Genomic DNA, 115,343 nt, shown 5'->3' with positions numbered 1-115,343 from the left:
GGGTCTGACTCTTTACTCAGGGCTGTTGGCGTGCGCCGTCAGCCAAGGAACACGGATGAAAGGTTTTATCGCCGTTGCGGCGCTGGCACTGCTGGCAGGATGCGCCAACTTGAACCCGTTCCAGTCGTCCGCCCTGGCGGATAACTGGACCACGTGGACCTGCGACAGTCAGGCCAAAGTGCTCTGGCGTTATACCGATGACAGCCGCACGCAAGTCGATGTACGCCTGGGTGGCGCCGATCAGGTCTATCGCCTGAAGGAAGAGCCGGGCGCGTCGGGTTCGCTGTACAGCGACAACATGCTGGCGTTTCACATAAAGGGTGAGGAAGGCCTGGTTTACTGGGTCGCCACCAATGATTTGATTGGGCGTGGCTGTAAAGCGCAGTGATTGACACACCGCAGGCCTGATGTGGGAGCGAGCCTGCTCGCGATAGCGGTCTGACTGGCGCTGCAATGTTGGCCGCAAGATTGCTTTCGCGAGCAGGCTCGCTCCCACGGGGACCTGCGTTGTTCTTGAGATTTTGCACCACCGGATTCGCAGCCCGGGTTTAACCCCCGATCTGCAATAACTTGAATAGCCGCCGCCGCTCCGGCAGGCTGGCACGATTAACGACCCTCAACCGGGAGAGACACACACAATGGCACTTATCAGCATGCGCCAGATGTTGGACCACGCAGCCGAGTTCGGCTACGGCGTTCCAGCTTTCAACGTCAACAACCTTGAGCAGATGCGCGCCATCATGGAAGCCGCTGACAAGACTGACTCCCCGGTGATCGTCCAGGCTTCGGCCGGTGCTCGCAAATACGCCGGCGCGCCCTTCCTGCGCCACCTGATCCTGGCAGCCATCGAAGAATTCCCGCACATCCCGGTGTGCATGCACCAGGACCACGGCACCAGCCCTGACGTCTGCCAGCGCTCCATTCAACTGGGCTTCAGCTCGGTGATGATGGATGGTTCCCTGGGCGAAGACGGCAAGACCCCGACCGACTACGACTACAACGTCCGCGTTACCCAGCAAACCGTAGCCATGGCTCACGCCTGCGGCGTTTCGGTAGAAGGCGAGCTGGGCTGCCTGGGTTCGCTGGAAACCGGCATGGCCGGTGAAGAAGACGGCATCGGCGCCGAAGGCGTTCTGGATCACAGCCAGATGCTGACCGACCCGGAAGAAGCCGCCGACTTCGTGAAGCGCACCCAGGTCGATGCCCTGGCCATCGCCATCGGCACCAGCCACGGTGCCTACAAGTTCACCAAGCCGCCTACCGGCGACGTGCTGGCGATCGATCGCATCAAAGAGATCCACAAGCGCATTCCGAACACTCACCTGGTGATGCACGGCTCGTCTTCGGTACCACAAGAGTGGCTGGCGATCATCAACCAGTACGGCGGCGACATCAAAGAAACCTACGGCGTGCCGGTTGAAGAAATCGTCGAAGGCATCAAGCACGGCGTGCGCAAGGTCAACATCGACACCGACCTGCGTCTGGCGTCCACTGGCGCAATGCGTCGCCTGATGGCCACCAACCCGAGCGAATTCGATCCACGTAAATTCTTCGGCGCCACCGTTACCGCCATGCGCGACGTGTGCATCGCTCGCTACGAAGCCTTCGGCACCGCCGGCAACGCTTCGAAGATCAAGGCGATCTCCCTGGAAGGCATGTATCAGCGTTATCTGAAAGGTGAGTTGAACGCCAAGGTCAACTAAGACTTCAGCGTTTGAATTGCATGAAAAACCCGCCGAGAGGCGGGTTTTTTTGTGGGCGCAGGTCTGCCTATTTATTGTGATCGATATCCAGCTTGCTAAATGTCACTTTCCCGCCTTCACTGGTGTATCCGGTGTTGTCCTGCACATACGCCCCGGCCTTGAAATACAGCGGTTTGTCCCGCCAGGTAGCGCTGATTTTGGTGTCCCACTGGTAGCCCGCTCCACTGACGCCGAGCGCGCCGCCGGGGCTCAAGTGAATGAGGTAGTTGAATTCACGATTGAGCTTTACGCCGGTGGCGAGGGTGATGACCCGGCTTTCGGAGTCGGTTGGGTGCATTCTGACTTTAATGACGAGGTTGCCGGTTTCGCTGCTGGTTTTGTATTGGTATTCGAGTTTGACCATCGGTTTCTGGCTGTTGTACGCGTGAATCTGGCCAATGACGATCTTGCCGGAGCTCGGCACCTGGTTCACCGTGAGGGTGGCGCGCAGCAAGTTGTCGGCATCCGGGTAATACCAGTTGCGCAGCGTGCCGTTGCTGTAGGTTTCGCGCAGTTCAGTGCGTGGGTAGATTGCGTTTTCGGTTTTGGAGCCGGTCACTGGCGACCAGAAAAACAGCACGCCGGTATCTGAATGGAAGTATTGATCCTTGAAGCCGTTCACCAGTTTGGAGGTTACAACAGTGTAGGGCGGGCTGCCGACGGGAACGCTGAGGTTCCAGGTTGCGAGGTCGATCATAAAAAATAGCTTCCACGGATTGTGCTGCACGCACGTGCCAGAAGCTCTAGCACGCGCCTTTGAGGGCGGTCTTTATAAGCGTGGGTGGCCGCTTTGTTAATGGCTGGCCGACAAATGGATGGCGTCAAAATCCTGTTAAAAGGCCATCTTTCCCGGTTTTAGCGGCCTGCAGAGGCGACCGTTAGTCGGCGAATTAACCCTTTAGTTAGGTGATGGCGTACTGACAGCTTCTGATTTTGTTGATCCCGGTCTAGAGTGAAGGCACAGTATTTGTCCGGTTTTCACGAGAAACCGGCCTGACGTCCCGAATAGAGAAGCAGCATGGAATGCGCGCACCCCCCGCCAATTGAAGGCAACTCAACGTTATTAATCGTCGACGATTACCCTGAAAACCTGATCAGCATGCGCGCGTTGTTGCAGCGCCAGGACTGGCACGTCATCACCGCGGCTTCGGGTTTCGAGGCGCTCAGTCTGTTGCTTGAACACGATATCGACCTGGTGCTGCTGGATGTGCAGATGCCGGGCATGGACGGCTTCGAAGTCGCGCGGCTGATGCGTGGCAGCCAACGGACACGGCTGACGCCGATTATTTTCCTGACCGCCAACGAACAGTCCCAGGACGCGGTGATCAAGGGCTATGCCAGTGGCGCCGTGGATTACCTGTTCAAACCGTTCGACCCGCAGATTCTCAAGCCCAAGGTCCAGGCGTTGCTGGAGCACCAGCGCAATCGCCGTGCCTTGCAGCGCCTGAGCCACGATCTGGAGGTCGCGCGCGCCTTCAATGCCTCGGTGCTGGACAACGCCGCCGAAGGCATTCTGGTGGTGGACGAGGACGGTCTGATCCGCTTCGCCAACCCGGCGATGTCGCGCCTGCTCAGTGCCACGGTGCAGGAGCTGCAAGGCAAGGAGTTTCTGGATTACCTGCAAAAGCCGCACATTCCGGTGTGGGCCGATTCGGACTTGCTGGCCGGCTACAAACGCGGTGAGACATTGCGCCTGCACGACGCGTTGTTGCGAACCGCCCCCGGCCAACAGGTGCCGGTGGCATTGTCTTGCGCGCCATTGTCTGCCGAGCAGCATGCGATGGTGGTCACCGTGCTGGACATGTCGGTGGTGCGCCACTTGCACCAGCAACTTGAGTTCCAGGCGGTGACCGATCCGCTGACCGGGTTGCTCAACCGCCGGGGTTTCTACCAGACCGTGGAGAACCTGCTGTTGCGTGGCGAGCGAACCGACAGCGCCTGGGTCTTGATGTACCTGGATCTCGATGGTTTCAAACGGGTCAATGATTCCCTCGGCCACGATGCCGGTGATCGGGTGTTGCGCTGGGTCTCCGAGCAGTTGAAGGCCTGCTTGCGGCCCTTTGACATTCTGGCGCGCATGGGCGGCGACGAATTCACCGCGTTGCTGGATCTGGAGTTCCCCGAGCAAGCGGCCAAGATTGCCGAGAAGCTGATTGAGCGCGTATCGATCTGCCAGCAGATCGACGGTCTGGATATCGCGCTGGGCGCGAGCATCGGCATTGCCACGTTCCCGGATTGCGGTGCCAATCTGGACGGCTTGCTGCGGGCTTCGGACATCGCGATGTACGAAGCCAAGCGTGCCGGTCGCCAGCAGTATCGTTTTTACGATCATGAAATGAATGGCCGGGCCCGCTCACGGCTGATGCTTGAAGAAAGCGTGCGCGAGGCTATCGAAAACCGTGATTTCAACCTGGTTTATCAGCCCCAGGTGGCCATTGCCGACGGGCGGATTCGCGGCTTTGAAGCACTCTTGCGCTGGCAGCATCCGAGCGTCGGCGACGTGCCGCCGGGGCTGTTTTTGCCGTTGCTGGAAGAGGCGCGGTTGATCAGTCGCTTGGGCAGCTGGATTTATCAACGCAGTGCCGGCCAGCGCAAAGCCTGGGAGGCCCTGTTTGCCGAAGATCTGGTGCTGGGCGTCAGCTTGAGCAGCACGCAGTTCGCCATGCCTAACCTGGTCACCGAATTGCGTCAGGTGTTGGAGCGTCATGGTTTGCAGCCGCGTCACCTGGAAGTCGAAGTGACGGAAGAAGCCTTGACGCTCAACCCCGAAGAGACCCGTAAACAGCTGCGTTTGCTGCGTAATCTCGGGGTCAGGGTAGCGCTGGATGATTTCGGTTCCGGCCCGTGTTCACTGTCCCATTTACGCGACCTGGAACTGGACACGCTCAAGTTTGACCGGCATTTGATCGCTCGCCTGCCCGAGTCTTCACGGGACGCGGCGCTGGTGCGCAATGTGATCGAGTTATGCAAACAGTACGGGATGCTGGTGATCGCCGAAGGGGTGGAAACCGTCGCGCAATATCAGTGGCTGCAAGCCAATGGCTGCGAGTATGTGCAGGGCTTCCTGGTGGCGCGTCCGATGATGGCCGAAGACATCGGCCACTTCGCGCAGCCGTTCGACTGGAGCGCGTTGACCGGTTGAATTCGCTACACTGGCGACCTGTTCATGATCTGTGTTGCCGCTGCGATGACTGCGTTGAAATACCTCCAGGCCTATCCCGCTTCCTTGCAGGACCAAGTGCGCCAGCTGATCGCCGAAGGTCGGCTGGGCGAGTACTTGAGCAAGCGCTATCCCGATCAGCACGGCGTGCAGAGCGACAAAGCGCTGTACACCTACGCGCTGGATCTCAAGCAGGAATACCTGCGCAACGCCCCGGCCATCGACAAGGTGCTGTTCGACAACCGCCTGGACCTGACGCACCGCGCCCTTGGATTGCACACCACCATCTCCCGGGTGCAGGGCGGCAAGCTCAAGGCGAAAAAGGAAATCCGCATCGCTTCACTGTTCAAGGAAGCGCCTTCGGACTTTCTGAAGATGATCGTGGTGCACGAGTTGGCGCACTTCAAAGAGTCCGATCACAACAAGGCATTCTACAAACTGTGCGAACACATGCTGCCGGGGTATCACCAGGTGGAGTTTGATGTGCGGGTGTACCTGACGTGGCGGGACATGCAATAAAAGATCTTCCGAATAACAAGAGGCACAGGGATGGACGTAAGCAAGACCAAGAGCAGCTTCTACCGCCGCTTGTACGTGGCGTACCTGATCGATAGCGGACTGGCCAGCAGTGTTCCGGCGCTGACCGAGGTCACCGGCATGCCCCGGCGCACTGCCCAGGACACCCTCGCAGCGCTGGCCGACCTGGATATCGTTTGCGAATTCGAGCAGGAAGAAGGCGCGCGCAACCATGCCGGCCGCTACCGGATTCGCGACTGGGGGGCGATTGATCGGGGGTGGATCGAGCGTAATTTGCGGCAGATAAAAAACGTGTTGGAGTATCCCTGAGTTTCTCGCTGCCAGTGCTGACGCTATCGCGGGCAAGCCCGCTCCCACAGGTTCCGAGGCGGGTTGCAGATTTGCGACACGCCCGCGATCACTGTGGGAGCTGGCTTGCCCGCGATGGCGCCCTCAGGAGCGCCGCATGCCAATGTGTGGAATGCCATCCTCGACATACTCATCCCCCGCCGCCACAAACCCGTACCGCCCGTAATACCCCTGTAAATGCGCCTGCGCCGAGAGATACACCGGCATGTCCGGCCAGCGTTTTTCGGTCTGCTTCAATGCCTGAGCCATCAGCTCATGGCCGAGCCCGGTGCCCCGTGCCGGTGGTGCAATGATCACCCGGCCGATCACCACATCGCCGCCCTGTAGCTCAGGGTCGAGCAAGCGCAGGTACGCCACGAGGCGATCGTCGTCCCACGCCATCAGATGGCAGGTATCGCCTTCCAGATCCTGGCCATCGATGTCCTGATAAATGCACTTTTGCTCGACGACGAACACCTCGCTGCGCAGCTGCAAAATGGCATACAGCTGTTCTTTGCCCAGATCACTGTGGTGTTTGCAGACCCAATTGATTGTCATGTTGTGATTTCCTGAAAACGTCTCTTCGATACTAAGCGCCTGGGCGCTGGATGTCTTTATGGCAGAGAAATCTGTGACAAAGACCAAAATGCCATCATTCATTTGGCGCGGCGTTGTCTTCTTTGTGTAATCTGGAATCAAGCGATGCGCAGTGGCTTCAATGAGCTACCGTTTAGTGCCTGTTTGTGCTGTAACCGGGTCTTGGGGTTTTGGCTGAAAACACGTCGGGTAGCCGCCCGCTAAGGATTTTCAAGCATGCCGCGATTGCATCGAGCCTTTGCTTTGATCGGATTGCTGTTGCTGACTCACAGTGCGGCAGCAGAAAAGCTGCGGCTGGTGGCTGACGCCTGGCCGCCGTTTACCGACGCGACATTGGTCAATGGCGGTTTGGCCACGGACATTGTCAGCACCGCACTGGCGCGGGCCGGTTATACCAGTGACTTCGAACAGGTGCCTTGGGCGCGCGCCCTGCTGGGCGTGAGCGAGGGTCGATACGACGTGCTGATCAACGCCTGGTACACCGACGAGCGCACGAAACTGGGAAAATTCTCCAGTGAATACCTGGTCAACCGCGTGCGCTTTCTCAAGCGCAAAGACGCGCCCATCGAATACAACAATCTGCAGCAACTGCACACTTATCCGATTGCGGTGGTGCGAGGGTACGCCTACTCACCGGCCTTCGATGAAGATCAGTCGCTGCAGAAGATCCCGGTACACAGTTTCGCGATGGCCGTGCGCATGGTTGCCGCCGACAGGGTCAAACTGACCCTGGAGGATGAATACGTCGCGCGTTATTACCTGGCCCGTGAGCCCGCCAAAGTGCGCAATGCCGTGGAGTTCCTGCCCAAGCCGCTGAGCGAGAATGGCTTGCACATTCTGGTCAGCCTGAAGAACCCCAGGCACGAGCAAATCGTCGCCGGCTTCGACCGGGCGATAGCGGCGATGAAGGCGGATGGGAGTTATGAGCGATTGCTCAAGCAGCATGGGATGTAGGTGGGGCCGCAGGCCTCATCGCTGGCGAGCCAGCTCCTACAAGGCATTTTGGCTAGACACAGATCCTGTGTGCATCACCGGACACTGTGGGAGCTGGCTTGCCAGCGATGAGGCCAACCCAGCCAGCGCAAATCTCAATCCTCACTCGTATCCTTGATCAAATGCGCGGCCAACGTCCGCAACGGCCCCAGCTGCCGGCAGATCAACGCCAGTTGTGTCTGTACCAGCCGTTGCCCCTCATCGATTTCATCGGGCATCTGCTCAAGCTCATTGGCCAGCGCTTCTTCCTCATCGCTCTGAATCGCAATCGCCGATTTGCTCGCCAGGCCTTGGGCGATTTCGTCGATGCTGACGGCCAGTTTCACCCCGGCACCTTCGATCAAGTGCTCGCGTACATCCGTCGGCAATAGGGTTTCGCGATGCGCGCCCAGACCGGACAGGTAACTGAGCAAGGTGTGCGACAACACCAGAAAACGGAAACCCACATCCGCTTCCTTACGGAAATGCCCTGGCTCCATCAGCATGTTGGCCAGGGTGGTCGACAGCGCGGCGTCGGCGTTGTGCGCGTTGCGCCGGGCCAGGCGATACGCCAGGTCGTCGCTTTTCCCGGCGGCGTATTGCTGCATGATCTGGCGCAGGTAAATGCTGTTGCAGGTCAGCGTGTTGGCCAGCACTTTGTTCAGGCGTCGACCCTGCCAGTCCGGCAGGAACAGGAACACCGCCAGCCCGGCGATCAGGCTGCCGAGCAAGGTATCGAACAGCCGTGGCAGGAACAGTCCGTAACCGTCGCCCACCTGGTTGAAGCAGAACAGCACCATCAGGGTGATCGCCGCTGTCGCCAGGGTGTAGCGAGTGGTGCGGTTGGTAAAGAACACCACCCCGGCGGCGATGGCGAAGCATGACTGGATCAGTGGATTGGGGAACAGGTCGAACAGCGCCCAGGCCAGGGTCAGGCCGATGGCGGTGCCAATGATCCGCTGGCCGAGCTTGCGGCGGGTGGCGCCGTAGTTCGGTTGGCAGACAAACAGCGTGGTCAGGATGATCCAGTAACCCTGGGACGGGTGGATCAAATGCACCATCGCGTAGCCGATGCTCAAGGCCAGGGGCAAGCGCAGGGCGTGGCGGAACAGCAGCGACGTTGGCGTCAGCTGCGTGCGCAAACGAATCCACACATCCTTGAGGTTGCGCGGCGAGCGGTCGAGCAGGCTGCTGTCTGTGGCGTCCGCCAGCGCGTCGGGGTTACTGGCATCGCTCAGCAAGCGATCGAGGGTGCCAAGGTTCGCGGCCAGCGCCCGCAATGAGCGTAGCAAACCGCGCCAGGCCGGGTTGCTCTGGATGCGCAAATGCTCGAGGGAGGCGTGCAGGTCGCTCAGGGCTTCGGCGAAGCTGGCGTCATAGATGAATGGCTGACGCATCTGGATCGACTCGGCCAGCGCGCGACAGGCCTTGCCTTGCTGGCGCAACAGGCGCTGACAGCGGAACAGCACGTCACTGTGGAAGAACGCGTCGGCCAGGGCGTTGTAAGGGTAATGCGAAGAACTGGCGCGCTCGTGGATGTCCTGGGCGAGGAAGTACAGCTTCAGGTAACGGCTGACCTTCGAGCCCGGCCGACCGTTGCCGACCCGGTGCAGAATGATCTCCTTGGCTGCGTTGAGGGCCGCCACCACGCGGCCGTTCTGTTGCGCCAGCTCCAGTCGCCGTGCTTCCACGTCCATCTGCCGGATTGGCTCGAACAGTGAGGATTTCAACTTCAGGTAAAAGCCCAGTTCGCGGAACAGCCGCGCCAGACTCTGCTGCACCGGCTGGTTGGAAAACAGCGCTTGCCACAACACCGACAGCACGCCGTACCAGGCCGCACCGGCCACCAACAACAGCGGCTCGTGCCAGAAATCGGTGACCGCGCCACCACGCTGGTCCACGCCGATCATGGTGTAGACCGACAGGATCAGCGTCGCCGAGGCAATCGCGCCATAGCGTTCGCCCAGTGCACCGAGCATGGTCAGGCAGAACGCGGCAAGGGCAAAGGCAATGATGAAGAGGTAGGGGTAAGGAAACAGCAGTTCGACGGACAGGGCGGCAACGGCAAAACACACCAGTGTCACCGCCAATGCGTTGAGACGGCCCTGCCAACTGTCGTCGGTCTCGGCCAGGGCACTGGCGATAATTCCGAGGAACAACGGGATCAGCAGCCCCATTTCATCCTGATACCAACACAGTGCCATGGTGCCGGTCAGGGCAATGAACACCCGTACGCTGTAGCTGAATTTATCCAGCGCCCAAAGGCGACGCAGAGACTGGCTGAACGAAGTCGATGACATGAAGTGCGAGGGCCTTCCGAGGCGATGACGCTAAATTGAGCCACTAATGACGCCGACGCAATGGCGCCGATCACATCAGGCAGCAAAATTTGTTCCTTGATACCACACACCCGCCTCATTTCTTCAGGCACACAAAGAAACCTGTAGGAGCTGGCTTGCCAGCGATGAGGCGGGTACATCCACCATCTTTGTTAACTGTCAGGCCGTCATCGCTGGCAAGCCAGCTCCTGCAGGTATTGCGTTGTGTCAGGCGTATTGCGCGGCGGCGTAGCCGGAGGCCCACGCCCACTGGAAGTTGAAACCGCCCAGGTGCCCGGTGACGTCCAGCACTTCACCAATGAAATACAACCCGGGGCTTTTCAGCGATTCCATGGTCTTGGATGAAACCTCGTTGGTATCCACACCACCCAACGTCACTTCGGCAGTGCGATAGCCTTCGGTGCCGGCCGGCACGACTTTCCAGCTCGCCAGTTTTTCGGCGATGGCGGCGATTTCGGCGTGGGTGTACTGCTTCATCGGTTTGGAGACGAACCAGTTGTCCGCCAACAGATTGGCCATCTTCTTGGTGAAGATTTCACCCAGCAGGGTTTTCAGCTCGCTGTTGGGGCGCTCGGCTTGTTGCTGTTGCAGCCAGTCTGATGCGTCATGGTCGGGCATCAGGTTGATCTCGACGGTATCGCCGGATTCCCAAAACGAAGAAATCTGCAAAATTGCCGGACCACTCAGGCCGCGGTGAGTGAACAGAATGTTCTCGCGAAAGCTCTGGTCGTTGCAGCTCACCAGGCAATCCACCGACGTCCCGGACAGTTCGCTGCACAGTTCCTTGAGTTGATCGGTGATGGTGAACGGCACCAGGCCGGCGCGGGTGGGCAGCAACTCGTGGCCAAATTGCCTGGCCACCTGATAGCCGAAGCCGGTGGCGCCCAGGGTCGGGATCGACAGGCCGCCCGTGGCGATCACCAGGGATTCGCACGTCACCTGGCCGAGGGTGGTGTCGAGCAAGTAACCCTTCTCGAGCTTCTCGATGGTCTGGATCGAGGTGTCCAGGTGCAGGCTCACGCCGACCTGATCGCACTCGTTGAGCAGCATTTCGAGGATGTCGCTGGATTTGTTATCGCAGAACAACTGACCGAGTTTTTTCTCGTGATACGGCACGCCGTGCTTGACGACCATGCCGATGAAATCCCACTGGGTGTAGCGGGCCAGCGCCGATTTGCAGAAATGCGCGTTCTGCGAAAGGAAATTGCCCGGTTCGGTGTACATGTTGGTGAAATTGCAGCGGCCACCGCCCGACATCAGGATTTTCTTGCCGGCCTTGTTCGCGTGGTCGAGCAACAACACCTTGCGCCCGCGCCCGGCGGCGGTCAGTGCGCACATCAACCCTGCGGCGCCAGCGCCAATGATCACGACTTCGGTAGAGCGCAAAACGGTGTCCTCAAAAATTTTCAAACCAACGCGAAACCTGTAGGAGCCGGCTTGCTGGCGATGCAGACGCTGCGGTCCATCTGGTCGACCGCGTCATCGTTCATCGCCAGCAAGCCGGCTCCTACAGTCGATCAGAGGATGCGCACGCGCAGCGATCGGCCCTTGATCTTGCCGTCGTTCAGGCGCTGCAAGGCCTGCTTGGCGATCCCGCGTTCCACGGCCACGAAGGCCTGGAAGTCGAAAATCGCGATCTTGCCGACCTGGGCACCCGGGATACCAGCATCACCGGTCAACGCACCGAGAATGTCACCCGGACGAACTTTATCTTTACGGCCTGCACCGATGCACAGAGTGCTCATCTGCGGCAGCAGCGGCCCACCGCCCTGAGAGGTGAGGTTGTCCACCTGATCCCAGGTCAGCGGCGATTTCTGCAACTGTTCGATAGCCTGCGCGCGTTGAGCTTCGGACGGTGCGACCAGGCTGATCGCGAGGCCTTTCTCGCCAGCACGACCGGTACGGCCAACGCGGTGGATGTGGATTTCCGAATCACGGGCCAGCTCGACGTTGATCACCATGTCCAGGGAATCGATGTCCAGGCCCCGGGCCGCGACGTCGGTGGCAACCAGTACCGAAGTACTGCGGTTGGCGAACATCGCCAGCACCTGGTCGCGATCACGCTGTTCCAGATCACCATGCAGGCCCACGGCAGAGATGCCCTTGGCAGTCAGGTGATCGACCGTTTCCTGAACCTGCTGCTTGGTGAAGCAGAAGGCCACACAGGAAGCCGGGCGGAAGTGGCCGAGGACCTTGGTCACGGCGCTCATGCGTTCTTCCGGGGAAATCTCGTAGAAGCGCTGCTCGATCTGCGTGTCGTCGTGAAACGCTTCGGCCTTCACTTGCTGCGGGTTGCGCATGAACTTCGAAGCCAGTTGCTTGATGCCCACCGGGTACGTGGCGGAGAACAGCAGGGTCTGGCGACGTTCCGGCGCCTGCATGATGATTTCTTCGATGGAATCGTAGAAACCCATGTCGAGCATGCGGTCGGCTTCGTCGAGGATCAGGGTGTTGAGGCCGTGCAATACCAGCGAACCTTTGCGCAGGTGTTGCTGGATGCGCCCCGGGGTGCCGACGATGATGTGCGCGCCGTGTTCCAGCGAAGCGATCTGCGGACCGAGGGACACGCCACCGCACAAGGTCAGGACCTTGATGTTGTCTTCGGCACGGGCCAGGCGACGGATTTCCTTGGCGACCTGGTCGGCCAGCTCGCGGGTCGGGCACAGGATCAGTGCCTGGCAGCCGAAGTAGCGCGGATTGATCGGGTTCAGCAGGCCGATGCCGAACGCAGCAGTCTTGCCGCTGCCGGTCTTGGCCTGGGCGATCAGGTCCATCCCCTTGAGGATCACCGGCAAGCTTTGCGCCTGGATCGGCGTCATCTGGGCATAACCGAGGGAGTCGAGGTTAGCCAGCATGGCGGCGGACAGCGGCAAAGTATTAAATTCGGTGGCGATGGTGGTCACGGGACTGGCCTGCAAAACAAAATGTCGCGCAGTGTACCAGTCCGATGGCCATTCGCCCTAAGGTTCGATGTGCTGTTCCGGACGTTTGACGCGCCGTCCGTCTTCCTTTGAGAGCTGGGAAAAGATCGTCGCGGCCAGCATCGCCATGATGCCTACCGTCACGAATGTCAGCTGGAAGGCACCCAGAACCGTGTCTACACCGTCGTTTCCAATCTCCGCCGTGAACCCGCCCAGCAATGCACCGGCGCACGCAACGCCAAGGCTCAACGACAATTGTGCGACCACAGACAGCAGGCTGTTGCCGCTGCTGGCGCTGGCGTCGTCGAGGTCGATCAGGGTCACGGTGTTCATTGCCGTGAATTGCAAGGAGTTGATCGCACCGAGAATCGCCAGCATGCACAACAGCAGCCAGTAAGGCGTCTGCTCGCTGACCAGGCCCATGCTCGCCAGCATGATCCCCAGCGCCAGCGTGTTGCCGGTCAGCACGATGCGGTAGCCCAGGCGTTCAATCATTGGCCGCGCCACCCACTTGGCGATCATCGCCGCAGCAGCCAGCGGCAGCATGCTCATCCCGGCCTGGGACGGCGAATAGCCCAGCGCCACTTGCAGCAACAACGGCACCAGGAACGGCAGGGCACCGCTGCCCAGGCGAGCGAACAGGTTGCCGAGAATCCCGACGGCAAAGGTCCGGGTCCTGAACAGCGATGGCGCGAACAGTGGATTTTCGATGTGCCCGGCGCGCAGCCAATACGCCGCCAGACACGCCATGCCGCCGAACAACAGCAACATCACCCGCAAGTGCGGCAGGTGCAATTCCCCCAGACCCTCCATGGCAACGGTGATCAGAATCATCGCCGCGCCGAACAGCAAGAAGCCCAGGCTATCGAAGCGCGTGCGCTCGGAGCCGCGCAGGTCGGGGATGAATTTCCACACGGCGTAGCAACCGATCAGGCCCACCGGCAGGTTGATCAGGAAGATCCAGTGCCAGGTCAGGAACTGCACCATCCAGCCGCCCATGGTCGGGCCGATCAGCGGACCGAGCAGGCCGGGAATGGTGATGAAGCCCATGATCCGCACCAGTTCCGAGCGCGGGTAGGCACGAAGCACCACCAGTCGCCCGACCGGCAGCATCAACGCGCCGCCCAGGCCTTGAATCACCCGGGCGCCGATCAACTGGGTCAGGCTGGTCGACAATGCGCAGAGCAGTGAGCCGAGGCTGAACAGCAGAATCGCGCTGAAGAAGATTTTCCTGGTGCCGAAGCGGTCGGCGATCCAGCCAGAGGCGGGAATCAGCAACGCGACCGTAAGCATGTAGGCGATGATCACACCCTGCATGCGCAGCGGATCTTCAGCCAGGTCGCGGGCCATGGCCGGCAGGGCGGTGTTGAGGATCGTTCCGTCGAGGGACTGCATGAAAAACGCGATGGCGACGACCCACGGTATCCAGCGGGCTGTGACAGGATCGAGAGGCGGGCGATTGGGCATGGGACCTCTTGGAGGTTGAAGTGATCGCAGTCCATGTGGGAGCGAGCCTGCTCGCGATGAGGCCCTTTCATTCAACATTAACGTCGGCTGAACTACCGCTATCGCGAGCAGGCTCGCTCCCACTGGATTCCCGGTGTGCCGGGGATTTTTGTCTTTACAGGGTCAAGGTGAGTTTGCTGACCAGCGCCCCCGGCAGCAGCGCCGAAGCCGTTGCCCGCTGGCTGTAGGTACTCGCCGACAACAGCATCTCGCGCTCCTGGGTCAGCGCCTCCAACTGCGACCCGAGCAGACTGAAGGCGCTGTCATCGAAACGCATGGTGCTGACCGGCGCCTGTATCTCGCCATTCTCGACCCAGAACGTCGCAAATCGGGTCATGCCGGTCAGGCGAGCTGCCGGTTGATCCGAGAAGTTCAAGTACCACAGGTTGCTGATGTACAGACCGGTGCCGAGTTGCTTGAGCACGTCTGCCTCAGGCAAATCGCCGGCCTGCAAGTTCAACGCACTCGGCGATTCGCCGCCGCTGGCACCGTTGGCGGTCAGGCCGTATTCGGCGGCGCTGCGCGAGCCGACCATTTGCGCGCCAGCCTTGCCTTCGACAATCAAGCGCAAATCACTGCGCGGGTAACCCTCGTCGGAAAACGCCGGGCTGAGCGAACCACTGACTTTCTCATCCAGCGAAACCAGTGGACTGAACGTCTGATCGCCCGCGTACAGCTTCTGCAGCGGGCTGCTTTTGCTGGCAATCGACTGTGCGGAAAAACCGCCCCAGCACAGCATGCCCATGATCTCCTCCAGTGCAGCGGGGGCGAGATAAGCGCGGTACTGCCCCGGCGGCAATGTGCGCAACGGACGCCCCAGAAACTCAAGTTGCTCGCGGGCCTGCTGGAAGCGCTTGGCAAAACCTTCGCTGCTCCAGTCATGCCCGGCATAGCTGGCTTTGACGGCCTGACCGTTTTCATGGAACAGGCTGAAGTCGAAGTTGAAACTGTTGGCCTGATGCCAGCCAAACGCCCCGGCGGAACTGGCAAAACCACGGCTGATCGGCCCGGCGGCATAGAATCCGACCAGGTCCAGCCCTTCAGCGGCGCGGGTGATTTCGTCGACCACTTGCCCGGTATCCGGCAGTGGATGCTCCTGCACGTTCTTGCTTTGCCAGCCGTTGTAGTTGAGCAGCAGGTACGGGTCCTTCGGCAGCAGCGGCAAGGTTTCACGCAGCTGTTGCAAACCTTCGGTCAGACGCTGAAGGTCGACTTGCGGATCGTCCGCCAGGGTGATTTGCAGGTCGGCGTGACGGCCCTCGTTGATCAGTTTCAAACCGATGCTCGCTTGCTGCACGTGCCCGGCCTGCCGCACCCTGGCGTGGTTGAAACGCACGAAGGCCGACGACTCGGCCGCGTAACTGAGGGTGAACTGTTCCGGTTCGCGCAGGGCTGCGCGCAATCCGGCGACCAAGGCCTTGAACGATTCGACCTGGGCTTTTGAGGCGCTCGTGAAAGTGGTCATCAGGCATCTCCCCCGAACACATCAACGTTACTGAACACGCAGGCGGGTGAAGCGTGACCGACGCGGATCACCTGATTCGGCTCGCCCTTGCCGCAGTTGGGGGTGCCGAGGACCTTGAAGGTGCTGGCATCGCCGACAGCGCTGAGGCTCTTCCAGAACTGCGCGGAAATCGCCCGGTAATTCGGGTTTTTCACCACACCCTTGAGTTCACCGTTTTCGATCAACTGGCCCCATTCGCAGCCGAACTGGAATTTGTTGCGCGCATCGTCGATGGACCAGGAACGGTTGGTGCTCATCAGAATGCCGTGCTCGATGTTGCCGATCAGCTGTTCCAGCGGCTGATCCCCTGGTTCGATGTTGAGGTTGGCCATCCGGTCGATCGGCGGACGGTTCCAGCCGCAGGCGCGGCTGTTGGCGACGCCGTCCATTCCTGCGCGAAATTGCGACAGCGCTCCACCCAACGGGCGCAGCAGCAGGCCTTCGCGGATCAGGAACTGTTTGCTGGCGGCCGTGCCGTCGTCGTCATGGCCGTAGCTGGCGAGCTGCTCGGGGATGTCCGGGTCGAAGGTCACGTTGAGCAGCTTCGAACCGTATTGCAGGCGGCCGAAGTCTTCAGTCTTGACGAAGCTGGTGCCCGCGTAATTGCGTTCGTCGCCCAGGATGCGGTCCAGCTCCAGCGGGTGGCCGATGGATTCGTGGATCTGCAAGATCATTTGATCAGGTGTCAGCAGCAGGTCGCGAGGACCTTGCGGAGTGTTCGGCGCCAGCAGCAATTGCAGCGCCTGATCGGCGATTTTCACCCCTGCGCCAATCAGCCCGCAGCGGCTGATGACATCAAAGCCACCCTGTTGGCCGAAGTTTTCCCGGCCGAACGTTCGGGTCTGACTGTCATTGCCGTCGTAGGCGGTGATATCAAGGCCGGGGTAGACGAAGCGCTGTGCCTGACGCAGTTCGGCGCCGGCACTGCTGAGGTAAATCTGCTCGACATGAGTGATGCCGATGCTCACCTGCCAGTTCACCAGGCGCTCGTCCTTGGGTACGGCGGCGGATTCGGCACTGAGCAATTGGTAGCAATCGCTCAGGCTTGGAAACGGCTGGTCGAGGTTCGGCGAAAAATAATCGGCGCGATCACTGGAGACGGCTTGTTCGCGCAGGTCCAGCAGAGCATGGGGTTTGAGTCGACGGGCTTGTTGCTCGGCGCGGTCCAGCGCCGCTTGCAGGCCTTGTTGCGACAGGTCATTGGTCGCGGCATAGGCTTCGACGCCGTTGACCCGAACGGTCAACATCGCCCCTTCGTCACGGCTCAGGCTTGGCGGTTCGGCGACGTTCTTGCGCACCGACAGGTACTGGCCGGATTCGCGCACATAACGCAGGGAAAAGAATTCAGCGCCCGTGCGCAACGCAGCAAAACGCTGCTTGAGCTGGGGGTGGAAATCAAACATTCGGGAACCTCCTTGGTATGGAGTGACGGCGAAGCGGTGTTGCGAGGGGAGGGGTGAAACGATTGCGTGGCGCTAGATTAGGCCTGTGCGGGGGGAGGATCAAGTTTGGATCGGGCTTGGGAAGGATTAAGAGCCGCAGCCGGCGCGTGACGACTTGGCTGATGATTTAGTTCGCGAACAGCCATTGCAGCTAGCTCGCGAACAATCCCACTGTCTGGCAAAGGAGTGCGTTCAGCCGTTCAAATAAACGAAAGCCGCAACATAAATGAATAGGCTTGCAAAAAAAACAGGCAGGATTTTTCTCGTTTTTGCGACCGCGAGGAAGGTCCCGACCAGCAAGAACAGCTTCAGTGCATCCAGCGTTTCAAATTGCTCAATTAGGGTCAGAACATCCCTTTTGTTGAATGCAGTGTCGTAAATGATGACTCCCAACATTGCTTGTGCGCTGTAGCTGATGAATCGATAAAAGGAACCTTGGGTTTGCGTCAGTGCGGCGCTGTTTTTGAAGGCAAAGGGAAGGGCACGAAATACAAAAGCGGTAATGGCGGAAAATGCAATAAGAAGCCAGATCGTCATGGCGCTACCTCGCGTCGCTTTTTGCAATTATTTTCAATTAGCACAATTAATCCGCCGATTACAAAAGGCGTGCAGAGCAAGCTGTAATCCTTGAATAGATAGACGAGTAGTGGCGCTTCGATAAAGCCAAGCCAATAACTGGATACCTCCGAATAGTGGGGCCAATGCTTGCCGGCCAAAGCGGTAAATTGTAAGGGCAATAGAAGTGTCATTGCTGCATAGATGACCGGTGAGGTGAGCGCTGCTCCGGCGATGAAACCGATGTAGGTGCAGATTATCGATACGCCAAATATTGGAAGGCCAAGGCCGATCATGTAAGTAAACGGATGATCGGCTTTGCGTTTGAATCGAGTGACGCAGCCTGTAAAAATCGAAGGTGTGATCAGAATCAAGGAGGCCATGGTTTTACTGGTGGAAGTATTTCTTATGTAGGGGGCAAGTGTCGCGGACATTAGTACGAAGCGAGCATTGAGCGCCAGGATTATAGGGAGCAGTATCCATCCGTCGTTATGGCTTTGTATTAGCAAAAACTGCAATGGCGTGGAGAATATTAATAGGGTTGTTGCAAGCGTTTGGGTCAAAGATAAAGATTGTGTTGCGCTTAAAACACCTATGGATATATAGAGGAAAATAAACGCTACGCCGAACGTTATTGAATCTCGCGCGCCTTCATTAAAAACCTGGGCAGCCGTGGATCGGGTGGAGGTATTCGAAACCGTCATCAACGTGCGTCCTGCGTATAGGTTGTTTCATCCAGCGGGAAGTATTGTTTTCTAGGACCCTTGCTCCGGAACAGTAGTCGCGGCGTTGTGTTGAAAGTCGAGTTGTGCGCTTGATCGCGAGCCTCGTTGGCATTGATGCTCAGCATCGGACGGGCATGAAGTATTTTGTGGTTGGCTACGATCAGGAACGTACCGGTTTCGGCTGTTGAAACATGGTGTTTTGCATTCGGCAGGCCAACGCGGATTTTGTCCAGCACATGCTGGCCACCATTTTTTGCGCGCATCCGCTCACCGTTCTCCGGATCAATTCGGAAATCCAGCGAAAACTGAAAGCCGTAGAGTTCGGAATACTCAACGACGTGACGAACCCTTTCTTTTAAGCCGCTGACGTTTTTGCCGGAAATGAACATTGCTTGCATCGTTAATAATTCGTGCACTTCCTCGTCGCTCAAGTCGCACAGTAAATCACTTGGGAAATAATAGGCGGTAGGAGTTTTTGTAACGTCGCGGCAAACGGTCAGCGCCAGGTAGTCAACGTTCAGGTTTTCATATAAGTCATCGGAGTGCGGTGTGATATCGCCGTGACCATTGCCCCATTCCCGATATTTCTCTGCAGAAGGTTTTAGATACAGCGCTTTGTGCTCTTCGTAATCGTATTTTATGTCAGTGAGATGAAACAGGTCAGCCAAAGCCTCGTGCACGGTTAGCGCCAGCTTTGGTGAATCAAGGCTGAATATGTTTTTTATGCAGACGGCCGCGCACCCATTTGCCAGTCCAACTTTGTCAAAATAAAAGGTGTCTTCTGTGCGTAGGTACGTTAGGAATAGATTAACCAGTTGTGTTTTCAGGATGTGCGTTTCTTGAAGTTTGTTTTTTTTCCACCAGGACTCAATAACGCCGGCCAAGTAACTAAAATCCAGAACGATGGTTTTTTCTTGGGATATTTTTTCTCGGAAATGACTCACTTCCTTAGTGAGGTTCATGTCAGGCATTTTGGGTCCCCTTTGACGTTATTTTTATCTGGCTAAAGCGCGGCGCGGATAGTAATGGAGGATTTCATGTGTGTGGGGACGCAAGTGTTGCGAGTTTTGTTTAAGTGTATTATTTGTTTTTAGTTACTGGGTGTGAGGATTGTTGTTTGGTGTGCGGAGTTTGTGTTAGCCAAAAAAAACCGCCAACCCATAAAGGTTGGCGGTTTTGATTGAAGCAAGGGTGCTGATTATTAGTTAGCAGTCAGACCCACTTCACGCATCGGCTTGCCCTTCACCGGCGCCTCACCCGCCACATAGTAAGTGGCAGTGCTGCGCGGCAACGGCTGGCGACCGCGGATCTTGTCGGCGATTTTCTCGGCCATCATGATCGTGGGTGCATTCAGGTTGCCGGTGGTGATGATCGGCATGATCGAAGCGTCGACCACGCGCAGGCCTTGCATGCCATGCACGCGACCTTCGCCATCGACCACGGCCATCTCGTCGGTGCCCATCTTGCACGAGCAGGACGGGTGGAACGCGGTTTCGGCGTGTTCGCGGATGAACTTGTCCAGCTGCTCATCGGTTTGCACTTCGATGCCCGGGCTGATTTCGCGACCACGGAAAGCGTCCAGCGCCGGTTGCTGCATGATTTCACGGGTCAGGCGGATGCCGTCGCGGAATTCCTGCCAGTCCTGCTCGGTGGCCATGTAGTTGAACAGGATGCTCGGGTGCTGGCGCGGGTCTTTGGACTTGGCCTGGATACGACCGCGGCTTGGCGAACGCATGGAGCCCATGTGCGCCTGGAAGCCGTGCTCTTTCACACCGTTGCTGCCGTTGTAGTTAATCGCCACCGGCAGGAAGTGGTACTGGATGTTCGGCCATTCGAACTCTTCGCGCGTGCGGATGAAACCGCCCGCTTCGAACTGGTTGCTGGCGCCGATGCCGGTGCCGTTAAACAGCCACTCGGCACCGATGGCCGGCTGGTTGTACCAGAGCAGCGACGGGTACAGCGAGACCGGTTGGGTGCACGCGTATTGCAGGTACAGCTCAAGGTGGTCCTGCAGGTTTTCACCGACGCCCGGCAGGTCGTGGACGACCGGAATGTCGAGCTTGTTCAGCAGTTCGGCCGGGCCGACGCCGGAGCGTTGCAGGATCTGCGGCGAAGCAATGGCGCCGGAGCACAGCAGGACTTCCTTGCGCGCTTTGGCTTCGACACGCTCTTCAGCGTCGCCGACCAGGTAACGTACGCCGACCGCACGCTTGCCTTCGAACAGGATCTTGTCCGTCAGGGCGTGGGTGACGATGGTCAGGGTCGAGCGCTTTTTGGCCACGTCGAGGTAACCGCGAGCCGTGGAAGCACGACGGCCGTTTGGCGTCACGGTGCGGTCCATTGGACCGAAGCCTTCCTGCTGGTAACCATTCAAGTCGGAGGTAGCGGGGTAACCGGCCTGCACGCCGGCTTCAACCATGGCGTGGAACAGCGGGTTGTTGCCGGCTTTCGGCGTGGTCACGCTGACCGGACCGTCGCCGCCGTGGTAATCGTTCGGGCCGATGTCGCGCGTTTCCGCTTTGCGGAAATACGGCAGGCAGTCGAGGTACGACCAGTCTTCCAGACCTGGCAGTTTCGCCCAGCCGTCGTAATCCATGGCGTTGCCGCGGATGTAGCACATGCCGTTGATCAGCGAAGAGCCGCCGAGGCCCTTGCCGCGTCCGCATTCCATCCGGCGGCCGTCCATGTGCGGTTCTGGATCGGTTTCGTAGGCCCAGTTATAACGACGGCCCTGCAGCGGGAACGCCAGGGCAGCGGGCATTTGCGTGCGGAAGTCGAGACGATAATCCGGGCCGCCTGCTTCGAGCAGCAGGACGGTGACGCCTTCGTCTTCAGTCAGACGGGTCGCCAGGGTGTTACCGGCAGAGCCGGCACCGATAATGATGTAGTCGAATTCTTGGGACATTGAATGCACCCTCTTTGATAGTGGTCAGGTCGGGCCTGGGCGAGTGCTGCGCACTCGATCGCCGGCAAGCCGGCTCCTACAGGATCGGGGTGACCGATGATTTGGCGAGCGACGCCAAACCTGTAGCAGCTGGCTTGCCAGCGAAAGCGGCCTCACGGGCGATACAAAACCCGGGTTAGAACACCGAGACGTAATCGCCCAGCTCGACCTGTACCGATTTGATGCGGGTGAAGTTGTTCAGCGAGCTGATCCCGTTCTCACGGCCAACACCCGACTGCTTGTAGCCACCGACCGGCATCTTCGCGTCGGATTCGCCCCAGGCGTTGATCCAGCAGATACCGGCTTCCAGTTGATGAATCACGCGGTGGGCGCGGTTCAGGTCCTTGGTGACGATACCGGCGGCCAGGCCGAAGTCGGTATCGTTGGCGCGGCGGATCACTTCTTCTTCGGTTTCGTACGACAGGATCGCCATCACCGGGCCAAAGATTTCTTCACGGACGATGGTCATGTCGTCAGTGCAGTCGGTGAACACGGTCGGCGCGACGAACGCACCTTTGGCGAATTCGCCGTCAGTCAGGCGTTGACCGCCGCACAGCAGGCGGGCGCCTTCTTCCTTGCCCTTGGCGATGTAGCCCAGCACGCTTTCCATGTGGGCGAAGCTCACCAGCGGACCGAAGTTGGTGTTTTCGTCTTCCGGGTTGCCGATGCGGATACGTGCAACACGCTCGGCAATCTTGGCTTCGAAAGCGGCTTTCAAGTGCGCCGGAACGAACACGCGAGTGCCGTTGGTGCAGACCTGGCCGGAGCTGTAGAAGTTGGCCATCATTGCGGTGTCGGCGGCGCGATCGAGGTCGGCGTCGTCGCAGATGATCAGCGGGGACTTGCCGCCCAGTTCCATGGTCACGTCCTTGAGCGAAGAGCTCGAGGCGCTGGCCATGACTTTCTTGCCGGTGTCGGTGCCGCCGGTGAACGAGACTTTCTCGATGCGCGGGTGTTCGGTCAGCCAGGTGCCGACTTCACGGCCGCTGCCGGTCAGGACGTTGAACACGCCGTCTGGCACGCCGGCCTCGGTGTAGATTTCGGCCAGTTTCAGGGTGGTCAGCGAGGTGACTTCGCTTGGCTTGAAGATCATCGCGTTACCGGCGGCCAGGGCCGGTGCGGATTTCCACAGGGCGATCTGGATCGGGTAGTTCCACGCGCCGATACCGGCGACGACGCCCAGTGGCTCGCGACGGGTGTAGACGAACGACGTGGTGCGCAGCGGAATCTGCTCGCCTTCGATGGCCGGCACCAGGCCTGCGTAGTATTCCAGCACGTCCGCACCGGTCACGATGTCGACGTAACGGGTTTCGGAGTAGGCCTTGCCGGTGTCCAGGGTTTCCAGGGCTGCCAGTTCGTCGTTGCGCTCACGGAGGATTTCCACGGCGCGACGCAGGATGCGCGAACGCTCCATGGCGGTCATCGCAGCCCAGATTTTCTGACCCTTTTCGGCGCTGACCACAGCGCGCTCGACGTCTTCCTTGGTCGCGCGTTGTACTTTAGCGAGGACTTCACCGTTAGCCGGGTTGATGGCTTCGAAGGTGGCATCGCTGCCAGCGTCAGAGTAACCGCCATCGATGTAGAGTTTTTGCAATTCGAAACGGGCCATAAAGTCCTCGCAAGTGCATCAGTGATTGGCGCTGTGCGGTGGTTGAGCGTTCTGTGTGTGCTCTAACTCACCCGCTTGGCCAGTTGGAAATCCATGTATTCGTAAGCGATCCGGTGCGCCTGCTCGGTGTCGAAAGCGTCTCCCGACAGCGCGCCGCGCAACCACAAACCGTCAATGAGGGCTGCCAGGCCACGGGCTGCACTGCGCGCATCATCGAGCGGCAATACGCGGCGGAACTGGCAGCACAGGTTGGAATACAGACGGTGATCGTTGATCCGCTGCAACCTGTGCAAAGACGGGTGGTGCATGCTGGTGGCCCAGAAGGCCAGCCAGGTTTTCATTGCCGGGCCATTGACCTGGCTGGCGTCGAAGTTGCCTTCGATGATCACCTGAAGGTGAGCCCGTGGGCTCTCGTCCTTCAGCGCCTGACGGCGCGCGGTGACGTTCTCGCTCAGCACCGTCATCAGATACTGCGCCGTGGCAGCAATCAGGCCGTTCTTGTCCTGAAAGTAATGACTGATGATGCCATTCGAGACACCGGCCAAACGGGCGATCAGCGCAATGCTGGCGTCCCCCATTCCGACCTGATCGACCGCCTGCAAAGTGGCTTCGATCAATTGCTGGCGGCGGATGGGTTGCATACCGACCTTGGGCATCTTGCACATCTCCTTAGGCCTTCCGGCAGACGCAAAACGTCTGTCGGACTGAGGGCCAGTCTATTTTGTTTTGATTGAACGTTCAATCAACAAAGAATAAGATCTGCGACAATTCGTCGCTGCTTACAGGTTTTTCCTACGCATGAATGACGAAAAACCGACATCTAAAATGGCTCGAAACCTATACGCCACGGCGCTTTTAGGGTTTCGGGCTTTTTCGGGGTGTCTTTATAACACCCGCTGGTCGGCTGCCAACTAACCGATTGGTCGGGTAACGCGTTGCCTTGTGATCTTCTCCCGCACTGCCCGGAGCATCTGTGCCATGAGTTCTGCCTCACTAATAAAGACCCCGCCCGAGAAGGTGACGGTCAACGGTTGGGTGTTCTACACCTCCACCGCGTTGATTCTATTGTTGACCGCCATTCTGATCATCGCCCCGCAAGAGGCCGGTCGAATGCTCGGTACGGCGCAAGCCTGGCTGTCGCGCAGCTTTGGCTGGTATTACATGGTGGTAATCGCCGCCTATCTGATTTTCGTGGTTGGCCTGGCGTTCTCGTCCTACGGCAAACTGAAACTGGGCAGCAAGGACGATACCCCGGACTTCAGCTACGGCGCCTGGGCGGGGATGCTGTTCTCGTCGGGTATCGGCATTTCGTTGCTGTACTTCGGCGCTTCGGAGCCGCTGGATCACTATTTCAATCCGCCGGAAGGCGTGGCCGGCAGCAACCTCGCGGCGCGTCAGGCGGTGCAGCTGACGTTCCTGCACTGGGGCCTGCATGGCTGGGCGATCTATGCGCTGGTCGGCCTGGCCGTTGCCTATTTTGCTTACCGTCATAACCAGCCGCTGGCGTTGCGTTCGGCGCTGTACCCGCTGGTGGGCGAGCGTTGGGTCAAGGGCGCGGCCGGTCATGCGGTAGACGGCTTTGGCATGTTCGTGACCCTGCTGGGCCTGGTGACCAACCTGGGGATTGGTTCGCTGCAAGTGTCGTCCGGGCTGGAAAACCTGTTCGGCATGGAGCACAGCAACACCAACCTGCTGATCGTGATTATCGTGATGAGCACCGTGGCGACCATCGCGGCCGTGTCGGGCGTGGAAAACGGCATCCGCCGTCTGTCCAACCTCAACATCATCCTGTTCAGCGGCCTGCTGATTTTCGTCCTGCTGTTCGGTCCGACCCTGCACCTGCTCAACGGTTTTGTACAGAACGTCGGTGACTACCTGAACGGCGTGGTGCTGAAGACTTTCGACCTCTATGTGTACGAAGGCGACGGTGACAAGTCCGACCGCTGGCTGGGCCTGTGGACCCTGTTCTACTGGGCCTGGTGGATTTCCTGGGCGCCATTCGTAGGCATGTTCATCGCGCGTATTTCCCGTGGTCGCACGGTGCGTGAACTGGTGGCAGGCGTTTTGCTGATTCCGCTGGGCTTTACCCTCGCGTGGCTGTCGATCTTCGGTAACTCGGCCCTGGACCTGGTAATGAACCACGGTGCGGTGGAGCTTGGGAAAACGGCGCTGGAACAGCCGTCCATGGCGATCTACCAGTTGCTGGAGCACTACCCGGCGTCGAAGGTGGTGATCGGTGTGTCGATCTTCGTCGGTTTCGTGCTGTTCCTGACCCCCGCGGACTCCGGCGCGGTGATGATGGCCAACCTTTCCTGCAAGGGCGGTAACGTCGACGAAGACGCTCCGCACTGGTTGCGGATTTTCTGGTCGGTGGTGATCACCCTGGTGACCATCGGCCTGCTGTTCGCCGGTAACTTCGAAGCCATGCAAACCATGGTGGTGCTGGCCGGTCTGCCGTTCTCGGTGGTGCTGGTGTGCTTCATGTTCGGCCTGCACAAGGCCATGCGCCAGGACGTGCAGATCGAACAGGAGCAAGCGCAACTGGCGGCACGCGGTCGCCGTGGTTTCAGCGAGCGTTTGACGCAACTGGACCTGCAACCGAGTCAGTCGGTGGTCCAGCGTTTCATGGACAAGCATGTGAGCCCGGCATTGCAGGACGCGACGACGCAGATGCGTGCGCAAGGCCTGGAAGTGCAGACGCTGTTGGGCAAGTCCAAGCGTTGCATGGGCGTGCGGGTCGAGATGGACGAGGGCAACCCGTTTGTCTATGAAGTGAGCCTGGATGGTTATCTGGCGACGCCGACAGAATCGGCTCAATCCGATGAGGCGCGTCAGCGTTACTACCGCGCCGAGGTGTATCTGCACAACGGCAGCCAGGACTACGACTTGATGGGTTTCACCCAGGATCAGATCACCCGTGACGTGCTTGATCAGTTTGAAAGCCATCGGCAGCTCCTTGGCCGGGTGTATAGCTAAACCTTGAGATTCAGCGGTGCAGTCAGCTGCACCGCTGAACCATTGTGGTGAGGGAGCTTGCTCCCGCTCGGCTGCGAAGCAGTCGTAAATCCGGATAACGCGTTCTGTCTGAATCACCGCGGTGTCTGGTTTGGGGCTGCTTCGCAGCCCAGCGGGAGCAAGCTCCCTCGCCACAGTTGTCAGTATTCCAAGCCTTTTATGTGTACTAACAAAAACGCCGCGATCCTCTCGCGGCGTTTTTGTGTCTGTTGCCTTATCCCAGGTTCTTGCCGAGCAACGCGTGATACAGCTCGCTGTCGCCGAGAATCCCCACCACGTGATTGTTGTCGTGCAGCACCAGTTTGTTGCCGGTCTGATAACGAATCTGCAGCGCGTCGCGCATGCCGATGTTCGAGTCCACCAGCGTTGGCCTGCGACCGAGGCCTTCGACCGCCTGACCCGGTGCCCAGTTTTGCAGATCCAGCGTCGAGCCGTTCTGGCGAGCGCCCTTGATCGTGTTGCCTTCCGCCAGGTCCAGCCACGAATCGCCACCCGGATCGAGGCATACCGAACCGTTGATGCGCTTGCAGTTGTCCAGGGTGCGCATCAGGCTGCGACCGCACAATACGTTCAGCGGATTGGTGTGGGCGACGAAGGTGCGCACGTAGTCGTCCGCCGGGTTGAGGACGATTTCTTCGGGCTTGCTGTACTGGATGATCCGGCCATCTTTCATGATCGCGATACGGCTGCCGAGCTTGAGAGCTTCATCGAGGTCGTGGCTCACGAACACGATGGTTTTGCTCAGCTTGCGTTGCAGCTCCAGCAGTTCGTCCTGCAGGCCCTGGCGGATCAGCGGGTCGAGTGCCGAGAATGGTTCGTCCATCAGCAGGATGTCAGCGTCCATCGCCAGCGCACGGGCCAGGCCCACGCGCTGTTGCATGCCGCCGGAGAGCTCGTCGGGTTTCTTGTTGCGCCATTGGGTCAGGCCCACCAGTTCGAGTTTTTCGTCGACCAGTTTCTTGCGTTCCTTCTCCGGACGACCCTGCATTTCCAGACCGAAGCTGATGTTCTCGCGCACTGTCAGCCAAGGCATCAGGGCGAACTTCTGGAACACCATGGCGATGCGCTTGGTGCGCATCATTTTCAGTTCGGCCGGGGTGCAGGAAGCAATGTTGATCTGCTTGCCTTCGTGCTCGACGAACAGCTTGCCGCGGCTGACGGTGTTGAGGCCGTTGATGCAACGCAGCAGGCTGGACTTGCCGGAACCGGACAGGCCCATCAGTACGCAGATTTCACCTTTTTCGATATCCAGGGTGGCCTTTTCGACGCCAACGATTTGCCCGGTCTTTTTCAGGATCTCGCTGCGGGTCATGCCCTGGTCAAGCAGTTTCAAGGCTTCTCGCGGATCTTTGGTGAAGATCACGTCGACGTCTTCGAAGCGAATAATGCTCATGCGTCACCCCCTGCTTTGGCGTCGGGTTGTTTGCAGATACGGTCGAGCATGATCGCCAGCAGTACGATCGCCAGGCCCGCTTCGAAGCCCAGGGCGATATCAGCAGTGTTCAATGCGTTGACCACGGGTTTGCCCAGTCCATCGGCACCCACCAGTGCCGCGATCACCACCATCGACAACGACAGCATGATGCACTGGGTGATGCCGGCCGCGATGCTCGGCATGGCGTGGGGCAGTTCGATCCGTGAAAGCAGTTGGCGACGCGAGCAGCCAAAGGCCTTGCCGGCGTCCATCAGTTCTTGCGGCACATCGCGGATGCCCAGGTAAGTGAGGCGGATGGGTGCGGCAATCGCGAACACCACCGTCGAGATCAGGCCCGGGACCACACCCAGACCGAAAAGGGTCAGGGTAGGAATGAGGTACACGAAGGTCGGTACGGTCTGCATCAGATCGAGTACAGGACGCATCATGGTGTAGAACATCGGTTTATGCGCGGCGACGATGCCCAACGGCACGCCGATCAACACGCACACCAGGGTGGCGAACAACACCTGGGCGAGGGTTTCCATGGTTTCCTGCCAGTACCCCAGGTTGAGGATCAGCAGAAAGGACGCGATGACGAAGGCGGTCAGGCCCCATTTGCGCTGGATGAGGTGTGCCAGTAGTGCGATCAGGCCGATCAAGACCAGCGGGTTGAACCAGGTCAGCGCAAACGTCACGCCGTGGATCATCGTTTCCAGTGACACGGCAATTGCGTCGAAGGTGTTGGCGCCGTGTTGCGTCAACCATTCAACGAAGCCTGCGATGTACTGGCCTAAAGGTATTTTCTGATCAATCAGCATGGTAGTGAACGTCCGCATGCAAGGAAATAAACAGCCCGGGCGGCGTATGCCGCCCGGCATAAGCGATGCTTCCTAAATCAAGGCTGTGCGAGCTTGGCTTTCACGGCCTCCAGGCCAGGTTTACCGTCAATGGTGGTCACGCCAGCGAGCCAGGTATCGAGCACCTGTGGGTTCTTCTTCAGCCAGGCCTTGGCGGCCGCGTCAGGCTTCATCTTGTCGTCCAGGACGTTGCCCATCAGCGTGCTTTCCATGTCGAGGGTGAACACCAGGTTTTTAAGCAGCTGACCCACGTTGCTGCATTCCTGGGCGTAACCCTTGCGGGTGTTGGTGAAGATGGTCGCCTGGCCGAAGTTGGGGCCGAAGAACTCGTCGCCGCCGGTCAGGTACTTCATCTTGAAGCGCGTGTTCATCGGGTGCGGTTCCCAGCCCAGGAACACCACGGCGGTGTTGCGGCGCTGGGCGCGATCGACTTGCGAGAGCATGCCTGCCTCGCTGGACTCGACCACCTTGAAGCCGGCCTCTTTCAGGCCGAAGGCGTTCTTGTCGATCATGCTCTGGATCAGGCGGTTACCGTCGTTACCCGGTTCGATGCCGTAGATCTTGCCGTCCAGTTCTTTCTTGAACTTGGCAATGTCGGCGAAATCCTTCAGACCTTTGTTATACAACTCTTCGGGTACGGCAAGTGTGTATTTTGCGTTTTCGAGGTTGGCTCGCAGGGTGTCCACGGTCCCGGCATCACGATAAGGCTTGATGTCGTTTTCCATGGTCGGCATCCAGTTGCCGAGGAAAATGTCCATGTTCTTGCCATCGGCCAGTGACTTGTACGTCACGGGCACGGAAATCATGGTGGTTTTGGTTTTGTAGCCCAAGGCATCGAGGACGACGCTGGTGGCGGCGGTGGTGACGGTGATGTCGGTCCAGCCGACATCGGAGAAGTTTACGGTACTGCATTGGGCCGGTTCGGCGGCTTGCGCCAGAACCGGCAGACTAAGCATGGCGGCCAACAACAACAACGACGGGGAACCTTTCATGGATGGACTCCTTGGTGTTTTTTTTGGCAGTGTTCCGACTGGACCACCGCACTTATAGGTTGCGGTTGGATGGCGTTTTGGAGACAGCTCTACCACGGCGCCTTGCAATCGAGTCGATACGATCATGTACCAGTGAAAATCTGACGCCTACAGGGTGCGTCGTAACCAGTACAGGGATGGTCGCATCCAGTGTCAGTGACGTCGTTTACAGATTTTTTCAGCGTCCTTTCTCCCTCTGCACCGCAAAAAAACGGCGAAAACATGGCGCAAAACGCACGCGGCGTTAGTGGACATGATTGCGTCGGTGTGAGACGTCGAACGACACGTCAAAAGGCTGATGATGCGGCCATCCTGACGGATTGCAGCTTGAGCGTAGCAGCTCCGTCACCGGGCGCTTTTGCGCCTGGAGTTGGCACATCCAGGAGTCCGGCAGTAATGGCTATCAGTGTTTTCGACCTGTTCAAAATCGGCATCGGCCCTTCCAGTTCACACACCGTGGGCCCTATGCGGGCGGCAGCGCTGTTCGTGCAGGTTTTGCGCGAGCGGGGGATGCTTGAGCAAGTGCGGCGCGTTGAAGTTCAGCTCTATGGTTCGTTGTCGGCCACCGGCATCGGGCACGGCAGCGACAACGCGGTGATCATGGGCTTGATGGGCGAGTGGCCGGACGCGATCGATCCGTCGCAAATCGGCATCCGCATCGCCACCTTGCGCGAGACCGACACGCTGTTGCTCGACGGTCGTGTGTCGGTGCCGTTCATCTGGGCTCGGGACATGCGCCTGATCGATGAAAACCTGCCGTTCCATCCCAACGCCATGACCCTGATTGCCGAAGGCGATGACGGCGAGTTGCATCGCGACACCTACTATTCGGTCGGCGGTGGTTTTGTGGTCGACGAGGCCCAGGCTTCAAGCGGCGTCGTTGACCTTGATCGCACCGTGTTGCCGTACGATTTTTCCAGCGCCGCCGAGCTGCTGGAACTGTGTAAAAAGCACAACCTGCGAGTGGCCGAATTGATGCTGGCCAACGAGAAGGTCTGGCGCAACGAAGAGGAGATCCGCAGCGGCCTGATGACACTCTGGCGCGCCATGCAGGATTGCGTCGAGCAAGGCCTCAAGCACGAAGGTATCCTGCCCGGTGGCTTGAACGTGCGGCGTCGCGCGGCCAAGCTGCATCGCAGTTTGCAGGAGCTGAACAAGCCCAACGTAATCGGCTCGACCCTCAGCGCCATGGAGTGGGTCAACCTGTTCGCCCTGGCGGTCAACGAAGAAAACGCCGCCGGCGGGCGCATGGTCACGGCACCGACCAATGGCGCGGCGGGGATCATTCCCGCGGTCTTGCACTACTTTATGAAGTTCAGCGAAGACGTGACCGAGGCCAATGTCGTCGACTACTTCCTCGGCGCGGCAGCGGTGGGGATTCTGTGCAAGAAAAACGCTTCGATCTCCGGTGCCGAAGTCGGATGCCAGGGTGAAGTCGGCTCGGCTTGCGCCATGGCGGCGGCGGGGCTGGCGGAGATCCTCGGCGCCACGCCGGAGCAGTTATGCAACGCAGCGGAAATTGGTTTGGAGCACAACCTCGGCCTGACCTGCGATCCGGTGGGCGGCCTGGTGCAAGTGCCGTGCATTGAGCGCAATGCGATTGCCGCGGTGAAAGCGATCAATGCGGCGCAAATGGCTTTGCGCGGAGATGGTCAGCACTTTATCTCGCTGGACCGGGTGATCCGCACCATGCGCGATACCGGTGCTGATATGCATGACAAATATAAAGAGACATCGCGAGGGGGGTTGGCGGTGAGTGCGGTGGAGTGCTGAGACCGCGTCGCCTCAATCGCTGGCAAGCCAGCTCCCACAGGTTCTCTGGTGTGGCTGATATCTTGATCACACCACAACTCCCTGTAGGAGCCGGCTTGCCGGCGATGAACGATAACGCGGATTTCCTGATGCACCGCGTTGAATGTATCGCCAGCAAGCCGGCTCCTACAGATAGCGGCCAGACCAGTCAAAACTGCGCGCTAAGTGAACACGTAATCCCGGACGCGCCACCTTTTGGCGCGTCGCTTACAGATAAGTACCTGACCTCAAAATCAGGACCGCCCCGTCCCTGACCATTCGTCACCACGTGCCTGCGGTGACACTCTCCCGGGAAGCTCGCAGCCCTGTTCCCACAAGTGCTACCGATTTGCTCACACGCAACGGAGCAACGCACTTGCCGCCGCTGATGGCACTTATAACCCCTACTCCTTGCGTGTCTTATATAGACACATTTCGACGTCGTTTTTAGGAGTTATTGAACGCGCATTCAAATTTAGGCATGGCAATTGCTCTGTCATTACAAAGCCCGTCTCCCACGCGAGAACGATGGCAATAACAAGAGCCTCCGCCTGAGGCCATCACCCGCTTTGTGTGAGGAGATACCGCGATGACGACGTTCAACTCCGGGGCCCAACCCCAGAACCGTGCGCCTCAATCCATCGGCTTTCTGCTGCTGGACAATTTCACGCTGATTTCCCTGGCGTCCGCTGTAGAACCGCTGCGGATGGCCAACCAGTTGTCCGGCCGCGAGCTGTATCGCTGGACCACCCTCACCGTCGATGGCGGTCAAGTCTGGGCCAGTGACGGTTTGCAAATCACCCCGGACGCCTCCATGCACAAAGCGCCGTCCCTCGACACTGTGATTGTCTGCGGCGGTATCGGTATCCAACGCACGGTTACCCGCGAACACGTGTCATGGCTGCAAAGCCAGGCGCGCCAGTCCCGTCGCCTCGGCGCGGTCTGCACTGGCAGCTGGGCCCTGGCCTGCGCCGGTCTGCTGGACGGGTTTGATTGCAGCGTGCACTGGGAATGTCTGGCGGCGATGCAGGAAGCTTTCCCGCGGGTGGCCATGAGTACTCGCCTGTTCAGCCTCGACCGTAACCGTTTCACCAGTTCCGGTGGCACCGCGCCGCTGGACATGATGCTGCACCTGATCAGTCGCGATCACGGCCGTGAGCTGTCGGCGGCGATCTCGGAAATGTTCGTCTATGAACGCATTCGCAACGAGCAGGATCACCAGCGTGTGCCGCTCAAGCACATGCTCGGCACCAATCAGCCGAAGCTGCAGGAAATCGTCGCGCTGATGGAGGCCAACCTCGAAGAGCCGATCGACCTCGACGAACTGGCGGTGTATGTCGCCGTCTCACGTCGTCAGCTGGAAAGGCTGTTCCAGAAATACCTGCACTGTTCGCCGTCGCGCTACTACCTGAAACTGCGCCTGATCCGCGCGCGGCAGTTGCTCAAGCAAACGCCGATGTCGATCATCGAAGTGGCGTCGGTGTGTGGCTTTGTGTCCACGCCGCACTTCTCCAAGTGCTACCGCGAGTACTTCGGCATTCCGCCACGTGACGAGCGTGTGGGTTCCAACACGACGCAGCAAGTGGCAATGATGCCGTTGCCACAGGCGCTGGTGCTGTCGCCGTTGTCCGGGCCGTTGTCGGCGTTGAGTCAGGCGCGCAATGAATCGACATTTGCCAGCGTAAGGCTCTAAACCGGGGCGCCTTTGTGGCGAGGAAGCAAGCTCCCTCGCCACAAAGTTGTTACACCTTGACCCTCAGGCGCTACGGCTCTGCTGATACTCCGCCAACGCCGGTAGCAACTGCTTGTCGATTGCCTGGCGCACAGCCGGCAGGATTGTCGCGCTACTGGTGTACATCTCCTTGACCATCTTGCGAAGTTCATACGCCCGGGCATCGTCCAGTCCCCGCACCGCACATTCGCAAGCCTGCTCGGCCGTGGCGCCGCTCGGCACTTGAAATCCCAACGCTTTCAGTTGGCCCAACAGGTCTTCCTGGTCAATCAAATCGGCGTACATCATCACGCAAATCCTTCTTCTGGGAACGGTGTCTTGAGTCGATTCTGGTGGGGGGACGGGGTGGCGGCAAGGACGATTTGTCGCAATGGCCGCAATGACTAAGAACAGGTCGTTTTCGGGTAATTTGCCGGTGAAGAGAGTCGGCACACTGGATTCAGCTCGCTTCACGAAGGTTTGGTCACCCTCGCACGGCAGCTCCTCAACAGTACCCTCCTCAGCTCCGATCTTGTCACGGCTTGATCGGGGTTTTTTTTGTCTGTGAGTCCAGAGGCTTGTGTTGTCAGTTCGGACGCTATCGCGAGCAGGCTCGCTCCCACAGTTGACCGATTTCTTTCAGAGGAATGCGATCGAATGTGGGAGCGAGCCTGCTCGCGAAGAACGATGACGCGGTCTAGCGTTGCAACACGAGAATGCGCGACAACAACTCATCCCGATCGACATAACACCCCTGGAAATGCCGCGCCCCGGTGGCGGGATCAAACGCATTGCGCGCATGCAGAGTGCGGCGGTTGTCGAAGCACCACAGCTCGCCGGGATTGAGCCGCTGCATCAGCCTGAACCGGGGCTCGCGGGTCATCGCAATGAAGCGACGGTAAGCGCGATAGAGCTTGGGCATCTGCTCCACCGAGGTATCGAATGGGCCGCGCAGAAAGTTCGCCATACGGATTTCAGACACCTGCCCCAGCGCATTCAAGGCGATGATCGGCGCCAGGCAACGGTAGTCGCTGTGACGGTCCTTGTTGCGAAACTCCACGGGGATCTGGCAAAGGCTATTGAAGGACTCCGGGTCCTCGCAGCGCAGCGCATCGGCAATGGCGAAACCGTCGACAAAAATACTTTCGCCACCCTCGGCATCGTTGACCAGGCAATGCAGAAATTGCAGCCCTGGTTGCAACTCCCGGGTCGGCAGATCGCTGTGCAGTGGCAGGTTGAAGGCGGTGTAGGCATTGCTGTCGGCGTCGGCCTTGGATTGCACGTTAAACAGCACGCCGAAATTGCTCTCGCGGATGAAGGAAATCCGCTGGGCGATCAGCTTCAGGGAGCCGGGTTCAGTCGGCACGCCGCGGACCTGGGTCAGGCCGATATCACGCACCGCCAGCAGCCATTGCAGCAAGGCGTCGTTGTCGTTCATCAGTGCCTGGTATTCAAACACCGGCAACTGCAAATCACTGTGCCAAAGCCTGGCTTTCGGCTTGCCTGCCAAGCGCTCGGCGCGGGACTCGTCGTCGTAGGCATGCGCCCTCAGCCAGCCTGGGTCGAAGCGGCTGAGGTGGCCGTCCTGCCATTGCACGCTCAGGCAACCTTCAACGTCGACCGTGGTTTCGGTCGGCAGCAGATTGTCCGGCACGTCGACAATTTCCAGCACCTGCTCGCGCGTCACCGTATAGACGCACTGCGGGCACGGGCAGTTGTCCCGTAGCCATGAGTGATGGAAGGGGCTGGTGCGATGGTCGGCCCACTTCACCAGAACCCGATCCGCCATGACCTGCACGCCTGCCAGCGCGCTGATCAACGGATAAGTACGGAAGTCGGCAAAAGCGGCGGCGGTGTTCAATGGCGATCTCCTTGTTATTTTTTGGGTGGTAGCGCGATCACCCGGCCGATGTAGGCGGGGGTGGGCAGGTCGGTCTGTTCGGCGACGATGGCTTGCAGCTTGCCCAGGGTTTGCTCGCTGAACGGCGTGGCGCGAGGACCGGCCAGATCCACATGCAGCAGCATCTGTTCGTTGCCCGCCAGTTCCTTGTCGCCACCGACCAGATGCAGGCTGTGGTAGAGGTGCAGGCGTTTGCTGTCGTGGGCGATGATCTGGGTACGCACTTCGACGTCGGCGTCGAGCTTCACTTCGTGCAGGTAATTGAGGTGCAGTTCCAGGGTAAACAGCGAATTGCCACTGGCTTCGCGGTTGTTGCTGTCCATGCCGAGGCGATCCATCAGGGCGTCGGTGGCGTAGCTGAAGATCAGCAGGTAAAAGGCGTCGCGCAGGTGGCCGTTGTAGTCGACCCAGTCGGGGATGATTCTGGTTTGGTAGGTGGTGAGGGTGGGCATGTCATCAAATCCTCAAGTCAGCAAAACCTGTAGGAGCCGGCTTGCTGGCGATAAACGATAACGCGGTACACCTGATGCACCGCGTCACCTCGATCGCCAGCAAGCCGGCTCCTACAGAGAGCGGTGGTGCTTATTCGGCAAATGCCATCCCATGCTTCTCTTTGGTGGTCTTCACCGCCTCAAGCACCGCGAGCAGGCAGTCATCACGATAGCGCTCCAGCGCCGAAATGCTGTGTTTGCCCAATTGATCGCTGGTGCCATCCACCACGTCGTCGATCAGCTTGTCGGTCAATTCCGGCGCCGGCAGATAGGTCCACGGCAACTGCAACGCCGGACCAAACTGCGCCATGAAGTGGCGCATGCCGGCATCGCCGCCGGCGAGGGTGTAGGTCAGGAACGTGCCCATGAACGACCAGCGCAGGCCGGCGCCAAAACGGATCGCGTCATCGATTTCACCCGTGGTCGCCACACCGTCGTTGACCAGATGCAGCGCCTCACGCCACAGCGCTTCGAGCAAGCGGTCGGCGATGAACCCCGGAACTTCCTTGCGCACATGCAGCGGGCGCATGCCAAGTGACTCGTAGACGTTCATCGCCGCTTGCACCGCTTCGGGCGCGGTGTTTTTGCCGCCGACCACTTCCACCAGCGGCAACAGGTAAACCGGGTTGAACGGGTGACCGACCACGCAGCGTTCCGGGTGGGTCGAGCTCTCGTAGAACTCGCTGGGCAACAGGCCGGACGTACTGGACCCGATCAGGGCATTGGGCTTGGCAGCAGCGCTGATTTTACTGTGCAGATCCAGTTTCAGCTCCAGGCGTTCCGGGGCACTTTCCTGGATGAAGTCGGCGTCGCGCACGCATTCTTCGATGGTCGCGACAAAGCGCAGGCGATCCTGCGAGGCGCCGGGTGCCAGGCCCTGTTTCTCCAGCGCGCCCCAGGCATTGGCGACACGTTTGCGCAGCGCGGCTTCGGCACCGGGCGCCGGGTCCCAGGCCACCACGTCGAGGCCGTGGGCGAGGGCGCGGGCCACCCAGCCACTGCCGATGACACCGCTGCCCAGCGCGGCGAAGGTTTTGATTTCGGTGATGAAGGTCATGGCAACTTCCTGAATCTGGCTCAAAAAAAACTGTGGGAGCGAGCCTGCTCGCGAAGAGGCCGGTACACCCGACCGATCTCTTGCGTTACTCACGCCGCCTTCGCGAGCAGGCTCGCTCCCACAGGGGGAAAAGAGTGGAGGGGTTAACCGCGCTGGGTCAGGCCCATTTTTTTGCGACCTTCTGCCGGGGTCAGCACGCGGGCACCGAGGCGGCTGAGGATTTCGCCAGCGCGCTCGACCAGTTGGCCGTTGGTCGCCAGTACGCCTTTGTCCAGCCACAGGTTGTCTTCCAGGCCGACGCGCACGTTGCCGCCCAGCAGCACCGCTTGCGCTGCCATCGGCATTTGCATGCGGCCGATGCCGAAACCGGCCCAGACGGCGTCTGCAGGCAGGTTGTCGACCATGGCTTTCATGGTGGTGGTGTCCGCCGGAGCGCCCCACGGGATGCCCAGGCACAGCTGGAACAGCGGGTTGTCGAGCAGGCCTTCCTTGATCATCTGCTTGGCGAACCACAGGTGACCGGTGTCGAAGATTTCCAGCTCGGCTTTCACGCCCAGCTCTTGAATGCGTTTGGCGCCAGCGCGCAGCTGGGCCGGGGTGGACACGTAAATGGTGTCGCCGTCGCCGAAGTTCAGGGTGCCGCAATCGAGGGTGCAGATTTCCGGCAGCAGTTCTTCAACGTGGGCCAGACGGGTCAGCGGGCCGACCAGGTCAGTGTTCGGGCCGAATTCCATCGGGTTCTCGCCGGCACCGATTTCCAGGTCACCGCCCATGCCCGCCGTCAGGTTGACGATGATGTCGACGTCGGCTTCGCGGATGCGCTCCATCACTTCGCGATACAACGCCACGTCACGGCTGAACTTGCCGGTTTGCGGGTCGCGAACGTGGCAGTGCACCACGGTGGCACCGGCCTTGGCGGCTTCCACGGCGGCAGCGGCGATTTGTTTCGGGGTGACCGGCACGTGTGGGCTCTTGGCGGTCGTGTCGCCAGCACCGGTGAGTGCGCAGGTGATGATGACGTCGTGGTTCATGAGGCGGTTCCTTACAGGCGTAGTGGTGCCGTTCGCAGCCCGCTCGGGCTGCGAATCGGTGGTTCGGTTCAGAAAAAAAGAGCGGGTTATTTACTGGTCAGTTTCAGATTTTCAGCTGCCGGTTTGCCATCAAAGGTGGTCACACCTTCAAGCCAACGCTGCTTGTCTTGCGGGTGATCTTTCAGCCATTGCCTGGCCGATTCGAAAGCGTCCTTGTGATCCAGCAGCGGCTGCATCATCCGGCTCTCGTCTTCGGCGGTGAACGTCAGGTTGCTCAGCAGACGGCCGATGTTCGGGCATTGCTCGGCGTACTTCGGCGCGGTGACGGTCCAGACGGTCGCCATGCCTTCGTTCGGGCCGAGGGCGTCTTCGCTGCCAGTCAGGTAGGTCATCTGCACGTTGACGTTCATCGGATGCGGTGCCCAGCCGAAGAACACCACGGCTTCCTTGCGGCGCACAGCGCGGTCCACGGCGGCGAGCATGCCGGCCTCGCTGGACTCGACCAGCTGGAACTTGCCGAGGCCGAACTGGTTTTTGCTGATCATCGCCTTGATCTGGGTGTTGGCGCCCGAGCCAGGCTCGATGCCGTAAATCTTGCCGCCCAGTTCTTTTTCGAACCTGGCGATGTCGGCGAAGGTTTTCAGGCCCTTGTCGGCGAGGTAGGTCGGAACGGCGAGGGTGGCGCGGGCATCTTTCAGGTTGGGTGCTTCAAGCACCTTGACCTGGTTGGCGTCGACGAACGGGGTGATGGTCTGGGTCATCAGCGGGTTCCAGTAACCCAGGAACAGGTCCAGGCGCTGATCGCGGATCCCGGCGAAGATGATTTGCTGGGAGGCGCTGGTTTGTTTGGTGTTGTAGCCGAGGCCATCGAGCAATACCTGGGTCATCGCGCTGGTGGCGATCACGTCGGTCCAGTTCACCACGCCCATGCGCACATTCTGGCAAGAGGCGGGTTCGGCGGCCATGACGCTGGCGCTCAGTAACGCGGTACCACTGAGTGCAAGAACACAGCTGCTGATCAGTCGTTTCATTCTCAGGTTCCTCGGCAGTTCGTTATTGTGGGTCCCGGCGTCTGATGCGCCGGTGATGCCAAGTTACGCAGCCAAGCGCCGATGAAAGCGCACTGCGGCGACCAGCTCTTGCACTGCAGCGACCTGCCCTCTTGAATGCCTGCGGCAAGTGGCGTATCAACGTCCTCACGCTACCCGCCCTCTCGTTACACGCCAATCGAGTGCGCTCCATGTCCCAGGATTTCTATTTCTTGTTGATGCCGGGTTTTTCGGCCATTGGGTTTATCTCGGCCATCGAGCCGTTGCGGGTGGCCAATCGCTTTCGCGGCGAGCTGTATCGCTGGCATGTGCTGAGCGCGGACGGCGGGGCGGTGCTGGCCAGTAACGGCATGTCGGTCAACGCCGATGCAGCACTGGAACCGCTGAAGAAAGGTGCGACCTTGCTGGTGGTCGCCGGTTTCGAACCGCTGAAGTTCGCCACGCCTGCGCTGGAGCACTGGCTACGGCGGCTGGACAACGAAGGCGTGACCCTGGGCGCCATCGACACCGGCAGCTTCATCCTCGCCGAAGCGGGCCTGCTCGAGGGTCATCGCCTGACCCTGCACTGGGAAGCCATCGACGCCTTCAAAGAGTCCTATCCGCAGCTCAGCGTCACCCAGGAGTTGTTCGAGATTGACCGTCGGCGCATCACCTCTGCCGGCGGCACGGCATCCATTGATTTAATGCTGGATCTGATCGCCCAGGCCCACGGCCCGGAACTGGCGATCCAGGTCAGCGAACAATTCGTGCTCGGCCGCATCCGCCCGCGCAAAGACCACCAGCGCATGGAAGTCGCCACGCGTTATGGCATCAGTAACAAAAAGTTGGTGCACGTGATCGGCGAGATGGAGCAGCACAGCGAACCGCCATTGACCACGCTGGAATTGGCGGAATCGATCAAGGTCACCCGGCGTCAGCTCGAACGGCTGTTTCGCCTGCATCTCAACGACACACCGAGCAATTTCTATCTGCGATTAAGGCTGGAAAAGGCCCGGCAGTTGCTGCGGCAAACGGACATGAGCGTGCTGGAAGTGAGCATCGCCTGCGGATTTGAATCGCCGTCGTATTTCACCCGCAGCTATCGGGCGAAGTTTGAGCGGTGCCCGAGGGAAGACCGGCGTACCGTGAAAGCATGAACACCCGAAAACCCTGTGGGAGCCAGCCTGCTGGCGATAGCGGTATGTCAGACACATGAATATCGACTGATGCACCGCCATCGCCAGCAGGCTGGCACCCACAGTTAGTTTGTTCTGTCAGAAAGACCTGTTACTTCTTCCAAAGCGCCGAACACGCCGCCTTGTAGGCCTCATGCTGATACTTGTTCAGCGTTTCCGGCAGTTCGACATTGTGTTTCTTGGCCTGGGCATTAATCGTCTGCGGCGACAACAACGTCACTTCGCAATTCTCCAGCAACTGGAAAATCCCTTCGATCTTGAACGTGGTGGGCCCACCGGCAAACTCGCCTTTCTTGCTGCGCTTCTTGATCGCAATGCGATCGATCGAATTCTCGCGCACAAATGATGCAACCTGCGCCGCGAACACTTTGACGTTGGCGGCTTCGTCATCATCGTCGAGGGCGATTTTCTTGGTGTTGAGCGCAACGTGACTCAGGTTCGTAGCGTCGAGGGACGCCACGGCGATGATTGCTTCGCTGCCTTTGATTTCGATGCCGCAGACTTTCATGTTGAATCCCTTAACTGGCTGATGGCGTGCAGCTTACATCGCAGGATGGCCGGCGATTGCATCACTCCTGCCCAATCGACTCCAAAAACTCCGACCGTTCATCACTCATCCGCGCCACGCAATCATTCTGCGCAATGGTGAATGCCTTGCTGCCAGTGGTGGCCGGGAAGGCTTCGATGGCGCAGTCGGCGTCGCGGGTTTTCAGCCATTGTTGTTGGGCGGCTTTGATTTTTGCGCTGATGTCGGCCAGTTGCGACGGGTTCTTGCCGTAGAGCGACTGCATGCGCTCGTTCAGGCTCTTGTAGTTCTCGCTCAGCAGGTCTTCGGCGGTGGTTTTGCTGAAGGCCGAGCATTCCAGGGTCTGGATGTCGTTTTCGACTTTGTCGCAGGGGTTGTCGTCGGCTTCTTCAGCCGCGTGTACACCCGTCGCTATCAGTGCCAAAACCAGGAAGATCGATTTCATTACTCGCCCCAAAATTTAGTCATGCGGCGAATTCTGGCCCAAGCGCGGGGCCTTGAACAGGGCGCTGATTACGCCCGGCGACGACCCTTTGTCGCAGATTGACGCTTTCGGCAAACCCCCTGTCGTTTTTGCACCGGGTCGCCCCGGTCCTCAGGCATATGCTGGCCCCAAAGCGCCGGCAGACGATTCGGCGCATGAATCGCTAATAAGGGGACAGCCTGATGAGCCCAGCCGAATTGCACGCCGACAGCATCGTTATCGACGGGCTGATTATTGCCAAGTGGAACCGTGAGCTGTTCGAAGACATGCGCAAGGGTGGTCTGACCGCGGCCAACTGCACCGTGTCGGTGTGGGAAGGCTTCCAGGCCACCGTCAACAACATTGCTGCCAGCCAGAAACTGATCCGCGAGAACAGCGACCTGGTGATTCCGGTGCGCACCACCGCCGACATCCGCAAGGCCAAGGAACAGGGCAAGACCGGCATCCTCTTCGGCTTCCAGAATGCCCACGCCTTTGAAGACCAGATCGGCTATGTCGAGGTGTTCAAGCAGCTCGGCGTCGGTATTGTGCAGATGTGCTACAACACCCAGAACCTGGTCGGCACCGGTTGCTACGAACGTGACGGCGGCCTGTCGGGCTTCGGTCGTGAAATCGTTGCCGAGATGAACCGCGTTGGCGTGATGTGCGACTTGTCCCACGTGGGTTCGAAAACTTCCGAGGAAGTCATCCTCGAGTCGAAAAAACCGGTTTGCTATTCCCACTGCCTGCCGTCGGGTCTGAAAATTCATCCGCGCAACAAGTCCGATGAAGAGCTGAAGTTCATTGCCGACCACGGCGGTTTCGTCGGCGTGACCATGTTCGCGCCGTTCCTGACCAAGGGCATCGATTCGACCATCGATGACTACGCCGAAGCCATCGAATACACCATGAACATCGTCGGCGAAGACGCCATCGGCATCGGTACCGACTTTACCCAGGGCCACGGCCAGGACTTCTTCGAATACCTGACCCACGACAAGGGCTATGCCCGCCGCCTGACCAGCTTCGGCAAGATCATCAATCCGCTGGGCATCCGCACCGTCGGCGAGTTCCCGAACCTGACTGAAACCCTGCTCAAGCGCGGCCATAGCGAGCGCGTGGTGCGCAAGATCATGGGCGAGAACTGGGTCAACGTCTTGAAAGATGTTTGGGGCGAATAAGCCGCCGCACTTCTGAATCCTTTCCTGCGGCCGTCCGTGCCGCAGGCAACACAACGAATTTTCTGGAGTTAAGTTTCCATGGCCAAGATCGCCCCGCAATTGCCTATCGAAGTCGACAGCGAGACCGGTGTCTGGACGTCCGACGCCCTGCCGATGCTGTACGTGCCGCGTCATTTCTTCGTCAACAATCACATGGGCATCGAGGAAGTGCTGGGCGCTGAAGCCTATGCCGAAATCCTCTACAAAGCCGGCTACAAGTCCGCCTGGCACTGGTGTGAAAAAGAAGCCGAATGCCACGGCCTGGAAGGCGTCGCGGTGTTCGAGCATTACATGAAGCGCCTGTCGCAACGCGGCTGGGGCCTGTTCAAGATCCAGGACATCGACCTCGACCAAGGCACCGCCAGCGTCAAGCTCGAACACTCGGCATTCGTCTACGTGTACGGCAAGGTCGGGCGCAAGGTCGACTACATGTTCACCGGCTGGTTTGCAGGGGCCATGGATCAGATCCTCGCCGCTCGCGGCAGCCAGATCCGCACCGTGGCCGAGCAAGTCTACGGTGGCTCCGAAGAGGGCCACGAAGACGGCTTGTTCATCGTCAAGCCGTTGTAAGTCGAGGAACCCGCCATGGCTTTCGAAGCAATGTTCCAGCCAATTCAAATTGGCAAACTGACCATCCGTAACCGCGTGCTCAGCACCGCGCACGCGGAGGTCTACGCGACCGACGGCGGCATGACCACCGACCGGTACGTCAAGTATTACGAAGAGAAGGCCAAGGGCGGGATCGGCCTGGCGATCTGCGGCGGTTCGTCCGTCGTGGCGATCGACAGCCCGCAGGAATGGTGGAGCTCGGTGAACCTGTCCACCGACCGGATCATTCCGCATTTCCAGAATCTGGCCGACGCCATGCACAAGCACGGCGCCAAGATCATGATCCAGATTACCCACATGGGCCGTCGCTCGCGCTGGGACGGCTTCAACTGGCCGACCCTGATGTCGCCGTCGGGCGTGCGTGAGCCGGTGCACCGTGCCACCTGCAAGACCATCGAGCCGGAAGAAATCTGGCGGGTGATCGGCAACTACGCGCAAGCCGCGCGCCGCGCCAAGGCCGGTGGCCTGGACGGCGTCGAACTGTCGGCGGTGCACCAGCACATGATCGACCAGTTCTGGAGCCCGCGGGTCAACAAACGCACCGATGAATGGGGCGGCACCTTCGAAGGCCGGATGAAGTTCGGCCTGGAAGTGTTGAAGGCCGTGCGCGCCGAGGTCGGTGACGATTTTTGCGTGGGCATGCGTATCTGCGGTGACGAGTTCCACCCGGATGGCCTGTCCCATGAAGACATGAAGCAGATCGCCAAGTATTACGACGACACTGGCATGCTTGATTTCATCGGCGTCGTGGGCTCGGGTTGTGACACCCACAACACCCTGGCCAACGTGATTCCGAACATGAGTTATCCGCCGGAGCCGTTCCTGCACCTGGCTGCCGGGATCAAGGAAGTGGTCAAGGTTCCGGTGCTGCATGCGCAGAACATCAAGGACCCGAACCAGGCCACCCGTATTCTGGAAGGCGGTTACGTCGACATGGTCGGCATGACCCGCGCGCACATTGCCGACCCGCACCTGATCGCCAAGATCAAGATGGGCCAGATCGACCAGATCAAGCAGTGCGTCGGCGCCAACTACTGCATCGACCGTCAGTATCAAGGCCTGGATGTGCTGTGCATCCAGAACGCCGCGACCTCCCGTGAATACATGGGCCTGCCGCACATCATCGAGAAAACCACTGGCGTGAAACGCAAAGTGGTGGTCGTGGGTGCCGGTCCTGCCGGGATGGAAGCCGCTCGCGTGGCTGCCGAACGTGGCCACGACGTGACCCTGTTCGAGAAGAAAGAATTCATCGGCGGGCAAATCACCACCGCTTCGAAAGCGCCACAGCGGGACCAGATCGCCGGTATCACCCGTTGGTATCAGCTGGAGCTGGCACGTCTGAAAGTCGACCTGCGCCTGGGCACAGCGGCGGATGCGCCCACCATCATGGACCTGCGTCCGGACGTGGTGGTGCTGGCCGTCGGCGGTCATCCGTTCATCGAGCAGAACGAACACTGGGGCGCGGCTGAAGGCCTGGTGGTCAGCAGCTGGGACATCCTCGATGGCAAGGTGGCACCGGGCAAGAACGTGCTGGTCTACGACACCATTTGCGAATTCACCGGCATGTCCACCGCCGACTTCATTGCCGACAAGGGCAGCCAGGTCGAGATCGTCACCGACGACATCAAACCGGGCGTGGCGATTGGCGGTACGTCGTTCCCGACTTACTACCGCAGCATGTACCCGAAAGAAGTGATCATGACCGGCGACATGATGCTGGAAAAGGTCTACCGCGAAGGCGACAAGCTGGTGGCGGTGCTGGAGAACGAATACACCGGCGCCAAAGAGGAGCGGGTGGTGGACCAGGTGGTCATCGAAAACGGCGTGCGTCCGGACGAGGAAATCTACTACGCGATGAAGGAGGGCTCACGCAACAAGGGCCAGATCGACGTCGAAGCCTTGTTTGCGATCAAGCCGCAGCCATGCCTGGAACAGAGCGGTGACGGGTATCTGCTGTTCCGCATCGGCGACTGCGTGGCCCAGCGTAACGTGCACGCGGCGATCTACGACGCGCTGCGGTTGTGCAAGGATTTCTAACGGATAACCACCATCACCTGTGGCGAGGGAGCTTGCTCCCGCTGGGCCGCGAAGCGGCCCCAAAACGTGCAGTCGAGGTGCATCAGGTATGCAACTGCGGCTGGTTAGGGGGCGCTTCGCACTCCAGCGGGAGCAAGCTCCCTCGCCACAAGTAGTGCGTTGCTCTTACCGGCACGCACACGACCCTGCGGTCTTTGGGAGCAACACCTATGTTGAACACCCTTCTTCCAATCCTGTTGTTCGCTGCCCTGGGCCTTGCGGTGCTCGGCGCGTTGCGGCGGGTGGCCATGTGGCGCCGGGGCCGAGCCTCGAAGGTCGACCTGATCGGCGGCCTGTTCGCCATGCCCAAGCGTTACATGGTCGACTTGCACCATGTGGTGGCGCGGGACAAATACATCGCCAACACCCACGTCGCCACGGCGGGCGGCGCGGTGGCGTCCATCGTGCTGGCGATTCTGGTGCATGGTTTCGGCCTGCATAACCGCATCCTCGGGTATGCATTGCTGTTGATGTCGGCGGTGATGTTCGTCGGCGCGATCTTCGTTTACCTGCGTCGACGCAACCCGCCGAGCCGTTTGTCCAAAGGCCCTTGGATGCGCCTGCCGAAAAGCCTGCTGGCGTTTTCGGCATCGTTCTTCCTGCTGACCCTGCCGGTGGCGGGCATTCTTCCGGAAAACTTCGGTGGCTGGCTGGTCGCGGTGATCCTCGGCATTGGCGTGCTGTGGGGCGTGTCGGAACTGTTCTTCGGCATGACCTGGGGCGGGCCGATGAAGCACGCCTTCGCCGGTGCCCTGCACCTGGCCTGGCACCGCCGCGCCGAGCGTTTTGGTGGCGGCCGTTCCACCGGTTTGAAACCGCTGGACCTGAATGACCCAAGCGCGCCGCTGGGCGTGGAAAAACCCAAGGATTTCACCTGGAACCAGTTGCTCGGTTTCGACGCCTGCGTGCAGTGCGGTAAATGCGAAGCAGCATGCCCTGCGTTCGCCGCTGGTCAGCCGCTGAACCCGAAAAAACTGATTCAGGACATGGTCGTCGGCCTTGCCGGTGGCACCGACGCGAAGTTCGCCGGGAGTCCCTATCCAGGCAAGCCGATTGGCGAGCACAGCGGCAATCCGCATCAGCCGATCGTCAACGGGCTGGTGGACGCCGAAACCCTGTGGTCGTGCACCACCTGCCGCGCCTGCGTCGAGGAATGCCCGATGATGATCGAGCACGTCGATGCCATCGTCGACATGCGTCGTCATCTGACTCTGGAAAAAGGCGCGACCCCGAACAAGGGTGCCGAAGTCCTGGAAAACCTGATCGCCACCGACAACCCGGGCGGTTTCGCACCGGGCGGACGGATGAACTGGGCGGCGGACCTGAACCTCGATCTGCTCAGCGAGAAGAAATCCACCGACGTGCTGTTCTGGGTCGGCGACGGCGCTTTCGACATGCGCAACCAGCGCACCCTGCGCGCCTTCGTCAAAGTGCTGAAAGCGGCAAAAATCGACTTTGCGGTGCTCGGCCTCGAAGAGCGTGATAGCGGTGACGTGGCCCGACGGCTGGGCGACGAAGCGACCTTCCAGTTGCTGGCCAAACGCAACATCCAGACCCTGGCCAAATACCGTTTCAACCGCATCGTCACTTGCGACCCGCACAGCTTCCACGTGCTGAAAAACGAGTACGGCGCGTTCGACGGCAACTACCTGGTGCAGCACCACAGCACCTACATGGCGGAAATCCTTCAGGCTGGTGCGCTCAACCTCGGTCAGCACAAAGGCGACAGCGTGACCTATCACGACCCGTGCTACCTCGGCCGCTACAACGGCGAATACGAGGCGCCGCGTCAGGTCCTGCGTGCCCTCGGGATTGAAGTCAAAGAGATGCAACGGTCCGGTTTCCGCTCGCGCTGCTGCGGCGGTGGCGGCGGTGCGCCAATCACCGACATCCCGGGCAAACAACGAATTCCCGATATGCGCATGGAAGACATCCGCGAGACCGGCGCCGAACTGGTGGCCGTGGGTTGTCCACAGTGCACGGCGATGCTCGAAGGCGTGGTCGAACCCCGGCCGCTGATCAAGGACATCGCCGAACTGGTGGCCGATGCGCTGCTGGAAGACGACGCGGCAAAGCCCGCCGCGCCGGCCAAACGTGAACCTGCGGAGGTGCACTGATGAGCGACATTATCCGCCGCGACCCCCGCGCCGAATGGATTGCCCGTAACCGACTGCATCCGCTGCACGCGGCCATGCAGCCGGCGCAGCACAGCTGGATGGGACCCAATGGCGTCATCCGCAAGAATCCCCATGGGATGGGTTTTATCGGTCCCAACGGCATCAAGCGCATTGACCGTAGTGGCGCTCAACAGGGCGGGACGAGCAAACGCTCGGCCGCCGTTGAAGTGCAATTGCCGTTGCATCAGGTGACCCAGCCCGCGTTCTACATCTGCGTGGTGCCGGACATGGTCGGTGGCCGCTTGGGCAGCCACGACCGCGACCTGTTGGGCCTGGCCCATCAGTTGGCCGGCAAGGACGGCGCCGTGCTGGCCGTGGTCTTCGGCGAACACAAGGAAAACGCGTTTACGACCGCAGGCGTCGATCGCCTGCTGGTGCTCGAAGGCGAAGCATTCAGCGGTTATGCACCGGAGCAACGGGTCCAGGGGCTGCGGGCTGTGGATAACCAGTTCAATCCGCGTCACTGGTTGCTGCCGGACAGCCGCAGCGGCGGCGGGGAACTGGGGCGGCGCTTCGCTGCGGCCCTGGGCGAACGCCCGGCCACCCGGGTCTGGCAGGTCAAGGATCAGGAATGCATCGGCCGTGCTGGTGCGGGTTTGCAAGACCTGGCCCGCCCGCTTGCGCGGTTGATTCTGGCCGCTGTCGAGTGCGCCGAACCGGTCAGTGAAACCCGTCACGAAGCCTTGCCGGTCGAGTTATCCACAACCGTCGCGCGCAGCTTGTCGCGCATTGAGGATCTGGGCGCGGTGGCGGTGGACCCGGCGGCAATTCCAATGGCCGAAGCCGAGTTCATCTTCTCCGGCGGCAACGGGGTCAAGGACTGGGGACTTTTCCACAGGACCGCCCAAGCCCTCGGCGCGACCGAAGGTGCATCGCGGGTGGCGGTGGACGACGGCTTCATGGCTCGCGACCGTCAGGTCGGAGCATCCGGCACCTGGGTCACCGCGCGGGTCTACGTGGCGGTGGGGATTTCCGGGGCGATCCAGCATCTGCAAGGCATCGGTGCCTGCGACAAGGTGGTGGCTATCAACCTTGATCCTGGCTGCGACATGATCAAACGGGCCGACCTGTCGGTGATCGGCGAGAGCGCCGAGATTCTTCAAGCCTTGATCGCGGCGGTAGAGGCCTACCGCAACGACGCCAAGCGCGATGCGGCTTAAGGGAAGGAAAGGGTTATGAGCACGAAAATCATCAGCCTGGTGTCCATCGGCGCCCACCCGACTTCCGGTCGGCCCCGCCGCGCGGAGCAGGATGCGCGGGCGGTGGAACTCGGTCTGCAACTGGCTGGGGATAACTTGCAGGTGCTGCATGCCGGTGACATCGCCGAGCCTGCATTGCGCGCTTACCTGGGCATGGGGCTGGAGCAACTGCATGTGCTGGAACAACCCGAAGGCGCCGATGCGCTACCGGCGTTGACCGACTATTTGCGTGAGGCCGGGGCGCAGGTGGTGTTGACCGGCAGCCAGGCGGAAACCGGCGAAGGTTCGGGCATGTTGCCGTTCCTGCTGGCCGAAAGCCTGGGCTGGCCGCTGGTGGTGGGGCTGGCGCAGGTCGAGTCCATCGACGGCGGTTCGGCGTTGGTGCTGCAAGCGTTGCCACGTGGTCAGCGGCGTCGCCTGAAAGTACGTCTGCCGTTTTTGGCGACTGTGGATAACGCCGCCCCGAAGCCTCGGCAGAGTGCTTATGGCCCTGCCCGGCGCGGGGTGTTGCAGGCCGAGGACGTGGAAGTCGTCGACGACGAGCTGTTGGTGGTCGCAACCTTGCAACCAGCCAAGCCTCGGCCAAAACGTTTGAAGGTGATCAAGGCCAAGAGCGGTGCCGATCGCATGAAAGCCGCGACGGCGAAGGCCAGCGGTGGCGGTGGGCAAGTGCTCAAGGGCGTGACGGCACAAGCGGGGGCTGAGGCGATTCTCAAGCTGCTGATCGAAGAAGGCGTCGTCCGCTGACCTGATAACCGGTACTGATCCAAGCGAGCCTGCTCGCGAAAGCGGACCGACATTCAACGCTGATGTCGCCTGAGCCGCCGCCTTCGCGTGCAGGCTCGCTCCCACAAAGAAAAATTAATGACTGTTGAATTTCGTTCGGCCTTGCGCGCGGATGCGCGGGAGATTGCTCGCTTGTTTCAGATTTCATCAGAAGGCGCGGCAGACTACATTTAAAGCCAGCCTGGTTCTCCACAAACTCTGTTGGCGCTTCTGTGGATAAGATGTTTGCTTACCGCTGCAGGCCTTATAACTCGTGACTTTCAGTTGATTGGTCAAAAAACGATCGAATCGCCGTTTTCTCTGTTTCACATCCTGCAAATGCAGAAACTACGCGGCTTTCAGCGGTTTTCCACAGGGACCCGGAAGTTGTACCCAAAGTCTGTTGGCGCTTCTGTGGATAAGGTGTTTGCGATCCTCTGAAAGCCGCTGAATTCGTGATCTGTAGCGGTTTGATCAATTAATGATCAGTTGCTGTGGGAAACGTTGATTCTCGATAAGTCACGGATTTTCCAGGCTTTCTGTGGAGAAGTTTTTCAGCATTTCCACAGTTGTCCCCAATTGCTGTGGGTGGAGGTGTGGATAACTTGTTTGCGGAAGGCTGGGAGGCGCGTGAGATATAGCGCCGAACGGAATAGATCATATTTCGTACAGCTCTAAGGCCATGGGGAGTCAGAAGGGGATGTATGACGAGGAATGACGTTATCGCGAGCAAGCTGCTTCTACAAATGACCTGATGTGTACACACATTCTGTGAACCACCGGTTCCTGTAGGAGCAAGCTTGCTCGCGATGCTTTTGACCTTAGCCTTGAACCGGAACCCCTTTGAGGTAAGGCGCAGCCTCAGCCCCCAGATTGCTCAGCATCCGCTCGCTATACCAGTCAACAAAGTTCACCACACCAAACTCATAGGTCTTGGAGTAAGGCCCTGGCTGGTAAGCGGTGGAGTTGATCCCGCGCTGGTTCTCTTCAGCCAGGCGACGGTCCTGGTCGTTGGTGGCGTCCCAGACCTGGCGCATGCGGTCGACATCGTAGTCCACGCCTTCGACGGCGTCCTTGTGCACGATCCACTTGGTGGTGACCATGGTTTCCTGGGCGCTGATTGGCCACACGGTGAACACGATGATGTGGTCGCCCATGCAGTGGTTCCACGAGTGCGGCAGGTGCAGGATGCGCATCGAGCCGAGGTCCGGGTTCTTGATGCGGCCCATGAGCTTGGCGCAGCCCTGTTTGCCGTCCAGGGTCATGGAGACGGTGCCCTTGAGCAGCGGCATGCGCACGATGCGATTGCGCAGGCCGAAGCTGGCGTGGGCGTAAGGGATCTTCTCGGCTTCCCAGGCAGCGGCGGAGGCGGCGACGTGGTCCTTGAATGCCTGGTCGGCGCGCGGGTCGGTAACGTCGTCCCACTCCAGCAGGGTTTTCAACAGTTCCGGGTGCGACGCGTTGCAGTGGTAGCACTCGCGGTTGTTTTCCAGCACCAGTTTCCAGTTGGCCTTTTCCATCAAGGTGGTGGTGATCGCCACCTTGGTGTTTTCCATGTCGTACGGTTCCATGTAATGGCTGAGCGTCGACAGGAAGTCATCGATAGCCGGCGGGTTCTCCGACAGGCTGATGAAAATGTAGCCACCAGCGGTTTTCACGTTTACCGGCTTGAGGCCGTATTGCTTCATGTCGAAGTCGGCGCCCATTTCGGTGCCGGCGAACAGCAGGCGACCGTCGAGTTCGTAGGTCCACTGGTGATAGTGGCAGACCAGTTTCGCGACCTTGCCTTTTTCGCTGGTGCACAGGCGCGAGCCACGGTGGCGGCAGACGTTATGGAAGGCGTGCACCACACCTTCGGCGCCGCGAATCACGATAATCGGGTTCTTGCCGACCTGCAGGGTCAAGTAGTTGCCCTTGGCAGGGATTTCGCAGGTCATGCCGGCGATCAACCACTCTTTCTGAAAGATTTCCTGCATGTCGATATCAAACAGACGCTCGTCCGAGTAAAACGGCTGCGGTAGCGAGAACGTGCGTTCGCGCTCTTGCAGCATCTGGGCGGTGGCCTTGCGTGCGGGTTCCAGCGGATCGCCCAGGCTCAGGGTAGTAGTGACGTCCATCGATTTAATCCTCATGGCCATTCAGTGTGGCCGGCGAAAGTGGCTAATCAGGTGTGCTGCTTCGTGTTGCTACGCAAGGTGTAAAGAATGTGTCTTGGTATTGGGCGAGTGTGGGGCCGGCGCTGGCCAGAACCTTATCCATGGGCGACATGATGCAATCTGTTCCCGACGCGCAACCCCCGGTAGTTTGGGGCTGGTCGCGATAAGCATGTCAATGTCGCAGATGGGTAAATGGGTGATCTGCGCTATACGCAGAATCGCCATCATGAAGGCCGACAGTCGGCCGTGGAGATCAGCATGTCCAACAACTTCCTGAACCCGGTAACCACCCAGACCTGGGCCAATGGTCGACACATTGTCCGTTGCGTCAAAGTCATCCAGGAAACCTGGGATGTGCGCACCTTCTGCTTCATGGCCGACCAGCCGATCCTGTTCTTCTTCAAGCCGGGGCAGTTCGTCACCCTGGAGCTGGAAATCGAAGGCCAGCCGATCATGCGCTCGTACACCATTTCCAGCTCGCCTTCGGTGCCGTACAGCTTCTCGGTGACCATCAAGCGCGTGCCGGGCGGTCGGGTGTCGAACTGGTTGCACGACACCCTGCACGAAGGCCAGGAGCTGGCGGTGCACGGTCCGGTTGGCCTGTTCAACGCCATCGATTTCCCGAGCCCGAAAGTGCTGTACCTCAGCGGTGGCGTGGGCATCACGCCGTGCATGTCCATGGCGCGCTGGTTCTATGACACCAACGCCAACGTCGACATGACGTTTATCCACAGTGCCCGCTCGCCCAAGGACATCATCTACCACCGCGAGCTGGAGCACATGGCGTCGCGGATCGACAACTTCAGCCTGCACCTGATCTGCGAGAAACACGGGCTGGGCGAGCCGTGGGCCGGTTATCGCGGTTACCTGAATCACAAGATGCTGGAACTGATGGTGCCGGACTTCCTCGAGCGCGAAGTCTTCTGCTGCGGCCCGACGCCGTACATGAACGCGGTGAAGCGCTTGCTCGAGGCCGCTGGTTTCGACATGTCGCGTTACCACGAAGAATCCTTCGGAGCGACCCCGCCCGAGGCGCGCGCCGACGCAGTGGAACACGCCGAGCAGGCGGCTGACGCACCGGAGCTCGACCTGGCGGACCTGCATCAGGTGGAATTCACCGCGTCGGGGAAAAGCATACGCGTCGCCCCCGGCGAAACCGTTCACGCAGCGGCGGCCAAGGCTGGCTTGCTGATCCCGAAAGCCTGCGGCATGGGCATTTGCGGCACCTGCAAGGTATTGAAACTGGGTGGTGAAGTGGAGATGGAGCACAACGGCGGGATCACCGAGGAAGACGAAGCCGACGGATTCATTTTGTCGTGCTGCAGTGTGCCGAAAGGCGACGTGCGCATCGAGTTCTAAACACCGCCAAATAGCCTGTGGGAGCGAGCCTGCTCGCGATTGCGGTGGATCAGCCAACATGAGTGTTGAATCTGATTCCGTCATCGCGAGCAGGCTCGCTCCCACAGGTTTTCAGTTTCAGTCGATGAACAGATCTGGCATCAGCTTGTCGCTGCTGTCGGGCTCGAAACGGTAATGATCGAACTCGGTCACGCCGTTTTCCCGCAAAACCTCCTCATCAATCAACAACTGTCCGGTCAGGCTGCGATTCGCACTGCTCAAAATGATATGGGCGGCATCGGCCATGATCGCAGGCAGGCGCGCATGTTTGAACGACTCCCGTGACCCCAGCTGAAACTCGATGGCCGCCGTGGCAATCATCGTTTGCGGCCACAGCGAATTGACGCTGATGCCGAAGTTCTTGAATTCCTCGCTCATGCCCAATGTCAGCATGCTCATGCCGTATTTGGTGATGGTGTAGGGGCTGTATTGGGCGAACCACTTTGTCGCGAGGTTGAGCGGCGGCGAGAGGTTGAGGATGTGTCCGCCAGACTTCTTCAGATAGGGCAGCGCGGCCTGACTGCACAGCAGCACGGCGCGGGTGTTGATCTGGTGCATCAGGTCGAAGCGCTTGAGTTCGATGTGCTGGACACCGGTCAACTTGATCGCTCCGGCGTTGTTGACCAGCGCATCAATGGCGCCGAAATGTTCGTTGGTCTGGGCCAGTGCTTCACGCACAGCCTCTTCGTCACGCACATCCACCTGCAACGCCAGCGCCTTGCCGCCGGCAGCCTCCACTTCCTGCGCCACACTGAAAATCGTCCCCGGCAACTTGGCGTGGGGCTCGGCACTCTTGGCGGCAATCACAATGTTGGCGCCGTCACGCGCAGCCCGCAGCGCGATCTCACGACCAATCCCACGGCTGGCGCCAGTGATGAACAGGGTTTTTCCTTGCAATGACATGCGTGCGCTCCTGATTGTTGTTATGTGAGCGGAGGCTCGACAATCAGGGTAGACGATGTATTCCGGCGCAAGAGGTCATGTGGCGAGGGAGCTTGCTCCCGCTGGGCTGCGAAGCAGACCCTAAGTCTGAAAATGCGGTCTGTGAGGCAGACCGCGTTGGCAGGTTTTACGGCGGCTGCGCCCCCGGGCGGGAGCAAGCTCCCTCGCCACAATTTAGCTGTTTGTCAGTCAGGCGGACATGACTTCGCGGATGTCGCGGGCCAATTCCCGCACGCGTTCTTCTTCGGTGTCCCACGAGCACATGAAGCGGGCGCCGCCGTTGCCGATGAAGGTGTAGAAGCGCCAGCCCTTGGCGGTCAGCGCGGCGATGGCCGGTTCCGAGAGTTGCAGGAACACGCCGTTGGCCTGGACCGGGAACATCAGTTCAACACCTGGAATGTCGCTGACCAGTTCGGCCAGCAACTGCGCGCAGTGGTTGGCGTGGTTGGCGTATTTGAGCCAGGCGTCGTTTTCCAGGATGCCGACCCACGGCGCCGACAGGAAGCGCATTTTCGACGCCAGTTGCCCGGCCTGCTTGCAGCGGTAATCGAAGTCTTCGGCCAGTTTGTGGTTGAAGAACAGAATCGCTTCGCCCACGGCCATGCCGTTTTTCGTGCCGCCGAAGCACAGCACGTCGACACCGGCCTTCCAGGTCAGGTCAGCCGGCGAACAACCGAGGAATGCACAGGCGTTGGAGAAACGTGCGCCGTCCATGTGCAGGTTCAGGCCCAGCTCTTTACAGGTGGCGCTGATGGCGCGGATTTCGTCCGGGGTGTAGACGCTGCCGACTTCGGTGGCTTGGGTCAGGGTCACCACACGAGGTTTCGGGTAGTGGATGTCCTGGCGCTTGAGCGCGACTTCGCGGATCGAATCCGGGGTCAGCTTGCCGTTCTCGGTGCGGGCGATCAGCAGTTTGGAGCCGTTGGAGAAAAATTCCGGGGCGCCGCATTCGTCGGTTTCGACGTGGGCGGTTTCCGAGCAGATCACGCTGTGGTAACTCTGGCACAGCGACGACAGGGCCAGCGAGTTGGCGGCAGTCCCGTTGAAGGCGAAGAACACTTCGCAGTCGGTATCGAACAGTTTGCGAAAACCGTCGGACGCGCGGGCGGTCCATTCGTCGTCGCCGTATGCGCGCTGGTGGCCGTGGTTGGCCTGTTCCATGGCAGCCCAGGCTTCAGGGCAAATGCCGGAATAGTTGTCGCTGGCGAATTGTTGGCTCTTATCGGTCATGGCCTGCTTCCGTGGTCGGGACGCCTATGGTGAAGCGACCCGTGGTCAATGAGGGTGCGCACTTTACCGAAGATCGTCCGGGGAGCACACGGGATGTCACTGTCAGAACATTACAAGGATGCCGGGCAATTATGCACATGACTACGTACCTGAAGCAGCGCGATGGTGCACTGGATTTGCTCAAGTGGCTGGCACTATTGAGTATGGTGCTCGATCACCTGCGATATGTCGGTTACTCCGTCGATCTGTTGTATGTACCGGGTCGTTTGGCATTTCCGTGGTTTTGTCTGGCAATGGCGGTGAACCTGGCGCGAAAGTCGGCGCAAGAGAGCGATGGACAGTGGCGCTATCTGGGCTGGTTGCTGCTATTTAGCGCGCTCAGCGAAATCCCCTACCGGATGTTCATTCCCAATCCCGACACGCTTAACGTGTTGCCTACCCTTGTCCTTGGCTTGCTGGTGGCGCGCGGCTGGCAGCAACCGACGTTTCAGTCGCGCTTGCTGGCGGTGGGCGCCTTGTTGCTGGCGGCGTTTTTTTCGCAACGAGTGATGTTCGGTTTTTTCGGTGTGTTGTTGCCGCTGGTGCTGCTTTGGGTCATCCATCGTCCCTGGTATTTCGCGCTGCTTGCCGGGCTGGTGTGTCTGGCCGCCAATCAATGGCAGGTGCTTTATTACTCCGTTCGACTGGGTAATCACGTGGCCATGGCGGCCGTTGCCACTTGTCTGATTGCGCCATGGCTGGGGCTGTTCCTGTTGCGACACGCCCGTGACGTAAAACCACCACCGATGCGGCGCTGGGCGTATGCGCTGTATCCCGCGCATTTCCTTCTGCTGCTGCTCGTCCGCCACATCGCCGTATGAACTTGTGGGAGCTGGCTTGCCAGCGATAGCGGTGGGTCGGCCGCGATCAATGCTGGATGTGACGCCGCCATCGCTGGCAAGCCAGCTCCCACAGGGTTTCTCGGTGATTTGGGCGTTGTGTTCGGCATGCCATTTCCCGCCATGTCGTAAACGCACCTTTGCGTGGCGCCCGTAGGCATTTGATCTCTCCAAGCCAGTCATACCATCGCTATCAAAGGGCACTGCCGAAACGCCAGTGCCTTACCGTGACGAATGGCGCACAGATGCCGCTGGGAGAGACGCGATGTTCAGCAAGCAAGACCAGATCCAGGGTTACGACGATGCACTGCTGGCGGCGATGAATGCCGAGGAGCAACGTCAGGAAGATCACATCGAGCTGATCGCGTCGGAGAACTACACCAGCAAGCGCGTGATGGAAGCGCAAGGCAGCGGCCTGACCAACAAATACGCCGAAGGCTATCCGGGCAAGCGCTACTACGGTGGCTGCGAGCACGTCGACAAGGTTGAAGCCCTGGCCATCGAACGCGCCAAGCAGCTGTTCGGTGCCGATTATGCCAACGTCCAGCCACACTCCGGTTCCTCGGCCAACAGCGCCGTGTACCTGGCCCTGCTGCAAGCCGGCGACACCATTCTCGGCATGAGCCTGGCCCATGGCGGTCACTTGACCCACGGCGCCAAAGTGTCGTCCTCGGGCAAGCTGTACAACGCCGTGCAGTACGGCATCGACACCAAGACCGGCCTGATCGATTACGACGAAGTCGAGCGTCTGGCGGTCGAGTGCAAACCGAAGATGATCGTTGCCGGTTTCTCGGCCTACTCCAAGACTCTGGACTTCCCGCGTTTCCGCCAGATCGCCGACAAGGTCGGTGCGCTGTTGTTCGTCGACATGGCCCACGTTGCCGGTCTGGTCGCTGCCGGCCTGTACCCGAACCCGCTGCCGTACGCTGATGTGGTCACCACCACCACCCACAAGACCCTGCGCGGTCCACGTGGCGGCCTGATCCTGGCCAAGTCCAACGAAGAAATCGAGAAGAAGCTCAACGCCGCGGTGTTCCCTGGCGCACAAGGTGGCCCGCTGATGCACGTCATCGCCGGTAAAGCCGTGTGCTTCAAAGAGGCGCTGGAGCCAGGCTTCAAGGCTTACCAACAACAAGTGATCGACAACGCCCAGGCCATGGCCGGCGTGTTTATCAAACGCGGCTACGATGTAGTGTCCGGCGGCACCGATAACCATCTGTTCCTGGTCAGCCTGATCCGTCAGGGTCTCACCGGCAAAGAGGCGGATGCAGCCCTCGGTCGCGCCCATATCACCGTCAACAAGAACGCTGTTCCGAATGATCCACAGTCGCCGTTCGTGACCTCCGGCCTGCGCATCGGCACCCCGGCGGTGACCACGCGCGGTTTCAAGGTGACCCAGTGCGTGACCCTGGCCGGCTGGATCTGCGACATCCTCGACAACCTCGGCGATGCCGATGTCGAGGCCAATGTCGCCCAGCAAGTGTCGGCACTGTGCGCGGACTTCCCGGTTTATCGCTGAGCGCGGTTTTGGAGTAAATGACTATGCAACGCTATTCGGGCTTCGGCCTCTTCAAACACTCCCTCAGCCACCACGAAAACTGGCAGCGCATGTGGCGCACGCCGACCCCGAAAAAGGTCTACGACGTGGTCATCGTCGGTGGTGGCGGGCACGGTCTGGCGACTGCCTACTACCTGGCCAAGGAACACGGCATCACCAACGTGGCCGTGGTCGAGAAGGGCTGGCTGGGCGGTGGTAACACTGCGCGCAACACCACCATCGTTCGCTCCAACTACCTGTGGGACGAGTCGGCGCACCTGTACGAACACGCGATGAAACTGTGGGAAGGCCTGTCCCAGGACCTGAACTACAACGTCATGTTCTCCCAGCGCGGCGTCTACAACCTGTGCCACACCCTGCAGGACATTCGTGATTCCGAGCGTCGGGTCAGCGCCAACCGCCTCAACGGCGTCGACGGCGAACTGCTCGATGCCAAGCAAGTGGCTGACGAGATCCCGTACCTCGACTGCTCGAAGAACACCCGCTACCCAGTGATGGGCGCTACCGTCCAGCGTCGCGGCGGCGTGGCTCGTCACGATGCCGTGGCCTGGGGCTTTGCCCGTGCCGCCGACGCACTGGGCGTGGACCTGATCCAGCAGACCGAAGTGATCGGCTTCCGCAAGGAAAACGGCGTGTGCATCGGCGTTGAAACCAACAAGGGTTTCATCGGCGCCAAACGTGTCGGTGTGGTCACGGCCGGTAACTCCGGGCACATGGCCAAGCTCGCCGGTTTCCGCCTGCCAATCGAATCCCACCCGCTGCAGGCGTTGGTGTCCGAGCCGATCAAGCCGATTATCGACAGCGTGATCATGTCCAACGCCGTACACGGCTACATCAGCCAGTCCGACAAGGGCGACCTGGTGATCGGCGCCGGTATCGACGGCTACAACGGCTACGGCCAGCGTGGTTCGTACCCGGTGATCGAGCACACCATTCAGGCCATCGTCGAGATGTTCCCGGTGTTGTCCCGCGTACGCATGAACCGTCAGTGGGGCGGCATCGTCGACACCACGCCGGATGCTTGCCCGATCATTTCGAAAACCCCGGTGCCGAACATGTTCTTCAACTGCGGTTGGGGCACCGGCGGCTTCAAGGCGACACCTGGCTCGGGCAACGTGTTTGCCGCGAGCCTGGCCAAGGGTGAAATGCACCCACTGGCCGCACCTTTCTCCATCGACCGTTTCCATAACGGTGCGTTGATCGATGAACACGGCGCTGCTGCGGTTGCCCACTAACAGGAGAAATCCCCATGTTGCATATCTTCTGTCCTCACTGCGGCGAGTTGCGCTCCGAAGAGGAATTCCACGCATCCGGCCAGGCGCACATCCCGCGTCCACTGGATCCGAACAGCTGCACCGACGAGGAGTGGGGCGACTACATGTTCTTCCGCGACAACCCTCGCGGTCTGCACCATGAACTGTGGATTCACGCCGCCGGTTGCCGTCAGTACTTCAACGCCACCCGCGACACCGTGACCTACGAGATTCTCGAAACCTACAAGATCGGCACCAAGCCACAATTCACCGACAAGACCGATAGCCCGAAAGCGGCCAGCACGGCTCTGGGAGAGAAGGTATGAGCCAGATCAATCGCCTGTCCAACGGCGGACGGATCGACCGCAACAAAGTCCTCAGCTTCACTTTCAACGGCCAGAGCTACAAAGGCTTCGAAGGCGACTCCCTGGCCGCTGCACTGCTGGCCAACGGCGTCGACATCATCGGTCGCAGCTTCAAGTATTCCCGTCCGCGCGGCATCTTCGCCGCCGGCGCTGAAGAGCCGAACGCGGTGTTGCAGATCGGCGCCACCGAAGCCACGCAAATCCCGAACGTACGCGCCACGCAACAAGCGCTGTATCAAGGCCTGGTCGCCACCAGCACCAACGGCTGGCCGAGCGTGAACAACGACATGATGGGGATCCTCGGCAAGGTCGGCGGCAAGCTGATGCCACCGGGTTTCTACTACAAAACCTTCATGTACCCGCAATCGTTCTGGATGACTTACGAGAAGTACATCCGCAAGGCCGCAGGTCTTGGTCGCTCGCCAACCGAGAACGACCCGGACACCTACGACTACATGAACCAGCACTGCGACGTGCTGATCGTCGGCGCCGGCCCTGCTGGCCTGGCCGCTGCACTGGCGGCTGCGCGCAGCGGCGCCCGTGTGATCCTGGCTGACGAGCAGGAAGAGTTCGGCGGCAGCCTGCTCGACTCCCGCGAAAGCCTCGACGGCAAGCCTGCGACCGAATGGGTCGCCAGCGTCATCGCCGAACTGAAGAACACCCCGGACGTGCTGCTGTTGCCGCGCGCCACGGTCAACGGCTACCACGACCACAACTTCCTGACCATTCACGAGCGCCTCACCGATCACCTCGGCGATCGCGCTCCGATTGGCCAGGTGCGTCAGCGCATCCACCGGGTTCGCGCCAAGCGTGTCGTACTCGCGACCGGCGCTCACGAGCGTCCACTGGTCTACGGTAACAACGACGTGCCGGGCAACATGCTGGCCGGCGCTGTCTCGACCTACGTGCGCCGCTACGGCGTGGCACCGGGCAAAAAACTGGTGCTGTCGACCAACAACGATCACGCTTACCGCGTGGCGCTGGATTGGCTCGATGCCAGCCTGCAAGTCGTCGCCATCGCTGACGCCCGCAGCAACCCGCGTGGTGCGCTGGTGGAAGAAGCACGCGCCAAGGGCATCCGCATCCTCACCGGCAGCGCCGTGATCGAGGCCCGTGGCAGCAAGCACGTTACCGCTGCCCGCGTGGCCGCGATCGATGTCAAAGGGCACAAAGTCACCAGCCCTGGCGAATGGCTTGAGTGCGACCTGGTCGCCAGCTCCGGCGGCTACAGTCCGGTGGTTCACCTGGCTTCGCACCTGGGCGGCAAACCGACCTGGCGTGAAGACATCCTCGGTTTCGTACCGGGCGAAGCGCCGCAGAAACGCGTGTGCGTCGGTGGCATCAACGGCGTCTACGGCCTCGGCGATTCCCTGGCGGATGGTTTTGAAGGCGGCGTGCGCGCAGCCAGCGAAGCCGGTTTCGGTCCGGTCGAAGCGACCTTGCCCAAAGCCCTGGCGCGTCTGGAAGAGCCGACGCTGGCGCTGTTCCAGGTGCCCCATGAAAAGAACACCGCACGTGCGCCGAAGCAATTCGTCGACCTGCAAAACGACGTCACTGCCGCCGCCATCGAACTGGCGACCCGCGAGGGCTTCGAGTCGGTCGAGCACGTCAAGCGCTACACCGCGCTGGGCTTCGGCACCGATCAGGGCAAGCTCGGCAACGTCAACGGTCTGGCGATTGCCGCCCGTTCGCTGAACGTGACCATCCCGCAGATGGGCACCACCATGTTCCGCCCGAACTACACGCCGGTGACTTTTGGCGCTGTGGCCGGTCGTCACTGTGGACACATCTTCGAACCGGTGCGTTTCACCGCACTGCATCACTGGCACCTGAAAAACGGCGCCGAGTTCGAAGACGTCGGTCAGTGGAAACGTCCGTGGTACTTCCCGAAATCCGGTGAAGACATGCACGCGGCGGTCAAGCGCGAATGCAAAGCCGTGCGCGACAGCGTCGGCCTGCTGGACGCGTCGACCCTGGGCAAGATCGACATTCAGGGTCCGGATGCCCGTGAGTTCCTCAACCGCATCTACACCAACGCCTGGACCAAGCTCGATGTGGGCAAGGCCCGTTACGGCCTGATGTGCAAAGAAGACGGCATGGTGTTCGACGACGGCGTGACCGCCTGCCTGGCCGACAACCATTTCGTGATGACCACCACCACCGGCGGCGCTGCGCGCGTGCTGCAATGGCTGGAAATCTACCAGCAGACCGAATGGCCTGACCTGAAGGTGTACTTCACGTCCGTGACCGATCACTGGGCAACCATGACCCTGTCCGGGCCGAACAGCCGCAAGCTGCTCAGCGAAGTCACCGATATCGATTTGAGCAACGAAGCGTTCCCGTTCATGACCTGGAAAGAAGGTCTGGTCGGTGGCGTGCCGGCGCGGGTGTTCCGGATTTCGTTTACCGGTGAGCTGTCGTACGAAGTCAACGTGCAGGCCGACTATGCGATGGGCGTGCTCGAGAAAATCGTCGACGCCGGCAAGAAGTACAACCTGACCCCGTACGGCACCGAAACCATGCACGTGCTGCGGGCCGAGAAGGGCTTCATCATCGTCGGTCAGGACACCGATGGCTCGATGACGCCTGACGACTTGAACATGGGCTGGTGTGTCGGTCGCACCAAACCGTTCTCGTGGATCGGCCAGCGCGGCATGAATCGCGAAGACTGCGTGCGTGATCAGCGTAAGCAACTGGTTGGCCTCAAGCCGATCGATCCGAACAAGTGGCTGCCGGAAGGCGCGCAACTGGTGTTCAACACCAAGCAGGCGATTCCGATGACCATGGTCGGCCACGTGACCTCCAGCTACGCGCACAACTCCCTGGGCTATTCGTTCGCCATGGGCGTGGTCAAGGGCGGCCTGAACCGCATGGGTGAGCGTGTGTTCGCGCCACTGGCGGACGGCAGCGTGATCGAGGCGGAAATCGTTTCTTCGGTGTTCTTCGATCCGAAGGGTGAACGCCAGAACGTGTGATTGCCGGATGTGGTGGTGACTGTAGGAGCCGGCTTGCTGGCGATGAACGATAACGCGGTGCACTTGATACCGCGTCGTCTGGATCGCCAGCAAGCCGACTCCTGCAGGAGGCAACCGCACCCTCAACAGAATTCAGGAAAGGTGCTTTATGACCGCAGCCAATGTTTACCAACAACGCCCAACCACCGGGGCCAAGGCCGAGTCGTCGCTGCATCACGCCGACCTCGCCAGCCTGGTCGGCAAGGGTCGCAAGAACGCCGGTGTGACCGTGCGTGAGAAAAAACTCCTCGGCCACCTGACCATTCGTGGCGATGGCCACGATGCTGCGTTCGCCGCTGGCGTGCACAAGGCCCTGGGCATTGAATTGCCGGGTGCATTGACCGTCATCGTCAAAGGCGAAACCAGCCTGCAATGGATGGGGCCGGACGAGTGGCTACTGATCGTGCCGACCGGCGAAGAATTCGCCGCCGAGCAAAAATTGCGTGAAGCGCTGGGCGATCTGCACATCCAGATCGTCAACGTCAGCGGTGGCCAGCAGATCCTCGAACTGAGCGGCCCGAACGTGCGCCAGGTCCTGATGAAGTCCACCAGCTACGACGTGCACCCGAACAACTTCCCGGTGGGCAAGGCGGTCGGCACGGTGTTCGCCAAGTCGCAACTGGTGATCCGTCACACCGCCGAAGACACCTGGGAACTGCTGATCCGTCGCAGCTTCTCGGATTACTGGTGGTTGTGGTTGCAGGATGCTTCTGCCGAATTTGGCCTTAGCGTTCAGGCTTGAGATTGCCATCGCTGGCAGGCCAGCTCCCACAGGGTTTATGCCGATCATTTGAAGGGCGTTATCAACTGTAGGAGCCGGCTTGCTGGCGATCAACCGCGCAGCGGTTGCCCATGACAAAAGGAGTCACCGCACTATGAGTCGCGCCCCAGACACATGGATTTTGACCGCCGACTGCCCCAGCGTGCTCGGCACCGTGGACGCGGTGACCCGCTTTCTGTTCGAGCAGGGCTGCTACGTCACCGAACACCATTCCTTCGATGACCGGCTCTCGGGTCGCTTCTTCATTCGCGTGGAATTTCGTCAGCCGGATGGCTTCGACGAGCAGTCGTTCCGCGCAGGCCTGGCCGAACGAGGCGAATCCTTCGGCATGGTCTTCGAACTGACCCCGCCGCACTATCGGCCGAAGGTGGTGATCATGGTCTCCAAGGCCGATCACTGCCTCAACGACTTGCTTTATCGCCAGCGCATCGGCCAGTTGTCGATGGACGTGGCCGCCGTGATCTCCAACCACCCGGACCTCAAGCCGCTGGCCGACTGGCACCAGATTCCGTACTACCACTTCCCCCTCGACCCCAACGACAAGCCGTCGCAGGAGCGTCAGGTGTTGCAAGTGATCGAAGAGTCCGGCGCCGAACTGGTGATTCTTGCGCGCTACATGCAGGTGCTGTCGCCGGAGCTGTGCCGCAAACTCGATGGCAAGGCGATCAACATCCATCACTCGCTGCTGCCGGGTTTCAAGGGCGCCAAGCCGTACCACCAGGCCTACAACAAGGGCGTGAAACTGGTGGGTGCCACCGCGCACTACATCAACAACGACCTGGATGAAGGGCCGATCATTGCCCAGGGTGTCGAGGTGGTGGATCACAGTCACTATCCGGAAGACCTGATCGCCAAGGGGCGGGATATTGAAGGGCTGACATTGGCGCGGGCCGTCGGGTATCACATTGAGCGCCGTGTGTTCCTTAACGCGAACAGAACAGTCGTTCTCTAGATCGCCATCGCTGGCTTGCCAGCGCCTACAGGGGGTTTGTGTCGTTCACAAATTTTGCATTCGCCCCGAATCACTGTAGGAGCTGGCTTGCCAGCGATGAGGCCCTAACGGGCAACACAAGAAACAGCATCTGTACCCGAGCACTTAACGCGCTGCCTGCCTGGGCAACGCGGTTCCATAAAAACAACAGCGAGGTGAAAGCATGTCTGGCAATCGTGGTGTGGTGTATCTCGGCGCTGGCAAGGTCGAAGTACAGAAAATCGACTATCCGAAAATGCAAGACCCGCGCGGTCGCAAGATCGAGCACGGGGTCATTCTCAAAGTGGTTTCCACCAACATTTGCGGCTCCGACCAGCACATGGTGCGCGGTCGTACCACCGCGCAAACCGGCCTGGTGCTGGGCCATGAGATCACCGGTGAAGTGATCGAAAAGGGCAGCGACGTCGAGAACCTGAAAATCGGCGATCTGGTGTCCGTTCCGTTCAACGTGGCTTGTGGGCGCTGCCGTTCCTGCAAGGAGCAACACACCGGTGTCTGCCTGACCGTCAACCCGGCCCGCGCCGGCGGCGCCTATGGTTACGTCGACATGGGCGACTGGACCGGCGGCCAGGCCGAATACGTGCTGGTGCCGTACGCCGACTTCAACCTGCTGAAACTGCCGGACCGCGACAAGGCCATGGAGAAAATCCGCGACCTGACCTGTCTCTCCGACATCCTGCCAACCGGCTACCACGGCGCCGTCACTGCCGGCGTCGGCCCAGGCAGCACGGTTTACATCGCTGGCGCAGGCCCGGTCGGCCTGGCCGCCGCCGCATCGGCCCGTCTGTTGGGCGCAGCCGTGGTGATCATCGGCGACGTCAACACCATCCGCCTGGCCCACGCCAAGGCCCAGGGTTTTGAAATCGTCGACCTGTCGAAAGACGCGCCGCTGCACGAACAGATCGCCGCATTGCTGGGCGAGCCTGAAGTGGATTGCGCAGTGGATTGCGTGGGCTTCGAAGCCCGCGGCCACGGCCATGACGGTGTGAAACACGAAGCCCCGGCCACCGTGCTCAACTCGCTGATGGGTGTGGTGCGTGTTGCCGGCAAAATCGGTATTCCGGGCCTCTACGTCACCGAAGATCCGGGCGCTGTCGACGCCGCCGCGAAAATGGGCAGCCTGAGCATCCGCTTCGGCCTCGGCTGGGCCAAATCCCACAGCTTCCACACCGGCCAGACCCCGGTCATGAAGTACAACCGCCAACTGATGCAGGCGATCATGTGGGACCGCATCAACATCGCCGAAGTGGTGGGCGTGCAGGTGATCAGCCTGGATCAGGCGCCGGAAGGGTACGGTGAGTTTGATGCAGGCGTGCCGAAGAAGTTTGTGATTGATCCGCATAAGTTGTTTAGTGCGGCGTAAGCTTTAAAAGAAAGGGCGATTTGAAATCGCCCTTTTCTTTATGGATTAAAGATTGAATTTCTTCGTTTTTGTATGTTGAAGATTTTATTTATATCCGGTACTGGTACGTATCTATCGTCATTGATTCTTACAAGCATTACGTCGGAGTACATGCGTTCTTTCATGACTAGTTCCCGAGCCTCCGGAATGAATCTGTAATCTAGATTCAGTACTTTTTTTGCGGGGTTCTTGACGTAGACTGCAAGTAATCCTTCAGGGTTTCTAGCAAACATTTTTACTGATTTAAAGTCGGCGTAACGCTGTGCTTTTGAAATGTCGGAGGTCGAATAAAAACCAGTTCCATAGGACAGCTGTGACTTTGTGTCAAAACTGGCTAGGGGGCCAGTGCGTTGCATTGTTTTTGCATATTCTTCGGAAGTTCCATGGTATCCAGCTAGTTCATAGCTGGCGCCATTTTTTTGTATTGAAACAGGTGGTTTCAGCGTTTTGATAGTCGGTTTTTTGGGGGGCGGATTTTTAATTATTCCCAAACTTCTAAGTATAGGTTTCAACGCGCTGGGGATATGCCCCGTAGGATCACTCCGATTCACCGGATCCCCCACGCAATACGCATACCCATTCAACCCACCCTCCCCAAACGGACTCCAACTGTCCGGACCGTTAAACCGCATCAACACCGGGTTAAACGCCCGATAACCCTTCCCCAACAAGTAACACCCCGTCACCGGATCCGGTCGTTCGCCGTTGAAGCCGAGCAGGCTGAGCAGACCGTTCTCCGCCGGGCGATGACCGTAGGGCGCGTAGGCGAGGGGATTAAGACGTGTCGCGCCGAGTACGTTCAGCACTGAACGCTGTTGATCGGTGACCAGCAACCGCGTGTCCACGACACCGCTCTGACGCTGCTGCTGCGCCAACAATTGGTCCTCATGCTGCATGATCGAACGCTGCACCGCGCCTTGAATCTCGGTGGCCAGCCGATCTTTCAGGTAAAAGCGCCGGGTGGTGGCTTGCACCGCAGGCGTGCAATCCGCCAGTCGATCCAGCGGGTCGTAGTGGTAACGGCAGAGCAACGTTTCGCGATTGGGCTGCATGGACTGTTTTCCTGAGTGATTCAACGATCCAGGGTTTTACTGTGGCTCAATCGACCAAGGCTGCCTACTAGCAGATCTGATAGGTCGTCGGCATCAGAACCGCTTAGTGACGAGCGGCTGGGAAATGCACGCTGACCTGAGGAACACGCCCACGCTTTCCCGGTCAAACCGGCAGCTTTGCGCCCGTCAGCCGGGCGTTTTCATGACGCAAGAGGATGTCGGGATGAAGATTTCACGCGGTTTTGCATTGGCATCACTCATGACCCTGGCAGCCAGCCCGGTCTTCGCACAATTCAGCCTGGGCGATGCAGCCAATGCCATTGCGGGGATGAAAGGTGAAAACGCGGCGACTGACGCGGCGCCTACTCCGGAAACGGCGGATCTGTTAGGTGCGCTCAGCCAATTGAACATTACCCCGCAACAAGCCGTCGGCGGCACCGGAGCAATGTTGGGGTTGGCGAAGAATCAGTTGAGTTCGACCGACTATTCGGAACTGGCCAAAAGCGTACCGGGCATCGACAAACTGTCGGGCGGCGGTGAACTGGGTGCCCTTGCCGCGTTGCTCGGCTCCAGTGGCAAGGCTGCCGGACTGGATAACGCATTGGGCAACGTCAAGGACACCAATGACTTGAACAGCGCCTTCAGCGCCCTGGGCATGGACACCGGCATGATCGGCCAGTTTGCCCCGGTGATCCTGCAATACCTCGGTCAGCAAGGCGTCGCCGGTTCGCTGCTGCAAAACCTCGGCGGAATCTGGGGGACTGGCACCACCGGTAGCTGATCAGCGGCTATCGGCGCGTAACGCGTCGATGCGCTGGTCCTTCTCGGTCCAGAGCTGGTTGACCCAGTTCTGGACCGTTTCACGAAACTGCGGATCGTTTTCGTAATCGCCTCGCCACAGCGCCGGGTCCAGTTCGCGGGTCTTGATGTCGATGATGACCCGAGGCACGTTGCCGCTGATCAAGTCCCAGAAGCCTGGAATCTTCTGCTGCGGATAAACCACCGTCACATCGAGAATCGCATCCAGCTGTTCCCCCATTGCCGCCAGCACGAACGCCACGCCACCCGCCTTTGGCTTGAGCAAGTGGGTGAACGGTGATTGCTGCTGAGTGCTCTTGGCCGCAGTAAAGCGCGTGCCTTCCAGATAATTGACCACGGTCACCGGCTGGCGCTTGAACAGCTCGCAGGCTTGTCGGGTGATTTCCAGATCCTTGCCGGCCAGTTCCGGATGCTTCGCCAGGAAGGCCTTGGTGTAGCGCTTCATGAACGGGTAATCCAGCGCCCACCAGGCCAGGCCGAGGAAGGGCACCCAGATCAGTTCTTTCTTGAGGAAGAATTTGAAGAACGGCGTGCGTCGGTTCAACGTCTGGATCAGCGCCGGGATATCGACCCAGGATTGATGATTGCTGATCACCAGATACGACGTGTCGCGACGCAGATCGTCGCCACCGCGAATGTCCCATTGGGTGGGGATGCACAGGCGGAAGATCAGCTTGTCGATTTCGGACCAGGTTTCGGCGATCCACATCACCGCATTTGACGCGTAATCGCGAAAGCGACCGGACAGGACCAGTTTGAGCAAGGCAAACACCATCAAAGGCCCGATCAGGACCAGGGTGTTGAGCAACAGCAACAGGGTAACGAAACAGCCGGTGAGCAGGCGGCGCATAGGCAACTCTTGAAAGCGTTTGGGCGCGCCATGATAAGCAGCTTCGGGCGGCAGGCCAAATCGGTGACAACGAATGTTTCACCTTTGGACCACTAACCTTGTGGGAACGATCATGCCAACAACGGTCTAAAATCCCGCTGCTCACTTCTCATGGAAGCCCACTACGTGAAATCCCTACTTGCACTGATTGCTCTCATCGCCCTGCCGGTCATGGCCGCGGAGCCGACCCTGTACGGGCGCTACGAATACATTGCGCTGCCGGAAATCGGCGGTGAAGTGCTCAAGGCCAAGATGGACACCGGCGCCCTGACCGCGTCGCTGTCGGCCAAGGACATCGAAACCTTCACCCGCGACGGCGAAGACTGGGTACGTTTCCGCCTCGCCACCAAGGATGCGAGCAACAAGGTCTACGAGCACAAAGTGGCACGGATCAGCAAGATCAAGACCCGTTCCGAAGAAGACGAAGATGATGACGAAAAAATCGCACCCTCCAAGCGCCCGGTGATCGATCTGGAGCTGTGCCTGGGCAACGTCAAGCGCACGGTCGAGGTTAACCTGACTGACCGCAGCAGCTTCAACTACCCGCTATTGATCGGCGCCAAGGCTTTGCGTGAGTTTGGCGCGGCGGTGAACCCGGCTCGACGGTATACGGCGGACAAGCCGGATTGCTAGCGAATCCCGTGTCTTGGATGTTTGACCCAATCATCCCTTTCCTTGGCACAGCGGCAACGCTTGTTCGATTTTAGAGTTGAATCAAATATCGGCCCCCGTTTTCCTGATCCGAAATCCGGCGAAGCTCTAGACCTTCGGCATCGTTGCAATCATTGAAGGCCGCTGACTCACCTCGAAATACCAGGCGGCCAATTGTGGATTTGCGCTGCGCCAGTCCAGATCCGGATGACGTAAGTCCACGTAGCCCAAGGCACACGCCACGCTGATCGCTGCCACATCAAAATGGCAGGTCAGTTCGGCAATCGCGTCTTTTTCCAGCAGCGCCAGGGCACGGCTGATTTTTTCGCGTTGGGCGTCGAGGTATTCATCCCAGTGTTTTTCCGGTGCGCGCAGGACGACTTCGTAGCGTACGAGCACGGCGGCATCCATGATTCCGTCGGCTAGCGAAGCGAGCGTCAGGCGCCGCCAGCGGGCCGAGCCTTCGCGAGGGATCAGTGGATTGCCGACGTGCTGGTGGTCGAGGTAATCGAGTATCACCCGGCTGTCGTGGATGATGTTGCCATCGGCCAGGCGCAAGGCGGGGATTTTGCTAAGCGGGTTGTCGTCGATCAGCGTCAGGTCCGGGTTGACCGGGGTGAGCACGCAGTTCTGCAGGGCCACACGGTCCTGTTGACCGGTTTCGTGCAGCAGCACCATGACTTTACGAACAAATGGCGAAAGCGAGTTGTGGTACAGGGTCATGCTCGGGGTGGACATGGCAACGTCTCGATCGGTGGCAGTGACGGGCAGCATAGCGTGTTGAGCCGCGAGCTCAAATGTCCGGCTCGTTCCCACAGGACTGCATTTTAACTGGCAGGTTGTAGTGTCTGCCCCGCTTCAGACGCGGCGTTGCAGGAGGCCGCGCAGGCCGAGGAAGGCCGGGATGCCGAGGCCAAGCCAGCTCAGCGAGTCCCAGACCCCATCCCCCAGCAACGCGGCAAACAATCCCGCCGCGCTGAAGAGAGCAATGATCGTGGGCGTGGCAAATACCTTCCAGAAATTCGACTGCCGAGGCTTCATGCCACGCTCTCCGCTTTTTCCAGCACGGGTTTGGCAGCCTTGCGCCGCACCACCCACAGGTAAACCCCGCTGCCGAGGACGATAATGGTCAGCACATCCAGGGTCGCCCAGAGAATTTGCATCGGCATGCCGCCGTAGTCACCGAAGTGCAGCGGCTGCGACATGCCCATGGCGTCCATGTACCACGGACGTTCGGCCACGGCAGTGACTTTCAGGGTGCTGGCATCGATCAATACCGGCGTCAGCAAGTGCGAGGTCAAATGCGTGCTGCCTTTCATGAACACCGCGTAATGGTGCTCGCTGGAAAACCGCGTGCCGGGGAAAGCGATGAAGTCGGGCTGCATGCCCGGCGCAGCCTCTTTGGCAATGTCGAGCAATCGAGTGGCCGGCGCGAGGTGCGTCAGCGGCGGTGCATCGCGGTATGGCGCGACCATCGCGCTCAGGCTGTCGTTGCGCCACGCGGCGATCAGCAGGTCGGCACAGGCGCTGATCACACCTGTCACGCCGACCACCAATGCCCAGGTCAACGTCACCACGCCGATCAGGTTGTGCAGGTCGAGCCAGCGCAGGCGCGTGGATTTGTCCTGGCGTACGGTGGCGAACTTCAAGCGACGCATGAACGGCAGGTACAGCACGGTGCCCGACACGATCGCGACGACGAACAACAACCCCATGAACGCCAGCAACAACTTGCCCGGCAGTCCGGCAAACATGTCTACGTGCAGGCGCAACATGACCATCATGAAGCCGCCATTGGCCGACGGCATCTCCAGCGCTTCGCCGGTACGGGCATCGAGCATGAAGGTGTGGGACGAGTTCGGCTCGGTGCCGGCCGTGGCAGCCATGATTGCGATGGCGGCATTGGGCTCGTCTTCTTCGAAACCGAAGTATTGCATGACCTCGCCCGGACGATGCTTTTCAGCGGCCTGCACCAACTGCTGCAAATTCAGCTGCGCAGTGTCCGCCGGCATGACCTTCAACTCGGCGGCATCGCCCAGCAGATGGTCGATCTCGTGGTGGAAGATCAAGGGCAGACCGGTCAATGCCAGCAACAGCAGAAACACGGTGCAGATCAGGCTGGACCAGGTGTGGACAAAGGACCAGCGGCGGATTGTTTTACTTTTCATTTCATCGCCTTCAGAAAAACCAAAGCCGCCCACAAAGGACGGCCAGGTCGTTGGCATGTCAGGTCAAGCGGTTACCACTTGTAATCGAGGCTGGCCATTACATTGCGACGGTCGCCGTAATAGCAGTAGAAGCCGTCACAAGTTGAAATGTATTCCTTATCGAACACGTTATTGGCATTCACGCTGACACTGACGCCTTTGAGCGCATTGTTCAGACGTCCCAAGTCGTAATGGACGGCTGCGTCATAAACGGTATACGAACTGCTATGCCCATCCGATGGGTCGCGGACAAAGCCCATGCTGCCAATGGCGATGTTGTCGGTTTCGCCGATATAGCGCACGCCGAACCCGATACCGAAACCATCCAGAACGCCGGTGTGCCACGTGTAATCAGCCCAGGCAGAGGCCTGATTCTCTGGAGTCAGTGGCAGGGGGCGGTTCTTGTCCAGCGGATCGGTGACTTTTGTCATCTTGCTGTTGGCATAGGTGTACGCGGCGGTCAGCTTCAAGTTTTCGTTGACGTCACCGGTCGCTTCCAGCTCGAAGCCCCGTACCTTGGCTTCACCCAGTGGACGAGACACACCCAGGGTGTCGCTGAGTACGATGTCCTTGCGGGTCAGGTCATACGCTGCGGCGGAGAACAGCATGCTGGTGCCCGGCGGTTGGTACTTGATACCCACTTCGTATTGCTTGCCAGTACCTGGCTTGTATGCCTCGCCATTTGCGCCACCCGCTTCTGCCTGGAAGGATTCGGCATAGGAAACGTAAGGTGTGAAGCCGGAATCGAAGACATAACTAAGGGCCGCGTTGCCGGTGAAGGCGGTGTCGTCGCGAGTGTCCTTGGCATTGTTCATGTTGTAGAAGGTCGAGTCAGTGTGCAGCCAGTCCTGACGACCGCCCAACGTCAGGCGCCAGTTATCGAGGGCCATTTGGTCCTGGACGTATAGGCCTGTGTCATGGGTCTTCTGGTTGTAGTCATTGAACGCCGTGTAGCTGACGTTGCTGAAATCCTGACCGTAGATCGGGGTAATGATGTTGCTCGTCGGCGCACTGCCAAACAGCCATTTGTAATTGGTATTGACGCGCTGATGGTCCAGCCCCAACAGCAGAGTGTGCGTGATCGCGCCGGTGTCAAAATCGGCTTGGAAATTGTTATCCACGGCGAACTGGCTGATGTCTTCATTCACCACGTTCGCGCCACGGGATAGTGTGCCGTCGTCGCTAACCGAACCAAAGAACCCGCCTGCAGTAATGCCCTGGAAGGACAAATCGCTTTTGGTGTAACGCAGGTTTTGGCGGAACTGCCAAACATCGTTCATCCGGTGTTCAAACGCATAGCCCAGAGCGTAATAGGTCTTGTCGTAGAATTCCCAGTCCGGATCCCCGAGGTTCTCATGGAACTTAACCTTGCCCGCAGGCGTGGCCAGTTTGGTGCCTTGCAACGGAAGGAATTGGCTGGTGATGCCAGTATCGTCGCGGTTGTACTGGCTGAGGAAAGTCAGTGTGGTATCCGGATCGATATTCCAGGTCAGGCTGGGAGCGATGTTGTAACGCTTGTCGTCGATGTGATCGATTGTGGTGTTGCTATCGCGCACCACGCCGCTGACACGATATAAAAAACGCCCTTCGTCATCGATCGGACCGGTGCTGTCGAAGCTGATTTGCTTGCGTTCATAGCTCCCGACCTGCAATTGCACTTCGTTGCTGGCAAGTGCATCAGGACGACGGCTGACCATATCGATCAAACCGCCTGGAGGCGTCTGGCCGTACACCGAAGACGCAGGTCCACGCAGCAGGGCTACTCGTTCAAGGTCCCAGGTTTCCATCTTCGGCATGGCGTAAGTGCCCTTTGGCAGCGGCAGGCCATCGAGGAATTGGGTAGGTTCAAATCCACGGACCTTCAACCACTCGGCACGGCTATCGCTGCCGTAGCTGCTGGCTACGACACCGGGCATGTAACGAACGGCGTCATCCAGATTCTGTACGGCGCGGTCCTGCATTTGCTCACGGGTGGCAACAGAAATCGAGCGTGGTATCTCGGCCAGTGCGGTGTCGGTTTTAGTACCGGCCGCCGTACGTTTTGCCAGATAACCTTGAACTGGTCCCCAAGCGTTTTCCGTGTCTTCCACGCCGATCACACTGGTTGCTGGCAAAGCCATGGCGCCTTCAGGCACCGCCACCAAGGTGTAGCTGCCGGTAGTGCTTTGTTCCAGTTGCAACCCAGTGCCCCGCAACGCTTCACGCAAAGCGCTGGCGGCATCGAACTGGCCGTTGACCGGGGCCGAAGTCTTGCCCGCCGCCAACGATGGGTTCAGCGACAGCGCGAGACCGGCCTGACTGGCGATCTGGTTCAAGGTGCTGGCCAATGGGGCGGCCGGGAGGTTGTAAGCACGAACGCTGGATGCCTGTTCAGCGGCGACCAGTTGGCTGCTGGCCAAAGGGGTGCAAAGGGCGATGGCAACCGCCAGCAAACTGGGGCGCAACAAGGTGTCTAGCGAACGGGACATACAGCGGCTCCTGAAAGGGAATACTTCTCAATTGCCTAAGTGCCGAACGAAAATCAAAAAGTGATAGGGCTGGATGAAAATAATTTCGATTCAGTAAATCAGTCTGCATAGTTGTGCCGAGGGAGCTTGCTCCCGCAGGGGCGCGAAGCAGCCCTCGCATTTTCCCGACAGGCCCTGTTCGAGTGATTTTGCGACGGCTGCGCAGTCGAGCGGGAGCAGGCTCGCTCGCCACAGGGATCCACCTTTACTCAAGGCTTGGCATCACGCTTGGCCGCCACCGTCACCCACCATTGCGTGTGCTGTTCAATCTGCACTGGCAGTGTCGGTAGCAGCGTGTTCAGCGCTTGATCAGTGTCGTGCAGGGGGAAGCTGCCGGTGATCCGCAGGTCCGCCACTTGCGGCGCCACGCCCACGTACCCACGGCGATAGCGCCCGAGTTCGTGCACCAGATCTTCCAGTCGCACGTTGTCCACCACCAGCATGCCGCGGGTCCAGGCATCCGCGCCGAGGTTGAGCGCAGTCATCGGCCCCAGGCTGTCGTTGCGGATCAGCATTTGCTGGCCTTCGCGCAGGATTTGTTCGTCGGTGCTCGATTGCGGATGAACCGCCACCGCCGATTGCAAGACGCTCAGGCGCGTGCCTTCTTCTTCACGCTTGACCAGGAACCGCGTGCCCAGCGCGCGCATGCTGCCTTCGCGGGTTTCGACGATAAAGGGCCGGGCATCGCCGTGGCCGGTTTCAACGAGGATTTCCCCTTCCTGGAGGATCACCCGTCGCTGCTTCGCATCGAAGCGCACGTCCACGGCACTGTGGGTGTTGAGGTTGATCAGCGTGCCGTCGGCCAGTCGAATGCTGCGCTGTTCGCCGGTCGCGGTGCGTTGGTCCGCCAGCCAGTAGTCGAGCGGCAGGTAACGCTCCCCGGCAAACAGCGCCAAACCGATCACCGCCACGACACTGGCCAGGCCACTGCCGAGCTTGCGTACCCGGCGGCGAATGCTTTCGCGCGATTGCAGCAGGGCCGTGCGGGCCGGGCCGCTGGCGACGCTGAAACGTTGGTCGAGCATGCCCAGCTGGCGCCAGGCCCGGGCGTGTTCTTCGTGGGCGGCGTGCCACTTGGCGAACTCTTCGCGCTCCACCGGGTTGCCGGAATCCAGTGACAGTTGCCAGGCAATGGCGGCATCGAGCACCTGCGCCGAGACCGGTCTGGAACTGAGCGGGCTCATGTCGGCTCACCATACAGTGCGATGTAGCACTGACGAACGCCCTGGGCCAGGTATTGGCGCACGCGCGGCACCGACACGCCGAGGTGTTCGGCGATTTCCGCATGCCCCAGGCCATCGAGTCGGTTGTAGAGAAACGCCGCCCGGGCCTTGCTCGACAGCTTGCCGAGCAGGCGATCGATAGTCTTCAGGTCTTCGAGGATCATTTGCTGTTCTTCCACCGACGGTTGCTCTGCTTCGGGAATCAGCATCAGTTCGGTGAGGTAAGCCTGTTCCAGCGCGGCGCGGCGGAAATAGTCGAACAGCAGGCCTTTGGCAATCGCCACCAGAAACGCCCGTGGTTCGCGCGGCGCTTTCAGCTCCTCGCGGCCGAGCAAGCGTACGAAGGTGTCCTGGCTCAGGTCTTCGGCCCGTTGCGGGCAGGCGACGCTGCGACGAAGCCAGGCCAACAGCCAACCGCGGTGGTCGCGATATAGCGCACCGACGAGCTCACTTTGAGGGCTTGGGACTGACGACACGCAGCATCACCGTTTGGGAAGTGTTAACTAACGAGAATAGTTCGCGATTGTGTCAGAGGCGAAGGTGGTGCGCAATTGGCGCTGGTCGGGTGACCGCGTCATCGTTCATCGCGGGCAAGCCCGCTCCCACAGGAGCACTGAAATCCTTGTGGGAGCGGGCTTGCCCGCGATGGGGTCGGGACAGACGCCGAAGATTAAAACGAAGGGGTTTGCTGGCGACGTTTCCACTGATTCAGCCGCTGCTGCAAATTCAACGGGCTATGAATCTGTTGCTGGCGTGCACGGCTGAACAGGATCAACGCCAGTTCCGCCGTGGCCAAGGCATCGGCACTGGCGTTATGGCGCTCGAACACTTCCAGCTTGAACCAGTCGATCCACTCGTCCAGCCCGGCCTCGCGAATCTGCGCTTGTGGACAGACCAGCGGGGCAATGTCCGCGACGTCCATAAAGCTGTGCTGCAACTTGTAGCCCAGATGCTCTTTCAGTGCGCGTCCGAGCATGTGCTGATCGAAGGGCGCGTGGAAAGCCAGCAACGGACTGTCGCCGACGAACTCCATGAAATCGAGCAGCGCCTGGGCCGGATCGCTGCCGGCAGCAATTGCGCTGGGGCCGATGCCGTGAATCAGCACGCTGGGCCCAAGTTTGACTTCGGCGCATTGCAGGGTGCGTTCGAACTGCTGGCTGAAGTCGATCGCGCCGTCTTCGATCACTACCGCGCCGATGGACAGCACCCGATCCTTGTTAAGGTTCAGCCCGGTGGTTTCCAGGTCGAGCACCACCCAGCGCTGTTCGCGCAGGCTGCACTCACTCAATCCGGCTGTCGCGGGCAAGCGTTGCAGGCGTTGTTGCAGTTCTGCGCTCAGACTCGGGCCGGCCGGGCGCAGCCATGAAAACAGACTCATAGCTGATACCGCAGGGACAGGCTGCTTTGCAGGCGTTGCGCCTGGCGCAAGGATTCACGCAGGATTCGCCGATCCAGATGATTCAGGCTGTCCGGATCGACGCGGTTGGAGTAAGGCAGATTTTCCCGGGTCTGCAGCTGATGTTGCTGCATGCGGGTTTGCTGAATGAAGTGATAGGCCTCTTCGTACGCCGCGCCGTCCAGCGGTTCGATGATTTCTTTGTTCACCAGTTGGCGAAACCGCTCCAGGGTGTTGTTGGTTTCGATGCCATGGGCCAGGGCGAGCAATCGTGCCCCGTCGACGAAGGGCGTCAGCCCCTGAATCTTCAAGTCCAGCGTGGCTTTCTCGCCATTTTTGCGCGCCAGCACAAACTCGCGGAAACGCCCCACAGGCGGGCGATTGCGTAATGCGTTTTCGGCCAGCATGCGCTGGAACAAACGGTTGTCGGCCACTTGGTCGAGGATCCCGCGACGCAACTGCTCACAACCTTGTTCGTTACCCCAGACCACGCGCAGGTCGAAATAGATGCTCGACCCCAGCAGGTTCTCCGGCGTGGCCTCGCGGATAAACGCGGCAAAACGACGTGCCCATTCGACCCGGGACAAACACAGTTCCGGGTTGCCGGCCATGATGTTGCCCTTGCACAGGGTGAAACCGCACAACGCCAGACTTTGGTTGATCTGATGGGCGATGGGTAGCAACTTGCCGCGGATCTCGGCAGCGTGAGCCGCGTCGCGGGCTTCAAACAGAATGCCGTTGTCTTGATCGGTGTGCAGCGTTTGCTCACGACGACCTTCGCTGCCGAAACACAACCAGCTGAACGCAACACCCGGGTCGCCTTTCTCGGCGAGGGTCAGTTCAATCACCCGGCACACGGTGTGATCGTTGAGCAGGGTGATGATGTGGGTGATCTGGGTCGAGGACGCGCCGTGGGCCAGCATGCGTTCGACCAACTGACCGATCTCGCCGCGGATCGCCACCAGGTTTTCCACGCGCGGGGCATTGCGGATAGTCCGCGCCAGGTGGACCAGGTCAACCCGTTGCAGTGAAAACAGATCGCGCTCGGACACTACGCCACACAGGCGCTGGTCCTTGACCAGGCAAACGTGGGCGATATGCCGCTCGGTCATGGCGATCGCGGCGTCGAACGCGCTGTGGTCCGGTGTCAGGTAAAACGGCGAGGGCGTCATGTGGCGTTCGATGGCTTCAGCAAAATCGCCGGCGGCATTGGCCACCACGTGCCGCAAGTCGCGCAGGGTGAAAATCCCCAGCGGCGCTTGCTGTTCATCGACCACCACGATGCTGCCCACTTGTTGCTCGTGCATCAGGGTCACCGCCTCGCGCAGGGGCGTTGAAGGACCGCACATGACCGGGTGACGCATGGCCAATTCGCCCAAACGGGTATTGAGCGAATACTGCGTACCGAGGGTTTCCACGGCTTTCTGCTGGACTTGCTGATTGACCTGATCCAGCAGACTGCTCACGCCACGTAGGGCAAAGTCGCGAAAGGTGCCGGAAATGGCGAAGAGTTTGATGAAGGCGAGCTTGTTCAGCTGTAGGCAAAAGGTGTCTTCGGCCGCCAGGTGTTCAGTGCGCGTCGCACGTTCACCTAACAGCGCGGCGAGGGGAAAACATTCGCCGGTGGTGATCTCGAAAGTGGTTTCGTTACCGCCCTTGGCCGAGTGGGGACGCTCGCCCACGACCCGGCCTTGTTTGACGATGTAGAAGTGTTCAACCGGGCCGTCGGCGGGCTTGATGATGCTTTCGCCGGGGGCATAAAAACGCAGCTGACATTGTTCAACCAGGTACGCCAGGTGAGCGTGTTCCATCTGATTGAAAGGCGGGAATCGCTGAAGAAATTGCAAAGTGCCCTGGATGTTCTGCAACACCGCGGTTTTCCCTGCCTGTGTGAAGGCGTCCGCTTTACTCATAACCATTACCGCAGTCTTTTTTGGAGTTGTTGTTGTCGGGTGACTCGACCATGGTCGGCCCCCGCGACCGGGGTGCCCATTGGACGTAAGTCTAGGTAGGCCAGAAACGTGATGCATTGTCAGAAAACACCTACGTAAACGTGAGAAAAACCTCTCTTTTTGCCTATTGGAAAAATATCCGACGAAGTGCACATTGGAGGTCTGCTTAGCGATGTCTCACCACTGTGCTAGGGAATTGAATTGAACATGTAGAGAACGCCATGTCCGACCACGATATTTTGAGTGACGCCGAGCGCGAAGCGCTGAGTGCAGTCATGCTGGAACCTGACTTGCCGCCGCAACGGGTGTTGATCGTCGATGACGACAAAGATGCCCGGGAGCTGCTGTCAGAGATCCTGGGGTTGGACGGAATTCGTTGCATGACGGCGGCCAGTGGCGAAACCGCACTGAAGATGCTGGAAGAGAAACCTTCGATTGGTTTGGTCATTACCGATCTGCGGATGGGAAATGTCGATGGCCTGGATCTGGTCCGTCAGGTGCGTGAATCGGTGCGTGCGGCGATGCCGATCATCATCGTCTCCGGCGATGCCGACGTAAAAGACGCCATTGCAGCGATGCATTTGAGCGTTGTGGATTTTCTGCTCAAGCCAATTGATACCGGCAAATTGCTGGGGTTGGTCAAGCATGAGTTGGGGATGGATCTGTAGCCACACCCTGCTTTACAACGTGACGCAAACGAAAAAGCCCTGATCTTTCGATCAGGGCTTTTTCATGTCCGGCGTCAACACTCGGTTACAGGCCGTTGGCCGCCTTGAACTCGCGACGACGGCGGTGCAGGACCGGCTCGGTGTAGCCGTTCGGCTGCCTGGTGCCTTCGACCACCAGTTCGACCGCTGCCTGGAAGGCGATGTTGCTGTCGAAGTTCGGGGCCAGTGGGCGGTACAGCGCGTCACCGGCGTTCTGACGGTCAACCACCGGTGCCATGCGCTTGAGGCTTTCCATCACTTGCTCTTCGGTGACGATGCCATGACGCAGCCAGTTGGCGATGTGCTGGCTGGAAATACGCAGCGTCGCACGGTCTTCCATCAGGCCGACATCGTTGATGTCCGGTACTTTCGAACAGCCAACGCCCTGGTCGATCCAGCGCACCACATAACCAAGGATGCCCTGGCTGTTGTTGTCCAGTTCGTTCTTGATTTGCTCGGCGGTCCATTGAGGGTTCACTGCCAGCGGAATGGTCAGGATGTCGTCAACCGAAGCATGCGCACGCTTGGCCAGTTCGGCCTGACGGGCGAACACGTCAACCTTGTGGTAGTGCAGCGCGTGCAGGGCAGCGGCGGTTGGCGAAGGGACCCAGGCAGTGTTGGCGCCGGCCAGTGGGTGAGCGATCTTCTGTTCGAGCATCGCCGCCATCAGGTCGGGCATGGCCCACATGCCTTTACCGATCTGTGCGCGACCTTGCAGGCCGGTGCTCAAGCCGATATCGACGTTGGAGTTCTCGTAGGCGCCGATCCATTTTTCCGCCTTCATGTCGGCCTTGCGCACCATCGGGCCGGCTTCCATCGACGTGTGGATTTCGTCGCCCGTGCGATCGAGGAAACCGGTGTTGATGAACACCACACGCTCGCTGGCAGCCTTGATGCAGGCCTTGAGGTTGACCGTGGTGCGGCGCTCCTCGTCCATGATCCCGACTTTGAGGGTATTGCGCGGCAGGCCCAGCACGTCTTCGATACGACCGAACAGCTCGTTGGTGAACGCCGCTTCTTCAGGGCCGTGCATCTTCGGCTTGACGATGTAGATCGAACCGGTGCGGGTGTTTTTGCGCGTGGTGTTGCCGTTGAGGTTGTGCATCGATGCCAGGCAAGTCACCAGGCCATCGAGAATACCTTCCGGCACTTCGTTGCCGTCTTTGTCGAGGATTGCATCGATGGTCATCAGGTGACCGACATTGCGCACGAACAACAGTGAACGGCCGTGCAGGTTTACCGCATTACCGTCGACGCCGGTGTAGGCGCGGTCGGCGTTCATGGTGCGGGTAAACGTCTTGCCACCCTTGGCGACTTCTTCCGACAGATCGCCTTTCATCAAGCCGAGCCAGTTGCGGTAGATCACCACTTTGTCATCGGCATCGACGGCGGCGACGGAGTCTTCGCAGTCCATGATGGTGGTCAGCGCGGCTTCCATCAGGATGTCTTTGACGCCGGCCGCGTCGGTCTGGCCGACCGGGGTGCTGGCATCGACCTGGATTTCGAAATGCAGACCGTTGTTTTTCAGCAGGATCGCGGTCGGTGCCGAGGCATCGCCCTGGAAGCCGATCAGTTGTGCGTCGTTGCGCAGGCCGCTGTTGCTGCCGCCTTTGAGGGCGACCACCAGTTTGCCGTCAACGATTTTGTAGCTGGTGGAATCGACGTGGGAGCCGGCTGCCAGGGGCGCCGCTTCGTCGAGGAAGGCGCGGGCGAAGGCAATAACCTTGTCGCCGCGAACCTTGTTGTAGCCTTTGCCTTTTTCCGCGCCGTCAGCTTCGCTGATGGCGTCGGTGCCGTAGAGCGCGTCGTACAACGAACCCCAGCGGGCGTTCGAAGCATTGAGAGCGAAGCGGGCGTTCATCACCGGCACCACGAGTTGTGGACCGGCCATGCGGGCGATTTCTTCATCGACGTTTTGCGTCGTTGCCTGGAAATCGGCCGCTTCTGGCAGCAGATAACCGATGTCTTGCAGGAAGGCTTTGTAGGCCACGGCGTCGTGCGCCTGACCTGTGCGCTCCTGGTGCCAGGCATCGATACGAGCCTGGAAATCATCGCGTTTGGCGAGTAGGGCTTTGTTCTTCGGTGCCAGGTCATGGATGACCTTGTCGGCACCGGCCCAGAACTTATCGGCGGTGAGGCCGGTACCGGGAATGGCTTCGTTGTTCACGAAGTCGAACAGGACTTTGGCGACCTGCAGGCCACCGACTTGAACGTGTTCAGTCATTGCTTGCCTCACTCTGCTCAGCTATTTCGCTTTTCAGCTCTTCAATTTAACAATGAAGCCTCTGGCCATTTAAACCACAAACCCTGCGACCAGTACATGCCATTTCTGACGGCTGGGTGGGGACCAATCAACGGCTTGAGGGCCTTGCTGACGGGGCTTTCAGGGATGCGACTGCGCCTGTGGCAGACATCGATCCAACGTTATGTAGTGCGCGCTGCGGCATACTACATGATGAATTGCGCTTGTGAAAATTAGACTAATTACGTCGTTCTGCGACCCCGTGACGCATTGCAGTCACGTCGGGGATCGGGATGTTCTCAAAAAACCATGAGATTGTTCCAGTTAAATATAAAAAGTTGTACACGATTTGTGGTTCGCTGCAGATCGGCGGTGTGTTCGATCGCTAGCAGGCCAGCTCCTGCAGGGCCTTGCGCAATCCCTGTAGAAGCTGGCTTGCCAGCGATGGCGGCAGTCGATTCAGCGCTGCAGCAACCCTTGCCTATACTTGTTTCTCTATAACAAAACACATGACCAGAGGGCTGCGCCATGGACCACCTCGTACTCACCGTTTTTGCACCGGACAAGCCTGGGCAGGTCGAGCGCATTGCCCAATGCATTGCCGAGCAGGGCGGCAACTGGCTGGAAAGCCGCATGTCGCGCATGGCCGGGCAATTCGCCGGGATTCTTCGGGTGGGGGTGCCGGCAGAGGCCTACGATGCATTGGTGGATGCCCTACAGGCATTGTCCACTCATGGCATTCGCGTGTTGATCGCCGAAAGCGGCATTGAACAGTCCTGTACCTGGAAGCCGATTGCCATGGAACTGGTGGGCAATGATCGCCCGGGCATCGTGCGTGACATCACCCGGTTGTTGAGCGAACAGGGAGTCAACCTGGAGCGGCTGGTGACGGAGGTGCGCCCGGCGCCGATGAGCAGCGAGCCCTTGTTTCACGCCGAGGCGATTCTGGCGGTGCCGCTGACCCTTTCTCTGGACGTGCTGCAATCGCGCCTCGAAACCCTGGCGGACGATTTGATGGTGGAGTTGGTGCTGCGCAGTGAACCTTGAACGGGTTATCCAAGTTTAACGTGCACCTGCCTGTGGATAACCTGTAGAGACAGCCCGCCAGGCCTTGCCGGCCGGGGCTTTTCAGGATTTGATCAAAAAACCAGCAGTTTCAAGAACTTGCGCACAAACGCCGGGGATCACACTGTGGATAACCTTGGGAAGGAACGGTGCAGGCCACGGAAAACGTGGCCTGTAGAGGTTTGTGCGTTTTTTGATCAGCTGCGGCGACGCAGGCTCAGCCACGCATCAACGCTGTAAACCGCCAGACCGGCCCAGATGAACATGAAGGCCACCAACGTGCTGGACGACAAGTGTTCGCCAAACAGCAGTACCGCCTGCAACAGCACCAATGTCGGCGCCAGGTACTGGAGAAATCCCAGCGTCGTGTAGGGCAAATGCCGCGCGGCGGCGTTAAAACATACCAGCGGTACCAGCGTAACCGGGCCTGCGGCCACCAGCCACCAGGCCTCGGAGGTGGTCCAGAATTCAGGTTGAGCGCTTGCCGCCGTCGAATTGAACAGCAGCCAGGCAATGGCAATCGGCACCAGCATCCAGGTTTCCACCACCAGCCCGGGCAGCGCCTTGACCGGTGCTTGCTTGCGAATCAGCCCGTAGAACCCGAAGGTCAGTGCCAGCACCAGCGACACCCACGGCAGACTGCCGACTTGCCACACCTGTTGCGCCACGCCCACGGCCGCCAGCCCCACCGCAATCCATTGCATGCGCCGCAGCCGTTCGCCGAGTATCAGCATGCCCAGCAACACGTTCACCAGCGGGTTGATGTAGTAACCGAGGCTGGCCTCGAGCATCCGCCCGTTGTTCACCGACCAGACATAGGTCAGCCAGTTGGCCGCGATCAAGGTGCCGCTCAGTGCGAGGATCGCCAGCCGTTTCGGGTTATCGCGCAACTCGCGCCACCAGCCCGGGTGCTTCCACACCATCAGCAGCAAGGCACCGAACAGCGCCGACCACAACACGCGGTGAATGATGATCTCCACGGCGGGCACGCTGGCGATGGCTTTGAAGTAGATCGGGAAGAGTCCCCAGATGATGTAGGCACTCAGGCCCAATATGTACCCGCGACGCGGGTTGGCGGCTTGCATGCAGAGTCCTTGCTTAGGCAGCTAACAAAGAGGTGATTGTATAGATCTGTCAGGACTTTTGTAGGCGCCGGCTTGCTGGCAATGAACGATAACGCGGTGCTCCTGACATACCGCGTCGTCTGAATCGCCAGCAAACTGGTTCCTGCAAGGGTTAGAACAATTTCAGCGGCTCTTCATTGAGTGCAGCCAGCTGCTCGCGCAACGCCAACACCTGGTCGCCCCAATAACGCTCGGTGCCGAACCACGGAAAGCTGCGCGGGAAGGCCGGGTCGTCCCAGCGACGGGCGAGCCAGGCGCTGTAGTGCATCAGGCGCAGGGCACGCAAAGGTTCGATCAGCGCCAGTTCACGCGGGTTGAAGTCGTGGAATTCGTTGTAGCCGTCCATCAACTCCGACAGCTGCCCCAGGCAATCCTGGCGATCTCCCGCCAGCATCATCCAGATGTCCTGTACCGCCGGCCCCATGCGACAGTCGTCGAGGTCGACGATATGGAACATCTCGTCGCGGCACATCATGTTGCCGGGGTGGCAGTCACCGTGCATGCGGATGTTCTGGTGCGGGGTGTTGCTGTAGGCATCTTCCACACGCTTGAGCAGGTCGCGGGCGACCGATTCGTAGGCCGGGAGCAGGCTGCGGGGTATGAAATTTCCTTCGAGCAAGGTAGCCAGAGAGTCATGGCCGAAGTTCTTCACCGCCAGCGCTTCGCGATGTTCGAACGGCTTGGTCGAGCCCACTGCATGCAGACGCCCGAGCAGTTGCCCCAGGCGATACAGCTGATCGAGATTGCCCGGCTCTGGCGCACGGCCGCCGCGGCGAGGGAACAGGGTGAAGCGAAAACCGTGGTGTTCGTGCAGGGTTTCACCGTTGTGGATCATTGGCGCAACCACGGGTACATCGACCCCGGCCAGTTCGAAGGTGAACTGGTGCTCTTCCAGAATCGCTTCGTTGGTCCAGCGTTGCGGCCGATAGAACTTGGCGATCAGTGGCTCGGAGTCTTCGATGCCGACCTGATAGACACGGTTCTCGTAGCTGTTGAGCGCCAGGATGCGCGCGTCGCTGAGGAAGCCGATGCTTTCGACGGCATCGAGCACGAGGTCTGGGGTGAGGGTTTCAAACGGGTGGGCCATGCTGACTCCTGCGCGCAGCAGGCTGCTGCGTCCGGCCAGGCATGGTAGCGCAGACGCGCGCAGATAGGGTGACCGTGCAGACGCCATCGCGGGCAAGCCCGCGATGGGCCCGATCAGGCGCCGACGACCCCGCCATCTTCCCGGGTAATGGCCACCACCGAAGACCGCGGCTTGCCATTGGGCAAATGCTCGGGGAAGGTCGAGCCACCGAATTCACCCGGGTGCTGGATGCCGATAAACAACGTCTTCTGATCCGGCGAGAAACTGATCCCCGTCACCTCGCAACCGATCGGCCCGACCATGAAGCGGCGAATTTCCCCGGTCACCGGGTCGGCGCAGAGCATCTGGTTGTTGCCCATGCCGGCGAAGTCACCGGCATTGCTGGCATCGCCATCGGTTTGAATCCACAACCGCCCGGCCTTGTCGAACGCCAGGCCATCCGGGCTGTTGAACATGTTCTGCGGGGTGATGTTCGATGAGCCACCCTTCGGCGTACCGGCATGCACTTGCGGGTTGCCGGCCACCACAAACAGATCCCAGGCAAAGGTATTCGAACCGTGATCGTCACGGTCGGTGCGCCAGCGCAAGATTTGCCCGTAGACGTTTTTCTCCCGCGGGTTCGGCCCGCCCACCGGTTGCCCGTCGTCGCCGCGTTTGGCGTTGTTGGTCAGCGTGCAGTAGACCTGGCCGTCCTTGGGGCTGACCACGATCCATTCCGGGCGATCCATGCGCGTGGCCTTCACCACGCTCGCTGCCAGGCGCACGTTGATCAGCACCTCGGCTTGATCGGCAAAACCGCTGCCGGCATCGATGCCGTTTTTGCCGTGGGTCAACTCAACCCATACACCTTTGCCTTTGGGGTGGTCGGCATTGCCGTCACCGGCGTCGAACTGCGCCACGTACAAGGTGCCGTGATCGAGCAGATCGCGGTTGGCCTTGGGGTTCTTGTGATTGATTTTGTCGCGGCTGACGAACTTGTAGATGAATTCGCCGCGCTCATCGTCACCCATGTACACCACGGCGTGGCCGTCGCGGGTTTCCGTCAGGGCGGCGTTTTCGTGTTTGAAGCGGCCCAGTGCGGTGCGCTTGACCGGGGTCGATTGCGGGTCGAACGGGTCGATCTCCACCACCCAGCCGTGACGATTGAGTTCGTTGGGGTTCTTGGCCAGGTCGAAACGCGGATCGTGTTGATGCCAGTTGATCTCTTTGCTGGTTGCCACCGCGCCATAGCGTTTCTGTGCGGCGTCGAACTTCTGCTCGGCATTGCTGCTGCCGAAGCAATCGGTGAAGTTCTCTTCGCAGGTCAGGAAAGTGCCCCACGGCGTCTGGCCGTTGGCGCAGTTCTGGAATGTGCCGAGGACGGTTGTGCCTTGCGGATCGGCGCTGGTTTTGAGCAGGTCGTGCCCGGCGGCCGGGCCGCTCAACTTGATCGGCGAATTACCGTGGATGCGTCGGTTGTACCGCGAGTCCTGGACGAACTGCCAGTGGCCGTTATTGCGTCGCACTTCAATCACCGACACCCCCTCGCTAGCAAGGGCTTTGTGCACCTCCTCGGCCGATTGCGGCATCCCGGCGTGGGGAAAGAGGTAGCGGTAGTTGGTGTATTCGTTGTTGATCGCCATCAGCGCGCGGTTGTCGTCGCCGGGAAAGGCAAACAGGCTCATGCCGTCGTTGTTGTCGCCGAACTGGACTTCCTGCTGCTCGGCGCTGCCATTGCCGCTCGGATCGAACGCCGGGCCGTTTTTGTGCAGGGGCTGGCCCCAACTGATCAACACCGAAGATTTGTAGCCTGGCGGCAGGCTGATGCTGTCGGCGGTCGCGGCGGGAATGCTCGCAAAACCCAGCAATTTGCTGTTGCCGGCGCTGACACTGGCGGCCAGCACGCTGCGGCTCAACAAGTTGCCACCCATGAACAGGGCGGCGCCGCACAGGGCACCTGCGCTGATGAATCCACGGCGGCTGAGGCCGACCATCTGTTCGAGGTCGGTGGACTGGTTGTCTTCCAAAAGGCTCATATCAGGCTTCCTGCGATTTTTGCAGTCACCTTAATGACGGGAGATGAAGGTTTTGTTGCAGTGGTTTTACAACGGTGTGCCCAACAACACCCGCGACGGCGAAAATTCGACACGCACCGGTTTACCACTGCTTAGCCCCATAGATTGCAGGCACTGTGGTTCGGCCAGGGCACACAGGGTCAAGCCGTTGGGCAGGGCGATGCGCACTTCACTGGGGCCGTCTTCGGCGTCGAGGATCTGTTCAATCGTGCCGATCAAGCAATTGTTCCCGGGGGTTGCAGCGGAGTCGATCGCCCTCAGGTCGAGCCAGCCTGCCTTGATCAAAGCCACCACTTCGGTGCCAATCTGCAGCTCCAGTCGCTCGGTACTGTCGTGGGTGATTTGTGCTACGACAATCAGGTTCTCAGCCATCTCCAGGCGAATCAGATCGTTGCGCCCCTGAGGCTCTATCGCCGCGACCGTGCCGTGCAGCTGGTTGCGTGCGCTGGTGCGCAACATCAAGCGCCCGAGCAGATCCAGGTCGCTGGCATCTTCAGCCGCTTCCAGCACCTGAGCCTGCAGCGCCTGCAGCTTTTGATACAAGCGCAAAACCCGCTCACCTTCGCTGGATAACTTGGCGCCACCGCCACCCTTGCCGCCGACACTGCGCTCCACCAACGGTTTCTGCGCAAGGTTGTTCAGCTCATCGATGGCATCCCATGCTGCCTTGTAGCTCAGCCCCGCGCTTTTCGCGGCACGGGTGATCGAGCCCTGTTCAGCAATGTGCTGCAGCAGGGCGATGCGTTGCGGGCGGCGGACAATGTGCTGGGATAACAAACTGGGCAAGGACATGGCGAGACGCTTTGGGTTGTGTCGGTGGCAAGGACGTTGGCCGCTTGGGGCGCACTAGTCAAGTCAGGGTGACTCGCCGGGTTTGGGGGTGCGGGCCAGGCAATAGACATCCACCCGAGCGGCACCGGCGTCCCTCAGCAGACGGGCCAATGCCTGCGCGGTGGCGCCGGTGGTCAGGACATCGTCCAGCAGCGCCAGGTGACGGTCCTTGAACGCGGCGCCGGGTGCGAGGGCGAAGGCGTTGCGCAAATTCTTTTTGCGCGCCTCGGCATTGAGGTCTTGTTGCGCATCGGTGTCCTGAACCCTCAACAACAGCCGTTCATCGCAGGGTATGTCGAGCCCCGCGCTGACCCAGCGCGCGAGCATGGCGGCTTGATTGAACCCGCGTTGACGCAATCGTCGGGAAGCCAGCGGCACCGGCAGCAACAGGTCCGGTCGCGGAAGATCATCATTGAAGCGATGTTGCAGGGCCTGGACGAGAAGTTCGCCGAGCAGGTGGCCAAATGGCCACTTCGCGCTGTGCTTGAAACGGGTAATCAGGCTGTCTACCGGAAAGGCGTAAGTCCAGGGGGCGATGACGTGTTCGAAGGCGGGCGGATGCGCCAGGCACTGGCCGCACGTCAGGCCTGCCGAGGGCAACGGCAAGGCACAGCTTTGGCAGTGGTCGCCGAGCCAGGGCAGTTCGGTTTCGCAAGCCATGCAGATGGGCGTGGCGCCATCGGCCACTTCATCACACAGCAAACAGGGTTGTTTGTTTTTTAACCAGATGTAAACCGGTCCTTCGTATCGTGGTTGACAGCGCATTGCTCTTCCTTAAATATGCCGAACATCCGTGTCGCGCCTGTGGGTATTGCGTCCCCAGCGCTTGCCAAGCATAAAACAAAGGAAACGCCCATGAGCGCCAGCACCACTGCAACCCTGCGTCATGACTGGACTTTGGCCGAAGTCAAAGCACTCTTCGTTCAACCCTTCAATGACCTGCTGTTCCAGGCGCAGACGGTGCACCGCGCGCATTTCGACGCCAACCGCGTCCAGGTGTCGACCCTGCTGTCGATCAAAACCGGCGCCTGCCCGGAAGATTGCAAATATTGTCCGCAGTCCGGTCACTACAACACCGGCCTCGAAAAAGAAAAGCTGATGGAAGTGCAGAAGGTTCTCGAAGAGGCCGCTCGCGCCAAGGCCATTGGTTCGACCCGTTTCTGCATGGGCGCGGCGTGGAAGCACCCGTCGGCCAAAGACATGCCTTACGTGCTGAAAATGGTTGAAGGCGTGAAAGCGCTGGGCCTGGAAACCTGCATGACGCTGGGTCGCCTGGACCAGGATCAGACCGAAGCGCTGGCCAAGGCCGGCCTCGACTACTACAACCACAACCTCGACACCTCGCCGGAGTTCTACGGCAGCATCATCACTACCCGTACTTACAGCGAGCGCCTGCAAACCCTGGCCTATGTGCGTGAGTCGGGGATGAAAATCTGCTCGGGTGGCATCCTCGGCATGGGCGAGTCGCTGGACGACCGCGCCAACCTGCTGATCCAGCTGGCCAACCTGCCGGAGCATCCGGAGTCGGTGCCGATCAATATGCTGGTAAAAGTCGCCGGTACGCCGCTGGAAAACGCTGAAGATGTCGACCCGTTCGACTTCATCCGCATGCTCGCCGTCGCCCGGATCCTGATGCCGCAATCCCATGTGCGCCTGTCTGCCGGTCGCGAAGCGATGAACGAGCAAATGCAGGCCCTGGCGTTCTTCGCCGGCGCCAACTCGATTTTCTACGGGGAAAAACTGCTGACCACCGCCAACCCGCAGGCCGACAAGGACATGCAACTGTTCTCGCGCCTGGGCATCCTGCCGGAAGCCCGCGAAGAGCACGCTGACGAAGTGCATCAAGCCGCGATCGAACAGGCGCTGGTGGAGCAGAAGAGCAGCGAGCAGTTTTATAACGCCGCCGTCTAAACGACGCTGACCCTGTAGGAGCCGGCTTGCTGGCGATGGCATCACCTCGGTCATTCAGACAAACCGAAGCGATACCATCGCCAGCAAGCCGGCTCCTACGATCTGACTTTCGAGGCCTGCATGTCTTTCGATCTCGCCGCACGCCTTGCTGCCCGTCGTGCCGAAAACCTCTACCGCCAGCGTCCGCTGCTTGAGAGCCCCCAGGGCCCGGAAGTGGTGGTCGATGGCCAGCCGTTATTGGCGTTCTGCAACAACGATTACCTGGGCCTGGCCAATCACCCGCAAGTGATTGAAGCCTGGCGCGCCGGCGCGTTGAAGTGGGGCGTGGGTGGCGGGGCTTCGCATCTGGTTATCGGCCATGCCGGCCCGCATCATGCACTGGAAGAAGCCCTGGCCGATCTCACCGGACGCCCGCGCGCACTGCTGTTCACCACCGGTTACATGGCCAACCTCGGTGCCGTCACCGCGTTGGTGGGGCAGGGCGACACGGTGCTTGAAGACCGGCTCAATCACGCCTCGTTGCTGGATGCAGGGCTGTTGTCCGGTGCGCGGTTCAGTCGCTACCTGCACAACGACGCCGCGAGTCTGGCCAAACGTCTTGAAAAAGCCACCGGCAATACCCTGGTGGTCACTGATGGTGTGTTCAGCATGGACGGCGACCTCGCCGACCTGCCGGCGCTGGCCCGGGAAACCAAAGCCAAAGGCGCTTGGCTGATGGTCGACGACGCCCACGGTTTCGGTGCGCTGGGTGCCAAGGGTGGCGGCATCGTCGAGCATTTCGGTTTGAGCCAGGACGATGTGCCGGTACTGGTCGGCACGCTGGGCAAGGCATTCGGCACGGCGGGTGCTTTTGTCGCCGGCAGTGAGGAACTGATCGAGAGCCTGATCCAGTTCGCCCGGCCGTACATCTACACCACCAGCCAGCCGCCGGCATTGGCCTGCGCCACGCTGAAAAGCCTCGAACTGCTGCGCACGGAACACTGGCGTCGCGAACATCTGCAAGCGTTGATCCGTCAGTTCCGCCGAGGTGCCGAACAGATTGGCCTGGAACTGATGGACAGCTTCACGCCGATTCAACCGATCATGATTGGCGACGCCGGTCGCGCGGTGCGGTTGTCGCAGATGTTGCGCGAGCGCGGACTGATGGTGACTGCGATCCGCCCACCGACCGTGCCCGCCGGCAGCGCCCGTTTGCGGGTGACCCTGAGCGCCGCCCATAGTGAGGCGCAGGTACAGCTATTGTTAGAAGGACTGGCCGATTGTTTCGACCAACTGGGACCGGAGCCAAGCCATGCGTGATCGACTGATTCTGCTGCCCGGCTGGGGTCTTGGTGTTTCGCCGCTGGAGCCGCTGGCGGCAGCCTTGCAAGGTTTGGATGAACACTTGCGAGTGGAGATCGAGCCGCTGCCGGAGCTGGACTCCAGCGATCTTGAAGAATGGCTTGATGAGCTCGACTCGACGTTGCCACAGGATGCCTGGCTTGGCGGCTGGTCTCTGGGCGGCATGCTCGCTTGCGAATTGGCAGCGCGTCGTGGAGACCGTTGCTGCGGCTTGCTGACCCTGGCGAGCAACCCTTCTTTTGTCGCTCATGATCAGTGGCCGAGCGCGATGGCGGGTGAAACCTTCGATGCGTTTCTGGCCGGCTGTGCTGCGGACCCGCGCGGAACATTGAAGCGCTTTTCGCTGCTGTGCGCCCAAGGTGCCGAAGACGCTCGCGGGTTGTCGCGGCTCTTGCTCGGTGGTGCGCCACACACGTCAGCGTCGGTGTTGATGAGCGGGCTGGAAGTGCTCGCACAACTGGATACCCGGCATGCCTTGCAAGCTTTCCGTGGCCCGCAACTGCATCTGTTTGGCGGTCTTGACGGGCTGGTTCCCGCCGAGGCGGCAGGCGAGTTGTTCGCGCTGACCCCGGATATCGAAATCGGTCTGATTGAACAGGCCGGCCACGCGTTTCTTCTGGAAGACCCCCACGGTGTAGCGGGGGCGATCCAGGCCTTTTTGCATGAGTCCGGTGATGACTGATTTATCCCTACCCAACCTGCCCGGCGGTTTGCCCGACAAGCGCCAGGTCGCGGCCTCGTTTTCCCGCGCGGCGGCGAGCTACGACAGCGTGGCCGAATTGCAACGAGATGTCGGCAGCCAATTGTTGCGCCGCTTGCCGGCGTCGTTCACCCCACAGCGTTGGCTGGACCTTGGATGTGGCACCGGGCACTTCAGTCGTGCGTTGGGCGAGCGCTTTGCGCTCGGGCACGGCGTTGCCCTGGACATCGCCGAGGGCATGCTCAATCACGCGCGTCCATTGGGTGGCGCTGCGCACTTCATCGCCGGCGATGCCGAACGCCTGCCATTGCGCGATGCGACCTGCGATCTGATCTACTCCAGCCTGGCGGTGCAGTGGTGTGCGGACTTCACTTCGGTGCTCAGCGAGGCCTATCGGGTGCTGAAACCGGGCGGTGTTTTTGCATTTGCTAGTCTGTGCGCAGGCACGTTGTACGAGTTACGCGACAGCTGGCGTCAGGTCGATGGCATGGTGCACGTCAACCGCTTCCGCGAGTTCGCGGTTTATCAACAACTGTGTGCGGCCAGCGGTTTGAAGGCGCACACGCTGGAAACCCGTGCGCATGTACTGCATTACCCGGATGTGCGCAGCCTGACCCATGAACTCAAGGCTCTGGGCGCGCATAACCTCAATCCCGGCCGGCCTGGCGGTTTGACGGGGCGGGCGCGGATTTTGGGTTTGGTTGAGGCTTATGAGCAGTTTCGTCAGGCCCAAGGTCTGCCGGCGACTTATCAAGTGGTGTACGCCGTTCTGGAGAAACCCTTATGAGCGCAGCTTATTTCATCACCGGTACCGACACCGATGTCGGCAAAACCACGGTGGCCGCTGGTTTGCTGCATGCCGCGCGTACGGCGGGCCTGAGCACCGCCGCAGGCAAACCGGTGGCCTCCGGATGCACCGTGACCCCCAAGGGGCTGCGTAACGCCGATGCGCTGGCATTGTTGGCAGAGTGCTCGCTGCCGTTGACTTATTCGCAGGTCAATCCGGTGGCGCTGGAACCGGCAATTGCGCCGCACCTGGCCGCGCGCGAAGCCGGCATCGCGCTGACCGTGCAATCTCTGGTTACGCCGATGCGGCAGATTCTGGATATGCAGGCCGATTTCACTTTGATCGAAGGTGCCGGTGGCTGGCGAGTGCCATTGGCGGATCAGGACAACCTGTCGGATCTGGCAATGGCACTGGGGCTGCCAGTGATCCTGGTGGTTGGCGTACGCCTGGGCTGCATCAACCACGCACTGCTCACCGCCGAAGCGATTGCCAAGGACGGTTTGCAACTGGCGGGGTGGGTGGCCAACATCATCGATCCGAAGACTTCGCGTCTGGAAGAAAACCTTGCGACCCTGGCCGAACGAATTCCTGCGCCCTGCCTGGGGCGGGTGCCTAAACTCAAGCTGGTGACGGCCGACGCCGTGGCCGAACATCTTCAACTGGATCTGCTGGACTAGAATTTGTCTATGACAAGGCACAGTGCCATTAGTGTTTTTGTCGGGCGTTTTGTCAGCAGGTCTGCTTCAATGAGTGTTGGTTATCCTTTGCAAGGACGAGTTCTCCCATGGAAATCTCAGGTAACACCGCTTTTTATGCCGGTCTGAGCACTATTCAGACAGGGCAGAACCGTGTCGATCAAGCCGCAGGGCAGATCGCCAATAACACCATCGAACGCTCGGTCACCAGCCAGTCCTCCGATGCTCAGGTCGATCGTCTGCGTTCGGTTGATCGCAGTCAGCAGTCGGACCTGGCCAGCAACATGGTCGAGATGTCTCAGGGCAAATTCCAGGTTGAACTGGGCGCCAAGGTTGCCAAGGCATCCGACGAAGTGCTCGGAACGCTGATTGATACGTTTGCCTGATCTGCGACTGAAACCGCACTGCCAACGCCGCGATATTTCGCGGCGTTTTTCTGCGTAAGTCCTTCTCCCTAAACTAATCTTTCCTACACGGCGTGTTGCTTTGTCAGCGGCGTTGAACGGCTGTGTGCCTGGTATTTCCATGAGGGATGACGAACGGCAAAAGATCGACGCTTGACAAGATTTGGGCGTAAACGTATGTTTCAAACAACTGTTTGACCGTCACAACAAATCAACACGGTCGCTCATTCCCGGTTACATCAGCAGAGGTTTATCGCTATGCCTGACTACAAGGCCCCCTTGCGTGATATTCGCTTCGTTCGTGACGAACTGCTCGGCTACGAAGCGCACTATCAGAGCCTTCCGGCTTGCGCAGACGCAACTCCGGACATGGTTGACGCCATTCTCGAAGAAGGCGCCAAGTTTTGTGAGCAGGTGCTGGCTCCGCTGAACCGCGTGGGTGACACCGAAGGCTGCACCTGGAGCGAGTCCGGCGTTAAGACCCCGACTGGTTTCAAAGAGGCCTACAAGCAATTCGTTGAAGGCGGCTGGCCAAGCCTGGCGCATGACGTAGAACACGGCGGCCAGGGCTTGCCGGAGTCTCTGGGTCTGGCAGTCAGCGAAATGGTTGGCGAGTCCAACTGGTCGTGGGGCATGTACCCAGGCCTGTCGCACGGCGCGATGAACACCATCTCCGAGCACGGTACCCCGGAACAGCAAAACGCTTACCTGACCAAACTGGTTTCCGGCGAATGGACCGGCACCATGTGCCTGACCGAACCGCACTGCGGCACCGACCTGGGCATGCTGCGCACCAAGGCCGAACCTCAGGCCGACGGTTCCTACAAAGTTTCCGGCACCAAGATCTTCATCTCGGCCGGTGAACACGACATGGCCGACAACATTGTCCATATCGTGCTGGCCCGCCTGCCGGACGCACCGGCTGGCACCAAAGGCATTTCGCTGTTCATCGTGCCGAAGTTCCTGCCAAACGCTGACGGTTCGATCGGTGAGCGTAACGCGGTGTCCTGTGGTTCCCTGGAACACAAGATGGGCATCCACGGCAACGCCACTTGCGTGATGAACTTCGACGCGGCCACCGGTTTTCTGATCGGCCCGGCGAACAAAGGCCTGAACTGCATGTTCACCTTCATGAACACCGCACGCCTGGGTACCGCGCTGCAAGGTCTGGCCCACGCCGAGATCGGCTTCCAGGGCGGCCTGAAATACGCTCGCGATCGTCTGCAAATGCGCTCGCTGACTGGCCCGAAAGCGCCGGACAAAGCCGCTGACCCGATCATCGTGCACCCGGACGTACGCCGCATGCTGTTGACCATGAAGGCATTCGCCGAAGGCAACCGTGCGATGGTTTACTTCACCGCCAAACAGGTCGACATCGTCAAGTACGGCGTGGATGAGGAAGAGAAGAAGAAAGCCGACGCCCTGTTGGCGTTCATGACGCCAATCGCCAAGGCCTTCATGACCGAAGTCGGTTTCGAATCGGCCAACCACGGCGTGCAAATCTACGGCGGCCACGGCTTCATCGCCGAGTGGGGCATGGAGCAGAACGTTCGCGACAGCCGTATTTCGATGCTGTACGAAGGCACCACCGGTATCCAGGCCCTCGACCTGCTGGGTCGTAAAGTGCTGATGACCCAAGGCGAAGCCCTCAAAGGTTTCACCAAGATCGTCCACAAGTTCTGCCAGACCAACGAAGGCAACGAAGCGGTTCAAGAATTCGTCGCACCGCTGGCTGCACTGAACAAGGAATGGGGCGAGCTGACCATGAAGGTCGGTATGGCCGCCATGAAAGATCGCGAAGAAGTCGGCGCGGCCTCCGTGGACTACCTGATGTACTCCGGTTACGCCTGCCTGGCCTACTTCTGGGCTGACATGGCGCGCCTGGCTGCCGAAAAACTGGCTGCCGGCACTTCCGAGGAGGCGTTCTACACCGCCAAGCTGCAGACTGCGCGCTTCTACTTCCAGCGCATCCTGCCGCGTACCCGCACTCACGTTGCAACCATGTTGTCGGGCGCCAACAACCTGATGGACATGAAAGAAGAGCACTTCGACCTGGGCTACTAAGCCTTAACGAAGCACCTTAAAAAACCGCCGCTCTCTTGGGAGTGGCGGTTTTTTTTCAGGTTGGTTTGACCGACCCGAAGAGGGACCGCTACAGCCGTTCAACAACGACATTTGACGTGATTTCCCCTTGTGTCCCTGGTGGCTCCGATGCCGCCAGTGACGCTCTTTTAAAAATACCTCAGTAAAACACTCAGCAAGTCGGGATTTCTGCCGTTACAGTAGTGGGCACAATGCCATCTATTGATATGACGGGTCGGAGCTTTACCCTTGCCGCGTTCTTCCGCTGTACGTTTCAGTCATTTCCTACCGTCATTACTTCTTTTGCTGGCGGGCCTCGCGGCTGCCTATGTCAAAGACCTGAACGTATTCTTCACTTCACTATTCAACGTGCTGCCAACCCTGGTGTTGTTGCTCGGGGGCGCTTACTGCGCGGTTTACCGACGCCAGCGTGAATTGTTTCTGATGGTCACGGTGTACATCGCCTACTTCCTGCTCGACACGCAGACTGACTTCTACCGCGACAACGGCAAGGTGCGTGAAGACGCGGCCGTGGTCTTTCACCTGTGTTGCCTGTTGCTGCCGTTACTGTTTGGCGTGTTTGCGGCGTGGCAAGAACGCACGCATCTGTTTCAGGACATGGTGGCGCGCTTCGCTGTGTTGCTGGCGGTGGGGAGCGTGGCATTGGGGCTTGAGCAGAGTTACCCGCAGGCGCTGCTGATCTGGTTGTCGGAGATTCGCTGGCCGGCCTTGCACGGTGCCTGGATGAGCCTGATCCAGCTGTCCTATCCGGTGTTCATCGCATCGTTCGTGCTGCTGGCGTACCAGTACTGGCGCAACCCGAGGCCACTCCACGCCGCGCAGCTTGTGGGTTTGCTCGGGTTGTTCTGGATGTTGCCGAAAACCTTCATCCTGCCGTTTACCCTCAACATCATGTGCAGCCAGGTGATGTTGATGATCGCCGCCGCTGTTGCCCACGAAGCCTATCAAATGGCTTTCCGCGATGAACTGACCGGGTTGCCGGGCCGTCGTGCGCTGAATGAACGCATGCAGCGGCTGGGACGCAACTATGTGTTGGCCATGAGCGACGTCGACCATTTCAAGAAATTCAACGACACCCACGGCCATGATGTCGGCGATCAGGTGCTGCGGCTGGTTGCCAGCAAACTGGCGAAAATCGGTGGCGGCGGTAAGGCGTATCGCTATGGAGGTGAGGAATTCGCCCTGGTGTTTGCAGGCAAAACCCTCGAAGAATGCATGCCGCACCTGGAGGTCATCCGCGAATCCATCGCCACCTACAACATTCACCTGCGCAATCAGGACAGCCGTCCTCAGGATGACAGTCAGGGGCGCCAGCGTCGCGCGGGTTCCGGCGCATCGAGTGTGTCGGTGACCGTCAGCATCGGCGTCGCCGAGCGGATTGAACAACGCACCCCGGAAGAGGTGCTCAAGTCCGCTGACCAGGCGCTGTACAGCGCCAAAGGCGCGGGGCGGAACTGCGTGATGGCGTTCGGTCAGAACCGCCGTGGTGCGGTGCGCATGGACGCCGCTACGGTTGAGTGATGATGGCGCATTCAGCTTCTGGACTGTGATTGTGAGGCGTGGTCGGCGGCAGTAGGTTGAAGCAATCTGCTGACGGAGAAATGACCATGCCTGAGTACAAAGCTCCCCTGCGCGACATGCGCTTTCTGATCGACCACGTCTTCGACTTTCACAGTAACTACGCTGCGCTGGGGGCGGCCGATGCCAGCCCGGACATGGTCAGTGCGATCCTCGAGGAAGGCGCGAAATTCTGTGAGAACGTGCTCTCGCCCCTCAACCGCAGCGGCGACGAAGAAGGCTGCCATTTCGACAATGGCGTGGTCACGACGCCTACAGGCTTCAAGCAGGCTTTCGCACAATACGTGGAAGGTGGCTGGCATGGCCTGGCGGCCGATCCGGCTTACGGTGGCCAGGGCTTGCCCAGTTCTCTGGGGCTGGTCATCAGCGAAATGGTCGGTTCCAGCAACACCTCCTGGGGCATGTACCCCGGCCTGACCCACGGCGCCATGTCGGCCATTCACGCCCACGGCACCGAGGAGCAGAAACAGACCTACCTGAGCAAACTCACCGCCGGCCAATGGACCGGCACCATGTGCCTGACCGAAGCCCATTGCGGCACCGACCTGGGCATCATCAAGACTCGCGCCGTGCCCCAGGCCGACGGCAGCTACGCGATCTCCGGCAGCAAGATTTTCATCTCCGCCGGTGAACACGACATGAGCGACAACATCATTCACCTGGTGCTGGCGAAACTGCCGGATGCACCGGCCGGGACCAAAGGCATTTCGCTGTTCATCGTGCCCAAATTTCTGCCCGACGCGACGGGTGAAGCGGGTCAGCGCAACGGCGTTTCCTGCGGCTCGATCGAACACAAAATGGGCATCAAGGCCTCGGCCACCTGCGTGCTGAATTTCGACGACGCCAAGGGCTTTTTGATCGGCGAGCCGAACAAGGGCCTCAATTGCATGTTCACCATGATGAACCACGCGCGGCTGGGCACCGGCATGCAAGGGTTGTGTCTGGGCGAGGCGAGTTTCCAGGGCGCGATCAAGTACGCCAACGACCGCTTGCAGATGCGCTCCCTGACCGGCCCGAAAGCGCCGGAGAAAGCCGCCGACCCGATCATCGTGCACCCCGACGTACGGCGGATGTTGCTGACCATGAAGGCCTTCAACGAAGGCAACCGCGCGCTAACCTACTTCACGGCGCAGTTGCTGGATGTCGCGCATTTGAGTGCAGACGAAACGGCGCGGCAGGACGCTGAAGACCTGCTGGCGTTCCTCACGCCAATCTGCAAAGCCTTCATGACCGACACCGGCCTGGAGGTGACCAACCACGGCATGCAAGTGTTCGGTGGCCACGGCTTCATTCGTGAGTGGGGCATGGAGCAACTGGTGCGTGATTGCCGCATCGCGCCGATCTACGAAGGCACCAACGGTATTCAGGCGCTGGACCTGCTCGGGCGTAAAGTTCTCGGCAGCCAAGGCAAACTGCTGCGCGGCTTCACCAAAATCGTCCACAAATTCTGTGCAACGAACGCCGCGCATCCGCAACTGGCGGTCTACGTCGCACAGCTCAACGAATTGAATCGGCAGTGGGGTGAATTGACGACCCAGGTTGGCATGGTCGCGATGAAAAACCCGGACGAAGTCGGCGCGGCATCCGTGGATTACCTGATGTACAGCGGCTACATCATCCTCGGCTACTTGTGGCTGCGGATGGCTTTGGTGGCGCAGGCACAGTTGGAGTCCGGTAGCGGTGATGCCGATTTCTGCCGGGGCAAACTGGCAACCAACGCGTTTTACTTCAAGCGTTTGCTGCCGCGCACGGCCGCTCATCGGGCAGCCATCGAGGCGGGCAGTGATTGCCTGATGCAGCTGCCCGCGGAATTGTTTGCCCTATAAATCGACGCTGTGTGCGAAAGATCGCAGCCTGCGGTAGCGCCTGCAGAGGTACACGTATCCCTGTGGACGCTGCCGAGGCTGCGATCTTTTTGTTGATGACTAAAAATAACAATTCAGTCACCAGTTGACCCTATGTGTCGCAAAAGTTGTTGGGTTACACTCGGACCCAACGAAAACACAACTCCTACGTTTCACCTGTTTAGATCTTGCGAGGTTTGCCATGGCCGATTACAAAGCGCCCCTGCGCGATATGCGCTTCGTTCTCAACGAAGTTTTCGAGGTCGCCAAACTCTGGGCCGAACTGCCTGCTCTGGCAGAGACCGTTGATGCGGAAACCGTCGAAGCCATTCTCGAGGAAGCCGGCAAGGTCACCAGCAAAAGCATCGCGCCCCTGAGCCGTGCGGCTGACGAAGAAGGCTGCCACTGGGCGGACGGTGCCGTCACCACACCGGCCGGTTTCCCACAGGCTTATCAGACTTATGCTGAAGGCGGCTGGGTCGGCGTCGGTGGCGATCCGGCCTACGGCGGCATGGGCATGCCCAAAGCCGTATCGGCCCAGGTCGAAGAAATGGTCAACTCTGCCAGCCTGTCGTTCGGTCTGTACCCGATGCTGACTGCCGGTGCCTGCCTGTCGATCAACGCCCACGCCAGCGAAGAACTGAAAGCCGCCTATCTGCCAAACATGTACGCCGGTGTCTGGGCCGGCTCCATGTGCCTGACCGAACCGCACGCTGGCACCGACCTGGGCATCATCCGCACCAAAGCGGAACCTCAGGCTGACGGTTCCTACAAAGTCAGCGGCACCAAGATCTTCATCACCGGCGGCGAACACGACCTGACCGAAAACATCATTCACCTGGTCTTGGCCAAACTGCCGGATGCACCGGCCGGTCCGAAGGGCATTTCGCTGTTCCTGGTGCCGAAGTTCATGGTCAATGCCGATGGCAGCCTGGGTGCGCGTAACCCGGCCAACTGCGGCTCGATCGAACACAAGATGGGCATCCAGGCGTCCGCGACCTGCGTGATGAACTTCGATGAAGCCGTGGGTTACCTGGTCGGCGAGCCGAACAAAGGCCTGGCCGCGATGTTCACCATGATGAACTACGAGCGTCTGGGTGTAGGCATCCAGGGCTTGGCCACGGGCGAGCGCTCTTATCAGAACGCCGTTGAATACGCTCGCGATCGTCTGCAAAGCCGTTCGCCGACCGGTGCGCAGAACAAGGACAAAGTGGCTGACCCGATCATCGTCCATCCGGACGTGCGTCGCATGCTGCTGACCATGAAAGCCTCGAACGAAGGCGGTCGTGCCTTCTCGACTTACGTGGCCATGCAACTGGACACCGCCAAGTTCAGCGAAGACGCATCCACCCGCAAACGTGCGGAAGACCTGGTGGCGTTGCTGACGCCTGTCGCCAAGGCGTTCCTGACGGATCTCGGCCTGGAAACCACCGTTCACGGCCAGCAAGTATTCGGCGGCCACGGTTACATCCGTGAGTGGGGTCAGGAACAACTGGTGCGTGATGTGCGCATTACCCAGATCTACGAAGGCACCAACGGCATTCAGGCGCTGGACCTGGTGGGTCGCAAGATCGTCGGTAGCGGTGGTGCGTTCTACAACCTGTTCGCTGAAGAGATTCGTCACTTCACGGCCACCGCCAGCGCCGATCTGGCCGAGTTCACCAAGCCGTTGAACGACGCGGTGACGACTCTGGACGAACTGACCGCATGGTTGCTCGACCGGGCTAAATCCAACCCGAATGAAATCGGCGCGGCGTCGGTCGAGTATCTGCAAGCGTTCGGTTATGTCGCTTACGCTTACATGTGGGCATTGATGGCCAAGGCCGCTTTCGGCAAAGAAGCGCAGGACGATTTCTACGCCAGCAAGCTGGGCACCGCGCGGTTTTATTTCGCACGCCTGCTGCCGCGTATTCACTCGTTGAGCGCGTCGGTGAAGGCCGGCAGCGAGTCGCTGTTCCTGCTGGATGCAGCTCAATTCTGATGATGTAACGTCATGTAAGCTTTCTCTTACATGACGTGCTGCATATCTCCCATAGATGCAGATTGGATCCACGGCTAATCTACTTCACATGGACGTAGCGCAGGAAGCGCAAAGCAACAACACGGACACGTAGGATTCTGCCAGGACGGCGGAGTGAAATGGATGTCAGGGAAACAGTCTGCAAAGCCCCGCTTCGGCGGGGTTTTCTTATGCCTGCGAAAAAGTATTCAGCTCAGCCCATCCAGTGCCGGCGGGCTGTTCAAACGTTCATCCGGCCGATTTATCACGTCTTCCAGCAACGTTTGTAACAACGCCAGCGAGGCTTGTTGCCGTTGTACATCGCGACACACCAAACCTACTTTTAGAGGCACCCGCGGCTCACTGAGCGGCTTCCACAGCAGTTCGTCGTTGCCGTGGGTCTTTTGCGAGCGTCCGGGCAATACCGTCGCCAGTCGCGTGTGCGGCAGGCTGTCGAGAATGCCTGCCATGTTATTCAGTTCGGCCTGCACCTGTGGCCGACGTCCCAGATTGGCCAGTTGCACCTGCCAGATCTGGCGGATCTGAAATTCCTCACCCAAGAGCAGCATCGGCAATTGTGCAGCCTGGCTCATCGAGACTTTCTTGAATTCCCGCAAAGGGTGGTCCGCCGGGATGACAAGTGTCAGCTCATCTTCGTACAGCATCACGCCATGCAGCCCAGGCTGCCGAGGCGGCAAATAGCTGATGCCGATATCCAGCGAGCCATTGAGCAGTCGCCGTTCGATTTCCAGGCCCGTCAATTCATAGATCTGCACCACCAGATGCGGCTGGGCCTTGCGCACGCGCTCCAGCATCTGCGGCACCAGGCTGGTATGCACGGTTTGCAAGACGCCAATGGCCAACGTACGCAGCGCTTGCCCCTTGAAGTTACCCAACGCCTCGCGCGCCCGTTGCAGGCCATCGAGCAAGGGCAGGGCGTGGTTGTACAGCGTGTGGGCCGCCAGCGTCGGCAACAGGCGTTTACTGCTGCGTTCGAACAGATTCACATCCAGAGATTGTTCGAGGTGGCGGATCTGCTGCGACAGCGCCGGTTGAGAGATAGAAAGCCGTTCGGCAGCGCGCCCGACATGGCCCTCTTCATACACCGCGACGAAATAACGCAGCTGCTTGAAATCCATAAGTAATTCTTATCAAAAATGCTGGTAAATCGAAATGGCTCAACGCCGGGCCTGAGCCTAGTCTAACCGCATTCACGGGGCGTACAGGGCCACAGAACGCGATGAATACCGTTTGCTTTGCTGGTGTTTACATAGGTAACGCAAAAAACCTGAAACGAGGGTTGAACCGATGAATCTGTTCAGCCTGCGCCGCGCTTCGCCATGTCTTGATGATCTGGTCGCGGATGCTTCATTCGCCTCCAGAAACGACAACTTCTCCAGTGAGTGCCTGATGCCCAGTGTCGAGCGGCCGCAACAGATATTTGTCCGCGGCCAAGGTTCGTGGTTGTGGGACAGCGATGATCGCGCGTATCTGGACTTTTCCCAGGGCGGCGGTGCCAATAGCCTCGGCCACAGTCCAAAGGCGCTGGTCAATGCCATCACGGCGCAGGCGCAGACCCTGATCAATCCCGGTTCCACCCTGCATAACCGCGGCATGCTCAATCTCGCCGAACGCCTGTGTCTCAGCACCGGCAGCGATCAGGCGTATTTGCTCAACACGGGCAGCGAGGCCTGTGAGGCGGCGATCAAACTGGCGCGCAAGTGGGGTCAACAGCATCGTGGCGGCGCTTCGCGGATCATCGTCGCCAATAACGGCTGTCATGGTCGTAGTCTGGCGACGATGTCTGCGTCGGACAGTTCGACGCTGACCAACCGATTTGAGCCGCAGTTGCCCGGCTTCAGCCATGTTCCCTTCAACGATCTTCCGGCGCTGCACGCGGCTGTAGATGAGCGGACCGTGGCGATCATGCTCGAACCGATTCAGAGCGAAGCCGGGGTGATCCCGGCCTCGGCGCATTACCTCAAAGGCGTTGAGCGTCTGTGTCGTGAGCTGGGCATCCTGTTGATCCTCGACGAAGTGCAAACCGGGATGGGGCGCTGCGGCGCTTTACTTGCCGAACAGTCCTGCGGCGTGCGCGCCGATATCGTCGTCCTGGGCAAAGGTCTGGGCGGTGGCGTGCCCCTGGCGGCGTTGCTGGCGCGGGGCAAGGCGTGCTGTTTCGACATTGGCGAACTGAGCGGCACCCATCATGGCAACGCACTGATGACCGCGGCGGGTCTGGCGGTGCTCGAGAGCGTGCAGGACAAAGGATTTCTCGAGTATGTCGGGCAAACCGCCCAGCACTTGCGTGAAGGTTTGCAGCGCTTGTCGCATCGTTATGGCCACGGCGAGCTGCGCGGACAAGGCTTGCTGTGGGGGCTGACGCTGTCCGAAGATTCTGCTGATGCCGTCGTCAAGGCAGCGCTGTTCGAAGGCTTGCTGCTCAACGCTCCGCAACCGGACTGCTTGCGCTTCACCCCGGCGCTCACCGTCAGCAAGGCCAGCATCGATGAAATGCTCCTGCGCCTGGCCCGCGCTTTCTCCCGCGTACGCACCGCGCAACTGCAGTGCCGCAAAGGGATTGCCGTCTGATCAGACGCGCCCTACACATTTCCGAACCGTCTCGCGGTAAAACGCACGCCTCACACCTGATTTTTTTGGTGTGGGGCGTTTTTTTGTCTTCTAGACTCACTGAACCCTGACCGACGGCAAAGGTCGATTAGCTGTAGGGCTCGCATGAGTCCACTTCAATCAGGAGCTGCCCATGGACTTCATTCGCATCATCATCGCCATCTTGTTGCCGCCGCTGGGCGTGTTTCTGCAAGTGGGATTCGGCGGGGCGTTCTGGCTGAATATTCTGCTGACGTTGTGCGGTTATATTCCCGGGATCGTGCATGCGGTATACATCATCGCCAAGCGTTGAATTAGGGACGCGTGATCGCTGGCAAGCGAGGCTCCTACAGGAAATCAACGTTCTGTGGGAGCTGGTTTGCCAGCGATTGAAGCACCACCGATTTCAGCCTGTACTCTCCATCACTCGTCGATAAAACATCCACTCCTGCTCCAGCGCATGGGCCTGATTGCCGGCCTTGCGGAAGCCGTGGCGTTCATCCGCGTAGTAATGCGCTTCAACCAGGATGCCGTTGTTTTTCAGAGCTTCGACCATATCGCGGGTCTGCCCAGGCACGACCACGGCGTCGAGTTCCCCTTGGAAGAAGATCACCGGCACGCGAATGTTGCCCGCATGCAGTAACGGCGTGCGCGCGGCATAGCGCTCGGCGTCTTGTACGGGATCGCCGATCAGCCAATCGAGGTAGTCGCCCTCGAACTTGTGGGTAGCCCGGCTCAGCGCGACCGGATCGCTGACCCCATAAAGACTGGCGCCGGCGCGGAACACGTCATGGAACGCCAGCGCACACAGTGTGGTGTAGCCACCGGCGCTGCCGCCGCGGATGAACGCGTTGTCGCCATCGATCAAGCCACGATTGGCGAGATGGCTGACCACCGCACAGGCATCTTCTACATCGACCTCACCCCAACTCAAATGCAGGGCCTGACGGTAGGCGCGACCATAACCACTGCTGCCTCGGTAGTTGAGATCTGCCACGGCGAAACCGCGCTGCGTCCAGTATTGAATGCGCGGGTCGAGCATCGGATAGCACGCCGAAGTCGGGCCACCGTGGATGAACACGACCAGCGGTGGTTTTGCTTCGCCGGTCATCGCGGGATAGAAGAAGCCGTGAGCCTCGCCCGAGCCGCTTGGATAGCGCAGGGTTTGCGGGCGACTGATTTTTTCAGCGGGTAGCGGCGCAACACCACCGGCCAGTACGTTGACTTGCCGCGACTGGCGATCGATCGCGATCACGGCGGCGGAGCTCACTGGCGAGGCGGCGATGCAGTAAATGAACTGCTCATCCATGGCGAGGTGACGGAAGCGGCTGTAGTCAGCGGTGAAGTCTTCGCAGCAATCGCCCCGCAGACCCAACCGGCCAAAACCGTCTTCAGTCCAACTCGCCAGATAATTGCCGTCGTGCAGCGGTAGCCAGGTGCAACCACCGAGCTGCCAGGGTGCCGGGCCATGATCGGCGGCAACGCTCGGCAGTGGGATCAGGGCGTTTTGCGATGCCATCCACGGCTGCCAGTAACCACCCCGATCGGTCAGGCAGAACAAGCGGCCGGCGCGATCAAATCGCGGTTGCTGCAGGGATTCTTCAGCATGATCTCCGGCCACACAGGAGGCCGGGCCAAAGCCACCGTCACTTTGGCGTTCGGCAACCATCAAGCGGGTTGCGGTCCACGGTTGATCGGGGCGACTCCACTCAATCCAGGCCAGTCGACTGGCGTCGGGACTGAGCGTCGGGGCTGCGTAAAAGTCGGCGCCCTCGGCCAGCAAATGCCGCGCGCCATCCGCCAGATCAATTGCCACCAATCGGTGTTGGTCGCGGTTTTCCTCAACCGCCAGCACCTGACCCTGGGCGAACTGCAGGTCACCGTAGCGGCACTCACCGGATGTCAGCGCTTCGGGGACCTCGCCGTGGAGCGATTGACGATACAGCTGCTGGTCAGCCTCATTGACGAAGACGATCCCGTCGTCCGTCAGACAAAACGCGCCACCGCCATATTCGTACACCCGACTGCGCACACTGAACCCCGGCGGCGTCAGGCATGTCGCTGCGCCTGCGCGCCAATGCCAGATCCGGCACGCGGCGTCCTCGGGGCGATATTCGTTCCAGAACAAACCGTGTTTGCCGACCTGCAATTCGGCAAAGTCGATGCCGGCAGCCACGGCCTTGCCGGCACTGAGCGGTTCAGCTTTTGGCGATGAGGCGTGAGTTTCGTTCATTGCGAAAGGCCAGTTGTTCGATGGTCTGGGTAGCGTGCTCGGCTTCTTCGCGGGCCTTGAGGATCACGCCGTGATGTTCCGACTTGCTGCACACGGGGTCGGCGTTGCTCGCGTCACCGGTGAGCATGAACGCCTGGCAGCGGCAGCCGCCGAAATCTTTTTCTTTCTCGTCGCAGGAGCGGCACGGCTCGGGCATCCAGTCATAACCGCGAAAGCGGTTGAACCCGAACGAGTCGTACCAGATGTGCTGCATGCTGTGGTCGCGCACGTTGGGAAACTGCACCGGCATCTGTCGGGCACCGTGACACGGCAACGCGGTTCCGTCCGGTGTGACGGTCAGAAAAATACTGCCCCAGCCGTTCATGCAGGCTTTCGGGCGTTCTTCGTAGTAGTCCGGCGTGACGAAAATCAGCTTGCACGGATGCCCTTCGGCTTCGAGTTTGGCCCGATATTCATTGGTGATGCGTTCGGCGCGCACCAGTTGTTCTTTGGTCGGTAACAGCCCGACGCGGTTGAGCTGCGCCCAGCCATAGAACTGGCAAGTGGCGAGTTCGACGAAGTCCGCTTCAAGGGCGATGCACAGCTCGATGATGCGGTCGATCTTGTCGATGTTGTGCCGATGGGTAACGAAGTTGAGCACCATCGGATAGCCGTGGGCTTTCACCGCGCGGGCCATTTCCAGCTTCTGCGCGAAAGCCTTTTTGGAGCCGGCCAGCAAGTTGTTCACCTGCTCGTCGCTGGCCTGGAAACTGATCTGGATATGATCGAGCCCGGCCTTCTTGAAATCGCTGATTTTCTGTTCGGTCAGACCGATGCCGGAGGTGATCAGGTTGGTGTAAAAGCCCAGTTTGCGGGCTTCGCCAATCAACTCGGCGAGGTCTTGACGCACCAGCGGTTCGCCACCGGAAAAGCCCAGTTGCGCCGCGCCCATTTCCCGCGCTTCACGAAACACCTTGATCCACTGTTCGGTGCTCAGCTCCTTGCCTTGCTCGGCGAAGTCCAGCGGGTTGGAGCAGTACGGGCATTGCAGCGGGCAGCGGTACGTCAGCTCGGCCAGCAGCCAGAGCGGCAGGCCAATTTCTGGTTTGGGCGGTACTTGCACCGATGATTCAGGCAAGTTCGATCCAGTGCTGCGCACGGGCAACCTCCATGAATTGCTCGATGTCGTCACCGAGCTCGGGCACGCCGGGGAATTGTTCGTCGAGCGCCTTGATGATCGCCGCAACATCGCGCTCGCCGTCAATCAAACCACCAATCAACGCGGCACTTTCATTGAGCTTAATCATGCCTTCCGGGTACAGCAGCACATGGCCTTTCTGTGCCGGTTCGTACTGGAAGCGATAGCCGGGACGCCAGGTCGGGGTCTTGCTGCGATCGAAACTCATAAGGTGATTCCTTTGTGCCAGACCCGTTCTGCGGTCACGCTGTGATACGGCGGGCGTTTGAGTTCGTAAGCCATGCTCATGGCATCGAGCATGCTCCAAAGAATGTCCAGTTTGAACTGGAGAATTTCCAGCATGCGCTCCTGGCCTTCCCGGGTTTGGTAATGCTCAAGGGTGATCGCCAGACCGTGCTCGACATCGCGCCGCGCCTGGCCCAGGCGAGTGCGGAAATACTCGTAGCCGGCCGGGTCGATCCACGGGTAGTGCTGGGGCCAGCTGTCCAGGCGCGACTGGTGGATCTGCGGTGCGAACAGTTCGGTCAACGAGCTGCTGGCGGCTTCCTGCCAACTGGCGCGGCGGGCGAAATTGACGTAGGCATCGACGGCAAAACGCACGCCCGGCAGCACCAGTTCCTGGGAACGCAGTTGGTCCGGGTCGAGGCCAACGGCTTGGCCCAGGCGCAACCAGGCTTCGATACCGCCGTCTTCACCGGGCGCGCCGTCGTGGTCGAGCAGGCGCTGAATCCACTCGCGACGGATCTCGCGGTCCGGGCAGTTGGCCAGAATCGCCGCATCCTTCAGGGGGATGTTCACCTGATAGTAGAAACGGTTGGCGACCCAACCCTGGATCTGCTCACGGGTCGCCCGGCCTTCGTACATCGCCACGTGATAAGGGTGATAGATGTGATAGTAGGCGCCCTTGGCACGCAGGGCCGCCTCGAATTCGGCGGGGGACATCGGGGTGTCAGTCATTTCGGTTCTCCGGTGTGCAACCGTTGAAATCTTTGGTGTCTGGTCGGACGTCATCGCTGGCAAGCCAGCTCCCACAGGTATCGCGTGCCCCTGTGGGAGCTGGCTTGCCAGTGATAGGGCGTCAGCTACAACACAATACTCATGCCGTCATACGCCACTTCAACATTGCGCCGATCCAGCTCCGCGCGCTGCGGCGAATCTTCATCAAGAATCGGATTGGTGTTGTTGATGTGGATAAGCACTTTGCGCGGTTGGGGCAGTTGCTCAAAGACTTCGAGCATGCCGCCAGGGCCGTTCTGCGCCAGGTGGCCCATCTCCCGACCGGTGCGGGTGCCGACACCGCGGCGCTGCATTTCATCGTCGTCCCACAACGTGCCGTCCACCAGCAGGCAGTCGCTACCGGCCATGATCTCCAGCAGCGAGGCATCGACCTTGCCCAGTCCCGGTGCATAGAACAGCTTGCCGCCGGTGTTCAGGTCTTCGACGATCAGGCCGATGTTGTCGCCCGGATGCGGGTCGAATCGATGCGGGGAATAGGGCGGCGCGGCGCTGCGCAGGGGCAGCGGGGTGAAACGCAGGTTCGGGCAGGCCGGCACGCTGAAGCTCTGGTCGAGTTCGATGCGGTTCCAGGTCAGCCCGCCATTCCAGTGGTTGAGCATGGTGAACAGCGGAAAACCGCTGCTCAGGTCTTCGTGGACCATGTCGGTACACCAGACCTGATGCGGGCAACCTTCACGCAACATGAGCAGGCCGGTGGTGTGGTCGATCTGGCTGTCCATCAGGATGATCGCGCTGATTCCGGTATCGCGCAGGGCGCGGCCCGGTTGCATCGGGGCGAAGCTCTGAAGCTGGGCGCGGATGTCCGGGGAGGTGTTGCACAGCACCCAGTTCACGCCGTCATCGGAAATCGCGATGGACGATTGCGTCCGCGCCTTGGCCCGCAGGCTGCCGTCGCGAAAACCTGCGCAGTTCACGCAGTTGCAGTTCCACTGGGGGAAACCACCGCCGGCAGCGGAACCTAGAATCTGGACAAACATGGGCGCTCCATCATTTCAACGCTGAAAATAAAACGCCTCGGATATCCGAGGCGTTGTGCTGCTCATCTGCCAAGGCAGAGATTAGCGGCTTGCGAAGTACATGGTGACTTCAAAGCCGATACGCAGGTCGGTGTAAGCCGGTTTGGTCCAGGCCATAAATTGAACTCCTTCAGGTAGGGTGGGACAGCGCTATCTATAGGTATAGTCCACCTCAAGTCAGAGATGTTCCAAATAGTTAGGCTGCTATGTTACTCAAAATTTCAAAGAGATTGCCCGTGAAACTTTGAGAAAGCTCATTGCAGCCCCGGTAATGATCATTTTGTCGCTTGCCAGGGCGCGCCCGGTGCACGGCTGTTGGCCAGGCAGCGCCAGCCCCCCGCCGCCTGATTCAAACGTTGTGCGGCGGCCAGCAAACTGGCCCGGTCGATCAGCAGAATGGCCTCTGGCAATTGCGCCAGATAATCCGACGAGCGGCCCGCCAACTTGCCCTGCCAAAGCAATTCCGCAGCCAGGGCAGTGGGCAACGCCGCGCTGGAAAACTGCTCGGCCAATGTCTGGCGCTGATTGATGAAGGCGTTGTCGTCGATGGCGTTGATCAGCTCCGGCAATCCGCTGAAGAATTGCTCGATGTGCTGCAACAGGTCCATCGGCGCTACGCCCGGTGATTGCACGCCGAACAGCAGCCCGGTTTGCCCGTGAATCTGGCGCAGCGCACTGAACACCGCATAACCCAACTGCAACTCCACCCGCAGGCGCTGGTAGAACGGTGTCTGACAGACGTGTGCCAGCAAACGCCACGCGGCTTCGTCGGCCAATTCGTCGGGTGCTGCAGGGCAGAACAGCAGGATCGCGTGCTCGCTCGAGTCTGTATCGACAGCGCTCCACAAGCGCTGCGACTGCATCGAAGGTGGCGGGGTCAGCTGAGTGTCCGGCGTGCCGGGGATGCGGCTCAAGGCCAGGCCCATGGCCGCTTGAGTCTGGGTGGATAGGCCAATCGCCAGACCGTCCCAGCGTGCATTCGACCAGAGTTGCTGCAGGTCGTCGGTATTCGCGGTGTGCTCAAGGCAGTGATCGGGCAAAGCCTTGAGCAACTGTCGAATCGGTATCAGTGCAACGCTCGGCGGTTCTGATTGTGAGACCACGGCGTCAGGCTTTGTCAGCGCTTTCAGCGCGTGCTCCAGGACCTTGGGCATCGGCTCCTGTAAACCGGTCATCTTCAGTAGCCATTCATTGCCCGAGGCGCTGAAGGAACAGTCCACGCCCGCTTGACGCGCGTCTTCGCATAGCGCATGCAGGCTATTTTCCAGCCGCGCTTGAAGCCGGTTGCCGGGTGTTGATTCCAGGCGCCAGCGTAGATAAATCGCGCCATCAACGCCGTTGTCGGGCAAGGCCTGGCTGAATTGCATCGGTGAACGTTCGCGACGGCTGCGCGAGCGCTCCTGGGCAAAGGTGCGCAAGCCGCGGTGGGCGCTGGTCTGGCCGCGAATCAATCCGGCGTTGGGCGCTGGATTTTCGCTGGTCAGGAACGGGTTCGGTGCGGGCAGCCGCCATGGACCGCTGAAGTTATCCACAGCACCGATCTGTTTGAGGATTTGCTTAAGGGCCACGACACCGGTATCGGATAACCCGACATCGCGTTGTTCGCTGTCCAGTCGGGCTAATTGCAAAGCAGGGCTGACGTGTTGCTGGCGCTGGAGCAGGGCGGCGTATTCTTCTCGCAACCTGCTCCAGTCTTGCCGGGCGAAGAACCCCAACCAATCCGTTAGGCGTTCGCGAATGCCGGTTACTGGAGATTGGGCTGGCAATGTGAATTGGATGTGCAGCAAGGCTTGTCCGGCGAATTGATACAACATTTCTGCCTTGAGCTTTTCCGCCCGTTCGTGCTCGCGCAAATCCGCCAGCAAACCGCCCGGTTTCTCGGCATTGAGCCAATGGCACAGGAATTCCAAGGCTTCACGGGATGAGTCGGGCAGCGCTTCGAGGGCAAACAGCAAATCCAGCCGACGTTCACCAGCCTGTTGATAACTTGGATTTAAAGTCGTCGTCAGCGGCACGGGGAGTTGTTGCGGGACTTTTTCACCTTGGGCGATGGCATTGCCAAATGCTTCGGCCATCACCCGCAGCTCATCCAGACTTTGCGGCCCGGTCAGGCTCAAGGTCATTTGTCCGGTCTGGTAATACCGCTGATGGAAGTCCTGCAATGCCTGCTGAAACTCCGGTTGCTCAAGCGGCAGGCTATCGCGATTGCCGGCGTGGAAACCCCGCAGCGGATGACGCTCGGACAGCCCCTCGAACAACGCCAACTGCTGTTGCGCCGCCGGATCCTGCGACCACGCGACAAATTCCGCGTGCAGCACCTCCCGTTCCCGCTGCTGATCGTCCAGATTCATACGCGGGTGGGCGAGCATGTCTGACAGACGCTCCAGACCACCGGCGAACGCCAAGGGGGACAATTCAAAAAAATAATCCGTGGTGCGCTCGCTGGTCCGCGCATTCACTTGGCCGCCATGGCTCTGTACGTAGGCCATCAGCCCCTGGCCCGCAGGAAAACGCTCAGTCCCGAGAAACAACAAGTGCTCAAGAAAATGCGCCAGGCCGGGCCACGCCAGCGGCACGTCGTGACTGCCCGCAGCGACCCTTAACGCCGCCGCGCAACGCTTCAAATTCGGGCCATGACGAAGCGTCACCCGCAAGCCATTGGCCAGGGTTTCAGTGTGGGGGCGAGGGTGATTCAGCGCGGGCATGGGCACTTCCAGAACAGTGAAGTGCCCATGCTAGCGGATAACAGGGGATCAGCGCTTGTTCAGGTCGCCGTAAAGCTCGGGGCGACGGTCGAGCAGGTAGCGGTTGGCGGAGCGCGAGTCGCTCATCAACTGACGGTCCAGTTCACCGACGATCAGCGCTTCATCAAGACCCGCCTGGGCGATGCGGCTGCCATCCGGCGCGGCGATGCTGCTTTGGCCGCAGTAATGGATGTCGCCCTCATGCCCGCAGTAATTGGCGTACGCCACATAGCACTGGTTTTCGAAGGCGCGGGCGCGGACCGTGACGTCGGCGATGAAATCAAAAGGAATCATATTCGCCGTCGGCACCAGAATCAGTTCGGCACCGTCGAGCGCCAGGCGTCGGGCGTTTTCCGGAAACTCCAGGTCGTAGCAGATCAGGAAACCGAGCTTCCAGCCGTTAAGTTCAACCACCGGGAAATCGTTGGCGCCGGCGCTGAACATCGAACGATCGAGATCGCCGAACAAGTGCGTCTTGCGGTAGTTGCAGACGCGCTCGCCGGTGGCGTCGATCAGTTGCACGGCGTTGTAGATTTGCCCGTCCTCGGTGCGCTCGGGATAGCCATACAAAATGGCGATCCCGGCAGACTTGGCAATGCGCGCGATCTGTTGCGCCGACTCACCGTTGTACACCTCCGCCAGCACGCTGACGGCATCGACGCCGATGTTGTAGCCAGTCAGGAACATCTCCGGCAGCACCAGCAAATCGGCACCTTTGGCTTCCAGTGCAAGCTGATGCAGGCGTTGCAGATTGCCGGCGACATCCAAAGGCAACGGTGGACATTGGTAAAGGGCTACGCGCATTTCGGATTCCTCTTACTCGGGCAGGGCGATCGGTCCGATCTCGTTGAACACATCTCCTGGACCCGGATTCTCGGCGTGAGTTGCACCGCCGAAGTGTTTCATGATCCCCCACACCGCGTTGAGCGAAGTCTGCACCGCGCCTTCAACCCAGGCTGGGGTCCACGAAACGTCGTCGCCAGCGATGAAGATTCCGCGCTGTTCGGCTGGCATGTCGTCCTGCATGAAGTGCGCGTACATGCGCTGGTTGTAGCGGTAATGGCCGGGCAGGGCACCCTTGAAGGCACCGAGGAAGTGCGGGTCGGCTTCCCACGAAACAGTGATCGGGTCGCCGATGATTCGTGCGGCGATGTCGACTTTCGGGTAGATCTTTTTCAACGCATCCAGCGCCAGCTTCACGCGTTTTTCCACCGGGTGCGGGAGCATTTTCAGCGCGTCGCTCATCCATGAGTACGACAGGCAAATCACCCCCGGCTTGTCGTCGCCGTTGTCGAACAAGTAAGTGCCGCGGGTCAGGCGATCGGTGAGGGTCATGCTCATCAGGTCGCGGCCGGTTTCCGGGTCTTTGTCCTTCCAGAACGGGCGGTCAACCATCACGAAGGTTTTCGACGACTGCATGTAGCGGGTGCGGTCCAAAGCCATCCACATCTTTTGCGAGAACAGGGTTTCGTCGCATTCGATCTGGGTGGTCAGCAGCCAGCTCTGACAGGTGGTCAGCACGGCGGCGTATTCGCGGGTGTCACCGTTGTTGTCGGTGACCGCAAAACGCCCGTCCGGCGCGTGGGCGATTTTCTTCACGCCGGAACGAGGCGCACCGCTGTGCAACGACTTCAGGCTAGTACCTTGCGGCCAGTGCACGCAGCGTTCCGGGACATGGCGCCAGATGCCCTGAGGCACTTGTTCCACGCCACCGACCACCAAGTGCTGGTGATCGTCGCAGTTGGTCATCACCACGCGGAAGATTTCCAGCATCGAGTTGGGGAAGTCCGAGTCCCAGCCCCCGGTCCCGAAACCGACCTGGCCGAACACTTCGCGGTGATGGAACGACAGCTTGGCGAAGGCTTCGGAGGTGGCAACGAAATCGTAGAAAGTGCGGTCGTCCCACAGCGGTACAAGGGTGTTCCACAGCTCTTTTAGGCGCGGAACGTCGCGATCGCGGATGGCCTGCTGGATGTCAGCGAATTGCGAGCCGGCTTCCAGGGCGTCGGCCCAGGCGTCGGCGACTTCCTGGAACAGTGCAGGAAGATCCGCCAGTTTCTGTGCGTAATGAGTCTTGCCTTCCAGATCGATGACGGTGCTGCCGGAGGCCGGGGTCAACGGGTTGGGGAAGGGTTTGGTTTCGAGGTTCAACTTGTCGACATAGTGATAGAACGCGGTGGACGAAACCGGAAAGCGCATGCCGCCGAGCTCGGCGACGATGCCGTCGGTGCCGTTGAAGGCCTGGGAGCGCAAGCGACCGCCCAACTTCGACGCCTCATAGACCACGGGCTTGAGGCCAAGCTTCATCAATTCGTAAGCGGCCACCAGCCCTGCAATACCGGCGCCGACAATCGCCACTTCGGCACCGTGATGGTGCTCGGGAATGCTGCCCAGGCCGGCCGGGTGTTCGATCCAGTCGTCGAAAGCGAAAGGAAAGTCCGGGCCGAAAATGGTGACTGGTTTTTTACCGTCTGCAGGATGGCGATTGTTCTTGTTCATGGCTGACCTTGCTGGCGACCCGACGCGGAATGCGCATCTGAGTATAGGAAAAGATGCCAGCCATTCTAGAGAGCACAGAACACGTTAATAAGACGCAAAGTGTCGTCGTTTTGCCAGTATTAAGATCAATATGACGAACAAAACACATAAACTGACAATGGGGGGCCCTGTAGGAGCAAGCTTGCTCGCGACGGCCTCAGCCCAGACAACCCTGAAGCCATGCACAAATAATCAAACCGGCTGTCCCCGATCAATCTTGCTACTCAAGATGATCGACGTCGTGGTCTTCTCCACCCCATCCACACTGCCAATCTGATCCAGCAACTGATCCAGCTGTTCCGGCGAATCGGTGCGTAACCACGCCACATAATCGAATTCACCACTCACCGCACACAATTGCTGCACCTGCGCCATCGCGCTCAGCCGTCGCAACACTTCTTTGCCTGAGCGCGGCTGCACGGTAATCCCGACATACGCTTGCAACCCGCCATCCACCACACGTTGCCCGAGACGCACGCCATAACCGGTAATCACCTTGGCCTTTTCCAGCCGCGCCAGGCGTGAGGTGACGGTGGTGCGGGCGATGCCCAGTTGCCGGGCCAGCATGGCCACGCTTTCGCGGGCGTTGATTTGCAGGGCCGCGATCAACTGGCGATCGATTTCATCGAGAACGGGTGGGCGAGTGTCAGGCAAAGAAGTGTCTCCAGCGGCATGAATCGATGCGCAAGCATGTTACAGGCAGTTAATGCACGACGCTCGCGAGTAAGGGCTGAGGCTTTTTGTCGGGCGAAAAAGTGTGCGTGGAAATCGGCTAGGATTGAGGCAGTCGAGGGCGCGAGGCGAAGGACATGACAACCAAGCTACCGACCGCAGTACGCGAACGCGCATTGCAGATCGCCCATCACGAAATGGGCCACTACGTCGTGGCCCGCGCCCTGGGTTTTGCCACGGGCGGCGTCACCCTGACGGTGACCATGGACTTGCGCCACCAGGGCGGAGCCTGCATTACGCTGGTGCGGCCAATTTCATCGCTGGGCGCCATGAAAGAACATCTCGAAGCCCGGATGATGGTGCTCCTGGCGGGCGCGATGGCGCAGACACTCCCATCAAAACCTTCAGCCCCGAAACGCGTCGACAAGCCCAAAGCCACAGCCATCCTCAAAGGCGAGCAGGGGGCGGAACAGGACTACGCAAAAATCAGAGAGCTGCAGCATCTGCTGCGCAACATCGTCTATCCCGAAACCGCCCCGGCGTCGTCTGAGCGAATAGCGGCGCAGCTAAAAGCCATGACGGATCAGGTGTGGGGTCGGACGCAGAAAATCATAGAGGATCAAGCCGAAACGATTGCCGGGTTGGCCGTGGCGTTGGTCGACGGCATGGCTATCGTGGAGCAGTGGGGGCGGGCGGCGGATACGTATGAAGTTGTGTTCACCGGGCCGATGCTGGAGCGGATGCGGGCGGTGCGGGATATTCGTTTGGTAGGTGTTGGGGCTGACGGTGTCGAGGAGACCGTTCAGTTCTGGAAATAATGAAGGGCTCAAGAGGTCGACTCTATCAGTCCCAAAAAGGGAACGATCAGTCCCTTTTTGGGAATCTTCACCTTTGCCGTGATTATGCGTTCGTCGAGTCCGCGTCTTTTCTCGCTTGAGCGGGTCGCTGATCCAGCACTTTCGCCACATCATCAATCACGGCCTTGCTCATGGCCGTCAGGTAATGCGCCGCCCAGGCGTGGCGGTCAGTGTCTTTGGCGTAGGCGGCATCCATGGTCAACCCCTTGGCGAGGTACAACAGATCGGAAGCCTGAGCTAATGCATCAGCCAGCGGAACGCCCCGACTGACGTGGAACAGCGCCTGGTTCTTGCAGTAGATGAAGGGGGTGAAGCCGATGGTTTTTTGTTCTGAAGGTAAGGGCGGATTGGTTTTACTCATGGGGTAACTCCTGGTTATTCAGGGAACCGCCACTTTCGTTTCCAAGCGAATGGGTGGCAGCTGAGCGCAGGTTGGAAAACCGGGAACCAGAGAAACCGGCACGCTCGAAAGCGTCCCACGCACAGCTGCCATGACACAGAGTTGCAGCGATAAAAACGGCTGCAGTCTTGATTGGGCACTGTTGCGCTACGGTTCGACGGGTTTCCAAGCCCGATCACTGAATGGTCAGCGACGTCCAGAGACTATCCCGTCAAAGAAAAGCGCAACAAGGCGGCAAAGTGCCCAAATAGAAGATTCAGAGTTTGCCTACAAGGTCCTACGGCGTCATCCGATAAAGCGAGACCTTAAGTAAACAAAACCAAACGCCAGACACGAAAAAGCCGCGCATTGCGCGGCTTTCATGTTTGGTGGGCCCACACGGACTTGAACCGTGGACCAAAGGATTATGAGTCCTCTGCTCTAACCAACTGAGCTATAGGCCCTCAGTAGGTCGCGGATTATAGCGACGGTTTCGCGGCTGTGCTATCCGAAAAATCCAATAC

99 protein-coding genes, 1 tRNA gene and 1 pseudogene (1 of these 101 cut by a window edge) are annotated in these 115,343 nt (G+C 59.8%); 43 read left to right on the top strand and 58 right to left on the bottom strand.

The genetic code is table 11. From position 1 onward, the window contains the following. Positions 1 to 55 precede the first annotated feature (55 nt). Positions 56 to 388 carry an MliC family protein gene (locus M5G20_RS09070; RefSeq protein WP_273918876.1) on the top strand — a complete coding sequence of 111 codons (333 nt, stop codon included), beginning with the start codon at positions 56 to 58 and terminating at the stop codon, positions 386 to 388. Between the two features lie 250 nt (positions 389 to 638). Continuing rightward, entirely contained in the window at positions 639 to 1,703 is a 1,065-nt protein-coding gene (fba, locus tag M5G20_RS09065) for a class II fructose-bisphosphate aldolase (RefSeq protein ID WP_007981624.1), read from the top strand. A gap of 67 nt (positions 1,704 to 1,770) precedes the next feature. Here the strand turns inward: fba and M5G20_RS09060 are convergent, their stop codons facing one another. Beyond that, the gene (locus M5G20_RS09060; RefSeq protein WP_273918875.1) at positions 1,771 to 2,439 is read right to left on the bottom strand and encodes a polysaccharide lyase family 7 protein; all 669 of its coding nucleotides are present in this window, start codon (positions 2,437 to 2,439) and stop codon (positions 1,771 to 1,773) included. Positions 2,440 to 2,760: 321 nt separating this feature from the next. Here M5G20_RS09060 and M5G20_RS09055 point away from each other — a divergent pair, with 321 nt between their 5' ends. Genes M5G20_RS09055 through M5G20_RS09045 form a run of 3 tightly spaced genes read left to right on the top strand, consistent with a single transcriptional unit; the run spans position 2,761 to position 5,748 of the window. Then, on the top strand, positions 2,761 to 4,884 hold the full coding sequence (locus tag M5G20_RS09055; RefSeq protein ID WP_273918874.1) for a putative bifunctional diguanylate cyclase/phosphodiesterase: 2,124 nt from the start codon (positions 2,761 to 2,763) through the stop codon (positions 4,882 to 4,884). A 45-nt stretch (positions 4,885 to 4,929) separates the two neighbouring features. Further along, on the top strand, positions 4,930 to 5,421 hold the full coding sequence (locus tag M5G20_RS09050; RefSeq protein ID WP_075946513.1) for a M48 metallopeptidase family protein: 492 nt from the start codon (positions 4,930 to 4,932) through the stop codon (positions 5,419 to 5,421). A 30-nt stretch (positions 5,422 to 5,451) separates the two neighbouring features. Next, positions 5,452 to 5,748, top strand: coding sequence for a winged helix-turn-helix domain-containing protein (locus M5G20_RS09045; protein ID WP_150734207.1), 297 nt, complete (start codon positions 5,452 to 5,454; stop codon positions 5,746 to 5,748). A 123-nt stretch (positions 5,749 to 5,871) separates the two neighbouring features. Here M5G20_RS09045 and M5G20_RS09040 read toward each other — a convergent pair whose 3' ends face one another. Then, positions 5,872 to 6,324 carry a GNAT family N-acetyltransferase gene (locus tag M5G20_RS09040; RefSeq protein ID WP_273918871.1) on the bottom strand — a complete coding sequence of 151 codons (453 nt, stop codon included), beginning with the start codon at positions 6,322 to 6,324 and terminating at the stop codon, positions 5,872 to 5,874. Positions 6,325 to 6,579: 255 nt separating this feature from the next. On the opposite strand from M5G20_RS09040, the gene M5G20_RS09035 reads away from it, so the two are divergent. Continuing rightward, a complete protein-coding gene (locus M5G20_RS09035; RefSeq protein ID WP_273918870.1) occupies positions 6,580 to 7,317 on the top strand; it encodes a substrate-binding periplasmic protein in 738 nt (245 codons plus the stop codon). 134 nt (positions 7,318 to 7,451) lie between these two features. On the opposite strand, the gene yccS is transcribed toward M5G20_RS09035, so the two are convergent. The 12 genes from yccS to betI all read right to left on the bottom strand — a co-directional run bounded on the left by yccS (position 7,452) and on the right by betI (position 23,536). After that, a complete protein-coding gene (gene yccS, locus M5G20_RS09030) occupies positions 7,452 to 9,635 on the bottom strand; it encodes a YccS family putative transporter (protein WP_273918869.1) in 2,184 nt (727 codons plus the stop codon). 246 nt (positions 9,636 to 9,881) lie between these two features. Continuing rightward, the gene (locus M5G20_RS09025) at positions 9,882 to 11,060 is read right to left on the bottom strand and encodes an NAD(P)/FAD-dependent oxidoreductase (RefSeq protein ID WP_273918868.1); all 1,179 of its coding nucleotides are present in this window, start codon (positions 11,058 to 11,060) and stop codon (positions 9,882 to 9,884) included. 131 nt (positions 11,061 to 11,191) lie between these two features. Further along, on the bottom strand, positions 11,192 to 12,529 hold the full coding sequence (dbpA, locus tag M5G20_RS09020; RefSeq protein WP_244858296.1) for an ATP-dependent RNA helicase DbpA: 1,338 nt from the start codon (positions 12,527 to 12,529) through the stop codon (positions 11,192 to 11,194). Positions 12,530 to 12,634: 105 nt separating this feature from the next. Beyond that, complete coding sequence (gene mdtD / locus M5G20_RS09015) at positions 12,635 to 14,062, bottom strand: multidrug transporter subunit MdtD (RefSeq protein ID WP_273918865.1); 1,428 nt, start codon at positions 14,060 to 14,062, stop codon at positions 12,635 to 12,637. A gap of 154 nt (positions 14,063 to 14,216) precedes the next feature. Continuing rightward, a complete protein-coding gene (locus M5G20_RS09010; protein ID WP_273918863.1) occupies positions 14,217 to 15,566 on the bottom strand; it encodes a TldD/PmbA family protein in 1,350 nt (449 codons plus the stop codon). Next, positions 15,566 to 17,008 (bottom strand): TldD/PmbA family protein, encoded by a 1,443-nt coding sequence (locus M5G20_RS09005; protein WP_273918861.1) that lies wholly within the window; start codon positions 17,006 to 17,008, stop codon positions 15,566 to 15,568. The genes M5G20_RS09010 and M5G20_RS09005 overlap by 1 nt, the downstream gene beginning before the upstream one ends. Before the next feature lie 231 nt (positions 17,009 to 17,239). Then, positions 17,240 to 17,584, bottom strand: a complete 345-nt coding sequence (locus M5G20_RS09000) for an AzlD domain-containing protein (protein WP_273918859.1) — start codon at positions 17,582 to 17,584, stop codon at positions 17,240 to 17,242. Continuing rightward, complete coding sequence (locus M5G20_RS08995) at positions 17,581 to 18,306, bottom strand: AzlC family ABC transporter permease (RefSeq protein ID WP_273918857.1); 726 nt, start codon at positions 18,304 to 18,306, stop codon at positions 17,581 to 17,583. Before M5G20_RS08995 ends, M5G20_RS09000 begins: the two co-directional genes overlap by 4 nt. Further along, entirely contained in the window at positions 18,306 to 19,298 is a 993-nt protein-coding gene (locus tag M5G20_RS08990) for a hypothetical protein (RefSeq protein ID WP_273918856.1), read from the bottom strand. The genes M5G20_RS08995 and M5G20_RS08990 overlap by 1 nt, the downstream gene beginning before the upstream one ends. Before the next feature lie 230 nt (positions 19,299 to 19,528). Further along, a complete protein-coding gene (betA, locus tag M5G20_RS08985) occupies positions 19,529 to 21,232 on the bottom strand; it encodes a choline dehydrogenase (RefSeq protein WP_273918855.1) in 1,704 nt (567 codons plus the stop codon). A gap of 175 nt (positions 21,233 to 21,407) precedes the next feature. Further along, positions 21,408 to 22,880 (bottom strand): betaine-aldehyde dehydrogenase, encoded by a 1,473-nt coding sequence (gene betB, locus M5G20_RS08980; protein WP_075946245.1) that lies wholly within the window; start codon positions 22,878 to 22,880, stop codon positions 21,408 to 21,410. 62 nt (positions 22,881 to 22,942) lie between these two features. Beyond that, positions 22,943 to 23,536 (bottom strand): transcriptional regulator BetI, encoded by a 594-nt coding sequence (gene betI, locus M5G20_RS08975; protein WP_075946244.1) that lies wholly within the window; start codon positions 23,534 to 23,536, stop codon positions 22,943 to 22,945. A gap of 379 nt (positions 23,537 to 23,915) precedes the next feature. Here betI and M5G20_RS08970 point away from each other — a divergent pair, with 379 nt between their 5' ends. Further along, positions 23,916 to 25,856 carry a BCCT family transporter gene (locus tag M5G20_RS08970; protein WP_273919048.1) on the top strand — a complete coding sequence of 647 codons (1,941 nt, stop codon included), beginning with the start codon at positions 23,916 to 23,918 and terminating at the stop codon, positions 25,854 to 25,856. A 253-nt stretch (positions 25,857 to 26,109) separates the two neighbouring features. On the opposite strand, the gene choV is transcribed toward M5G20_RS08970, so the two are convergent. The 3 genes from choV to M5G20_RS08955 form a co-directional block, all read right to left on the bottom strand. Next, positions 26,110 to 27,288 (bottom strand): choline ABC transporter ATP-binding protein, encoded by a 1,179-nt coding sequence (choV, locus tag M5G20_RS08965; RefSeq protein WP_273918852.1) that lies wholly within the window; start codon positions 27,286 to 27,288, stop codon positions 26,110 to 26,112. Then, a complete protein-coding gene (gene choW / locus M5G20_RS08960; RefSeq protein WP_273918850.1) occupies positions 27,285 to 28,130 on the bottom strand; it encodes a choline ABC transporter permease subunit in 846 nt (281 codons plus the stop codon). Before choW ends, choV begins: the two co-directional genes overlap by 4 nt. 77 nt (positions 28,131 to 28,207) lie before the next feature. Then, entirely contained in the window at positions 28,208 to 29,161 is a 954-nt protein-coding gene (locus M5G20_RS08955; protein WP_273918849.1) for a choline ABC transporter substrate-binding protein, read from the bottom strand. A gap of 435 nt (positions 29,162 to 29,596) precedes the next feature. Between M5G20_RS08955 and M5G20_RS08950 the strand changes: the two genes are divergently transcribed. Then, the gene (locus tag M5G20_RS08950; RefSeq protein WP_273918847.1) at positions 29,597 to 30,973 is read left to right on the top strand and encodes an L-serine ammonia-lyase; all 1,377 of its coding nucleotides are present in this window, start codon (positions 29,597 to 29,599) and stop codon (positions 30,971 to 30,973) included. Positions 30,974 to 31,580: 607 nt separating this feature from the next. Next, on the top strand, positions 31,581 to 32,684 hold the full coding sequence (locus M5G20_RS08945; protein WP_273918845.1) for a GlxA family transcriptional regulator: 1,104 nt from the start codon (positions 31,581 to 31,583) through the stop codon (positions 32,682 to 32,684). A 63-nt stretch (positions 32,685 to 32,747) separates the two neighbouring features. On the opposite strand, the gene M5G20_RS08940 is transcribed toward M5G20_RS08945, so the two are convergent. The 6 genes from M5G20_RS08940 to M5G20_RS08915 form a co-directional block, all read right to left on the bottom strand. Beyond that, a complete protein-coding gene (locus M5G20_RS08940) occupies positions 32,748 to 33,011 on the bottom strand; it encodes a hypothetical protein (RefSeq protein ID WP_273918844.1) in 264 nt (87 codons plus the stop codon). 388 nt (positions 33,012 to 33,399) lie between these two features. Further along, positions 33,400 to 34,563: a gamma-butyrobetaine dioxygenase gene (locus tag M5G20_RS08935; RefSeq protein ID WP_273918842.1), complete on the bottom strand. Its 1,164-nt coding sequence runs from the start codon at positions 34,561 to 34,563 to the stop codon at positions 33,400 to 33,402. A gap of 14 nt (positions 34,564 to 34,577) precedes the next feature. Next, positions 34,578 to 35,054 (bottom strand): thioesterase family protein, encoded by a 477-nt coding sequence (locus M5G20_RS08930; protein ID WP_273918840.1) that lies wholly within the window; start codon positions 35,052 to 35,054, stop codon positions 34,578 to 34,580. A gap of 130 nt (positions 35,055 to 35,184) precedes the next feature. Continuing rightward, complete coding sequence (locus M5G20_RS08925) at positions 35,185 to 36,150, bottom strand: L-carnitine dehydrogenase (RefSeq protein WP_273918839.1); 966 nt, start codon at positions 36,148 to 36,150, stop codon at positions 35,185 to 35,187. A gap of 143 nt (positions 36,151 to 36,293) precedes the next feature. Then, entirely contained in the window at positions 36,294 to 37,181 is an 888-nt protein-coding gene (locus tag M5G20_RS08920; RefSeq protein WP_150734227.1) for a 3-keto-5-aminohexanoate cleavage protein, read from the bottom strand. An 86-nt stretch (positions 37,182 to 37,267) separates the two neighbouring features. Beyond that, the gene (locus tag M5G20_RS08915; protein WP_273918836.1) at positions 37,268 to 38,212 is read right to left on the bottom strand and encodes a choline ABC transporter substrate-binding protein; all 945 of its coding nucleotides are present in this window, start codon (positions 38,210 to 38,212) and stop codon (positions 37,268 to 37,270) included. Between the two features lie 209 nt (positions 38,213 to 38,421). Here M5G20_RS08915 and M5G20_RS08910 point away from each other — a divergent pair, with 209 nt between their 5' ends. After that, complete coding sequence (locus M5G20_RS08910) at positions 38,422 to 39,366, top strand: GlxA family transcriptional regulator (RefSeq protein ID WP_273918835.1); 945 nt, start codon at positions 38,422 to 38,424, stop codon at positions 39,364 to 39,366. A gap of 130 nt (positions 39,367 to 39,496) precedes the next feature. On the opposite strand, the gene M5G20_RS08905 is transcribed toward M5G20_RS08910, so the two are convergent. After that, a complete protein-coding gene (locus M5G20_RS08905) occupies positions 39,497 to 39,913 on the bottom strand; it encodes a DUF3010 family protein (RefSeq protein ID WP_273918834.1) in 417 nt (138 codons plus the stop codon). A gap of 61 nt (positions 39,914 to 39,974) precedes the next feature. After that, positions 39,975 to 40,376: a lysozyme inhibitor LprI family protein gene (locus tag M5G20_RS08900; protein WP_273918833.1), complete on the bottom strand. Its 402-nt coding sequence runs from the start codon at positions 40,374 to 40,376 to the stop codon at positions 39,975 to 39,977. A 221-nt stretch (positions 40,377 to 40,597) separates the two neighbouring features. Between M5G20_RS08900 and M5G20_RS08895 the strand changes: the two genes are divergently transcribed. From M5G20_RS08895 to M5G20_RS08865, 7 genes and pseudogenes are all read left to right on the top strand, one after another. Next, positions 40,598 to 41,575 (top strand): dipeptidase, encoded by a 978-nt coding sequence (locus M5G20_RS08895; protein ID WP_273918831.1) that lies wholly within the window; start codon positions 40,598 to 40,600, stop codon positions 41,573 to 41,575. A gap of 78 nt (positions 41,576 to 41,653) precedes the next feature. Next, positions 41,654 to 42,184, top strand: coding sequence for a DUF5943 domain-containing protein (locus M5G20_RS08890; RefSeq protein WP_273918830.1), 531 nt, complete (start codon positions 41,654 to 41,656; stop codon positions 42,182 to 42,184). 15 nt (positions 42,185 to 42,199) lie between these two features. Continuing rightward, positions 42,200 to 44,260 (top strand): dimethylglycine demethylation protein DgcA, encoded by a 2,061-nt coding sequence (dgcA, locus tag M5G20_RS08885; protein WP_056853891.1) that lies wholly within the window; start codon positions 42,200 to 42,202, stop codon positions 44,258 to 44,260. 209 nt (positions 44,261 to 44,469) lie between these two features. Further along, on the top strand, positions 44,470 to 46,416 hold the full coding sequence (dgcB, locus tag M5G20_RS08880; protein ID WP_273918829.1) for a dimethylglycine demethylation protein DgcB: 1,947 nt from the start codon (positions 44,470 to 44,472) through the stop codon (positions 46,414 to 46,416). Then, positions 46,416 to 47,636 (top strand): electron transfer flavoprotein subunit alpha, encoded by a 1,221-nt coding sequence (gene etfA / locus M5G20_RS08875; protein WP_273918828.1) that lies wholly within the window; start codon positions 46,416 to 46,418, stop codon positions 47,634 to 47,636. The genes dgcB and etfA overlap by 1 nt, the downstream gene beginning before the upstream one ends. 15 nt (positions 47,637 to 47,651) lie before the next feature. Then, on the top strand, positions 47,652 to 48,422 hold the full coding sequence (etfB, locus tag M5G20_RS08870; RefSeq protein WP_273918827.1) for an electron transfer flavoprotein subunit beta: 771 nt from the start codon (positions 47,652 to 47,654) through the stop codon (positions 48,420 to 48,422). A 117-nt stretch (positions 48,423 to 48,539) separates the two neighbouring features. Continuing rightward, positions 48,540 to 48,632 (top strand): annotated as a pseudogene (locus M5G20_RS08865) (GNAT family N-acetyltransferase); the annotation flags it as partial. 629 nt (positions 48,633 to 49,261) lie between these two features. Here the strand turns inward: M5G20_RS08865 and gbcA are convergent. Then, the gene (gene gbcA, locus M5G20_RS08860) at positions 49,262 to 50,557 is read right to left on the bottom strand and encodes a glycine-betaine demethylase subunit GbcA (RefSeq protein ID WP_273918826.1); all 1,296 of its coding nucleotides are present in this window, start codon (positions 50,555 to 50,557) and stop codon (positions 49,262 to 49,264) included. Between the two features lie 297 nt (positions 50,558 to 50,854). Between gbcA and gbcB the strand changes: the two genes are divergently transcribed. Beyond that, on the top strand, positions 50,855 to 51,955 hold the full coding sequence (gene gbcB, locus M5G20_RS08855; protein ID WP_273918824.1) for a glycine-betaine demethylase subunit GbcB: 1,101 nt from the start codon (positions 50,855 to 50,857) through the stop codon (positions 51,953 to 51,955). A 117-nt stretch (positions 51,956 to 52,072) separates the two neighbouring features. On the opposite strand, the gene M5G20_RS08850 is transcribed toward gbcB, so the two are convergent. Together M5G20_RS08850 and M5G20_RS08845 are read right to left on the bottom strand one after the other, a co-directional pair. Further along, positions 52,073 to 52,897, bottom strand: a complete 825-nt coding sequence (locus tag M5G20_RS08850; RefSeq protein ID WP_273918823.1) for an SDR family oxidoreductase — start codon at positions 52,895 to 52,897, stop codon at positions 52,073 to 52,075. Positions 52,898 to 53,125: 228 nt separating this feature from the next. Next, a complete protein-coding gene (locus M5G20_RS08845; protein WP_273918822.1) occupies positions 53,126 to 54,166 on the bottom strand; it encodes a threonine aldolase family protein in 1,041 nt (346 codons plus the stop codon). Between the two features lie 131 nt (positions 54,167 to 54,297). Here M5G20_RS08845 and M5G20_RS08840 point away from each other — a divergent pair, with 131 nt between their 5' ends. The 8 genes from M5G20_RS08840 (at position 54,298) to fdhA (ending at position 64,369) form a co-directional block, all read left to right on the top strand. Continuing rightward, a complete protein-coding gene (locus M5G20_RS08840; protein WP_273918821.1) occupies positions 54,298 to 55,026 on the top strand; it encodes a TraX family protein in 729 nt (242 codons plus the stop codon). Positions 55,027 to 55,309: 283 nt separating this feature from the next. After that, positions 55,310 to 56,563 carry a serine hydroxymethyltransferase gene (gene glyA, locus M5G20_RS08835; protein ID WP_020796061.1) on the top strand — a complete coding sequence of 418 codons (1,254 nt, stop codon included), beginning with the start codon at positions 55,310 to 55,312 and terminating at the stop codon, positions 56,561 to 56,563. Between the two features lie 23 nt (positions 56,564 to 56,586). Next, entirely contained in the window at positions 56,587 to 57,837 is a 1,251-nt protein-coding gene (locus M5G20_RS08830; protein ID WP_007980419.1) for a sarcosine oxidase subunit beta, read from the top strand. Between the two features lie 14 nt (positions 57,838 to 57,851). Next, a complete protein-coding gene (locus M5G20_RS08825; RefSeq protein WP_047534309.1) occupies positions 57,852 to 58,181 on the top strand; it encodes a sarcosine oxidase subunit delta in 330 nt (109 codons plus the stop codon). Continuing rightward, positions 58,178 to 61,195: a sarcosine oxidase subunit alpha gene (locus M5G20_RS08820; RefSeq protein WP_273918818.1), complete on the top strand. Its 3,018-nt coding sequence runs from the start codon at positions 58,178 to 58,180 to the stop codon at positions 61,193 to 61,195. Before M5G20_RS08825 ends, M5G20_RS08820 begins: the two co-directional genes overlap by 4 nt. A 148-nt stretch (positions 61,196 to 61,343) precedes the next feature. Next, positions 61,344 to 61,976, top strand: coding sequence for a sarcosine oxidase subunit gamma (locus tag M5G20_RS08815; RefSeq protein WP_273918817.1), 633 nt, complete (start codon positions 61,344 to 61,346; stop codon positions 61,974 to 61,976). 133 nt (positions 61,977 to 62,109) lie between these two features. Continuing rightward, positions 62,110 to 62,967, top strand: a complete 858-nt coding sequence (gene purU / locus M5G20_RS08810) for a formyltetrahydrofolate deformylase (RefSeq protein ID WP_075946216.1) — start codon at positions 62,110 to 62,112, stop codon at positions 62,965 to 62,967. Positions 62,968 to 63,169: 202 nt separating this feature from the next. Next, positions 63,170 to 64,369, top strand: a complete 1,200-nt coding sequence (gene fdhA, locus M5G20_RS08805) for a formaldehyde dehydrogenase, glutathione-independent (protein ID WP_075946215.1) — start codon at positions 63,170 to 63,172, stop codon at positions 64,367 to 64,369. Between the two features lie 38 nt (positions 64,370 to 64,407). Here the strand turns inward: fdhA and M5G20_RS08800 are convergent, their stop codons facing one another. Further along, positions 64,408 to 65,460 (bottom strand): RHS repeat-associated core domain-containing protein, encoded by a 1,053-nt coding sequence (locus M5G20_RS08800; RefSeq protein ID WP_273918816.1) that lies wholly within the window; start codon positions 65,458 to 65,460, stop codon positions 64,408 to 64,410. A 223-nt stretch (positions 65,461 to 65,683) separates the two neighbouring features. Between M5G20_RS08800 and M5G20_RS08795 the strand changes: the two genes are divergently transcribed. Beyond that, a complete protein-coding gene (locus M5G20_RS08795) occupies positions 65,684 to 66,241 on the top strand; it encodes a DUF2780 domain-containing protein (protein ID WP_273918815.1) in 558 nt (185 codons plus the stop codon). Here the strand turns inward: M5G20_RS08795 and M5G20_RS08790 are convergent, their stop codons facing one another. After that, positions 66,242 to 67,129, bottom strand: coding sequence for an acyltransferase (locus M5G20_RS08790; RefSeq protein ID WP_273918814.1), 888 nt, complete (start codon positions 67,127 to 67,129; stop codon positions 66,242 to 66,244). 165 nt (positions 67,130 to 67,294) lie between these two features. On the opposite strand from M5G20_RS08790, the gene rloA2 reads away from it, so the two are divergent. Further along, positions 67,295 to 67,801, top strand: a complete 507-nt coding sequence (gene rloA2, locus M5G20_RS08785) for a retropepsin-like aspartic peptidase RloA2 (RefSeq protein WP_273918813.1) — start codon at positions 67,295 to 67,297, stop codon at positions 67,799 to 67,801. Between the two features lie 126 nt (positions 67,802 to 67,927). Here rloA2 and M5G20_RS08780 read toward each other — a convergent pair whose 3' ends face one another. The 8 genes from M5G20_RS08780 to M5G20_RS08745 all read right to left on the bottom strand — a co-directional run bounded on the left by M5G20_RS08780 (position 67,928) and on the right by M5G20_RS08745 (position 77,071). Next, on the bottom strand, positions 67,928 to 68,557 hold the full coding sequence (locus M5G20_RS08780) for a glutathione S-transferase family protein (RefSeq protein ID WP_273918812.1): 630 nt from the start codon (positions 68,555 to 68,557) through the stop codon (positions 67,928 to 67,930). A gap of 120 nt (positions 68,558 to 68,677) precedes the next feature. Then, the gene (locus M5G20_RS08775; protein ID WP_273918811.1) at positions 68,678 to 68,860 is read right to left on the bottom strand and encodes a hypothetical protein; all 183 of its coding nucleotides are present in this window, start codon (positions 68,858 to 68,860) and stop codon (positions 68,678 to 68,680) included. Beyond that, on the bottom strand, positions 68,857 to 69,987 hold the full coding sequence (locus tag M5G20_RS08770; protein ID WP_273918810.1) for a PepSY-associated TM helix domain-containing protein: 1,131 nt from the start codon (positions 69,985 to 69,987) through the stop codon (positions 68,857 to 68,859). The genes M5G20_RS08775 and M5G20_RS08770 overlap by 4 nt, the downstream gene beginning before the upstream one ends. Positions 69,988 to 70,058: 71 nt before the next feature. Continuing rightward, positions 70,059 to 72,494, bottom strand: coding sequence for a TonB-dependent siderophore receptor (locus M5G20_RS08765; protein ID WP_273918809.1), 2,436 nt, complete (start codon positions 72,492 to 72,494; stop codon positions 70,059 to 70,061). Between the two features lie 248 nt (positions 72,495 to 72,742). Beyond that, a complete protein-coding gene (locus M5G20_RS08760) occupies positions 72,743 to 73,717 on the bottom strand; it encodes a FecR domain-containing protein (RefSeq protein WP_273918808.1) in 975 nt (324 codons plus the stop codon). Beyond that, positions 73,714 to 74,232, bottom strand: coding sequence for an RNA polymerase sigma factor (locus M5G20_RS08755; protein WP_273918807.1), 519 nt, complete (start codon positions 74,230 to 74,232; stop codon positions 73,714 to 73,716). Before M5G20_RS08755 ends, M5G20_RS08760 begins: the two co-directional genes overlap by 4 nt. A gap of 194 nt (positions 74,233 to 74,426) precedes the next feature. Beyond that, positions 74,427 to 75,134, bottom strand: coding sequence for a 3'-5' exonuclease (locus tag M5G20_RS08750; protein ID WP_150736355.1), 708 nt, complete (start codon positions 75,132 to 75,134; stop codon positions 74,427 to 74,429). Continuing rightward, the gene (locus M5G20_RS08745) at positions 75,131 to 77,071 is read right to left on the bottom strand and encodes a putative nucleotidyltransferase substrate binding domain-containing protein (protein ID WP_273918806.1); all 1,941 of its coding nucleotides are present in this window, start codon (positions 77,069 to 77,071) and stop codon (positions 75,131 to 75,133) included. The genes M5G20_RS08750 and M5G20_RS08745 overlap by 4 nt, the downstream gene beginning before the upstream one ends. 254 nt (positions 77,072 to 77,325) lie before the next feature. Here M5G20_RS08745 and M5G20_RS08740 point away from each other — a divergent pair, with 254 nt between their 5' ends. Beyond that, entirely contained in the window at positions 77,326 to 77,772 is a 447-nt protein-coding gene (locus tag M5G20_RS08740) for a response regulator (RefSeq protein ID WP_273918805.1), read from the top strand. Positions 77,773 to 77,857: 85 nt separating this feature from the next. Here M5G20_RS08740 and M5G20_RS08735 read toward each other — a convergent pair whose 3' ends face one another. Then, positions 77,858 to 80,035, bottom strand: a complete 2,178-nt coding sequence (locus M5G20_RS08735; RefSeq protein ID WP_273918804.1) for a malate synthase G — start codon at positions 80,033 to 80,035, stop codon at positions 77,858 to 77,860. A gap of 546 nt (positions 80,036 to 80,581) precedes the next feature. Between M5G20_RS08735 and M5G20_RS08730 the strand changes: the two genes are divergently transcribed. Further along, positions 80,582 to 81,100, top strand: coding sequence for a glycine cleavage system protein R (locus tag M5G20_RS08730; protein WP_273918803.1), 519 nt, complete (start codon positions 80,582 to 80,584; stop codon positions 81,098 to 81,100). 215 nt (positions 81,101 to 81,315) lie between these two features. Here the strand turns inward: M5G20_RS08730 and rarD are convergent, their stop codons facing one another. From rarD to M5G20_RS08705, 5 genes are all read right to left on the bottom strand, one after another. Next, complete coding sequence (gene rarD / locus M5G20_RS08725; protein WP_075946198.1) at positions 81,316 to 82,203, bottom strand: EamA family transporter RarD; 888 nt, start codon at positions 82,201 to 82,203, stop codon at positions 81,316 to 81,318. A gap of 151 nt (positions 82,204 to 82,354) precedes the next feature. Then, positions 82,355 to 83,329, bottom strand: coding sequence for a serine/threonine protein kinase (locus M5G20_RS08720; RefSeq protein ID WP_273918802.1), 975 nt, complete (start codon positions 83,327 to 83,329; stop codon positions 82,355 to 82,357). A 113-nt stretch (positions 83,330 to 83,442) separates the two neighbouring features. After that, positions 83,443 to 85,344 (bottom strand): PhoX family protein, encoded by a 1,902-nt coding sequence (locus M5G20_RS08715; RefSeq protein ID WP_273918801.1) that lies wholly within the window; start codon positions 85,342 to 85,344, stop codon positions 83,443 to 83,445. A 66-nt stretch (positions 85,345 to 85,410) separates the two neighbouring features. After that, positions 85,411 to 86,175 (bottom strand): TOBE domain-containing protein, encoded by a 765-nt coding sequence (locus M5G20_RS08710; protein ID WP_273918800.1) that lies wholly within the window; start codon positions 86,173 to 86,175, stop codon positions 85,411 to 85,413. A gap of 63 nt (positions 86,176 to 86,238) precedes the next feature. Continuing rightward, positions 86,239 to 86,979: a ComF family protein gene (locus M5G20_RS08705; RefSeq protein ID WP_273918798.1), complete on the bottom strand. Its 741-nt coding sequence runs from the start codon at positions 86,977 to 86,979 to the stop codon at positions 86,239 to 86,241. Between the two features lie 90 nt (positions 86,980 to 87,069). On the opposite strand from M5G20_RS08705, the gene bioB reads away from it, so the two are divergent. The 10 genes from bioB to M5G20_RS08655 all read left to right on the top strand — a co-directional run bounded on the left by bioB (position 87,070) and on the right by M5G20_RS08655 (position 99,558). Then, the gene (gene bioB, locus M5G20_RS08700) at positions 87,070 to 88,125 is read left to right on the top strand and encodes a biotin synthase BioB (protein ID WP_150736345.1); all 1,056 of its coding nucleotides are present in this window, start codon (positions 87,070 to 87,072) and stop codon (positions 88,123 to 88,125) included. Between the two features lie 120 nt (positions 88,126 to 88,245). Further along, positions 88,246 to 89,424 carry an 8-amino-7-oxononanoate synthase gene (gene bioF, locus M5G20_RS08695; RefSeq protein ID WP_273918796.1) on the top strand — a complete coding sequence of 393 codons (1,179 nt, stop codon included), beginning with the start codon at positions 88,246 to 88,248 and terminating at the stop codon, positions 89,422 to 89,424. Further along, on the top strand, positions 89,417 to 90,148 hold the full coding sequence (locus tag M5G20_RS08690; RefSeq protein ID WP_273918795.1) for an alpha/beta fold hydrolase: 732 nt from the start codon (positions 89,417 to 89,419) through the stop codon (positions 90,146 to 90,148). Before bioF ends, M5G20_RS08690 begins: the two co-directional genes overlap by 8 nt. Then, on the top strand, positions 90,141 to 90,953 hold the full coding sequence (gene bioC, locus M5G20_RS08685) for a malonyl-ACP O-methyltransferase BioC (RefSeq protein WP_273918794.1): 813 nt from the start codon (positions 90,141 to 90,143) through the stop codon (positions 90,951 to 90,953). Before M5G20_RS08690 ends, bioC begins: the two co-directional genes overlap by 8 nt. Further along, positions 90,950 to 91,630, top strand: a complete 681-nt coding sequence (gene bioD, locus M5G20_RS08680) for a dethiobiotin synthase (RefSeq protein ID WP_273918793.1) — start codon at positions 90,950 to 90,952, stop codon at positions 91,628 to 91,630. Before bioC ends, bioD begins: the two co-directional genes overlap by 4 nt. Before the next feature lie 107 nt (positions 91,631 to 91,737). Next, on the top strand, positions 91,738 to 92,034 hold the full coding sequence (locus tag M5G20_RS08675; protein ID WP_075946187.1) for a pyrroloquinoline quinone biosynthesis protein PqqE: 297 nt from the start codon (positions 91,738 to 91,740) through the stop codon (positions 92,032 to 92,034). Between the two features lie 276 nt (positions 92,035 to 92,310). After that, positions 92,311 to 94,116: a phenylacyl-CoA dehydrogenase gene (locus tag M5G20_RS08670; protein WP_075946186.1), complete on the top strand. Its 1,806-nt coding sequence runs from the start codon at positions 92,311 to 92,313 to the stop codon at positions 94,114 to 94,116. Between the two features lie 267 nt (positions 94,117 to 94,383). Beyond that, positions 94,384 to 95,676, top strand: coding sequence for a GGDEF domain-containing protein (locus M5G20_RS08665; protein WP_150736338.1), 1,293 nt, complete (start codon positions 94,384 to 94,386; stop codon positions 95,674 to 95,676). A gap of 86 nt (positions 95,677 to 95,762) precedes the next feature. Beyond that, a complete protein-coding gene (locus M5G20_RS08660) occupies positions 95,763 to 97,559 on the top strand; it encodes an acyl-CoA dehydrogenase C-terminal domain-containing protein (RefSeq protein ID WP_273918791.1) in 1,797 nt (598 codons plus the stop codon). A 220-nt stretch (positions 97,560 to 97,779) separates the two neighbouring features. After that, positions 97,780 to 99,558 (top strand): acyl-CoA dehydrogenase C-terminal domain-containing protein, encoded by a 1,779-nt coding sequence (locus M5G20_RS08655; RefSeq protein ID WP_273918789.1) that lies wholly within the window; start codon positions 97,780 to 97,782, stop codon positions 99,556 to 99,558. Positions 99,559 to 99,785: 227 nt separating this feature from the next. Here M5G20_RS08655 and M5G20_RS08650 read toward each other — a convergent pair whose 3' ends face one another. Beyond that, entirely contained in the window at positions 99,786 to 100,715 is a 930-nt protein-coding gene (locus M5G20_RS08650; protein ID WP_273918788.1) for a LysR family transcriptional regulator, read from the bottom strand. Positions 100,716 to 100,884: 169 nt separating this feature from the next. Here M5G20_RS08650 and M5G20_RS08645 point away from each other — a divergent pair, with 169 nt between their 5' ends. Together M5G20_RS08645 and M5G20_RS08640 are read left to right on the top strand one after the other, a co-directional pair. Further along, positions 100,885 to 102,168 carry an aspartate aminotransferase family protein gene (locus M5G20_RS08645; protein ID WP_273918787.1) on the top strand — a complete coding sequence of 428 codons (1,284 nt, stop codon included), beginning with the start codon at positions 100,885 to 100,887 and terminating at the stop codon, positions 102,166 to 102,168. 172 nt (positions 102,169 to 102,340) lie between these two features. Next, positions 102,341 to 102,499, top strand: a complete 159-nt coding sequence (locus tag M5G20_RS08640) for a YqaE/Pmp3 family membrane protein (RefSeq protein WP_003228885.1) — start codon at positions 102,341 to 102,343, stop codon at positions 102,497 to 102,499. A gap of 93 nt (positions 102,500 to 102,592) precedes the next feature. On the opposite strand, the gene M5G20_RS08635 is transcribed toward M5G20_RS08640, so the two are convergent. From M5G20_RS08635 to M5G20_RS08590, 10 genes are all read right to left on the bottom strand, one after another. Next, positions 102,593 to 104,419 (bottom strand): S9 family peptidase, encoded by a 1,827-nt coding sequence (locus tag M5G20_RS08635; protein ID WP_273918786.1) that lies wholly within the window; start codon positions 104,417 to 104,419, stop codon positions 102,593 to 102,595. Beyond that, positions 104,385 to 105,521, bottom strand: a complete 1,137-nt coding sequence (pqqE, locus tag M5G20_RS08630) for a pyrroloquinoline quinone biosynthesis protein PqqE (RefSeq protein ID WP_412071954.1) — start codon at positions 105,519 to 105,521, stop codon at positions 104,385 to 104,387. Before pqqE ends, M5G20_RS08635 begins: the two co-directional genes overlap by 35 nt. A 7-nt stretch (positions 105,522 to 105,528) precedes the next feature. Then, positions 105,529 to 105,804 carry a pyrroloquinoline quinone biosynthesis peptide chaperone PqqD gene (gene pqqD, locus M5G20_RS08625; protein WP_075946176.1) on the bottom strand — a complete coding sequence of 92 codons (276 nt, stop codon included), beginning with the start codon at positions 105,802 to 105,804 and terminating at the stop codon, positions 105,529 to 105,531. Then, positions 105,801 to 106,553 (bottom strand): pyrroloquinoline-quinone synthase PqqC, encoded by a 753-nt coding sequence (gene pqqC / locus M5G20_RS08620; RefSeq protein WP_273918785.1) that lies wholly within the window; start codon positions 106,551 to 106,553, stop codon positions 105,801 to 105,803. The genes pqqD and pqqC overlap by 4 nt, the downstream gene beginning before the upstream one ends. 125 nt (positions 106,554 to 106,678) lie before the next feature. Further along, a complete protein-coding gene (gene pqqB, locus M5G20_RS08615; RefSeq protein WP_273918784.1) occupies positions 106,679 to 107,590 on the bottom strand; it encodes a pyrroloquinoline quinone biosynthesis protein PqqB in 912 nt (303 codons plus the stop codon). Positions 107,591 to 107,671: 81 nt separating this feature from the next. Beyond that, positions 107,672 to 107,746, bottom strand: a complete 75-nt coding sequence (gene pqqA, locus M5G20_RS08610; RefSeq protein WP_003444522.1) for a pyrroloquinoline quinone precursor peptide PqqA — start codon at positions 107,744 to 107,746, stop codon at positions 107,672 to 107,674. A 158-nt stretch (positions 107,747 to 107,904) separates the two neighbouring features. After that, positions 107,905 to 110,334, bottom strand: coding sequence for a pyrroloquinoline quinone biosynthesis protein PqqF (pqqF, locus tag M5G20_RS08605; protein WP_273918783.1), 2,430 nt, complete (start codon positions 110,332 to 110,334; stop codon positions 107,905 to 107,907). A 48-nt stretch (positions 110,335 to 110,382) separates the two neighbouring features. Then, positions 110,383 to 111,177: a carbon-nitrogen hydrolase family protein gene (locus M5G20_RS08600; protein WP_273918782.1), complete on the bottom strand. Its 795-nt coding sequence runs from the start codon at positions 111,175 to 111,177 to the stop codon at positions 110,383 to 110,385. A gap of 12 nt (positions 111,178 to 111,189) precedes the next feature. Further along, entirely contained in the window at positions 111,190 to 112,872 is a 1,683-nt protein-coding gene (locus M5G20_RS08595) for a flavin monoamine oxidase family protein (protein WP_075946171.1), read from the bottom strand. A gap of 231 nt (positions 112,873 to 113,103) precedes the next feature. Beyond that, positions 113,104 to 113,565 carry an Lrp/AsnC family transcriptional regulator gene (locus tag M5G20_RS08590; protein WP_007980298.1) on the bottom strand — a complete coding sequence of 154 codons (462 nt, stop codon included), beginning with the start codon at positions 113,563 to 113,565 and terminating at the stop codon, positions 113,104 to 113,106. A gap of 155 nt (positions 113,566 to 113,720) precedes the next feature. Here M5G20_RS08590 and M5G20_RS08585 point away from each other — a divergent pair, with 155 nt between their 5' ends. Further along, entirely contained in the window at positions 113,721 to 114,401 is a 681-nt protein-coding gene (locus M5G20_RS08585) for a peptidase M41 (protein WP_273918781.1), read from the top strand. An 82-nt stretch (positions 114,402 to 114,483) separates the two neighbouring features. On the opposite strand, the gene M5G20_RS08580 is transcribed toward M5G20_RS08585, so the two are convergent. From M5G20_RS08580 to M5G20_RS08570, 3 genes are all read right to left on the bottom strand, one after another. Next, entirely contained in the window at positions 114,484 to 114,801 is a 318-nt protein-coding gene (locus M5G20_RS08580) for a DUF3077 domain-containing protein (RefSeq protein ID WP_273918780.1), read from the bottom strand. Positions 114,802 to 115,206: 405 nt separating this feature from the next. Then, positions 115,207 to 115,283 (bottom strand) — tRNA-Ile (locus M5G20_RS08575). A 15-nt stretch (positions 115,284 to 115,298) separates the two neighbouring features. Continuing rightward, positions 115,299 to 115,343: the final stretch of a bifunctional diguanylate cyclase/phosphodiesterase gene (locus tag M5G20_RS08570; protein WP_273918779.1), read on the bottom strand. Its footprint extends 3,702 nt past the window's final position; only the last 45 of its 3,747 coding nucleotides appear in the window; its start codon lies beyond the right edge, outside the window; the stop codon is at positions 115,299 to 115,301.

It is taken from the genome of Pseudomonas sp. TNT2022 ID1044, assembly GCF_028656895.1.
In the GTDB taxonomy this organism is placed as follows: domain Bacteria; phylum Pseudomonadota; class Gammaproteobacteria; order Pseudomonadales; family Pseudomonadaceae; genus Aquipseudomonas; species Aquipseudomonas reinekei.
The sequence above is the reverse complement of the archived record's forward strand: the minus strand, read 5'-3'. Positions and strand labels throughout refer to the sequence as shown.

Excerpts from the sequence above, each read along its gene's own strand:
- M5G20_RS09070 (WP_273918876.1), top strand. The coding sequence starts at position 56 with ATGAAAGGTTTTATCGCCGTTGCGGCGCTGGCACTGCTGGCAGGATGC.
- choV (WP_273918852.1), bottom strand. The coding sequence starts at position 27,288 with ATGAGCATTATTCGCTTCGAAGACGTCGACGTGATCTTCACCAAAGAT.
- M5G20_RS08600 (WP_273918782.1), bottom strand. The coding sequence starts at position 111,177 with ATGCGCGTAGCCCTTTACCAATGTCCACCGTTGCCTTTGGATGTCGCC.
- M5G20_RS08745 (WP_273918806.1), bottom strand. The coding sequence starts at position 77,071 with ATGGTTATGAGTAAAGCGGACGCCTTCACACAGGCAGGGAAAACCGCG.
- M5G20_RS08825 (WP_047534309.1), top strand. The coding sequence starts at position 57,852 with ATGTTGCATATCTTCTGTCCTCACTGCGGCGAGTTGCGCTCCGAAGAG.
- M5G20_RS08650 (WP_273918788.1), bottom strand. The coding sequence starts at position 100,715 with ATGGATTTCAAGCAGCTGCGTTATTTCGTCGCGGTGTATGAAGAGGGC.
- bioC (WP_273918794.1), top strand. The coding sequence starts at position 90,141 with ATGACTGATTTATCCCTACCCAACCTGCCCGGCGGTTTGCCCGACAAG.
- M5G20_RS09055 (WP_273918874.1), top strand. The coding sequence starts at position 2,761 with ATGGAATGCGCGCACCCCCCGCCAATTGAAGGCAACTCAACGTTATTA.
- M5G20_RS08660 (WP_273918791.1), top strand. The coding sequence starts at position 95,763 with ATGCCTGAGTACAAAGCTCCCCTGCGCGACATGCGCTTTCTGATCGAC.
- dgcB (WP_273918829.1), top strand. The coding sequence starts at position 44,470 with ATGTTGAACACCCTTCTTCCAATCCTGTTGTTCGCTGCCCTGGGCCTT.
- M5G20_RS08670 (WP_075946186.1), top strand. The coding sequence starts at position 92,311 with ATGCCTGACTACAAGGCCCCCTTGCGTGATATTCGCTTCGTTCGTGAC.
- M5G20_RS08735 (WP_273918804.1), bottom strand. The coding sequence starts at position 80,035 with ATGACTGAACACGTTCAAGTCGGTGGCCTGCAGGTCGCCAAAGTCCTG.
- M5G20_RS08775 (WP_273918811.1), bottom strand. The coding sequence starts at position 68,860 with ATGAAGCCTCGGCAGTCGAATTTCTGGAAGGTATTTGCCACGCCCACG.
- M5G20_RS08705 (WP_273918798.1), bottom strand. The coding sequence starts at position 86,979 with ATGCGCTGTCAACCACGATACGAAGGACCGGTTTACATCTGGTTAAAA.
- M5G20_RS08635 (WP_273918786.1), bottom strand. The coding sequence starts at position 104,419 with ATGAACGAAACTCACGCCTCATCGCCAAAAGCTGAACCGCTCAGTGCC.
- M5G20_RS08930 (WP_273918840.1), bottom strand. The coding sequence starts at position 35,054 with ATGCCCACCCTCACCACCTACCAAACCAGAATCATCCCCGACTGGGTC.
- M5G20_RS08910 (WP_273918835.1), top strand. The coding sequence starts at position 38,422 with ATGTCCCAGGATTTCTATTTCTTGTTGATGCCGGGTTTTTCGGCCATT.
- betI (WP_075946244.1), bottom strand. The coding sequence starts at position 23,536 with ATGCCCAAGGTCGGTATGCAACCCATCCGCCGCCAGCAATTGATCGAA.
- dbpA (WP_244858296.1), bottom strand. The coding sequence starts at position 12,529 with ATGCTGGCTAACCTCGACTCCCTCGGTTATGCCCAGATGACGCCGATC.
- M5G20_RS08815 (WP_273918817.1), top strand. The coding sequence starts at position 61,344 with ATGACCGCAGCCAATGTTTACCAACAACGCCCAACCACCGGGGCCAAG.
- M5G20_RS08690 (WP_273918795.1), top strand. The coding sequence starts at position 89,417 with ATGCGTGATCGACTGATTCTGCTGCCCGGCTGGGGTCTTGGTGTTTCG.
- M5G20_RS08840 (WP_273918821.1), top strand. The coding sequence starts at position 54,298 with ATGCACATGACTACGTACCTGAAGCAGCGCGATGGTGCACTGGATTTG.
- M5G20_RS08710 (WP_273918800.1), bottom strand. The coding sequence starts at position 86,175 with ATGTCCTTGCCCAGTTTGTTATCCCAGCACATTGTCCGCCGCCCGCAA.
- M5G20_RS08790 (WP_273918814.1), bottom strand. The coding sequence starts at position 67,129 with ATGCGCCGCCTGCTCACCGGCTGTTTCGTTACCCTGTTGCTGTTGCTC.
- bioB (WP_150736345.1), top strand. The coding sequence starts at position 87,070 with ATGAGCGCCAGCACCACTGCAACCCTGCGTCATGACTGGACTTTGGCC.
- M5G20_RS09000 (WP_273918859.1), bottom strand. The coding sequence starts at position 17,584 with ATGACGATCTGGCTTCTTATTGCATTTTCCGCCATTACCGCTTTTGTA.
- M5G20_RS08655 (WP_273918789.1), top strand. The coding sequence starts at position 97,780 with ATGGCCGATTACAAAGCGCCCCTGCGCGATATGCGCTTCGTTCTCAAC.
- pqqC (WP_273918785.1), bottom strand. The coding sequence starts at position 106,553 with ATGACTGACACCCCGATGTCCCCCGCCGAATTCGAGGCGGCCCTGCGT.
- M5G20_RS08580 (WP_273918780.1), bottom strand. The coding sequence starts at position 114,801 with ATGAGTAAAACCAATCCGCCCTTACCTTCAGAACAAAAAACCATCGGC.
- pqqB (WP_273918784.1), bottom strand. The coding sequence starts at position 107,590 with ATGTTTGTCCAGATTCTAGGTTCCGCTGCCGGCGGTGGTTTCCCCCAG.
- betA (WP_273918855.1), bottom strand. The coding sequence starts at position 21,232 with ATGTCCCAAGAATTCGACTACATCATTATCGGTGCCGGCTCTGCCGGT.
- M5G20_RS08915 (WP_273918836.1), bottom strand. The coding sequence starts at position 38,212 with ATGAAACGACTGATCAGCAGCTGTGTTCTTGCACTCAGTGGTACCGCG.
- purU (WP_075946216.1), top strand. The coding sequence starts at position 62,110 with ATGAGTCGCGCCCCAGACACATGGATTTTGACCGCCGACTGCCCCAGC.
- M5G20_RS08770 (WP_273918810.1), bottom strand. The coding sequence starts at position 69,987 with ATGAAAAGTAAAACAATCCGCCGCTGGTCCTTTGTCCACACCTGGTCC.
- fba (WP_007981624.1), top strand. The coding sequence starts at position 639 with ATGGCACTTATCAGCATGCGCCAGATGTTGGACCACGCAGCCGAGTTC.
- M5G20_RS08940 (WP_273918844.1), bottom strand. The coding sequence starts at position 33,011 with ATGATGTACGCCGATTTGATTGACCAGGAAGACCTGTTGGGCCAACTG.
- mdtD (WP_273918865.1), bottom strand. The coding sequence starts at position 14,062 with ATGCCCAATCGCCCGCCTCTCGATCCTGTCACAGCCCGCTGGATACCG.
- M5G20_RS08950 (WP_273918847.1), top strand. The coding sequence starts at position 29,597 with ATGGCTATCAGTGTTTTCGACCTGTTCAAAATCGGCATCGGCCCTTCC.
- M5G20_RS08595 (WP_075946171.1), bottom strand. The coding sequence starts at position 112,872 with ATGAACAAGAACAATCGCCATCCTGCAGACGGTAAAAAACCAGTCACC.
- M5G20_RS08715 (WP_273918801.1), bottom strand. The coding sequence starts at position 85,344 with ATGAGCCTTTTGGAAGACAACCAGTCCACCGACCTCGAACAGATGGTC.
- glyA (WP_020796061.1), top strand. The coding sequence starts at position 55,310 with ATGTTCAGCAAGCAAGACCAGATCCAGGGTTACGACGATGCACTGCTG.
- M5G20_RS08800 (WP_273918816.1), bottom strand. The coding sequence starts at position 65,460 with ATGCAGCCCAATCGCGAAACGTTGCTCTGCCGTTACCACTACGACCCG.
- M5G20_RS08920 (WP_150734227.1), bottom strand. The coding sequence starts at position 37,181 with ATGAACCACGACGTCATCATCACCTGCGCACTCACCGGTGCTGGCGAC.
- bioD (WP_273918793.1), top strand. The coding sequence starts at position 90,950 with ATGAGCGCAGCTTATTTCATCACCGGTACCGACACCGATGTCGGCAAA.
- gbcB (WP_273918824.1), top strand. The coding sequence starts at position 50,855 with ATGTCCAACAACTTCCTGAACCCGGTAACCACCCAGACCTGGGCCAAT.
- M5G20_RS08795 (WP_273918815.1), top strand. The coding sequence starts at position 65,684 with ATGAAGATTTCACGCGGTTTTGCATTGGCATCACTCATGACCCTGGCA.
- M5G20_RS08990 (WP_273918856.1), bottom strand. The coding sequence starts at position 19,298 with ATGCCTGACATGAACCTCACTAAGGAAGTGAGTCATTTCCGAGAAAAA.
- M5G20_RS08720 (WP_273918802.1), bottom strand. The coding sequence starts at position 83,329 with ATGGCCCACCCGTTTGAAACCCTCACCCCAGACCTCGTGCTCGATGCC.
- M5G20_RS08890 (WP_273918830.1), top strand. The coding sequence starts at position 41,654 with ATGGCCAAGATCGCCCCGCAATTGCCTATCGAAGTCGACAGCGAGACC.
- M5G20_RS08780 (WP_273918812.1), bottom strand. The coding sequence starts at position 68,557 with ATGTCCACCCCGAGCATGACCCTGTACCACAACTCGCTTTCGCCATTT.
- M5G20_RS08995 (WP_273918857.1), bottom strand. The coding sequence starts at position 18,306 with ATGACGGTTTCGAATACCTCCACCCGATCCACGGCTGCCCAGGTTTTT.
- choW (WP_273918850.1), bottom strand. The coding sequence starts at position 28,130 with ATGCTGATTGATCAGAAAATACCTTTAGGCCAGTACATCGCAGGCTTC.
- M5G20_RS08945 (WP_273918845.1), top strand. The coding sequence starts at position 31,581 with ATGACGACGTTCAACTCCGGGGCCCAACCCCAGAACCGTGCGCCTCAA.
- M5G20_RS08830 (WP_007980419.1), top strand. The coding sequence starts at position 56,587 with ATGCAACGCTATTCGGGCTTCGGCCTCTTCAAACACTCCCTCAGCCAC.
- M5G20_RS08675 (WP_075946187.1), top strand. The coding sequence starts at position 91,738 with ATGGAAATCTCAGGTAACACCGCTTTTTATGCCGGTCTGAGCACTATT.
- etfA (WP_273918828.1), top strand. The coding sequence starts at position 46,416 with ATGAGCGACATTATCCGCCGCGACCCCCGCGCCGAATGGATTGCCCGT.
- M5G20_RS08900 (WP_273918833.1), bottom strand. The coding sequence starts at position 40,376 with ATGAAATCGATCTTCCTGGTTTTGGCACTGATAGCGACGGGTGTACAC.
- pqqF (WP_273918783.1), bottom strand. The coding sequence starts at position 110,334 with ATGCCCGCGCTGAATCACCCTCGCCCCCACACTGAAACCCTGGCCAAT.
- etfB (WP_273918827.1), top strand. The coding sequence starts at position 47,652 with ATGAGCACGAAAATCATCAGCCTGGTGTCCATCGGCGCCCACCCGACT.
- M5G20_RS09010 (WP_273918863.1), bottom strand. The coding sequence starts at position 15,566 with ATGACCACTTTCACGAGCGCCTCAAAAGCCCAGGTCGAATCGTTCAAG.
- M5G20_RS08905 (WP_273918834.1), bottom strand. The coding sequence starts at position 39,913 with ATGAAAGTCTGCGGCATCGAAATCAAAGGCAGCGAAGCAATCATCGCC.
- M5G20_RS09005 (WP_273918861.1), bottom strand. The coding sequence starts at position 17,008 with ATGTTTGATTTCCACCCCCAGCTCAAGCAGCGTTTTGCTGCGTTGCGC.
- M5G20_RS08895 (WP_273918831.1), top strand. The coding sequence starts at position 40,598 with ATGAGCCCAGCCGAATTGCACGCCGACAGCATCGTTATCGACGGGCTG.
- fdhA (WP_075946215.1), top strand. The coding sequence starts at position 63,170 with ATGTCTGGCAATCGTGGTGTGGTGTATCTCGGCGCTGGCAAGGTCGAA.
- M5G20_RS08845 (WP_273918822.1), bottom strand. The coding sequence starts at position 54,166 with ATGACCGATAAGAGCCAACAATTCGCCAGCGACAACTATTCCGGCATT.
- M5G20_RS08925 (WP_273918839.1), bottom strand. The coding sequence starts at position 36,150 with ATGACCTTCATCACCGAAATCAAAACCTTCGCCGCGCTGGGCAGCGGT.
- betB (WP_075946245.1), bottom strand. The coding sequence starts at position 22,880 with ATGGCCCGTTTCGAATTGCAAAAACTCTACATCGATGGCGGTTACTCT.
- M5G20_RS08640 (WP_003228885.1), top strand. The coding sequence starts at position 102,341 with ATGGACTTCATTCGCATCATCATCGCCATCTTGTTGCCGCCGCTGGGC.
- M5G20_RS08645 (WP_273918787.1), top strand. The coding sequence starts at position 100,885 with ATGAATCTGTTCAGCCTGCGCCGCGCTTCGCCATGTCTTGATGATCTG.
- M5G20_RS08760 (WP_273918808.1), bottom strand. The coding sequence starts at position 73,717 with ATGAGCCCGCTCAGTTCCAGACCGGTCTCGGCGCAGGTGCTCGATGCC.
- M5G20_RS09050 (WP_075946513.1), top strand. The coding sequence starts at position 4,930 with ATGACTGCGTTGAAATACCTCCAGGCCTATCCCGCTTCCTTGCAGGAC.
- dgcA (WP_056853891.1), top strand. The coding sequence starts at position 42,200 with ATGGCTTTCGAAGCAATGTTCCAGCCAATTCAAATTGGCAAACTGACC.
- M5G20_RS09040 (WP_273918871.1), bottom strand. The coding sequence starts at position 6,324 with ATGACAATCAATTGGGTCTGCAAACACCACAGTGATCTGGGCAAAGAA.
- M5G20_RS08740 (WP_273918805.1), top strand. The coding sequence starts at position 77,326 with ATGTCCGACCACGATATTTTGAGTGACGCCGAGCGCGAAGCGCTGAGT.
- M5G20_RS08850 (WP_273918823.1), bottom strand. The coding sequence starts at position 52,897 with ATGTCATTGCAAGGAAAAACCCTGTTCATCACTGGCGCCAGCCGTGGG.
- M5G20_RS09035 (WP_273918870.1), top strand. The coding sequence starts at position 6,580 with ATGCCGCGATTGCATCGAGCCTTTGCTTTGATCGGATTGCTGTTGCTG.
- pqqD (WP_075946176.1), bottom strand. The coding sequence starts at position 105,804 with ATGAGTTTCGATCGCAGCAAGACCCCGACCTGGCGTCCCGGCTATCGC.
- M5G20_RS08765 (WP_273918809.1), bottom strand. The coding sequence starts at position 72,494 with ATGTCCCGTTCGCTAGACACCTTGTTGCGCCCCAGTTTGCTGGCGGTT.
- M5G20_RS09045 (WP_150734207.1), top strand. The coding sequence starts at position 5,452 with ATGGACGTAAGCAAGACCAAGAGCAGCTTCTACCGCCGCTTGTACGTG.
- M5G20_RS08585 (WP_273918781.1), top strand. The coding sequence starts at position 113,721 with ATGACAACCAAGCTACCGACCGCAGTACGCGAACGCGCATTGCAGATC.
- M5G20_RS09060 (WP_273918875.1), bottom strand. The coding sequence starts at position 2,439 with ATGATCGACCTCGCAACCTGGAACCTCAGCGTTCCCGTCGGCAGCCCG.
- M5G20_RS08730 (WP_273918803.1), top strand. The coding sequence starts at position 80,582 with ATGGACCACCTCGTACTCACCGTTTTTGCACCGGACAAGCCTGGGCAG.
- M5G20_RS08820 (WP_273918818.1), top strand. The coding sequence starts at position 58,178 with ATGAGCCAGATCAATCGCCTGTCCAACGGCGGACGGATCGACCGCAAC.
- M5G20_RS08750 (WP_150736355.1), bottom strand. The coding sequence starts at position 75,134 with ATGAGTCTGTTTTCATGGCTGCGCCCGGCCGGCCCGAGTCTGAGCGCA.
- bioF (WP_273918796.1), top strand. The coding sequence starts at position 88,246 with ATGTCTTTCGATCTCGCCGCACGCCTTGCTGCCCGTCGTGCCGAAAAC.
- yccS (WP_273918869.1), bottom strand. The coding sequence starts at position 9,635 with ATGTCATCGACTTCGTTCAGCCAGTCTCTGCGTCGCCTTTGGGCGCTG.
- gbcA (WP_273918826.1), bottom strand. The coding sequence starts at position 50,557 with ATGGACGTCACTACTACCCTGAGCCTGGGCGATCCGCTGGAACCCGCA.
- rarD (WP_075946198.1), bottom strand. The coding sequence starts at position 82,203 with ATGCAAGCCGCCAACCCGCGTCGCGGGTACATATTGGGCCTGAGTGCC.
- M5G20_RS08955 (WP_273918849.1), bottom strand. The coding sequence starts at position 29,161 with ATGAAAGGTTCCCCGTCGTTGTTGTTGTTGGCCGCCATGCTTAGTCTG.